Genomic DNA, 114,041 nt, shown 5'->3' with positions numbered 1-114,041 from the left:
CAGCTGCGGTACATCCTCGGCAATTTCCTGGCCCAGGCGGCACCGTCCTAGGTGCGGCGCGGTGCGGTGCGGTGCCACGATCGCGGCGCCACACCACACGGGCCTGATCATCAGACGATCTCGAATCGGCCCCGTCGATCACGATGTCGAGCGGCGGCGGCCGTCGCCGGCACCAAGACGCCGAGCTTTCGGTGACCCGGTAGGCGCAGGCTGGCGCCGGGAGTTCGCTGGCAGCCATCCGAGTCCGCTGATCACGCGGCAAGACCCGGATCATTTGCCAGCGGGACGTTCGCCACGAGGAGCGGTGGTGTCCATTGGTCGTTGCAACGGTGGCTGCGCTGGCCGATCGGGCCAGCTCCCGGACCCCGATCGTGAGGCGCCCCAGAATCGGTCAGCTCTGGAGCATCGCGTGCGATGGGGTGTCCTCCAAAGACTTCGCCGCACCCTCCAGGCACGTGCACGGTCACGATGCCTCGGCGAAGAGACGGTCCAGATGCTGATCGATGGCAGCCAGTGCGGCATGGGGTTCGATCACCTCGAGCTCGAGCAGCGGGGTGAACCCGGTCAGCGCCACGATGAGATCTGTCTCGATGTCCGGGTCGCGGTCCGGTGCGATCTGCCCCTGCGTGATCGCCTGTCGGATGAGGCGTTCGACCATGGCGCGACCGTCCCGTAGTCCGAGGCCAGCCTGCTTGCGCAGTGCGGGGTCGTGCAGCGCCTCGAGGACGTACGCGGCACTCATGCGGCTAGAAGCGCGCGCCTCGGGACGCAGGGGGAGCATTTCGGCGAGGACCAGCCGCAGCACGTCCCTGGGGTGCGGAGGCTGGTCGAGCGCGGCCAGTCCCCGCGTGACCCGGTCGCCGGTCTGCTCGGCAGCGAGCTCCATCGCGAAGGTCAACAGCCCTGTGCGAGACGTGAAGTAGTGCTGCAGGTGCCCCAGCGAGACCCCCGCCTCGCGGGCGACCTCACGCATGGTGGCCCTCGTCCAGCCGTGCTGGTCGACGACCCGCCACAGCGCACGCGCGATCGTCTCGCGACGTTCCTGGTGGTCCACCAGCTTCGGCATTCGGCCTCCTCGTCCCGTTGACAATACGCATGACATAATACAGGCGTATGGTAACCATGGGACGGAGTGACGATGGCTGAGACGCACCTATCCTCTGCGTTCTTCAACCCGTACGCGGTCGCCATCGACGAAGAGGTGGCGATCGCGCTGCTGGCTGACATGCACATTCGGAAGGCGATCGAACGAGGCGAGTTCGACGACCTGCCCGGCAGCGGCAAGCCGCTCGACCTGCCTGACCGCCACGACCCCGACTGGTGGCTGAAGAACCTCCTGAAGCGCGAGCGCCTCGTGCTGCTGCCGCCCTCCATCCAGCTGCGCAAGGAGGACGCCGCACTGGATGAACGCCTCGACCAGATGTGGAGCGAGGCGGACGTGCGTCTCGAGACCGAGGAGTTCAACAAGCGAGTGCTTCGTGGCCGCTACCAGCCGCCCGCCGGGCCGCCCCTGGTCACCATGCCGCGGGACGTCGAAGCGACGGTTGCTGCATGGGCGGATCGCCGGACGGTGCGAGCCGCGGAGGCGCGGGCGGGGGTACGCGCGGAGGCGGCTGATGAGGTCCGTCCTCGCCGTCGACGCTTTCGTCGGCGGCGTCAGTAGTTGCCGTCGCCGAGCTGTCTCAGAATCGGTCAGTTTTGAATTTGTGCGGGATCTTGTCGAGGCTCGACAAGATCCCGCGAGGGCGCGACCTCTCGCTGGATCGTTCCTCCGCCTCCCTAGCCTGACCGGTTCAGATCGATCTGGCCGCTGACGCTCAGGTCCAGCGCTGGTAGTCCTACCGCGCGAGTGCTAAGGCAGCATCGGCAGCGGGGGCATACCGGTTGGATCGAGCCGGGCTCCAGCCCTCCAGAAGGTGGAAGGTCGCGATGCGAAAGGTCAGGGCACGCACCAGCAGCTGCGCCCATTCAGGAGTGTCGGCCCCGAGCTCGGCGACTGTCTCTATTGAAGCGCCGTGCCAGGACTGTTGCGCCCGATAGCCCGCCTCCGTCTTCACCCGCCCCACGACGGCGTTGATCCCTTTGCCGCCCTGGGAGACGTGCTGCGCCACGCTGACGGACGCCGCCGACGGGTCCCGCAGGTCCACGTCCGGCGTCGCAGCGCCCGCGCCTCACCGATCCGCAAACCCGTCCAGCTCAGCAGGTCGGCCGGCGCCCGCAGGTGCTCGGGCAGCGCCTGCCCGAGCACCTGGACCTCGGCCGCGCCGACCACCACGAGTTGCCCTTGCCGCTTTGTGCCGGCCGCCTGCCACCACGCGCGCGGGCGAGGCGTCGATCAGTCCCCGGGCGATCGCCGCCTTGAACACCGCCGACAGGAACTTATAGGTCTGCGCGGCCTCCCCGGATCCGTCGGTGGACCGGTTCGCCTTCCTCGCCCGCGCTCGCATCTCCTTCTTCAGCCGGGCGTGCCACGCAGCGACGTCGGACACGGTGACCTCGTCGAGGTACTTGCTGCCGATCGTCGGGTGGATGTGCACCCGCAGGATCCGCGTGTAGTCCCGCAGCGTGCCCGGCGCTAGCGTCCGGCTCTCGATGTACTCGGCGGCCCACTCGCTGAGCGGGCTCTGGTGCCCTCGAACGTCCAGGACGGCCGGGAGTAAAGCTGCAGGTCAGCGCAAGAAGCGAGGGGGTGGTGGGCCCGGAGGGACTCGAACCCCCGACATCCACGGTGTAAGCGTGGCGCTCTGACCAGCTGAGCTACAGGCCCTGGACAGCGCACAAAGAATACCCGGCGAAGGGCGTCCCGCCAGACGCCGACCCACCCCGACGCGTCGGGTCGCGGACGCGCCGGATCAGATCTCCGCGAGCGCCTCGCGGTACGCCTCGAGGTCGCGCCGCTGCCCGCGCGACTTCACGACCGACCACCGCACGATCCCGTCGGCGTCGACGAGGAACGTCCCGCGCAGCGCGTGGCCGCTCGCGGGGTCAAAGACACCGTAGACGTCGGCGACGGCGCCGTGCGGCCAGAAGTCGCTGAGCAGGTCGAAGCCGAAGCCCTCCTGCTCGTGCCACGCCTTGAGTGTGAACACGGGGTCGGTCGAGACGGCCAGCAGTCGCACCCCGGCCGACTCGAAGTCCTCGATGTTGTCCCGCAGCTCGCACAGCTCGCCGGTGCAGATGCCCGAGAACGCGAACGGGAAGAACACGAGCAGCACCGGTTCCCCGCGCAGGTCGGCGAGATGCACGGGGGTGCCATGAGTGTCCGGCAGGGTGAAGTCGGGTGCGGGGTCGCCTGCGCGCCACCGCACCTCGGGGGCAGTGCTCGTCACCGGCCGGTCACCGGCTCAGCGCCCGCGTCCGCGGTTGGCCAGCTTGGTGGCCGACCAGTCGGGAGCGACGGCGAACGTGCTCGTGGCGTGGAGACCCGCGGTCGTCGCGGCCTCCTGGATCTCGTCGTGCGCGACGTGGCCGTCGCGGCCGGGCTTCGGCGTCAGCAGCCAGACGAGGCCGCCGTCGTCGAGCACCGTCAGGACGTCGACCAGCATGTCCGTGAGGTCGCCGTCCTCGTCGCGCCACCACACGATGACGCCGTCGGTGACGTCGTCGTAGTCCTCGTCGACCAGCTCACTGCCGACCGAGGCCTCGACCTCGGACCGCAGCGCGTCGTCGACGTCGTCTCCCCACCCGAACTCCTGCACGACCTGGCCGGGCGTGAACCCGAAACGAGCTGCCGGGGATTCCGCCTGCTTACCCACGTTGGACCTTCGTTCCTCTCCGTCTGACCATCACTGACGCGCGCGACACGCACGTCCGTCGTGTGCGCCAACGTAGTCCACAGGAAGCGCGCGCGCCCGGCAACCCCCTGCCCACCGTGGTTTGCTCGACGCGGGGCTCCGCCGTGGCCTCGGCGACATTCGAGGACAGCGGCATGACGTAGATCACGGATCCTTGACCGCCCGATGGTGTTCCCCCGGCCCGTCTGGGGACACAATGAGTGATGACCACCCGTTCGTGGTCCGCACCGTCGCGACCACGCGTCGCGGTGCCCTCACGACGGGATGCCTGACACGGACCGGAGCGGCGACCATGTGCTGCCCGTCTGAAGATGAGAGAGGTTGCTGGTGGCTTCGTACGACGAGACCGGACCGTTGATCAACGGCCTGCTCAGCGCCGTCCCGGACATCGACCCCGCCGAGACCGGCGAGTGGGTCGAGTCGTTCGACGGCCTGATCGACGACAAGGGCGGCCCGCGGGCGCGCTACGTCATGCTCAACCTGCTGCGTCGCGCGCGGGAGCGCAACGTGCACATCCCCGCGTCGGTGGCGACTCCCTACGTCAACTCGATCGCCGTGCACGACGAGCCCTACTTCCCGGGCGACGAGGCGATGGAGCGCCGCTACCGCTCGTGGATCCGCTGGAACGCGGCCGTCATGGTGACGCGCGCCCAGCGCCCTGACGTGGCGGTAGGCGGCCACATCTCCTCGTACGCGTCGGTGGCGACGCTGTACGAGGTGGGCCTCAACCACTTCTTCCGCGGCAAGGACCACCCGGGCGGCGGCGACCAGGTGTACTTCCAGGGCCACTCCTCGCCCGGCCAGTACGCCCGCAGCTTCCTCGAGGGCCGCATGTCCGCGGAGACGCTGGACGGCTTCCGCCAGGAGAAGTCGCACGCCGGCGGCGGCCTGCCGTCCTACCCGCACCCGCGCATGCTGCCGGACTTCTGGGAGTTCCCGACGGTGTCCATGGGCCTCGGCCCGGCCTCGGCGATCTACCAGGCATGGACCAACCGGTACCTGCACAACCGCGGGATCAAGGACACCAGCCAGCAGGACGTCTGGGCGTTCCTCGGCGACGGCGAGATGGACGAGCCGGAGTCGCGCGGCATGCTGCAGCTCGCGGCGCACCAGTCGCTCGACAACCTGACGTTCGTCGTGAACTGCAACCTGCAGCGCCTCGACGGCCCGGTCCGCGGCAACGGCAAGATCATCCAGGAGCTGGAGGCCCAGTTCAAGGGCGCCGGCTGGAACGTCATCAAGGTGATCTGGGGCCGCGAGTGGGACGCGCTGCTCAACGCGGACAAGGACCGCGCGCTGGTCAACCTCATGAACGCCACGCCCGACGGCGACTACCAGACCTACCGTGCGGAGTCCGGCGCGTTCATCCGCGAGCACTTCTTCGGCCGCGACCCGCGGACGAAGGCGCTCGTCGAGAACATGACCGACGACGACATCTGGAACATGAAGCGCGGCGGTCACGACTACCGCAAGATCTACGCCGCCTACTCCGCGGCGCGCGCCCACACGGGCCAGCCGACGGTCATCCTGGCGCAGACGGTCAAGGGCTACGCCCTCGGCTCGAGCTTCGCGGGCCGCAACGCCACGCACCAGATGAAGAAGGTCAAGAACGAGGACCTCAAGGCGCTGCGCGACAACTTGCGCATCCCGCTGACGGACGAGCAGATCGACGCCGACCCGTACCTGCCCCCGTACTACCACCCGGGCATGGACGACGAGGTCATCCAGTACATGCTGGAGCGACGTCGCCACCTCGGCGGGTTCGTCCCCGAGCGCCGCTCGACGCCGAAGCCGCTGACGCTACCGGAGCCGAAGTCCTACGAGATCCTCAAGAAGGGCTCGGGCACCCAGCACGTCGCCAGCACCATGGCCTTCGTGCGCCTGCTCAAGGACCTCATCAAGGACAAGGAGTTCGGCAAGCGCATCGTGCCGATCATCCCCGACGAGGCCCGCACCTTCGGTCTGGACGCCATCTTCCCGAGCGCCAAGATCTTCAACACGCAGGGGCAGAACTACCTCGCCGTGGACCGCGAGCTCATGCTGAGCTACAAGGAGTCCGAGGCCGGGCAGATCATGCACACCGGCATCAACGAGGCCGGTTCGGCCGCCGCCTTCCAGTCCGTGGGCACGTCGTACGCGACGCACGGCGAGGCCATGGTGCCGGTCTACATCTTCTACTCGATGTTCGGCTTCCAGCGCACCGGCGACCAGTTCTGGGCGGCCGGCGACCAGCTCGCCCGCGGCTTCATCATCGGCGCCACCGCCGGCCGCACCACGTTGACCGGTGAGGGCCTGCAGCACGCCGACGGCCACTCGCCACTCATCGCCGGCACCAACACGGCGATGGTGCAGTACGACCCGGCGTTCGGCTACGAGATCCGCCACATCATGCGCGACGGCATCGAGCGCATGTACGGCGACGGGTCCGACGGCCGCGACCAGAACGTCATGTACTACCTCACCGTGTACAACGAGCCGATGGTCCAGCCGGCGGAGCCGGAGGACGTGGACGTCGACGGCATCCTGCGCGGCATCCACCGGATCTCGACGTCCGACGCCGAGGGCCCCAAGGCCCAGCTCCTCGCCTCCGGCGTGGGCGTGCCGTGGGCGCTCGAGGCGCAGCAGCTCCTCGCCGAGGACTGGGGCGTGTCGGCCGACGTGTGGTCGGTGACCAGCTGGAACGAGCTGCGTCGTGACGCGCTCGCCGCGGAGAAGGACGCCCTCGTCAACCCGACCGCCGAGCCGCGTACCCCGTACGTGACGCAGAAGCTGTCGGGCGCGCAGGGCCCGTTCGTCGCGACGAGCGACTACGACCACCTGGTGCCGGACCAGATCCGCGCCTGGGTGCCGGGCGACTACGCGGTGCTCGGTGCGGACGGCTTCGGCTTCTCCGACACCCGCGCGGCCGCGCGGCGCTTCTTCCTCATCGACGGCCCGTCGATGGTGGTCCGGACGCTGCAGCAGCTCGCCCGTCGCGGCGAGGTCCCGGCCGACGTCGTCGCCAAGGCGGTGGAGAAGTACCGCCTGCTCGACGTGAACGCCGGCACCTCCGGCGTCGCCGGCGGCGACAGCTGACGTCGACCCGCCACAGCGCAGGCCGAAGGCCCCGAGCCGTGCGGCTCGGGGCCTTCGTGCTGCGCGGGACCGCACCGGGCGGACTACGTCGGCGAGGTCTGCTCCCGGGCGGCGACGACACGCTCCAGCTCCGCCCGTAGCTCCTCGGTGCCGGGGTGCAGCGCGAGCGACTCCAGGTGCTGGCGGGCCTCGCCGACCCGGTCGGCCTCGAGCGCGGCCAGCACGAGGTGGTGCCCCACCTCGGGCGTGTGCTCGCGCGCACGCCAGTGCCCGGTGCCGAGTCCGAGGGCTTCGGTGGGCATGGCGGCCCCGCGCAGGATCGCCAGCGCCTCGGCGAGGGCCTCGCCGCTGGGGTCGCGCTCGGCCGCGGTGGCGAGCCGGCGGGCGGCGCCCTCCGGGTCGTCCGCGACGGACAGCCGCCCGAGCTCCAGCAGGGGGCGCCATCCGCGCGGGTGGCCGGCGAGCTCCTCGGCGAGGGACCACACGGCCAGGTCGGCGGCGCGCTGCTGAGCCGCCTCGTCCTGCGGGGCCGTCAGCGGGTCCTCGGGGTTCGGCGACTCGGCGGCGCGCCGACGCACGATCTCCGCCAGGGCGTGGAACGCCGTCGCGTCGTTGGGGTCGTCGGTGAGGATGGCCCGCAGCGCGTCCTCCGGACGGGTGTCCCTGCGCTCCTGCGAGGGCGACGGACGGCGCGCCGCCACCGTGGACGCGGAGAACGGCCGTCGCAGCAGCTGCCGGAGCCGGGGCATGAGGGCCATGGGACCGACACTATCCAATGACGTCTACCGCGACCGGGCGCGGGCCCGGCCCGCCGGGCGTTTGTGCACTCCCCACAACCGCGCCCGTATCCTCGACCCATGACGACCAGCGGCACCCGGACCTCCGCGACCGACGGGACCCCCGTTCCCGAGGACGGTCCCGCGGCGGACGGCACCCCCGTCTCCCGCGGCGAGAACGTGCAACGGGTGCGCGAGGGCCTCGGTCTGCTCACGTCCACCGCGATGCGGCGCCTCGACGAGGAGGTGCACTGGTACCGGCAGCTCCCGGCGGAGGACCGGTCGTACGTGGCCCTGGTGGCGCAGTCCGGCATCAACGCGTTCGTGAGCTGGTTCGCCGAGCCCACGCCGACGCCGCACGGCGTCGGCGAGATGTTCGCCGCGGCCCCGCCCGAGCTGACGCGGTCGATCTCCCTGCAGCACACGCTGCAGCTCGTGCGCCTCATGGTCGACGTCGTCGAGCAGCACTCCGACGAGATCGCGGCCCCCGGGTACGAGCGCGAGCTGCGGGAGGCGGTGTTGCGCTACTCCCGCGAGATCGCGTTCTCCGCCGCCGAGGTCTACGCCCGTGCGGCGGAGGTCCGTGGCGCGTGGGACGCCCGCCTCGAGGCCCTCGTCGTGGACGCCCTGGTGCGCGGCGACGGCGACGACTCGCTCCGCTCCCGCGTCTCGGCGCTCGGCTGGAGCGGCCGCGGCCAGGCGCTCGTGATGGTCGGCGAGGCGACGACGCGGCTCGACGACGTCCGCACGGCCGAGCTGCGGCGCCTGGCGCGACGGGCGGCCGGTGACGCCCTGGTCGGCATCCATGGCGACCGGCTGGTCCTCGTGCTGGGCGGGGAGGGCGACCTCGTCACGGCCGCGACGTCGCTGCTCGACCGGTTCGGCCCCGGCCCGGTGGTCATCGGCGGCGTCGTGCCCGACGTGTCCGACGCCGCGGCCTCGGCGGCCGCCGCGCTCGCGGGGCTGGCCGCGGCGCCGGCGTGGCCCCAGGCCCCCCGCCCGGTCCTCGCCGACGAGATCCTCCCGGAGCGCGTGCTCACGGGGGACGTCACCGCGCGCCGCACCCTCGTCGCCCAGGCGTTCCGACCGCTGCAGGAGGCCTCCGGCTCGGTGCTCGAGACCCTGTCCGCGTACCTCGGCACCGGCCGCTCGCTCGAGGCTGCCGCCCGCCGTCTGTACGTGCACCCCAACACGGTCAGGTACCGCCTGCGCAAGGTCTCCGAGATCACCGGCTGGGACCCGCTCGACGCCCGCGAGTCGTTCGTGCTGCAGATCGCCCTGGCCCTCGGTCAGCTGGAGGGGGACGCCGCCGCCGGCTGAGCGTGCCGGAACCCCGTCCCGACGAGCTCGACCGACGCCCGGCTTGGAGGAATCCCACAATCGCCTTCCGCCAGGTTCGTGCGGGTCGCGACGACGCGTCCCCCGCGCGGGGTGGCACCGTGGGCACGTGCTCGCCGTCGTCTGCCCTGGACAGGGCTCTCAGACCCCCGGGATGCTCAGCCCCTGGCTGGAGCTGCCCGGCACCGCCGACCTGCTCGACTCCTTCTCGGCCGCGGCCGGGACCGATCTCGCCCAGCACGGGACGACGTCGGACGCGGACACGATCCGCGACACCGCCGTGGCCCAGCCGCTGATCGTCTCCTCGTCGCTGCTCGCCCTGCGCGCGATCCTCGACGGGCGGCCTACGACCGACGTCGTGGACGTCACCGCGGGCCACTCGGTCGGCGAGCTCAGCGCCGCGGCCGTCGCGGGGGCGCTCGACGACGCCGGGGCCGTCGGGCTGGTCTCCCACCGTGCGCGGGCGATGGCGGAGGCCGCCGCGGCCGCGCCGTCCGGCATGAGCGCCGTCGTGGGCGGCGACCCCGACGAGGTCCTGGCCTCGATCGAGGCGGCCGGCCTGTTCCCGGCCAACGTCAACGGCGGTGGCCAGGTCGTCGCCGCCGGCGACCTCGAGCGCCTCGCGGCGCTGGCCGCCGACCCGCCGACCCGCGCCCGGGTGATTCCCCTGCAGGTCGCGGGGGCGTTCCACACCCCGTTCATGGAGTCGGCCCGGGTCGCCTTCGAGCAGGTCGCCACCGGCTGGCTCGCGACCGACCCGCGCCTGCCGCTGCTCTCGGACGCCGACGGCGCCTCCTACGACGTGCTCGCGCCGGGCTCGCACGGGCACGGCACGGCCACGGAGGTGCTGGCCCGCCTCGTCGCCCAGGTGACCGCCCCGGTGCGCTGGGACCTGTGCCAGGCGACGCTCGCGGAGCGCGGCGTGACCGGCATCCTCGAGCTCGCCCCCGGCGGCGTCCTCACCGGCCTGGCCAAGCGCGCGCTCAAGGGCGTCGAGTCGGTCGCCGTGAAGTCCCCGGACGACGTCGAGGCCGCGCGCGACCTCATCGCGCGCCACTCGGTCGCGAGCGGCGCGGAGGCCTCCGCGTGACGACGGAGCGCCGCACGCTCCGCCAGGCCGAGCCGGTCCGGTACTCGCGGATCCTGGCGATCGCCGGCGAGCGCGGCGATCGCGTCGTGACGAACGACGACGTCGCCGGGCCGATCGACTCCTCGGACGAGTGGATCCGCCAGCGCACGGGCATCGTCACGCGCCGGTACGCCCGCGCGGAGGTCGACGTGCTGGACCTGGCGGAGGCGGCGGCGCGCAAGGCGCTCGACGCGGCCGGCCTCACCGGCGCGGACGTCGACGTCGTGATCCTGTCCACGGTGACGTACTTCCACCAGACCCCCGCGGGCGCGGCGGTGCTCGCGGAGCGCCTCGGTGCCACCCCGGCCGCGGCCTACGACGTCTCGGCCGCCTGCGCCGGCTACGCCTACGGCATCGGCCAGGCGGACGCCCTCGTGCGGTCGGGCGCCGCGCGGCACGTGCTGGTGATCGGCGCCGAGAAGATGTCGGACTTCGTCGACCCGACCGACCGCTCCATCTCGTTCCTGCTGGGCGACGGCGCGGGCGCGGCCGTGGTCGGCCCCTCGGACATCCCGGGCATCGGACCGACGGTCTGGGGCTCGGACGGCGCGAAGTCGCAGGCCATCTCCCAGACGCGCGCCTGGTCCGACCTGCGGACGGAGCCCATGGCCGGCTGGCCGACGCTCCGCCAGGACGGCCCGACCGTCTTCAAGTGGGCCGGCTTCCAGATGGCCCCGATCGCGGCAAAGGCCATGGCGGAGGCGGGCGTGGAGCCCGACGACGTCCAGGTCTTCGTGCCGCACCAGGCGAACATGCGCATCATCGACCAGCTCGTCAAGCAGCTCCAGCTGCCGGAGAGCGTCGTCGTAGCACGTGACATCGCCGACACCGGCAACACGTCGGCGGCGTCGATCCCGCTGGCCACCGAGCGCCTGCTTGCCGAGGGGCAGGCCCGCTCCGGCGACCTGGCCCTGCAGATCGGCTTCGGCGCGGGGCTCGTCTACGCCGCGCAGGTTGTGGTGCTGCCCTAGCTTCTGGTGCGGGCCCGGGCGTTCGGTCGCCCGGGGTCGTGACCGACCCCCATGGTGCGGGACAATCGCACCGCAACACCCCACGGTGCCGGACGGCCGGTACCCCGTTTCAAGGAGAGACGCACCCCATGGCTTACACCTCCCAGGAGATCCTCGAGGGTCTTGCCGAGATCGTCGCCGAGGAGACCGGTCTGCCGACCGACGCCGTCGTGTCGGAGAAGTCGTTCACCGACGACCTCGACATCGACTCGCTGTCGATGATGACGATCGTGACCCACGCCGAGGACAAGTTCGGCGTCCGCATCCCCGACGACGAGGTCAAGAACCTCACCACGGTCGGCGACGCCGTCTCGTACATCGAGGGTGCACAGGCCGCATGACGCCGCGGGGCGCTCGCCCCGCCGCGCGGGCGGGCCGGTGACCCCGGCCCGCCCGGCAACCTGGACCACCCGTACCCGCTCTCACCTCAGGAGTGACCCACCCATGACTGCCGCACCCGCCTCGCGCGACGTCGTCGTCACCGGCCTCGGCGCCACCACCCCTCTCGGTGGCGACGCCCCCAGCACCTGGGCTGCCGCCCTCGCGGGAGAGTCGGGCGCGCGCACCCTCGACAACGACTGGGCCGAGAAGTACGAGATCCCCGTCACGTTCGCCGCCACCATCAAGGTCACCCCCGACCAGGTCCTGTCCCGGCCCGAGACCAAGCGGATGGACCCGTCCACGCAGTACGCGATGGTCGCGGCCCGCGAGGCCTGGCAGGACGCCGGCGCCCCGGAGGTCGACGGCGAGCGGCTCGGCGCCGTGGTCTCCTCCGGCATCGGCGGCATCTGGACCACTCTCGACGGCTGGGACACCCTCAAGGAGCGCGGCGCCCGCCGCATGCTCCCCATGACCGTGCCGATGCTCATGCCCAACTCCCCCGCCGCGTACGTGTCGCTCGAGTTCGGCGCCAAGGCCGGGGCCCACGCCCTCGTCTCCGCCTGCGCGTCGGGCGCCGAGGCGATCGGCTACGGCGTCGACATGATCCGCGCCGGCCGCGCGGACGTCGTCGTGTGCGGCGGCACCGAGGCGACGATCCACCCGATGCCCATCGCAGCGTTCGCCGCGTCGCGGACGCTGTCGCTGCGCAACGACGACCCGCAGGGCGCCTCGCGCCCGTACGACATCGACCGCGACGGCTTCGTCATCGGCGAGGGCGCCGCGATCGTGGTGCTCGAGAGCGCCGAGCACGCTGCCGCCCGCGGCGCACGCGTCTACGCGAAGATCGCCGGCGTCGGCCTGTCCGCGGACGCGTACCACATCACCTCCCCGGACCCTGAGGGCACCGGGCAGGTCTCCGCCATGCGGCGGTCGCTCGAGGACGCGGGCGTGACGTCGCGCGACGTCGTGCACGTCAACGCGCACGCCACCTCCACCAAGGTGGGCGACCTCACCGAGACCGCGTCGATCCGCACCCTCATGGGCGGCGAGGCCGACCACGTGCGGCTCTCGGCCACCAAGTCCATGACCGGCCACCTGCTGGGCGGCGCCGGCGCGCTCGAGACGATCTTCACCATCAAGGCGGTGCACGACCGCCTCGCCCCGCCCACGATCAACGTGGAGAACCCGGACCCCGAGCTCCAGGTGCCCCTGGTGCGCTCGACCCCGGAGAAGCTGCCCGACGGCGACATCGTGGCGCTCAACAACTCGTTCGGCTTCGGCGGGCACAACGTCGCCCTCACGGTCACGAGCGCCTGACGGTCTGCCCGCAGGCACGCGAACGGCGGTTGCGGCGGTCGACGCCCCACGGGGTCTCGACCGACGCAACCGCCGTTCTGGCTCAGCCCACGCGGTGCAGCCAGCGCACGGGGGCACCGGCGCCGGCGTATCGGAACGGCTCGAGCTCGTCGTCCCACGCCGTGCCGAGGGCGAGGTCGAGCGCCTCGCGCACGCCACGACCGTCGTGCGCGGACTCCAGCGCCGTCCGGACGCGGTCCTCCGGGACGACGACGTTGCCGTGCACGTCCGTCATGGCGTGGAAGATGCCGAGGTCGGGGGTGTGAGACCAGCGGGCGCCGTCGGCGCCGTGGCTCGCCTCCTCCGTCACCTCGTAACGCAGGTGGTCCCAGCCCCGCAGGGCAGAGGCCATCCGGGCGCCCGTTCCCTGGGCGCCCTGCCACGAGTACTCGGCACGGAAAAGGCCGCGCCCCGCCGGCTGGGGTGTCCAGTCCAGCGACACGCGCCCTCCGAGCACGTTGCCCGCCGCCCACTCGAGGTGAGGGCAGAGCGCACGAGGGGCCGAGTGCACGAACAGCACACCGCGGGTGATCGCACCAGCCATGTTGTCCTCCCTGGTTCCGAGGTCCGTCTTCCCCAACGTCCTCGAACCGGGCAGGCCTGCTGGTACACGAGCTCCGACGGTGTGTCGTCTTGACACATCCTGCCCGATGCCGGGCCGCCGTGCGAGAGGAAACGCAGACTCGAGCACTTCTCTTGAGCCCCCCTTGAGGAACTCAGAGTCGTTCGCGCAACTCCCGCATGGCCTTCTTGCGCACGGTGCGCTCGAGGCGGTCCAGGTAGAGCTTGCCGTCCAGGTGGTCGCACTCGTGCTGCAGGCAGCGCGCCATGAGGCCCGTGCCCTCGACCACGAGCTCGTTGCCGTCGACGTCCGTGCCGACCACGCGTGCGTACCAGGCGCGCGTGGTGGGGTACCAGAGCCCTGGCACGGACAGGCAGCCCTCGTCGCCGTCCTGCGTCTCTTCCGAGAGCTCGACGATCCGCGGGTTGAGCACGTAGCCGATCTCGTCGTCGACGTTCCAGGAGAACGCGCGCAGGTTCACGCCGATCTGGTTGGCCGCGAGACCTGCTCGGCCGTCGGAGTCGACGGTCTCCACGAGGTCCTCCACGAGGGAGCGGACCCGGTCGTCGACGGTGGTGATCTCGTCGCAGGGTGTGCGCAGCACGGGGTCGGGCAGCACCCGGATCTCTCGCATCGCCATGGCCCGCATTCTCCCACGTCGCGAACACCCGACGACGCCGATTATCACGGTTTGATAACGTGCCCAACGATGCTGCAACGGATGACCGAGTCAACAACGACCCTAGCCCTCGCCCCGGGGCGGGCCGCCGCTCCGGCCACGGGCCGCCCGCGCCTCGCCGCCCTCGACGGGCTGCGCTTCCTGGCCGCCATGGCGGTGGTCGCCTACCACTACGTCGCGGTGAACCACTCCGCCTGGGGAGCCCGGACGGAGGACTCGTTCCCGAACCTCCAGCCGATCGCCGCGTTCGGGTCGTTCGGGGTGCAGCTCTTCTTCGTGATCAGCGGCTTCGTCATCCTCATGTCCGCGTGGGGACGCGACGTGCGGTCGTTCGCGGCGTCCCGCGTCGGCCGGTTGTTCCCGGCGTACTGGCTCTCGGTGGCGGCCGTCGTGCTGCTCCTCGTGGTCGTGGCGCCGGGTCACAAGGACGTCGGGATCCCCGAGACCGCGGCCAACCTCACGATGGTCCAGCGGGCCTTCGGCGTGCAGGACGTCGAGTCGGTGTACTGGACGCTCTGGGCCGAGCTGCGCTTCTACGTGCTCGTCGCCGTCCTCCTCGCCCTGGGGATGACACGCAACCGCCTCGTCGCGTTCGCCGCTGTCTGGCCGGTCGTGGCGGCCGTCGCCGTCCAGTCGGACAGCACGCTGTGGTCCACGGTCCTGGTGGGTACCGACGCGCCCCTGTTCGCGGGCGGCATGGTGCTCTTCCTGCTCACCAAGGAGCGACGCTCGCCCGTGCTGTGGCTCGTCCTCGGGCTCAACGTCGCCCTCGCCGGGGTGATCTCCGGCCGCAGCCAGTCGTTGCGCATCGCCACCAGCACCGACGTGACGGTCGGGCCGCAGACCTACTGGATCGCCATCCTGGCCTGCTTCGTCCTGGTCGCAGCCGTCACCCTCACCCGCCTCGACAGGCTCTCGTGGCGATGGCTCACCCTCGTCGGCGCCCTCACCTACCCGCTGTACCTGCTGCACTCCTCCTGGGGCCAGTGGCTCATCGCCAAGACCAGCCCGTACCTGCCCGCCGGCGTCACCTTCGCGCTCGTCACCGCGGTGATGCTGGGCGCCGCCTACCTGGTGCACCGGTTCGTGGAGCGACCGCTCGGGCCGCGGCTGCGCCGCGCCGTCGTGCGTGACCTGGAGCGGACGAGCCGCGCGCTGAGCCGGACGCCGCGGGCGGCCCGCCGGGCTCAGGCCCCGGAGCCGGACGCGGTCTCGTCCCGGTAGGACAGCAGTACCTCGCGCAGCACCAGCGCCTGGTTGTGCTCCGTGTCCCGCGCCGAGTAGAGCAGCGTGAGCTTCCGGTCTCCGGCGCCCAGCGCCGCGAGCCCGGCCACTTCCGGGTTGCCCGCGAGCTCGTCGCGATAACGGCGATCGAACTCGTCGAACCGCTGCGGGTCGTGATGGAACCACGTCCGCAGCTCCGTCGACGGCGCGACCTCCTTGCACCAGCGGTCCAGGTGGGCGTGCTCCTTGGACACCCCGCGCGGCCACAGCCGGTCCACGAGCACGCGCGTCCCGTCGTCCGCGGTCGGGTCGTCGTACACACGCTTCACGGCGATGGTCACGACCCCATGACACCGCGGGTCCCTGCCCGGCGCACCCCCTGGTCGTTGCGCCGGGCCGATATGCTCGCCGCGCGCCCCGTTAGCTCAGCTGGTCAGAGCAGTCGACTCATAATCGATCGGTCGCCGGTTCAAGTCCGGCACGGGGCACCGACGGCGCCACGACGATCATGTCGCACCAGGTCACAGGGGTACACGCGCGGGTCCCGAGCCGCTACGCTCCGGGTCCATGCTCCGCGTGCTGCCGATGCTGGCCTACCTCGCGCTCGTCGTCTACGCCCTGGTGGACGTCGTCCAGTCCGACGAGGAGGACGGCGGCGGCATCCAGAAGGGCTTCTGGATCCTCATCATCCTGCTGCTCCCGTTCGCCGGGTCGGTCGCGCGGCTCGTCGTGAGCCGGCGCGCACGCGCGCACCGGCGCCCGGCGCCGCGCACCGGTTACCCCGCCGGCCCGGTGCCGCCCGCGCAGTACCCCGGGCGCCGGCGGACCTGGGAGACCGACGACGCCCCCTCGAGCCCCGACGACGACGCCGAGATGCGTTGGCTGCTGGAGCAGGCCCGCCTCAAGCGGGAGCGCGAGCAGGCCGCGCCCGACCCGGCGACCCGGTCCGGCGAGGACCGCGACGCTGCAGCGGGCTGACCCGCCCGGCAGCGGTCGGTACGGTGTCGCCATGTGGTTCCGCCGCTCCCCCCTGCCCGACGACGTGCGACGCGCCCTCCCCCTGGCCCGCGGCGAGCGGATCCTCACGTCCGCCGAGCTCGCCGACGACCGCTGGGCCGTGGCGACGACGGCCGACCTGGTCGTCGTCGGCCCCGGCGCGCAGGACGTCGTCACGCGACGCCCGTGGTGCGACGTCGACCGGGGGGTGTTCGACCCCGAACGGTCGGAGCTGTCGATCGAGTGGGTGGATGCCGCCCCGGACACCCTGCTGCGGCTCGTGGACCCCGAGCGCACGCCGTTCCCCCAGACCTTGCGGGAACGGGTCCAGTGGTCGGTCGTGCTGTCCGAGACGGTCGCCGTGCCGGGCGGAGACGTGAAGGTCGCCGTGCGGCGGACGGCGGACGGCCGGTTCTTCTCGCAGGCCGTCGCCGGGTCGGGCGTCGACCTCGACGATCCGCGGGTGGCCCGAGTGGTGGACGCCACGGAGTCCAGGGTCCGGGGAGCGTCGGGACTACCCGTGTGAGCCTGGTAATGTTCTTCCCGGTTCGAAGGCCGCCGGCCGGACGACCATGCGATCCCGCGTAGCTCAGCTGGCAGAGCATCCGACTGTTAATCGGACGGTCGTTGGTTCAAGTCCAACCGCGGGAGCATCGAACAAGGCCCCTGACCTGCACCGCAGGACAGGGGCCTTCGTCGTACCGATCGACAGCCGCTCAGAGCGCGATCGGCACCCGCGTCGTGACGAGCCCGACGTCGCCGAGGAAGCGCTCCAGGGCGATCATCGCGACGCCGGTGGCCACGGAGTTGCTGCGCACCGTCGAGATCTCCAGGCGCAGGCCGGCGGCGGACTCCCCCGGCGCCTCCTCGTCGAGCCGGGCGCGGGTGAGCGGCAGGAGGCGGTCGCCGAGCGCCCAGGTGGTCCAGCCCGTGAGGGTGACCCGCTCCGGGTTCACCACGGCCACCAGGTCGGCGAGCGCCGAGCCGAGGTAGCGCGCCGTGATCGCGAGGGTCTCCTCGACGGCGGGGTCGGGCGTGTCCGCCGCGCTGGCCGCCGCGAGCGCCTGGATGAACTCCTGCTGCATCTCCAGGTCGCAGAGCGGGTGCTCGGGGGCGACCTCGCGCAGGGTCTGCTGGATACCGGGCGCGCCGACGTACGCCTCGACGCAGCCCTGCCGCCCGCACCGGCACCTCCGGCCGTCGATCGCGAGCAGCGAGTGCCCCCACTCGCCGGCCGCGTTGGTCGCGCCGCGCAGGATCCGCCCTTCGAGGACGATGCCCGCGCCCACCCCGGTGCCGAGGTTGACGGTCACCATGGAGTCCGACTCGCGCCCGGTACCGAACCAGAGCTCCGCGGTCGCGATCGCCTTGAGGGGGTTGTCCAGCACGAGCGGCACACCGATACGGTCGCGCAGGCTGTCCAGCTCCACGGAGTGCCAGCTCCAGTGCGGGACGACGACGACGACCCCGGACGCCCGTTGCACGATGCCGGGCAGCGCCACCCCGACCCCGAGGACGTCCTCGGCGCCGACGCCTGCCCGGTCGAGCGCGGCCTCGAAGGTGCGGCCGATGCCCTCCACGACGTACTCGGGCGAGCTCTCGTGCTCGTCGCGCGGCGTCTCCACCCCCGCGACCTCGCGGAGCGCGGCGTCGAACACGATCGCGCGGACGTAGGTCTCCGCGACGTCGATGCCGACGACACGGCCCCGGTCGGCGTTGATGCGCAGGCTGGTCGTGGGCCGCCCGACGCGTCCTGCGCTCAGGCGGGACTCGGTGACGATCCCCTCGGACAGCAGGTCGCCGACGACGGTGGCCACGGTGGCGGGGCTGAGCCCCGTCGCACGGGCCAGGTCGTTCCGCGTGGCCTCCTCGGCCGACAGCAGGGCGTGCATCACGTCCAGCCGGGACTCGCTGCGGATGTCGCGCGACGTCCGCCTCTCGACTGCCATGGTCACTCCTGGGTGGCGACGGTGCGAAGACGCGCCAGCCGCGGCCGGTCCGGCCCGGCAGTCGCGCGCACGAGCAAGCGTAGCCCGCCGTCGTTCCAGGCCGCGGGAAGCCACAGCCGGGTGGGTCGACCGCCGGAGAACCGCGGCGCGGCCGGGTCGCCGAGCCAGACCCGCCCCAGCAGCTCGCCGTGCGCGAAGGCGCTCACCCGCACCTGGGTGCCGGCGAACCACAGGGACCGTCCACCCGCCGGCAGCGGCACGTCCAGCCACGCCTCGTCACCGGGCTCCAGGTCCAGCGGCAGCCCGACCTCCACCCCCTCGGCCGGCCGCGCGGCGAGGTCCAGGATCGCCGTGTCCGGCTGCGGCTCCACCTGCCACCCGCGCACGGGGGCGAGGCGCAGCAGCTCCGCCCCGCCGAGCGCGCCGGGCGCGTGCGGCAGCGTGACCTCGACGTGCGCCCCCTCCCCTGGCGCCAGGTGCAGCCACGGGTCCTCGGCCACCACCGTGCGCCGCGCGCCGTCCACCAGCACGTCGACCGACCCCGGCACGCCGTCCAGGCGCAGGACGTGGTGGTGCGCGCCGTCGACGGGGAGCGGACGGCGATAGGTCACCGGCCGGCCGACGCGCGTGCTGCTCCACCCGCCGAGCGTGCGCAGCGGCGCCGGGTCGCCCGCCTGCTGCTCCCCCGCCGTGACGCTCCAGAGCGCGGACACGTCGTCGCGCGCCACGACCGACCAGACGCGGCCGAGCCCGCGCAGGGACCCGGCCCGCAGCCCCGGCAGCCGGGCGTCGTCGAAGTTGGCGTGGCCCCAGGTCTCGACGGTCGCCTCCAGGTGCCCCGCGCCGCCGGTCGGGACGACGACGGCGGCGCCGAAGCGCGCGAGCGTCGGCAGCGCGACGCCGTCGAGGGCGAGGTCGACCATGTCGCCCGCACCCTCGATCACGAGCTCGGCGGCCCCGGCGACGTCGGCCGCGTAGTGCGTACGGCCGCGGTGGACGCCGACCTCCTCGGACGCGGGCGGGAGGTCGTACCGCTCCCCGCCGCCCCGCCGGGTCGGTGCGGCGAGCCGGACCGCGCCGACGACCTCGGACGCGGGAACGGTCGTGTCCTCGAAGGGGTCGGCGTCCGCCGTGTCGTTCCCGACGAGGGCGACATCGGCTCCCACCGGCCCCGGAACGTCCTCGGGGTGCCGCAGGACGAGGTCCCACCGTTCGTCGCCCGCGCGCGCGACCTGCCGCACCGGTGCGCCGGGGCCGGGTGCGGCCAGCTCCACGACGGTCGTCTCGCCGTGGGGCGCCTCGAGCACGACGACCGCCGCACCACAGGAGGCGAGCTCGAGACCGTCCGGCCCCGCCCCGACGAGGTCGGCGGTCGACAGGCGCAGCGTGCCCGCCGCCCCGAGGGCGTCGAGCGGCAGGTCGCGCAGCACCAGCAGGCACGACTCGGGCGGCAGCGGGACCTCCACGTCGGCGCGCCCGCCGCCGACCGGCACCGTGGCCGTGGCCCACGACTCCCCGAGGTTCGGCACGCCGAGCAGCGTCCCCCCGCCGTGGAGTTCCAGGAGCGACGGCGACACGCTCGTCGGGGCGTCGGTCGCATACGCGTGGGACGCCGGCCGGGGCACGGCGCGCGCCAGCGCCGGGCCGAGCGTCCGCGCGACGGCCGCCAGCACACGCCCTTGCGCCACCTCCGGCCGCGCGACCCCGGTCGGCGAGAGGAACCCGCCGAAGTCGTAGTCGTGCGTCATGAAGCTGCCGGGCTCGCCCCAGTTGCCGACCGACGGCGTGTATCCCAGGTCGAAGCCGGAGGCCTGGAGGTACGGGGCGAGCAGGGTCGCGCCGCTGACCAGCAGCCGGCGCAGCGTGACGTGCCGGCGGTTGGTCTCGGTGACCAGCAGCGGCTCCCCGCGCCCGGCGACCAGCTCGGCGTAGCGTCGCACCTCGGCCTCGACGTGGGGCGACCGGTCGTCGGGGTAGAAGTTGAACGCGGGCACGACGCCGTCGACCCCGCCCGTCGCGCCGACGAGGTCGCCCTGGCCGGCGCACGCGACGAGCGGCACCGTGATCCCGTGCCCGCGCGCCAGGTCCGCGAGCGCCCCGACGTAGCCCGCCCGGTCGTCGCAGTCGAAGAAGTCGAGCTCGTTCTCCAGCTGCACGGCCACGACGCTGCCGCCGCGCCCGTGCTGGCGTGCGGCCAGGACCGGCAGCACCTGTTCGAACCACTCGCGCACGTGCTCCAGGTACCGCGGCTCGGCCTGCCGCAGGCGCAGCCCGGGCTCGAGCGTCAACCACGCGGGCAGCGCGCCGCCGTCCCACTCGGAGCAGATGTACGGCCCGGGCCGGGCGACCACGAGCAGGCCCGCCTCGTGCGCGAGGTCGAGGAAGGTGCCGACGTCGCGCCGCCCGGTGAAGTCCCACCGGCCGGGCTCGAGCTCGTGGAAGTTCCACGGCACGTAGACGTCGACGGCGTCGTATCCCGTCGCCCGCACCTGGGCGAGGCGGGCCGCCCACTCCTCGCGGGGCAGCCGGAAGGAGAAGAGGGAGGCGCACAGCAGCACCTTCTCCTCGCCGTCGACCACGAGGCCCGAGGGCCCGATCTCGACGCTGCTGCTGGTCACGGTCGTCACTTCACACCTGCGCTTCCGACGGAGACGTTCATCTCGTACAGGTACTTCTGGCCGAGGTAGTACACGACGATCATCGGCAGCGTGAGCATGATCGACCCGACCATGACGAGGTTCCACGGTGGCAGCTGCATGGCGTTGCTCGTGGAGGTCATGTACTGCAGGCCGAGCGCGAGCGGCATCATCTCCTCGGAGTTCAGGTAGATGAGCGGGCCCATGAAGTCGCCCCACGCGTGCGTGAGCGTGAAGATCGCGATGGCCGTGAGGATCGGCCACATCATGGGCAGCACGATGCGCCGGTAGATGCCGAAGTAGCCGAGCCCGTCCACCTGCGCGGCCTCGTCCATCTCGCTCGGGATGCGGGAGACGAACTGCCGCACGAGGAACACGTTGAACGCGTTCGAGAAGAAGCTCGGCACGATGAGCGGCAGGTAGGTGTTCACCCAGCCCAGCTCCTTGAACAGCAGGAACTGCGGGATCATCGTGATCTGCGCCGGGATCATCATCGTGGCGAGCACGACGACGAACATGACGTTCTTACCGGGGGCGCGCAGGCGGGCGAACGCGTACCCGACCAGCGACGACGAGAGCACCTGGCCGACGGCGGACAGGGTCGCGATGATCACCGAGTTGAGCACGAACCGGCCCACGGGCAGCCCCGTGGCGGTGAACACGGTGCTGAAGTTCGACCAACCGAACTCGGTCGGGATCACGGTGAACGCGTTCTGCGCGCTGGTCTGGTCGCTCGACAGCGCGATGGAGACCATGAGGATCAGCGGCACGAAGAAGACCGCCGAGACGATCAGCAGCACCGCGTAGGTGACCGGCGTCGCCTTGAACGCCTTGAGTGTGCGGGCCGTGGCTCCGCGGCCGGGCGCGACGCCCGGGTCGGCGGGTGCCACGGGTGGGGCCTGGGTCGCTGCGGCCATCACCGCACCTCCGTCTCGTAGAACACCCAGCGGCGGGACGTGCGGAACGCGAGCGCGGTGAAGCCGATGATGACCACGAACAGCAACCAGGCGACGGCGGACGCGTAGCCGAAGTGGTAGAACCCGAAGGCCTGGTCGAACAGCAGCGGCACCACCATCATGCTGGCGTTGTCGGGCCCACCCTGGGTGAGGATGTACACCTGCGAGAAGATCTGGAACGCGCCGATCAATCCCATGATCAGGTTGAAGAAGATGATCGGCGTGATCTGCGGGAACGTGATCGACCAGAACTGCCGGAACGGCCCGGCGCCGTCGATCTCGGCCGCCTCGTAGAACTCCCGCGGGATGCCGTTCATGGCACTGAGGAGCAGCACCGTGGCGCTCCCGGCGCCCCAGGCGGAGAGCACGATCAGCGCCGGCTTGACCCACAGCGGGTCGAGCAGCCAGTTGGGGCCCTCGACCCCGACCAGGCCGAGCAGGTCGTTCAGCGGGCCGGACGGCGCCAGCACCATCTTGAACACCATCGCGGTGGCCACCAGCGGCACCAGCGTGGGCAGGTAGATCATCGTGCGGAAGAACTTGCGGCCGCGGACCCTCTTGTTGAGGAGGTTGGCCAGCCACAGGCCGACCGCGAGGCCGAGCGGCACCGAGATCGCGGCGTAGTAGAAGGTGTTCCAGAGCGCCTGCCAGAACACCGGGTCGCCGGTGAGGGCCTGCACGTAGTTGTCCAGGCCCACGAACACCGGCGGTGTGAACGAGTCCCACTCGGTGAGCGAGATGTACACCGACGCGATCATCGGGCCCAGCAGGAACCCGAGGAAGCCGACGAGCCACGGCGAGACGAAGAGCCAGAAGAACCGGGCCTCCGTCCGGCCGCGCCGCGACAGCTTGGGGCGGGGCAGGCGGTCCGCGCGCCGGCCCCGGGCGCGGCGCGGGCCCTGGGCCCGCGCCGCGCCGAGGACGGCGCCGAGGTCGGTGGCCACCGTCAGCCCTGGCCGACGATCGACTCGAGCTCGGTCTGGATGGCGTCGAGCTGCGTCTTCGCGTCGCCGCCCTCGTTCCAGAACGTGCCCAGGTTGTCGTCGAAGGCCGCCTGCATCTCGTTCCACTCGGGGATGAGCGGCGACGTGAACACGAAGTCGGACGACTGGGCGAACGCGCCCATGTTGATGTCCTTGGTGGCCCACTCCGGCTTCAGGAACGCGTCCGACTGCTGCACCTCGACGTTGGCCGGCACGTCCTGGGCGTTGTCGATGATGACCTGCTGCGCGTCGGTGTCGGTGAGGTAGTCGATCGCCTCGAAGGCCTTGTCGGGGCTCTCGGAGTCGCGCGAGATCGCCAGCCCAGAGCCGAAGGCGGACACGGCCTGCTCCTCGCCCTGCCACATGGGCGCGATGTCCCATGCGAAGTCCGCCTCGAGGAGGCCGCCGATGGCCCAGAACCCCGTGGTGTTCATCGCGACCTTCTGCGCGGCGAAGGCCGGGTCGCCGCCCATGTCTGGACCCATGTCGGCGTACTCGGCCGCGGTGGGCACCACGTGGTCCTTGAACGTCAGGTCGTTGGCCCACTGCAGGGCGTCGACCACCTCGGGCGAGTTCGCCGTGGGGGCGCCCGCGTCGTCGATGATCTGCCCGCCGTTCTGATAGGCGAAGCTCCACCACTGCGCCCACCAGCCGGCGCCGCCGTAGCCCCACTGCTTGCCCGGCACGGTGAGCTTCTCCATCGCGGCCTGGGCGTCCTCCTGCGTCCAGTCGGCCGTAGGGTAGTCCACGCCCGCGGCGTCGAAGAGGTCCTTGTTGTAGTAGACGATCATCGCGCCCGAGCGGTCCGGGATCGCGTAGACCTTGTCCTCGTAGGAGTACAGGCTGCCCGTCGGGCCGAAACGCTCGGAGAGGTCCAGGCCCGCCTTCGACGCGTACTCGTCGAGCGGCAGGATCTGGTTCTTCGACGAGTAGACGTTGACGCCCTCGGCCACCTGCATGATGTCGGGGCCGTTGCCGCCCGCGATCATCGTCTGCACCTTCTGCTCGTACTGCTCGCTCGGGATGAGCTGCAGGTCGACCTTGATGTCGGGGTGCGCCTCCTCGAGCATGTCCACGCGCTGCTGGTAGGACTTCTTGTCGACGTCGCCGCCCCACACCGTCATGGTCAGCGTCGTCACGCCGCCGTCCCCGGAGTCCTCCCCCGAACCGCACGCCGCCAGTGCCGACATGCCCAGCACGGCGACCGCCGTCCCGGCGACCCCCCGGATCCATCGCGCCCTTGCGTTCATCGTCTCCGCCTCTCTGCGGTCCGGCGACGGTCTTCCTCGACCGTCGCCCCGATTGCGATACGGGTAAACCTAACCCCCAGAAAAATAGGTGGAGCAACCCTTGGGAGGTCACGGAACGATAACGATCAACGTTGAAGAACGAATCACCGCCCCGGCGCCCGGCGCCACGCGGAGGGCGCAGGGGCGGCCGGACGACGCCGGTCAGGGCAGGTCGTCGGCCCGTCCGCTTCCGCCACCAGGGCGCCGAGTCCTTCCCGGGTGAGCACGACGGACGGCACGCCGAGCTCGCGCAGCCGGGCGACGACCTCCTCGTCGGCGACATCGTCGCTCGCTCGTGCGGCCGCCGCGGTACAGCAGCCCGAGGGCGGCGTGCGCCTCGTGCTCGTTGACCACCAGAGGATCGGCCCGGCGCAGCACCGCAGGGTCGACGTCGATCGGCCGGTCAGAGCGTGCGCAGCCGCTCGACGAGGTGCGGGGCCAGGGGCGCGTCGGTGGCGAGGACGACGCGGGTGCGGGCCCCGGGCACGTCGGGATACCCGGCGTACCGGCCGCGCAGGTCGCACAGCGTCTGGCCGCGCCCCGGTCCGTCCGTGACGTCGACGACGACCGGCACGCGCGGCGCCACGGTCGGCGTCACGCCGCCGACCGCGATCGCGGCGGCCAGCGGGTCGTGCAGGGCGGAGCACCGCCGGCCGAACGTGGGCACGTGGAAGCCGAAGTACAGGTCCAGCACCTCGCCCAGCCACGGCGCCAGCGCGGTGCCGGCCTCGAGCAGCGCCTTGCGGTCCGTCTCCTCCAGCAGGTTGGCCATCGTGACGTCGAGCGGCACCAGGGTGACGTCCCAGTCGGCCTCGAGCACGGTGGCGGCCGCCTCGGGGTCGTTCGCGATGTTCGCCTCGCCGACCGGCGACACGTTGCCCGGGTGCAGGGCCGCGCCACCCATCACCGTCAGGTCCCGGACCCGCTCCGGGAGCGTCGGGTCGGCGCGGAGCGCGAGGGCGAGGTTGGTCAGGGGGCCCACGGCCACGACCCGCAGCCGGCCGGCGTGCTCGTGCGACAGCCGGAGCAGCAGCTCGACCGCGGACCCGTCCTCGGGCGCGCGGCCGGACGGCGGGAGGATCACGTCGCCCACGCCGTTGCGGCCGTGGATGTGCGGCACGCCGCCGTCGTATCCCCCGGCCACCGGGTCGTGCGCCCCGACGGCGACGGGGACGTCGTCGCGGCCCGCGAGCGCCAGCAGGTCGAGCGTGTTGACCGCACCCTGCCGGGCGCCGACGTTGCCGCTGACGCTGCCGACGCCGACCAGGTCGATCTCCGGCGAGGCCAGCAGGTAGCCGAGGGCGAGCGAGTCGTCGACGCCGGTGTCGCAGTCGAGGTACAGCGGGGCGGCCGGTGCGGGGGCAGGGGTGTGGGTCACGACAGGTCCTTCGGTGTGGTGGGAGCGGGACCAGTGTCGCGCACGGGCGGCGGCGCGGCGGACCTCCCCCGGGCAGGCGTGCCGCACCCTCCCCGCGGGCGCGGGAATACGCGCCGCGGCCCGCGGGCTTGTGCCTCACGTGCCCACGACCGGTCATGTGTCCGTGGGGCTGCGCTCCGAACGCGGCCCGATCCTCCTGTCCTTGATGCTCGCGACGGCGCTCGTCGCGCTCGACGCCACGATCATCGCCACCGCGTCCGCGACGATCGCCCGGGAGCTGGGCGGCTTCGACCAGCTCCCCTGGCTGTTCTCCACCTACCTGCTCGCCCAGGCCGTGAGCACCCCGGTGTTCGGGCGGCTCGCGGACGTGCTGGGCCGCAAGCGGCTGATGCTCGCGGGCGTCGCGCTGTTCTTCGCCGGGTCGGTGCTCGCCGGCCTCGCCCCGACGATGGGGGTGCTCATCGCCGGGCGGGTGCTCCAGGGGCTCGGCGCGGGGGCCGTGATGCCGGTGTCGATGACGATCGCCGCGGACATCTACACCCTGGAGGAGCGGGCGAAGACGCAGGGCTACCTCGCCTCCGTGTGGGCGATCTCCGCCGTCGTCGGCCCCACCCTGGGCGGCGTGTTCTCGCAGTTCACCAGCTGGCGCTGGATCTTCCTCGTCAACATCCCGCTGTGCGCCCTCGCCGCCTGGATGCTGGCCCGCCGGTACCACGAGGCCCCGCGCGAGGGCGTGCGGGAGCCGATCGACTACGTCGGCGCGACGCTGCTCGCCGGCGGCAGCACGCTGTTGCTGCTCGGCATGCTCGAGGGCGGCACGCGCTGGGGATGGGGGTCTCTCCCGTCGGTCGTCATCTTCTCCGCCGCGGCGGCCCTGCTCGCCGCGTTCGTCGTGCAGGCGCGCCGCACGCGACACCCGATCGTCGACCTCGCCATCCTGCGCCGGCGCGTGGTCGGCGTCTCGACGGCGGTCTCGCTGCTCGTGGGCGTCGTCGTGCTCGGCCTGTCCACGTACGTGCCGATCTACGCCCAGGGCGTGCTGGGCACCGGCCCGCTCGTGGCCGGCTTCGCGCTCGCGGCGATGACGGTGGGCTGGCCGTTGTCGGCGTCCAACGCCGGCCGGTTCTACCTGCGGATCGGCTTCCGGATCACCGCCGTGATCGGCACGTCGGTCGCCGTGGTCGGGACGGCGCTCACGCTGCTGCTGGGCCCGGGCTCGTCGGTGCTGGCCGTCGCGGGCGCGTGCTTCGTCATCGGCACAGGGATGGGCCTCACCGCGGTGCCCACGCTCATCGCCGCGCAGTCGCAGGCGTCGTTCTCCGAGCGCGGCGCCGTCACGGGCACCAACATGTTCGCGCGGTCGCTCGGGTCCGCGGTCGGCGTCGCCGTGTGCGGCGCCATCGTCAACGCGCGCACCAGCGTGGGAGCGGACGGCACCCCGGCCGGCCCCGGCCTGATGTCCGCGATCCATCTCGTCTTCGTGCTGCTGGTGGGCGTGGCGGCGGTGCTCGTCGTGCTCGCCGCCCTCATGCCCGCCGACCTGCAGTCGGCGCGCGACCGTCGTGCCCACGCCGAGGACGCCGCCGCGGCCTGACCCGCGCCCGTCAGGGCAGGGCGGGCGGGGTCCAGCCCATGACGGCACGGGCCCCGCGCGTCACCGCCGCGGCGGGCACCCGCCGCATCAGCGCGTTGCGCAGGCCCTGCCACCGCGGGCCCAGGTGGGAGCCGAACCGGCCGCTGGCCACCGAGGCCCGCGCGAGCGCCCGGCACCGCGGGCGGCGGGCGGCGTCGTAGGCCGCGAGCGCCGCGCCGAGGGGCGCCCCCGCCGCGACCCCGGCCGCCACGACCCGGCCCACGCACACGCCGTCCTCGAGCGCGGTCGCCGCGCCCTGGGCCATCGTCGGGAGCGTCGCGTGGGCGGCATCGCCCACCATGACGACGCGGCCACGGACGTACCGGGGCAGTCCCCCGGGCAGGTGCAGCACGTCGTGCCGCAGCACCGCCTCGGGCGGCGTCGCCGCGATCACCCTGCGCACCTCGTCGGCCCAGCCGGCGAACCGTGCGACGGCAGCGCCGTGCTCGTCGTCCACGCGCGTGCCCTCAGGCATGCGGACGTACCCGTACCAGTAGGTCGCGCCGTCGCTGACGGGCATCGTGCCGAACTCGGCGTGCGGCCCCCAGTACTGGAGCAGCCCTTGTCCGGCGGCCTCGAGGCCCGGCACGATCGCGCGCCAGCTCGAGTACCCCGAGTACACCGGCCCGCGACCGTCGAAGAGCGCGGCGCGGACGGCGCTGCGCACGCCGTCGGCCCCGACGACGAGGTCTGCCTGGCGCTCCCGCTCCGTCCCGGCCCGGTCCGCGTGACGCACGACGGCGGGCGCCCCGACAGGGTCGCCCGCGGCAACGGTCGTGACACGGGCGTCGGTGACGACCTCGACGCCGAGCGCCCGGGCCCGCGCCAGGAGGGCGCCGTGCAGGCGGGCGCGGTGGACGCCGCGCAGCACGGTCGACGCACGCAGGTCCGGGTCGTCGGGCAGGCGCAGGATCGGCCGGCCCCTGGCGTCCCAGGTACCCGTGGCCCAGGTGCGCGGGCCGAGCGCCGCGACGGCGTCGGCGTCGAGGCCGAGACCGCCCAGCGCGGCGACTGCGTTGGGGGTGAGGGCGACCCCCGCGCCGACCTCGCCCAGCTCGCGCGCCCGCTCGAGGACCGTCGTGCGCCAGCCGGCCGTCGCGAGCGAGACCGCGGACGCCAGCCCCCCGATACCGCCGCCGACCACGACCGCCGTGTGTGCCATGCCGGACCTCCGTGAACTCGATACTCGTCCGCGAGACCTGCTCGCGATACCGGTACGTGCGTAGTGGTATCGATCTTGCCATACTGGCCGCGTGCCTCGGACCAACCCCGAGCGACGCCGCGCGCTGACCGACGCGGCGATCGCGCTCCTCGTCGACGAGGGCGTGCACGGGGTCAGCCATCGCGCCGTGGAGCGGGCGGCGGGGTTCCCCGCCGGGACCGCCGCGAACTACTTCCCGCGGCGTGAGGAGCTGCTGGTGGCCACGGCGCACCGCGTCGTGGAGCTCCACCTCGCGGACGCCCGCGCCGCGACCGAGGCCTCGGTCGCCGCCGCGCCGGTGGGTCTCGACAAGCTCGACCAGCGGGGCGGGCTCGACCAGCCGGGCGGGCTCGACCCGCGGGCCGACACGCTCGAGCGCATGACCGACCTCCTTGCGGCTTCGCTGCTCGACGCCGCGACCCGCCACCGTGACCGCTACCTCGCGATCGCGGAGCTGCAGCTGGAGGCCCGCCGCCGGCCCGCGCTCGCCGCGGCCCTCGCCGCGCTGGCGACGCAGGCGTCCGACCTCACCGCCACGATGCACGCCGACACCGGCCTCGACGTCGACCCGGCCGCCGTGCCCACGCTCGTCCTGCTGTACGGCGGCGCGCTGCTCACGCTCGTCACCGGCGCCGCGCCGGCCGACGCCGCCACCACCCACCGGCTGGCCCGCGCCATGGTGCACGGGGCGCTGGCACCGGACCCCTGACCGGACCGTGGTCGCAAAACACCGGGGAGGGCTCGAGGTCCGGTGCTAGCCTCCCTGAGGCCGTGCAGCAGATCGAGGAGGTGGTACCCGTGAACGTCTCGACGTGGGTGCTCCTCCGCGGGGTCATGGTCGGGCGATAGGTCGTCCGGGAGCGCCGTTCACTCAGCACTCCCGAGAGGCACGACCATGAACGCCACACCGAGCTCCACCACCCTCACCTTCACCACCGAGCAGCGGCTCGACGACGGCGTCCTCGAGCGCCGCTTCACGCTCAACGAGGTCCCCGGCATCCTGTGGACGCCCCCGGGCGCCGCCAGCGCCCCCGTGCCCCTGCTCCTGCTCGGTCATCCCGGCGGGCAGGACCGGATGTACCCGCGGCTGGCGGGCCGGGCCCGACGCGCCGCGGCCGACGGCTTCGCCTCGGCCACCATCGAGGGCCCCGGCACGGGTGACCGCCCCCGGGACGCCGACGCCGACCGGGCCCGCGCCGACCTGCGCGCGGCGCGGGCCGCCGGCGAGCCGGTCACCGACGACATCGTCGACCGGCTGGTCCTTCCGCTGGTCGACCAGGCCGTCCCGGAGTGGCGGTCCGCCCTGGACACCCTCCTCGCTCAGCCCGGGATCCGTGGGCCCGTCGGGTACTCGGGCGGGGTGATCGCCGTCGGCGTCCGGCTGGCGGTGGTCGAGCCGCGCATCGTGGCCGCCGGGCTCTTCGCGGGGAGCTTCGTGCCCCGCGCCACGCTCGATGAGGCACGCCGGGTCACGGTCCCGCTGCACGTCCTGCTGCAGTGGGACGACGAGGGCAACGACCGCCAGGCGGCCCTGGACCTGTTCGACGCCTTCGGCTCGGCGGAGAAGACGCTGCAGGCCAACCTGGGCGGCCACACGGGCGTCCCGGCGTTCGCCGCCGCCGACGCGGCAAGGTTCTTCGCGCGACACCTGAGGTGAGACCGGTCTCCCGTCCGCCGGCCGCTAGGGTCGGCGGATGGGAGTCCTGTCGGCGCAGGGGCCGGAGACCGTGCTCGAGACCGACCGGCTGCTGCTGCGGCCCTGGCGCGTGGCCGAGGCCGTCGTCCAGCGCGAGCTGTGGACCGAGCGCGACCCCCGCGTCCCCGCGCACCGCCGCCTCGACGCCGAGGGCCGCCCCACGCTCGGGGAGATGGAGGGCTGGATCCGCGACGGCTCCCGCACCCCCTCCCTGGCGCTGCTCGCCGCGGAGCGCAGGAGCGAGGGGGACGTCGTCGGGTACTGCGGGCTGATCGACGGGGCCCTCGGACCGGACGAGCCCGAGCTGGCGTTCGAGCTGCTCCGACGGGTCTGGGGCGCGGGCTACGCGACCGAGGCCGCGGGGGCCGTCGTCGGCTGGGCGCAGGAGTCGGGCTACCACCGCCTGTGGGCGACGGTCCGCGACTGGAACGTCGCCTCCCGCCGGGTGCTGACCAAGGTGGGCTTCGCCGAGACCGCCCGCGTGGAGCGGGACGACGTGCACGGCGACTCCCTGTTCATGACCCGGAGCCTGTGACGTCCGGCGCCGGGTGCCTCAGCCGCTCTCGCGCAGGGTGCGGCGCTGCTGCTCGATGGCGAGCAGGTCGGTGAACGCCTGCTGGTAGGCGGCGGGGTCCTTCTCCTGGTCCAGCCGCTGCAGGCGGCTCTTCGCGTCCGCGATGCGGCGCGTCAGGCCGAGGTCGACCAGGGCCCGCACGACGTCGGCCACGTACGCGCCGATCACGGACTCGCGGTCCTCCGGCACCGGCGCGACCGCGAGCTCCGTGACCAGCGGCGCCACCGTCTCGGGCGCCTGCTCGACGACCGCCTCCACCCAGCGGCCGCCGCCCACCTCCCGGCCCACGGCCACGCCGCCGGCCGCGCGGACGGCGTCGTGCACCGCCCGCCAGGCGGGGACGCCGAACGCGGCCTCGCCCAGCTCGTCGAACGACGCGGGCACGTGCTGCGGGTACTGCAGGACGACGATCAGCGCCTGGCGCTCCAGCCGCGCCACCGGATCGCGCGGGTCGGGCGCGGCGAGGACCGGTGTCGCCGGGACGACCTCGGGGTCGGGCCGGGCGTCCCGGCGCTGCTCCGTGCGCGGCCCGCGCGCCGGCGTCGAGGCCGCGCGCGCCACCTCCCGGCGGACGTCCTCGGTGTCGATGCCGATCCACCGCGCCAGCGAACGGGAGTAGCCCAGCTGCATCGACCGGTCGCGGATGCCCGCGACCAGCGGGGCGGCCGCCCGCAGTGCCCCGACGCGACCCTCGACGGTGTCGAGGTCGAACGTGTCGAGGGTGGTGCGGATGACGAACTCGAACAGCGGCTGGCGACCGTCGACCAGCGCCCGCACCCCCTCGGGGCCGCGGGCCATCCGCAGCTCGCACGGGTCCATGCCGCTGGGCTCGACCGCGACGAAGGTCTGGGCGTGGAAGCGCTGGTCCTCACCGAACGCCCGCACGGCGGCCTTCTGCCCGGCGGCGTCGCCGTCGAACGTGAAGATCACCTCACCGCCCAGGGACGCCCCGGAGGCGAGCTGCAGGCCGCCGCCCGCCGTCGTGTCGCCGAGGAGCCGGCGCACGACCTTGGCATGGTCGGCGCCGAACGCGGTACCGCAGGTGGCCACCGCCGACTCGACGCCGGACAGGTGTGCCGCCATGACGTCCGTGTAGCCCTCGACGATCACCACGCGCTTGCCCTGCGCGATCGACTTCTTCGCCAGGTCGATCCCGTACAGCACCTGGGACTTCTTGTAGAGCGACGTCTCGGGGGTGTTGAGGTACTTGGGCCCCTGGTCCTCGTCGTACAGACGCCGGGCGCCGAAGCCGATCACCGCACCCGTGACGTCGCGGATCGGCCACACGAGGCGGCCGCGGAACCGGTCGTAGATGCCGCGCTGCCCCTGGCTGACCAGCCCCGACGCGACGAGCTCGGCCTGCGTGAAGCCGCGCCCCTGCAGGTGGCGCAGCAGTGCGTCCCAGCCCGTGGGGGCGTAGCCGACGCCGAAGTGCTCGGCGTCCGTGCGGTCGAAACTGCGCTCCGCGAGGAAGGCCCGCCCGGCCTGCGCGCCGGGGCCGAAGAGCTGCTCGGCGTAGAACTCGGCGGCCACCTTGTGCGCCTCGATCAGGCGCTGCCGCTTGCCCGGCTCCTCCCGCGGGCCACGGTTCGCCGCGGCCCCCGTGCGGGAGTCCTCGTAGCGCAGCTGCACGCCCACCCGGTCCGCGAGGTACTCGACGGCGTCGGTGAACCCCATGCCGTCGATCTTCTGCACGAACGAGATGACGTCGCCGCCCTCGCCGCAGCCGAAGCAGTGCCATCGCCCGACGCCGGGCCGCACGTGGAACGACGGACTGCGCTCGTCGTGGAAGGGGCACAGGCCCTTGAGCGAGCCGACGCCCGCGGTCTTGAGGGTGACGTGGGCGGAGACGATCTCCTCGATCCGTGCGCGCTCGCGGACCGCCTCCACGTCCTCGCGCTTGATCAGTCCCGCCACGGGCCCGAGTCTATGCGCGCCCGGCACCGACCATGTCGGTCGCCCCCGCGCCCCGGGCGCCCGGACCGCCGAGGGCGTCGCGCGAGGCCGCGCAGCGCCGCGCGTAGGCGGCCGGCGTCGTCCCGAGCGCGCGCGAGAAGTCCGTGCCGAGGTGCGCCTGGTCGTAGTAGCCGACGGCCGCGGCGACGTCCGCGAGCGGGCGGGACGGGTCGGCGGCGACCAGGTCGGCGGCCAGGTGCACGCGGTGGCGCTGGAGCACCCACTTGGGGCTCACGCCGACCCAGCCGGCGAACAGCCGCTGCAGCGAGCGCGGCGTCGTGCCCACCAGCGCCGCGAGGTCCGCGACGCCCGCGTCGGGGCCGAGCTCGCCCGCCACCACCGCGCTCAGCACCCGGGCGATACGGGCGAGCGACTCCGCCGCGTGCGGCGTACGTCGTGCTGCGGCCACGACCCGCAGCAGCGGGGTCACGGCCGCGACCGCGTCGTCGTCCCGGCCGGCGAGGACGGCCGCGAGGGCACGCCGGCCGGCCTCCTCGACGTCGGGCGCCGCCGGGCCGCCCCGGACCTCCGCGAGGGCGACGGCCGCGGGGAGGACCAGCCCGGGACGGACGGACGCGGGATCGCCGCGCAGCAGCCGTAGCGCGCCGGGCCGCAGCTTGGTGCCGAGCACGGCATCCGTGCCGTGCAGCGTCCGCGAGAAGAGCCCGCGAGGGACGCCGTGCACGGCGAAACCGCCGGCCTCCGCCACCAGGTTGGCGTTCGGGTGCGGGATCACGACCTGCGTGAACTCGGCGCCCGGCGGCAGGTCCCACCGCACCACCCAGTGCCGCTCGACGAGGTCCGCCAGGTCGGGCGCCGGGTCCAGGCGCACGAGCGAGAACCCGCCCCGGGCCGCGGCCGGGTCCACGACCCCTCGCGTCGAGGCCGTCGGCGGAGCGGGGCGGCCCGCACCTGGTTCGAACACCTGTCGCATTCCTCCAAGACTTCCCCCACCCTCCGACACCAGCATGGGGACCGGCCGCCGGGACCGCCCCGGCACATGCCGGAAGGAGAGCCATGGACCTGTCACCGCTGCACCCCAACCTGACGGTCGACGACCCCCGTGCCGCGATCGACTTCTACGTCGCCGGTCTCGGCGCCGAGGTGATCGACACCGTCACCGCGGGCGACGCGATCATCCACTCCGACCTGCGGATCAGCACCGCCGGCGGGTCGTCGACGTTCACCGTGGCCGCCGCCTTCCCCGCGGAGGGCGCGGTCGCTCCCGCTCCGGACGGCGGCACCACGGGCTCGTTCACGCTCACCGTGGACGACGCCGACGCCGCGCACGCCCGAGCGGTCGCCGCGGGCGCGACGAGCACCCAGGAACCGGGCGACTGGTTCCCCGGCTTCCGCCAGGCGGCGGTGCGCTGCCCGGCCGGGCACCGGTGGTTCTTCGCCCAGGTGGCCGACCATGTCACGCCCACCGACGTGCAGCGCGCGAGCGACGCGTGGATGGCCGAGCAGTCCTCCTGACGTCCGGTCAGCGCCCGCGGACGAGCCGGTCGTGCCACTGCTGGGCGGACACGTCCGTGAGCGACGCGACCTGGTCGACGACGACGCGCAGCCGCGCGCCGTCGTCGGCCGCGGCGCGCCAGTCGGCGGCGAACGGCGGCTCCAGGGCGTCCGGGGCCTGGTCGGTCAGCACGTCGACCAGCTCGGCGACGACCTCCCGCTGCGCGCCGTACACGGGCTCCGACTCGCGCGGCGCCATGACGTAGGCGACGGCGACGCCCTTGAGGGCGAGGATCTCGTCCGCCGTCTCCGCCGGCACCACGAGCCGGGCCACGTAGCGGGTCAGCGGACCGTCGCCGAACACCTCGCGCGTCGCGTCCTGGGCCGCCCCGCTGAACCGGCCGATGAGCTGGCTGGTCGCGTCCTTCAGCCGGGCGAGCGCCCGGCGCGAGCCGTCGAAGTCCGTCACCAGGTACCCGGTGTCGCGCAGCCGGCACAAGGCCGCGTCGATCGCGTCCGGCTCGTGCCAGGTGCCGTACCAGGCGCGCACGTGCGCGGCCACGCGCGCCCGCTCGTCCGCGTCGTCCAGCACCCGCAGGTCGAGCCGGCCGCCGACCACGGCGTCCTCGACGTCGTGGACCGAGTAGCTGATGTCGTCGGCAAGGTCCATGACCTGCGCCTCCATGCACCGCACGCGCCCGCCGGGGGCACCACGCCGCAGCCACTCGAAGACCGGCCGATCATCCGGATAGACGCCGAACTTCGGCGTGGGTGCCCCGTCCGGCCGGGCGGGCCCGGCACCGAAGCCCCAGGGGTACTTCACGCTCGCGTCCAGGCTGGCGCGGGTGAGGTTCAGCCCGCGCGGCGAGCCGTCGCCGGCGAAGATCTTCGGCTCGAGCCGCGTGAGCAGCCGGAGCGTCTGGGCGTTCCCCTCGAACCCGCCGATCCCCTCCGCGACCTCCGCGAGCGCCCGCTCGCCGTTGTGCCCGAACGGAGGGTGGCCGAGGTCGTGCGTGAGGCAGGCGGTGTCCACGAGGTCGGGGTCGCAGCCCAGCGCGCGTCCCATCTCCCGGCCCACCTGCGCCACCTCGAGGGAGTGCGTCAGCCGGGTCCGCACGAAGTCGTCGCTGCCGGGACCCAGCACCTGGGTCTTGGCGCCGAGCCGGCGCAGCCCCGAGGAGTGCACCACCCGGGCGCGGTCGCGCTCGAACGCCGTGCGGTGCTTGGACTTGGGCGGCTCGGAATACCAGCGCTCCGTGTCCGCGTCGGTGTACGACCCGAGCCACTCCTCGCCCGTGTCCGGGCGCGCGGCGGAGCCCAGCACATCGGGATCGAACGCGTCCTGCTCGAAGGTCTGCACGCTGGCAGCCTAGCGAGCCCCGCCGACGCGCCCCGTCAGGACGAGGCGACCATCTGGCCGCGGTAGACCGCCGTCCGCAGCTCCTGCTCCCACTCCGCGTACCGGGGCATGCCGAGCTCGCGGGCTACGGCGAGCTCGGCCTCGACGTCGTAGGGCACGCGGACGTGCTGAAGGCCGAACGCGGCCGGTTCCGCGCCGTCGAGCACGCCCTCGAGGATCGCGTAGCTCGCCGTCGGCTCGTCGAGCGCGTTGCCCACGCTGCCCGTGTTGAAGAGGGTGCGGCCGCGGTAGGTCTCCACGTAGGCGTCGTGCACGTCGCCGTACCCGACGACCGTCGGCTCCGGCCCTGGGCCGGTGAGCTCGGTGGTCGCGAACATGCCCGCGAACTCCTCGGGCGTGTGGTGGAAGTGCACCTTCGTGTGCACGCTGGCCGCCGAGGCGTGGAACAGGCGCACGCGCCGGCCGCTGAGCAGCAGGTCGTGGCTCAGCGGCTTCGCGCCGAGCCACGCGCGCTGGTCGGCGCGCAGCTCGTCGCGCCACCACACCATCTCTTCGGGGTCGCCGGCGCCGATCGCGGGCAGGAAGTCGTCCCAGTTGCCGCGCACGTCGACGTCGCACACCTCGCGGAGCCGGTCGACGACCGCCCTGCCCCGCGGCCCCTTGCCCGCGTCGTCGCCGAGGTTGATCACCCGCTCGATGCCGCGGGCCGCGATGTCGGCGAGCACGGCCTCGAGCGCCCCGAGGTTTCCGTGGACGTCGGAGATCACGGCGATCCGTTCCAGTCCTGCAGCCACGCCCCGATGCTGCCATGCCCGGCGCCGAGCAGGCGGTTGCGCGCGCTCTGACGGTCGAGAACGTGCGCCACCGCCTGTTCGGCGGCACGGGGGTCAGGCGAGGCGGACGACGGCGACGCCCGGGCCGTCGCCGGAAACGTCGAGGCCGTCCGCGGTCGCGCGGACACCGAGGTCGCCGTACAGCACCTCGGGCTGTGCCCCGGGCTCGAGCAGGTGCCCCGGCAGGCGGACGCCCGGCCAGGGCGCGCGGGCCAGCACCACGAGCACGCGCTCGTCGGGCGTCTCGCGCAGGTAGGCCACGGCGTCGTCGTGCACCGCCGCCCAGCGCAGGCCGCCGTCGCGCAGCGCGGTCGACGCCGCGCGCAGGGCCGACAGCCGCCGGTAGACGTCCAGCATGGCGGTGTCCCACCGCGGGCCGCCGCCACGGGCGGCCTGGTCCCACGCCATGGTCGTGCGGGCGTGCTCGCCGTTGGTCCCGGTCGCGCCCACCTCGTCGCCCGCGAACACCACGGGCGCGCCGGGGTAGGTGAACAGCAGCGTCGCCGCCACCTCGACCAGCTCCCGCGACCCGACGATCGAGCGCAGCCGCGGCGTGTCGTGCGAGCCGAGCATGTTCCACTGCGTGGCGGCGACCCGCCACGGCACCAGGGCCGCGACCTCGCGCATCGTCTCGACCATCGCGGCCGCGGGGCGGCGCGGGACCGGGACCGGCAGGTCGAGGAACGGCACGTCGGAGCCCTCGGGCACCAGCCACGACCAGGCCGGCCGGGTGAAGCCCGCGTAGTTCATGGTCGCGTGCCAGCCGTCGCCGGCCAGGTCCGCGGCGGCGTCGTGGAAGTGCTCCGCGACGAGCGCGCCGTCGGCGCGCTCGGCCAGGATGCGCTCGCGCACCGCCCGCGCGACGGCGTGTGTGCGGTCCGCGCTCCCCCGCCGCCCGGTCATGTTGGCCACGTCCACCCGCCAGCCGTCGAGGGCGAACGGCTCGCGCAGGTACCGCGCGACCACCGCCTCGTCACCGATGACCATCCGCCGCCACGTCTCCTCCGCGCCCCAGTCGAGCTTGGGCAGCGACCCGTGCCCGAGCCAGCCGACGTACGGGTCCGCGCCCTGGGGCCGGGCGACGTCGGGCCCGCCGTCGTCCCACAGGTACAGGTCGCGTTCGGCCGAGGCCGGGTCCTCGAGCGCCCGGGCGAACCACTCGTGCCCGTCGCCGGTGTGGTTGGTGGTCACGTCGCCCATGAGCCGCATGCCGCGCCCGTGCACGGCGCGGGCGAGGCGGGCGTACGCCGCGTCGCCGCCGAGCAGCGGGTCGACGTGGTCGAAGGTCGCGGCGTCGTACCGATGGTTCGACCGGCCGGGGAAGACCGGCGTGAGGTAGAGGGTGCGCACGCCGAGCGCCTCGAGGTGGTCGAGGTGCTCGACCACGCCGTCGAGGTCGCCGCCGAACAGCTGCGTGCCGGCCAGCGGGCCGGCCCCGGCGGGCTCGTCGCCCCAGGCCGCGGGCACCGCCCACCCCGGCACCGCCCGACCGTCCGCCGCCGCGGACCGCGCGAAGCGGTCGGGGAACACCTGGTAGGCGAGACCGTCGCGCAGCCACCCGGGCGCGGGTGCGTGGGTCGTGACGCGGAAGCTCGCGGCGTCCGGCACCTCACGGTCGTGCACCCCGCGGCCGTCGAGCCAGCGGTAACCGCCCGGCACGTCCAGGAAGAACCGGTACGACGTCACGGGGTGGTGGACGACGACGTCGGCCGCGTACCAGTCCTCGTGCGCGTCGCCGCCGTCGCGGCGAGCGGGCAGGAGCCGAGGCTCGCCGTCGCGGACCGTGCGCAGGCGCACGTCGCGCACGCCCGCGCCCTTCGGCACCCGCACGCGCACGGTGACCTCGTCACCGAGCGCGGGCGTGCCGGCCGGGGCGTACAGGGTGGACCCGTCGTGGTGGGCCCGGTCGAGCAGGATCGTGGTGCGGTCGTCGCGGTCCGTCGTCATGTCGTCCTCTCGTCGGTTCGGCGGGCGGGCCGCCGGACCGGCACGAGGACGGTTCAGCGGCGGCGGCGCCCGATCGCCCACCCGGCGGCGAGCGCGATCGCGATCCCGACGAGCTGCCCGCCGAGGATCACCTTGTTGAGGTCCAGCACCGGCTGGAAGCGCGTGCCCTCCGCCGAGACCACGAGCGCGCCGATCGGCTTGACGCGCAGCCCGTAGCCGCCGCCCCCGCCGCCGCCCTCGCCCTGTCCCTCGCCGTGGGCCTCGCCCTGCAGCTCGCCCTTGGCGTCGCCCTGCGCCTCGCCCGAGGCGTCGCCGTGGGCGGACCCGCTGCCGCGCGGCGCGGCACCCGCCTCCGTCGTGTCGGCGGCCTCGTCGCCGGCGGCGTCGGCCCCGCCCGATCCGACGCTGAACGACCGGCGCCAGCCCGGCGCGCTGCCGTCGCCCTTGCCCTGGCCGGTGCCGCGGCCGGACCCGCTGCCCGCCCCGGTGCCGGCGCCGTTGGCGGAGCCGTTGCCCGCGCCGCCGCCGGAGCCGGTCCCGATCCCGCCCCACACCTTGGCGACGGGGACGATCAGCTGGCCCTGGTGCTCGTAGGGCTCGCCGTACGCACGGCGCACGGAGAACGAGTCGTCGGCGGCGTCGGTGAACCGCGCGAGGTCCGGGGCATAGGTGCGCTTGTCGTCGGTCATGACGCCCAGGCTAGGACCGTGCTGTGACGGCCGCCACAAGGATCGCGGGTGGATCCTCACGAACCTCGCGGCGGCCGCCGTGCCGGGCGTGGCTCAGCCCTTCACGGAGCCCGCCGTCAGCCCGCCCACGATGTACTTCTGCAGGAAGAGGAACAGCGCGAGGACGGGGATCGCCGACAGCACGGCCCCGGCCGCGAACAGCCCCCAGTTGGCCTCGAGCAGCGACGACACCCAGCCGTACAGCCCCACCGCGAGCGTCCAGTTGGACTCCGACTGGAGCACCACGCGCGCGATGATGAACTCGCCGAAGGTGCTGATGAAGCTCAGCAGCGCCACCACGGCGAGGATCGGCGTCACCAGCCGCAGGATGATCGTCCAGTACACCTGGGCGTGCGTGGCGCCGTCGATCTTGGCCGCCTCGTCGAGCTCGCGCGGCACGGTGTTGAAGAACCCGTACATGAGGAAGGTGTTCACGCCCAGGGCGCCGCCGAGGTAGACGCAGATCAGGGCCAGCTTCGAGTTCAGGCCCAGCGCCGGCACGACCTCGCCCAACGAGATGAGCAGCAGGAAGATCGCGACGAACGCGAGCATCTGCGGGAACATCTGGATGATCAGCAGGGCCGTCAACCCCAGCCGCCGCCCGGCGAACCGGAAGCGGGAGAACGCGTAGGCCGCGGCCGCGCCCATGAGCACCGTGCCCACGGCCGTCGCCACGCCGATGACGAGCGTGTTGCCCATCCACGTCCAGAACCTCGTGTCGCCCAGCGCTGCGTAGTTGACGCCGCTCACCTGCGCGAACAGCTCGTTCGACCCGGTGAGCGTGCCGGTCGGCGACAGCGAGGCCGAGACCACGTACACGATCGGGAAGACGGCGTACAGCACCGCCAGGACGCCGACGACGTGCCGCCAGCCCAGCTCCCGGGCCCAGCGCCGCGGCGTCATCCGGTGCCGCAGCACCTGCTCGCCGGGTCGCCCGGTCGCGGGCCCGGTGGCGCGTTCGGTCGCCGTCGTCATCAGCTCAGCTCCTCGAGCTTGCGGGTCTGCCGGAAGGCGATCGCGGAGATGACCCCGACGATCACGAAGATCACGATGGACAGCGCGCTGGCCAGGCCGTAGTCACGGGGGGCCGAGCCGTCCAGGCCGGAGACGTTGTAGACCATCGAGATCAGGATGTCCGTGTGCCCGAGCGGCACGGACGCGTCGTCGAACCGCGGCCCGCCGCCCGTCAACATCTTGATCAGCGTGAAGTTGTTGAAGTTGAACGCGAAGCTCGAGATGAGCAGGGGCGCCGTGGCCACCAGCAGCAGCGGCATCGTGATCGATCGCCACGTGCGCCACTTCCCCGCGCCGTCGATCCGCGCCGCCTCGTACACGTCGCCCGGCAGCGACTGCAGGGCACCCGTGCAGATGAGGAACATGTACGGGAAGCCGAGCCACAGGTTGACGCCCAGCACCGACAGCTTCGCGAGCCACGGGTCGGTGAGCCACGGGATCGCCGCGCCGCCGAGCAGCACCTGGTTGATCACGCCGAAGCTCTTGTTCAGCATGCCGGACCACAGCAGGGCCGCGAGGAACCCCGGCATCGCGTACGGCAGGATCATCAGGGTCCGGTAGACCTTGCGTCCGCGCAGCCGCGGGTCGTTGAAGACCATCGCCAGGAACATGCCCAGGGCGAAGGTCGTCACCACGGACAGGACGGCGAACGCGACCGTCCACAGGAGGATCTTGACGAAGGGGCCCGCGTACCGATCGTCGCCGAACGCCGTCGCGAAGTTCTCGAAGCCCACGGTGACGCGCCAGCCGACGGGCAGCACCTCACCGTCCGCGGACTCGAACTGCCCCTCGTCGTTCGGCGTGTACACGACGCCGGTCGCCGTGTCGGTCATCGTGTCGGCGGCCTCGTCGTACTCCAGCACCGGCTGGAAGACGTAGCCCGTGCGGGCGTCCTGGGTGCGCACCGAGCCGTCGGCGGCGTCGTCGGAGACGGGCACCCGCAGGGTGGTGACCTCGTCCTGGCGCTGCAGCACGGTCGCGCGGTCCAGCACCGTCCAGCCGGGCACCTGGGTCACGGCGCCGCCGTCGAGCGTCGCGTCGGGCGCGGCCTCGAGCGGCTCCTCGGCGGTGCCGACCTCCGCCGCGCCGTCCTCGACGACGGCGAAGCCGAGCTCGCCGTCCCCGGACTCGACGACGGTCAGCGGCAGGGCGGGCGACCCCTCGACGCGGCGCTCGTTCTGCACCAGGAGGGCGTCGACCGCCTGCTCCTTGGTGGAGTTGTGCCCGTCGCCGTAGTTGGTGAAGGCCACGTAGCCGGTGTACCCGACCACGTAGACCTGGTAGACGAGCAGGAACGCCAGCCCCGGCAGGATGTACTTCAGCGGCAGGGAGCGCTTGGTGAAGTACACCCAGTTGGCGGCGGCGAGCAGCGCCACCGTCGCCGCGAGGATCCCCCACGACCCGGCGCGCCAGGCGGCGAGGACGCCGAAGACGCCCAGGGCGTCGACGAGCGCGATGAGCACGAGCTTGACGGCGAAGCCGGCTCCGGAAAAGGTCCCGGAGCCGGCCACGGCGCCCTTGTAGCGGGCACGCGACATCAGCCGATCGCACCCTCGATGTCGGAGACCATCTTGTCCCAGGCCTTCACCGGGTCGTCGGCCTTGCCCGAGATGATGCTCGCCTCGGTGACGCCCCAGAAGGACCACACGGAGCCCATCTCCGGGATGGACGGCATCGGCACCGCGGTGGCGCCGACCTCACGGAAGCCCGCGACCAGCGGGTCCTGCGAAGCCTTGTCCGCGGCCTCGACCAGCGCCGGCGGGCGGCCGCCGGCCTCGAACAGCGCCGTCTGCGCCTCCGTCGTCGACAGGTAGTTGACGAGGAAGTCGTTGGCGAGCAAGGCGTTCTTGCTCTGCGCGCTCACGTAGAAGCCCTGCACGCCCACGAACGGCTGCGCGGGCTGGTCACCCGGGGCCGGGATCGGGTCGACGGCGAGGTCGAGGTCCTGGAACTTCTCGAGCATCCACGGGCCACCGATGACGAAGGGCGACTGGCCCTTGGCGAACGCCTCGACGGCGATGTCGTAGGAGATGTCGGTGCTGAGGTTGCCGGCCTCGCCCTGCTCGCCGAGCCACGTGGCGAAGGCCTCGCCGTTCTCGCCGCCGAGCGCCAGCTCCGGACGGTACGAGCCGTCGTCGTTCTGCTCGAAGACGGGCGCGCCGAACGACGTCTGGAACGGGTAGTACGTGTACGGGTCGCCCTTGTCGCCGTCCGACTGGATGAGGAACGGGAACTTGGTGCCGGCCTTCTTCCCTGCGGCGATCATGTCGTCGTAGGTCTGGGGGGCCTCGGGCGCGAGCTCGGTGTTGCGGATGAGCGCGATGTTCTCGATGGCGTACGGCAGGCCGTAGACCTGACCGTCCTGGGTGAACGCCTCCACCGAGACCGGGATGAAGTCGCCCGCCTTGTCGCCCAGCTCGATCGGCGCGACCACGCCGTTCGCGGTGAACTCGCCGAGCCAGTCGTGCGCGCCGACGGTGACGTCGGGGCCCTCACCCGTGGGGACCTGGGCGAGGAAGTCGGCGCGGATGTCCTCGAAGTTCTTCTGGACGATCTCGACGTCGACGCCGGACTCCGCCTCGTACGCCTCGGCCGCGGCCTGGACGGCCGCCTCGCGGGTCTCGTCGACCCAGACCGTCAGCGAACCCGAGGCGGACGGCTTCGCGCTCGCGTCCGCGTCGGCCGTCGAGCCGCCGCTCGGCTCGCCGCTGCCGCACGCCGTCAGGGCCAGGGTGGTGGCCAGGGCCGAGGCGAGAAGGATGCTCCTTCGCATCGTGGTTACTCCCAGCTGTCATCGGTGGACGGCCCGCGCGACATCGACGCCGCGGGGCCCTTGATGCCCCACAACGTACGGACCGTTGCAGCGGTATGCAAGATCTTGCGATAACTTTTCAGCAACGCGCGGCAACATGGAGGCATCGCGCGCGCGACCGGCCACCGACCGGCCGGCGTCTCACCCCAGGACGAGGAGGTCCCGTGTCCCCTACGATTCCTCGGGTGCGAACCCGACTGAGCGACCTGGCGGAGCAGGCAGGCGTGTCGACAGCCACGGTGTCCCGTGTGCTCAACGGCAAGCCCGGGGTGGCCAGCTCCACCCGGCAGGCCGTGCTCGCCGCGCTCGACGTCCTCGGGTACGAGCGCCCCTCGGTCCTGCGCGGCCGCTCGGCCGGCCTCGTCGGCCTCATCGTCCCCGAGCTGACCAACCCCGTCTTCCCCGCCTTCGCCCAGGCGATCGAGTCGATCCTCGCGCAGCGCGGTTACACGCCCCTGCTGTGCACGCAGGCCCCCGGCGGCACCACCGAGGACGAGTACGTCAGCACCCTTGTCGACCACTCCGTCGACGGCATCGTCTTCGTCTCCGGACTGCACGCGGACACCCGCGCGGACCACACGCGCTACTCGATGCTGCGAAGCCAGGGGGTGCCGATCGTGCTGGTCAACGGCTATGCGCCGGGCATCGACGCGCCGTTCGTCTCGCCCGACGACGCGGCCAGCGTGGACGTCGCGGTGCAGCACCTGGTGACCCTCGGCCACCGCCACATCGGCCTCGCGATCGGCCCGGAGCGGTACGTGCCCTCGCGCCGCAAGCTCGCCGCGTTCCTCGCGGCGCTCGTCCGGCACGGCCTCGCCGACGACGAGGCCGCCGCGCGCGACCACGTCCGATCCAGCCTGTACACGCTGGAGGGCGGCCAGGCCGCCGCCGCCGAGCTGCTCGACGCCGGGCACACGGCCGTCGTGTGCGCCTCCGATCTCATGGCGCTCGGGGCCGTGCGCGCCGCGCGGTCGCGGGGCCTGTCGGTGCCCGACGACGTGTCCGTCGTCGGGTACGACGACGCGCCGCTGATCGCGTTCACCGAACCCCCGCTGACCACGGTGCGCCAGCCCGTCGAGGCGATGGCCCGGGCGACCGTGAGCGCTCTTCTCACGGAGATCCAGGGCGAGCGGGCCACCCGCACGGAGCTGCTGTTCGCGCCGGAGCTCGTGGTCCGGGGATCCACCGGGGCGGCGCCGCGGGGCTGACATACCCCGCTGGCGGACAGAGTTGCTGTGAATCTTGCAGCAACGCTTACACTCGACGGTCAGCACGGGCTCGCCGTGCGTGACCGTGCCCGCACGCCCGATGCCATGCACCGACTCGGGCCCCCGAACAGGTGAGGAAGCCAGCGATGACCTCCACCCCGACCATCACCCCCGCCGCGACCGGGGTCGACACGACAGACGACCTGCTGCGCACCGGCGCCGTCGTGCACGCCGGGAGCGGCGCCGCACGGCAGTGGTGGCGCGACGCCGTGATCTACCAGGTCTACCCGCGGTCGTTCGCCGACGCGAACGGCGACGGCATCGGCGACATCCCCGGCGTCACCGCGCGGCTGGACCACCTCGAGGCGCTGGGCGTCGACGCCGTCTGGCTGTCTCCGTTCTACCGTTCGCCCCAGAACGACGCCGGCTACGACGTCGCCGACTACCGCGACGTCGACCCGCTGTTCGGCACGCTCGCCGACTTCGACGACCTGCTCGCCGGCGCCCACGCGCGCGGCATCCGCGTGATCGTCGACCTCGTGCCCAACCACTCCTCGGACCAGCACGCCTGGTTCCAGGCGGCGCTCGCCGCCGCCCCCGGCTCCGCCGAGCGGGCGCGGTACATGTTCCGTGACGGCCGCGGCGCCGACGGCTCGCAGGAGCCGAACAACTGGCAGTCGATCTTCGGCGGCCCCGCCTGGACGCGCGTCACCGAGCCCGACGGCAGCCCCGGCCAGTGGTACCTGCACCTGTTCGACTCGACGCAGCCCGACCTCGACTGGACCAACCCCGAGGTGCGCGCCGAGTTCGAGGACGTGCTGCGGTTCTGGCTCGACCGGGGCGTCGACGGCTTCCGCGTCGACGTCGCGCACGGCCTCGTGAAGGCCGACGGCCTGCCCGACTGGGACGGGCACGTCGAGATGGTCGCCGGGTCCACCGACGACGCCGCCGACGAGAGCACCGGCGACGTTGAGCCCGGCGCGCCCGAGGACGGCTCCACCGGCGCCGGCAACCACGGGCCGATGTTCGACCAGGACGGCGTGCACGACGTCTACCGCGCCTGGCACCGGGTGCTCGCCGAGTACGACGGCGACCGCTGCCTCGTCGCCGAGGCCTGGGTCGAGCCGCTGAGCCGGCTCGCCCGCTACGTGCGCCCCGACGAGATGCACCAGGCCTTCAACTTCTCGTTCCTCACCACCGGGTGGGACGCCGCCGCCCTGCGGACCGTCATGGAGGCTTCCTACCGCGCGAACGACGAGGTCGGCGCGCCCACCACCTGGGTGCTGTCCAACCACGACGTCGTGCGTCACCCCTCGCGCCTCGGCTCCGCCGACCCGTCGCTCAAGGTCAACGGCGTCTTCGCCACCGACCCGCAGCCCGACGAGGAGCTCGGTCTGCGCCGTGCCCGCGCGGCCAGCCTGCTCATGCTCGGCCTGCCCGGCTCGGCGTACCTGTATCAGGGCGAGGAGCTCGGGCTGCCCGAGCACACCGCGCTGCCGGCCGAGGTGCGTCAGGACCCAGCGTTCTTCCGCACGGGCGGCACCGAGGCAGGCCGGGACGGCTGCCGCGTGCCGCTGCCCTGGTCGGCCGACGCCCCCGGGTACGGTTTCGGGCCCGCCGGCGACCCCTGGCTGCCGCAGCCCGAGTCCTTCGCGCGCTACGCCGCCGACGTGCAGTACGGCGTCGAGGGCTCGACGTTCGAGACGTACCGCGGCGCGCTCGCGCTGCGCAAGGCCGAGGGCCTGGGCCACGGGGCGCTCGCCTGGCTCGAGGCGTTCGCCGCGTCCGCCGACGTCGTCGCGCTGCGCAACCAGGACGTCGTCGTGCTGGCGAACCTGGGGACCGAGCCGGTCGTGCTGCCTCGCGGCGCGCAGGTGCTGATCGCCTCCGGCCCGGTGCTCGCCGACCGGTCCGCCGACCCGCAGATGCGCGTCCCCGCCGACACGACGGTGTGGCTCCGCGCCTGACCGCTCCGCCGAGGTAGTCCGAGAACCGGCGAGGTAGTTCGAACTACCTCGCCTCTTCCGGAACTACCTCGGCACGGTGCGGACTACCTCGGCGATCGGGTCGCTCAGCCACCGCTGACGCTGAGCTCGGCCTCGCGCAGCTTCGCCTCGAACTCGGCGTCGAGGTCGCGGGAGTCGAGCCAGCCGTACGGCAGGTGCGGCTGCTTCGGGGAGCCCGCGCGCCCGCGCGGGCCCTCGGCGTCCTCGCCCGGGTAGGGCAGGTCCAGGTCGAGCACGTCGAGGCGCTCCCGCAGCTCGGCCAGGGTGGAGACCATCGCGAGGGCACGGCGCGCGTCGCCCCCGGCGGCGTACCCCTTGAGGTACCAGGCCATGTGCTTGCGCAGGTCGCGCATGCCCTTGCCCTCGTCGCCGTCGTAGTAGTCGATCATCAGCTCGCCGTGCCGGTAGACGGTGTCGGCGACCTCGCGCAGGTCCGGGCGCACGCGCGTGGTCACGCCGTGGAAGGCGGCGGCGAGGTCGGCGAACAGCCACGGGCGGCCCTGGCAGCCGCGGCCGACGACGACGCCGTCCGCGCCGGTCTCGCGCACCATGCGCAGCGCGTCCTCGGCCGACCAGATGTCGCCGTTGCCCAGCACCGGCACGGTGCGGACCGCCTCCTTGAGCCGCGCGATCGCGGTCCAGTCGGCCGTGCCGGAGTAGTAGTCGGCGGCCGTGCGGGCGTGCAGCGCCACCGCGGCGACCCCGAGCGACTCGGCGATGCGGCCGGCCTCCAGGTAGGTCAGGTGGTCGTCGTCGATGCCCTTGCGCATCTTCACGGTGACGGGCACGCCGTGCGGCTCGGCGGCCTCCACCGCCGCGCGGACGATGTCCGTGAACAGCTGGCGCTTCCACGGCAGCGCGGAGCCGCCGCCCCTGCGCGTCACCTTGGGCACGGGACAGCCGAAGTTGAGGTCGACGTGGTCGGCACGGTCCTCGCCCGCGATGATCGCCACCGCGGCGCCGACCGTGGCAGGGTCGACGCCGTATACCTGCGCGGAGCGGGGCGTCTCGTCGTCGCCGAACGTGACGATGCGCAGCGACTCGACGTTGCGCTCCACGAGAGCGCGGCTGGTCACCATCTCCGCGACGTACAGGCCGGGGTCGAAGCCCTGCGACGCCCCGGCCTCGCGGCACAGCGTGCGGAAGGCGCGGTTGGTGACGCCGGCCATCGGGGCCAGCACCACCGGGGTGTCCACGGTGATCGGCCCGATCTGCAGCGGCGGCAGGACGCGCGCGGCGTCGGTGCTGACGGGATCGAGGGTGGAGGTCACGTACCCCATTGTCGCAAACGCCGACGGGTGCCCCGTCAGAGCCAGCCGTTCTCCTGCGCGATCCGCACGGCCTCGGCGCGCGTGCGCGCGCCCGTCTTGCCGATGGCCGCCGACAGGTAGTTGCGGACGGTGCCCTCAGAGAGGAACGCCTCGGCCGCCACCTGCGCCACGGTGCCGCCGCCCGCCGCGAGCGCCAGCACGTGCCGCTCCCGCTCGGTGAGCGGGCTCGCGCCCACGGCCAGCGACGCGATGGCGAGGTCGGGGTCGACGGCGCGCAGCCCGGCGTGCACGCGACGCACGGCGTCGGCGAGCTGCTCGGCGGGCGTGTCCTTGACGACGAACCCGCTCGCACCGGCGTCGAGCGCCCTGCGCAGGTAGCCGGGGCGGCCGAACGTCGTCACGACGAGCGCGCGGCATGCTGGCAACTCCCGGTGCAGCGCCGCCGCGGCGGCGATGCCGTCCAGCCCGGGCATCTCGACGTCGAGCAGCGCGACGTCCGCACCGGAGGAACGGGCGGCGTCGAGCACCTCGTCCCCGCGCCCGACCTGGGCCACGACCTCGAGGTCGGACTCGAGGTCGAGCAGCGCGGCGAGCGCGCCCCGCACGAGCGCCTGGTCGTCGGCCAGCAGCAGTCGGATCACGGGTCGATCCTGGCACCCGCGGGCGACGCGTCGTCGCGGGCCGTCACGGCGATCCGGAAGCCGCCGAGCGCGCTCGGGCCCGTCTCCAGCACCGCGCCGGCCTGCCGGGCGCGCGCGGCGAGGCCGATCAGCCCACGGCCGCCGCCCTCCTCCCGGGGCCCGGGCACGCCGCGGCCGTCGTCCTCGACGACGAGCGAGCCGGGGGTGAGGGTCACGACCACCCGGGACGCGCGCGCGTGCCGCACCACGTTGGTGGTGCCCTCGCGCAGCACCCACGCGAACAGCTCCCGCCGGTCGGCGGGCACGGCATCGACGGCACCCGGGAGCTCGGCGGCGACCCCGGCTGCGTCGAGCGCGGATCGGGTGGCGGCGAGCTCGCCGGCGAGGGTGACGCGCCGCGCCCCGGCGACCGTGCCGCGCACGTCGGCGAGCGCCCCGCGGGCGAGGTCCTGGATGTCGGCGACCTCGGCGGCGGCCCGGGCCGTCGGCGACGAGGCGGCACCCTCGGGGCCCGCCGAGGCGAGGAGCTTGGCCGCCAGCTCGGCCTTGACGGAGATGACGGTGAGCGAGTGGCCGAGGACGTCGTGCATGTCCCGGGCGATGCGCTCGCGCTCTCGGGCGACGGCGAGGTCGGCCACCTGCTGCTGGGCCTCGCGGAGGCGCCGGTTGCGCTCGATCACCTGCGTGAACCCGTACACCGCGGCGCTGGCGAGCAGCGCCCCGACGACGTTGCCGTCCTCCGTCTGCCACCCCGGCAGCACGCGCGGCAGCACGACCATGACCACGACGCTCGCGCCGACGATCACCAGCGCCACGCGCCCCGGCACGAGATAGATCGCGGTGACGCACACGAAGACGAGGCCGACGAGTCCGTGCTGCTGCGCGGCAAGGCACGAGAGCGCGACGCACACGACCTGCACGACCAGCAGCAGCACCGCGGCGCGCGGGCGCAGGGCGGGCCGCCGCCGATACCGCAGGAACGTCAGCGCGAAGATCGTCGCGACCCCGAGGACGCCGACGACGCCCACCGCGCGCAGCAGCGCGGTGGGCGCGTCGAACGACGCCTGGAAGGGCTCGACGAGGAAGACCACCCAGATGATCGCGAGCATCGGGCCGAACCGCGGCATCCCGCCGAGCGGGTAGCGGGAGTCGGGGTCCGACGGAAGGCCGCCGGGCTCGACGGGCGGCGCGGCGGGGGACGTCGGGGTCACGTCCCCCACCGTGCCATGCCCGCCTGTCGCGCAGGCGGAGCGGACGCTCACACCCGCGCCGTGTCCTTGCGGAACCGCCAGGCGGCGCCGACGGAGAAGATCACGGCCCACGCCACGACGTTCACCACGGCAGTGATTCCGAGCTCGCCGCCGAGGGGCGCGTGCACCAGCTCGGCCAGGCCGTACGTCGGGAAGAGCTGCGCCACGGTGGCCCACCAGCCGTCGCCGAGCGGCACGAACAGCCCGCCGGCGAAGGAGAGCAGCGCGAGCACCGGGCCGAGGATCTGCATGACGTTCTCCGCCGGGAGCAGGTAGCCCATGAACAGGCCGAACGCGGCGAAGACCAGGGAGCCCACCCATGCGAGCAGCGCGCACAGGACCCAGGCGGTCGCCGGCATCTGCGCCCCGGTGACCGCCGCCACCACGAGGGTGACCAGGACGGAGGCCGCCCCGAGGGCCATCGCGGCGGCGAGCTTCACCGCGACGTAGACGGCGGGCCGCAGCGGGGTCAGGCGCAGCTGCCGGGTCCAGCCCTGGGCACGCTCCACGGACACGCTCGCGCCACCCGCGGTGGCGGTGACCATCGCCCCGTACAGCGTCATCGAGACGGCGATCCACGCGGTGACGTTGCCGTGTCCCGCGCTCTGGTTCGCGTAGTCGCCCTGCAGCCCGAAGATGAGGAAGAGGACGGGCGGCATGACCATCGAGAAGATCAGGGTGCGCCGGTTGCGCAGCGAGCGGCGCAGCTCGACGGCGAGGTAGGCGCGCACCGCGGTCGAGGTGCGGATGCGCGGTCGCGCGGCGGGAGCCGAGGTGACGCCCGACGTCGTGCCCGAGGTCGTGCCCGGTGTCGAGGTGGTGGCGCTCATCAGGAGGCTCCGTCCATGGTCGTGGCTGCGGTGGCGGTGAGGGCGACGAACGCGTCCTCGAGGTTCTCGGAGGCGACCTCGAGGTCGCTCGCGGTCGTCTGCGTGAGCAGGAAGCGGGCGACGACGTCGGAGTCGGGTGTGCGCACGACCAGCCGCGACCCGCGGTGGTCGATGGCGTCCACGACCGGCAGGCCGCGCAGCTGCACGGTCACGGCGGCGCGCTCGCCGTCGTCGTCGATCCGGGCGCTGACGGTGCGCCCCGACGCGAGGTTCTTCACCTCGGCGGTGGAGCCGTCGGCGACGACACGTCCCTGGCTGACCAGCACCACGCGGTCGGCGTACGCGTCCGCCTCCTCCAGGTAGTGGGTGGCGAAGACGACGGTGCGGCCCGCCGCGGCGTCGGCGCGGATCGCGGCCCAGAACTCGCGGCGGCCTTCGACGTCCATGCCGGTGGTCGGCTCGTCGAGGAGGAGCAGGTCGGGCTCGCTGACCAGGGCCATCGCGAACCGCAGGCGCTGCTGCTGGCCACCGGAGCACTTGCCCACCAGGCGGTCGGCGAGGTCGGCGATGCCGGCCCGCTCCAGGTAGGGCGTCGGAGAGCCGGTCCGGCCGAACAGCGCCGCGGTGAGGCCGACGGTCTCGGCCACGGTGATGTCGCGCAGCAGCCCGCCCGTCTGCATCACCGCGGCGACGCGGCCGGCGGCGATCGCCTCGGCCGGGTCGGTGCCGAACACGCGCACGGTGCCGGCGGTGGGGGTGCTGAGCCCGAGCACCATGTCGATGGTGCTGGTCTTGCCGGCGCCGTTGGGGCCGAGGAACGCCACCACCTCGCCGGGGGCGATCTCCAGGTCGATGCCGTCGACCGCGCGGACGGGCCCTGCGGACGAGGGGAACTCCTTGCGCAGCCCGCGCAGGCTCAGTGCCGGTGGTGCGGACGGTGTCGTGGTGCTCGTCGAGGTCATGCCTCGATCCTCGCCGTGCGGCGCCCTGACCTGCAGGGTCGCCTGTCACGACGTGGCCATGACATCTGTCATGGCTTGCCGAGATAGAGCGCGCGCCGCGCTGAGATAGATCTATCTCGGCGCGGCGCGCTCTATCTCGGCAGGACTCGGGCTCTGTCTCGGCGGGAGACGTCGTCAGCCGAAGTTCACGCCCTGCGCCAGGGGCAGCTCGGTCGAGTAGTTCACGGTGTTGGTGGCGCGGCGCATGTACTGCTTCCACGAGTCGGAGCCGGACTCGCGACCGCCGCCGGTGGACTTCTCCCCGCCGAACGCGCCGCCGATCTCCGCGCCGGACGTGCCGATGTTGACGTTGACGATGCCGCAGTCGGAGCCGACCTCGGACAGGAACGTCTCCGCCTCGCGCACGTCGAGCGTGAAGATCGCGCTGCTCAGCCCCTGCGGGACGTCGTTGTGCAGGGCGATGGCCTCCTCGAGCGTGTCGTAGGTCAGCACGTAGAGGATGGGCGCGAACGTCTCCCGACGCACGACGTCCGTCTGCGCCGGCATCCGCACCAGCGCCGGCGAGACGTACGCCGCGCCGGGCGCGCCGTCGACTTCGACCGCCTCTCCCCCGACGACGACCGTGCCGCCGTCGGCCCGGGCCTCGTCCAGCGCGGCGAGCATCCGCTCGCGCGCCCCGCCGTCGGTGAGCGGGCCGACCAGCGTGCCGTCGGCGCGCGGATCGCCGATCGGCAGGCCGGCATACACGGCCTGCAGCCGGCCGACGAGGTCGTCGACCACCGACGAGTGCACGATGAGCCGCCGCAGGGAGGTGCACCGCTGCCCGGCCGTGCCCGCGGCGGCGAACACGATGCCCCGCACGGCGAGGTCGAGGTCGGCCGACGGCGCGACGACGGCCGCGTTGTTGCCGCCGAGCTCCAGGAGGTACCGGCCCCCGCGGCCGGCGACGACGGGCGCAACCTGCTGGCCCATCCGCTCCGACCCGGTCGCGGACAGCAGGGCGACCCGGCGGTCGGCGACCAGGGCCTCCCCCGCCTCGCGCGCGCCGAGCACCACCTGGCTCACCGCCTCGGGGAACCCGGCCTCCGCGAGCGCCTGCCGCAGCAGGGCGTTCGACGCAAGTGCGCTCAGCGGCGTCTTCTCGCTCGGCTTCCACACCACGGTGTCGCCGCAGACCAGGGCGACGGCCGTGTTCCACGACCACACCGCGACGGGGAAGTTGAACGCGCTGACGACGCCGACGACGCCGAGCGGGTGCCACTGCTCCATGAGCCGGTGGCCGGGGCGCTCGGACGGCATCGTCCGCCCGCCGAGGGACCGCGACAGGCCCACGGCGTAGTCGCAGACGTCGATCATCTCCTGGACCTCCCCGAGCGCCTCCGAGGTGATCTTGCCCGCCTCGATGGTCACGAGCTCGGCCAGGTCGGCCTTGTGCTCGGTGAGCAGCTCGCCGAGGCGGCGCACCACCCCGCCGCGCACCGGACCGGGCACCGAGCGCCAGGTGCGGAACGCCTCAGCGGCGGACGTGATCGCGGCGTCCACGTCGGCCGCCCCCGCCTCCGGGAGGGTGAGCAGCGGCTCGCCCGCCAGCGGCGAGACGACGGGGATGGTCGAGCGTGTCGAGGTCCCGTCCGCGGGGTCGACGAGCTCGACCGACGGTACGTCGGCGCCGATCCGTCGCAGCGCGGCGAGCGCGGCCTCGCGCAGCTCGGCGCCGAGGGTGCCCGCGGCGGGGGTGGTCGTGTCGGTGGTGGTCATGCGTCGGCTCCCGTGCTCGTGGTGGTGGGGACGGCGGGCGTCGCAGCCAGGGTCTCCGGCGCGACGCCGCGGAGGTGCGCGGCAGAGGTGAGCGAGGCCGCCACCTGCGCCGCGTACAGGTCGAAGGGGTCGAACAGCTCGCGCCCGACGGCGCCGGCCATCCAGTCGGCGTCACGCTCCTCGCCCGCCTGGCTGGCGTCCTTGGAGCCCTCCTCGGTGAGGTTCGACTGGAAGATGCCGGCGGCGGAGCGGGGCAGGAAGTCCTCGTAGACGATCGGCTCCCGGGCCACCGCGCCGTCGTCGGTCGTCTCGTAGGTGAAGTACCCGAGACCCTGCTCGACGAGCCCGGCCTCGGTGGCGGGGAACGTCCGGCGCCACACCTCGGGCGTCGCGCCCTGCACGACGGCGGCGTCGTAGCGCGCCCGGCCCTCCCGGGTCAGCGCGATGCCGCGCGCCTCGACCTCGCCGAACCGCACGCGCAGCGCGTCCTGCACGATCTGCCCGTCCGGCGTGCGGAACGTGCGCGGCTCCGCGAGCGCCCGGAACGACGTCTGCCGCAGCAGCACGTCCGGCCCCTCCCACAGCGGCGGGCCCTGGATGGCGTCGATCATCGTGATGCCGCGCGCCTCCATGCGGGCGTACAGGTCGTCGATGTCGAGGACGCGGGGCGTGAGGTGGTTGATGTGCGTGGTCGGCACGCCGCCGATGTCGGCAGCCACCGCCGAGACCGCCTCGAGCTCCCGGTACCAGGCCTGGTCGACGGGCTCGCGCCCCAGCTCGAACGCTGCGGTGGCCAGGCGCAGGAACGCCGCTGCGTCGTCGCCCGCGAGCCCGCCGTCGGCCTCGGCGCGGTCGGCGAGCGCCAGCAGCTCCGGCCCGAACAGCGTGCGGGCCCCGAGGAACCGCTCGAGCCGCCGCTGCAGGTCCGCGCTGAAGAACCGCCTGTCGGACGGCACCAGCATCGAGGTGAAGACGCGGAAGGGGTTGCGCGCCAGCTCGGCCCGGTCGATCGGCCGGAACGCCGTGGAGATCACGGGTACGGAGGACGACGACGCGTCGCGGAGGTCGTAGAAGCCCACGGGGTGCATGCCCATCGCGCCGAAGATCCGCGCGACCTGCTGGATCTCCGCAGGCGTGCCGACCCGGATCGCGCCGTGCCGCTCGGCCGTGACGCGGTCGATGGAGCCCAGCCGCTCGGCGTCGGCGCCGCGGGCCCGCACGACGTCGGCGTTGACGTCGTGGGACACCTCGAGCAGCGTCGTATAGGCGGGCACCTCCCGGCCGTACATGTCGGACAGCGCACGGGCGAACGCCGCCCGCAGCTGCCACGGTTCCCAGAACGTGCCACGTGTGTCACGGATGTCAAGGGACGTCACGGTGCGCGACTCCTCTCTCAGATGATGTTGGCCTCGGTGCGCGCCCGCCGCGCCCCGAACCGGCCGGCGTCGAACGCCGACACGTCGACCCCGCGGGCCGCGGGCGTACCGGCGCGGCCGAGGTACAGGTCGGTCACCGCCTCCCCGACGGCGGGAGCCTGCAGGAATCCGTGCCCCGAGAACCCGCACGCGTACAGCACGCGGGCGCCCCCGCCGGCGGCCCCCGACGACGTCGCCTCGCCGATCAGGGCGTCGTGGTCCGGCGTCAGCTCGTACAGCCCGGCCCAGCCGCCGGTCAGCGGCGCGTCCGCGAGCGCCGGGGTGGCGCGCGCCGTCAGGCCGCGCAGCCAGGGCTCCCAGGCCGGGTCGTAGGTCGTGTCGAAGCCGACCGGGGTGCCCGGCTCCGAGGCGCCGAGCAGCAGCGTGCCCTGCGCGTCCGCGTTGTGCAGGTAGTACGTGGTGCCGAAGTCGATGGTGAACGGGATCGTCGGGGGCGCGGGCTCCAGCGGCGCGGTGAACGCGATCTGGCGGCGCACGGGATCCACGGGCAGGTCGACGTCCGCGAGGGCGCCGACGGCGCGGGACCAGGCGCCGGCGCACACGACGACGACGGGCGCGGTGACGCGGCCGCGCGGCGTGACGACCGTGACCCGGCCGCCCGGCAGGGGCTCGACGGCGGTCGCGGGCGCGTGGGTGACGACGGTCGCGCCGCGGCGGCGCGCGCCGTCCACGTACCCGGCGACGACGGCCGCGGGGTGCGCCCAGCCGTCCCGCGGCGCGTAGGCGGCGCCGGCGTAGGCGGTCGCGGACAGGTAGGGGTTGAGGCGGCGCGCCTCCGGGACGGTGAGGAGGCGGCTGTCGACGCCGAGGTCGCGCTGCATCGCGACGGACCGGCCGAACAGCTCCACGTCGTCGTCGGTGGGCAGCGCGAAGAGGTACCCGGCCTGCCGCAGCCCGATGTCGGCGCCCGGCCGCGCCCGGAAGTCCTCGAACAGCTCGAGGCTGCGCCGGCCGAGCGCGACGTTCGCGGGGTCGGAGAACTGCGCGCGCACGCCGCCGATGGGCTTGCCGGAGCTCCCGCGCCCCAGCTCTCCGGACTCGAGGAGCACCACGTCGGCCCCGGCCTCCGTGAGGTGGAACGCGACGGACGCGCCCATGACCCCGCCCCCGACGACGACGACGTCCGCCCGTGGCGGGGCGCCCTGGAGCTGTGCCACCCGACCTCCCTGTCGTGAACCACCCGTTGCGCCCATCCTGCCCCTGCCGGAGCGTCAAGCACCATCGAAGGTTCGTCGTTGAAACCGTCCAGGATGCCTGAACGGTTGTAGCCTGGTCGGGTGGACGCCAGCGCCGTCGATCCCTCAGCGCGAGACCTGCCGTGGTCCGGGCTCCGAGCCCTCCGCGCCCTGGCCGAGCAGCGCACGATGACGGCCGCGGCCACCTCCCTCGGCTACACCACGGGTGCCGTCTCCCACCAGCTCGCCGGGCTCGCCCGCGCCGTCGGCACCGAGGTGGTCCGCCCGCACGGGCGGGGCGTCGCGCTCACCGAGGCCGGGCTCGCCCTGGCGGAACGTGCCGAGACCCTCCTGGCGGCCCAGCGCGACGCCCTCGACTCGGCCCGCGCCGCGAGCGGCGACGCGTCCGGCACCGTGCGGGTGGGCGCCTTCGCGACCGTGGCGGCCAGCCTGCTGCCGCAGCTCGTGGCGGACCTCGCCGTCTCGTTCCCGCGGATCACGCTCGTCGGCATCGAGCTGACGGTCGACGACGTCGCCGGCGCGGTGCGACGCGGCGACGTCGACCTCGGGCTGGGCCTGGACTACCCCGGGGCCCCCATCCCGCGCCTGCCCGGCACGGTGCTGCGACCGCTGCGCACCGAGCGGTTCGAGCTCGTGTCGGCACCGGCCTCGGACCTGCCGTCCCGGCTGCACCTCGCCGACGTCGCCGACCAGGCGTGGATCCTGCCGCCGCTCCCCACGCACTACGGCGCGGCCGTGCGCGGGGCGTGCCGCGCTGCCGGCTTCGAGCCGCGCGCAGCGCACGAGGTGAACGACACCTCCACCACCCTGGCGCTCGTCGCCCAAGGGCTGGGCGTCACCCTCGCCACGCCGATCATGCTCCGGCTCCGACCGGCGCACGACCTGCGGACCACCTCGCTGCTCGACCTCGTGGAACGGGAGATCGTGCTGCTGGAGCCGTCGACGGCGCCGCGCCGACCCGCGGTCGACGCCGTGGCCCGCACGATCGACGCCGCGGTGCACGGGACGGGGCGCCCGTACACGGTCGCGCTGTGAGGGTCATCACGGACGTAGCCGACAAGGTGCATGTATCCGGGCGTTGTGGCACGGTCGTCCGGCGCGGCGCCGCACGGGCGTCGCCAGTACTCCAGGAGGTCACCATGCCCGCATGGCTCATCCTCATCATCGTCGGGGTCGTCCTCGTGATCCTCGGCGTCGCGACCAACATCGGCCAGTTCCTCATCTGGATCGGGGTCATCGTGCTGGTCGTGAGCCTGGTCCTCGGCCTGCTCCGGCGAAGCCGCACCTGAGCGCAGGAGCGCCACGCCAGGAACGACGACGGGGCCCGGGTCCGCAGCTGCGGACCCGGGCCCCGTCGTGCCGGCCGGTGGTCAGAACGCGGCGAGGTGCTCCGCGAGGTACGCGGTGACCTTGGCGAGCGCCACGCGCTCCTGCGCCATCGTGTCGCGGTGGCGGATGGTCACGGCGTCGTCGTCGAGGGTGTCGAAGTCGACGGTGACGCAGAACGGCGTACCGATCTCGTCCTGGCGGCGGTAGCGGCGGCCGATGGCACCGGCGTCGTCGAAGTCGACGTTCCAGTTCTGGCGCAGCTCCGCGGCGAGGTCGCGCGCCTTGGGCGACAGCGCCTCGTTGCGGCTGAGCGGCAGGACGGCGGCCTTGACCGGCGCGAGGCGCGGGTCGAGGCGCAGCACGGTGCGCTTGTCGACGCCGCCCTTGGTGTTGGGCGCCTCGTCCTCGGCGTATGCCTCGATGAGGAACGCCATGAGCGAGCGGGTCAGGCCCGCGGCCGGCTCGATGACGTACGGGAGCCAGCGCTCGTTCGTCGCCTGGTCGAAGAACGACAGGTCCTTGCCCGAGTGCTCCGAGTGCGTCTTGAGGTCGAAGTCCGTACGGTTCGCGACGCCCTCGAGCTCGCCCCACTCGCTGCCGGTGAAACCGAAGCGGTACTCGATGTCCACCGTGCGGGTGGAGTAGTGCGAGAGCTTGTCCGCCGGGTGCTCGTACAGGCGCAGGTTGTCCGCGTCGATACCCAGGTCCGTGTACCAGGCCATGCGCGTGTCGATCCAGTACTGGTGCCACTCGGCGTCGGTCCCGGGCTGGACGAAGAACTCCATCTCCATCTGCTCGAACTCGCGCGTGCGGAAGATGAAGTTGCCCGGCGTGATCTCGTTGCGGAACGACTTGCCGATCTGCGCGATGCCGAAGGGCGGCTTCTTGCGCGAGGCCGCCGCGACGTTGGAGAAGTTCACGAAGATGCCCTGCGCCGTCTCGGGCCGCAGGTAGTGCACGCCCGACTCGTCCTCGACGGGGCCGAGGTACGTCTTGAGCATCATGTTGAAGTCGCGCGGCTCGGTCCACTGGCCCCGGGTGCCGCAGTTCGGGCAGGCGATCTCGGCGAGGCCGCCCTCGGGGGCGCGGCCCTTCTTCTCCTCGAACTCCTCGATCATGTGGTCCTCGCGGAACCGCTTGTGGCAGCTCAGGCACTCCGTCAGCGGGTCGTTGAACGCACCGAGGTGACCCGACGCCTTCCACACCGGGGTCGGCAGGATGACGGCGGAGTCGAGGCCGACGACGTCGTCGCGGCGCGTCATCGCGCGCCACCACTGCTGCTTGATGTTCTCCTTGAGCTCCACGCCGAGGGGCCCGTAGTCCCACGCGGAGCGCGTACCGCCGTAGATCTCGCCGGACTGGAACACGAAACCTCGCCGCTTGGCGAGGGAGACGACGGCGTCGAGCTTGGCGGTGGGGGACGGTGCTGCCACGGATCACTCCTGGATGTCGGGCCGCCACGTGGCTCGTGGGGCCGGTGCGGGGGAACGCCGCCCGGTCGGCACGTCGAGGCTCGACGGCGACCGGCTGCGGTGGCCTCAGCCTACCGGGGCCCGCCCGCCGGACCGGGGGCCTGGTCAGCCCTCGGCCTCGGCCACCGAGCGCGGCGGGCCCTCCGGGCCGGCGGCGATCATCCCTGTCGGCGTCAGCCACCCCGTGCACTCTGCGACGAACCGGCCCGCGAGCACGCCCGGGTCCCGGGCCCACAGCTCCTCCGCCTCGTGCGCGCCGCAGGTCATGACCGCGAAGCCCCGCACCCGCTCGTCGGTGCCCACGGCCGAGCCCGCGGCGAGCAGCAGCCCGCGCGCGTGCAGGTCCGCGACGGCTGCCAGGTGCCCGTCCTGCACGGCCAGCTCCTCGTCCTCGGGCAGCGGCGCCCAGCCGTCCGGGCGCACCAGCCGGACCAACACGAGCTCGTCGAAACACATCGGTCTGCTCCCCCGCCCGCGGCCGCCGTCCCGCGCCGCTGCCGCCAGCGTACGGAGGCGGCCGCACCGCCCGCGAGGGTGAATCGCACCGGGATGACGATCTCGGCGCGCCTCGATCGTCATCAGGGTGTCGCCCCGGCACGCGGGCGGCGACCATGGAGTCGGCGCGAAGTCAGCGCTCGACGACACCGAGTGACGACGAAGGAGACCGACCATGCGCTACGCACTGCTGCTGCACAACCCCGAGCCCGCCCCGGGAGACATCCCCGCGGAGGGCATCTCCGAGATGGAGCGGCTGTTCTCCGACTACGCCGACGCGCTGGTGGACGCCGGCGTGCTCGTGGGCGCCGACGTCCTGCAGTTCTCCCACGCCACCACCACCGTGACACGCCGCACCGGCGCCACGCAGGTGCAGGACGGCCCGTTCGCGGAGTCGAAGGAGGCGCTCGCGGGCGTCTTCGTCATCGACGTGCCGGACCTCGACGCCGCCGTGGCGTGGGCGGAGAAGTGCCCCGGCGCGTCGTACGGGTCGGTCGAGGTGCGCCCGGTCGCGACGTCGATCGTCGACGGGGCGTGGACCGGTCACGGCCCGGCCGAGTAGGTCCGGTGCCGTGACCGCGACCTCCCCTGACGACGGGGTCGACAGGGTCGCGTACGACGCGGCGGCCACGGCCGCACGGGACGGCTACGGCCGCCTCGTCGCGCTGCTGGCCGCCGGGTCGGGCGACCTCCAGGCCGCGGAGGACGCCCTGGGCGATGCGCTCGAGCGCGCCCTGGCCACCTGGCCCCGGACCGGCGTGCCCGACAACCCCGCCGGGTGGCTGCTCACCGTCGCGCGACGCCGGCTGCGCGACCGGCACCGGTCGGCCGAGGTGCGACGCACCACGCCCCTGGTCCCCGAGCGGCACGCGCCGGTCCGGCTCGAGGACGTGGACCCGGACGCGATCGGCGACCACCGCCTGGAGCTGATGCTCGTCTGCGCGCACCCGGCCGTCGACCCGGTGGCCCGCACGCCGCTGATGCTCACCGCGGTGCTGGGGTTCACGGCCGCGCAGGTCGCCCCGGCGTTCTCGGTCCCGGCCGCGACGATGGCCACGCGCCTGGTGCGCGCCAAGCGGCGGATCAGGGACGCCGGGGTCCCGTTCGAGCTGCCCGACCGTTCCGTGCTGCCGGACCGGATGGCCGACGTGCTCGAGGCGGTCTACGGCGCCTACGTGGTGGAGTGGTCCACCGCCGACGCGGAGCCGCGCCCGCTGCCGTCCGAGGCGCTGCGGCTCGCCGAGGTGCTGGCCCAGCTCGCGCCCCGCGACCCCGAGGTCCGCGGCCTGGCCGCGCTCGTGCTCCTCTCGACGGCCCGCGCCGCCGCCCGCACCGACGCCGAGGGACGCTTCGTCCCGCTGACGGAGCAGGACCCGGACCGCTGGGACGCGGCCGCGATCGCCCGTGCGCACGAGCACCTGCGCGCGGCTCACGCCCAGGGTGCGGTGGGCCGCTTCCAGCTCGAGGCCGCCGTCCAGGCCGTGCACTGCGCCCGCCGGGCCGGAGAGCCGCCCGACCGGGCCGCGCTCCGGCGGCTGCACGACGCGCTCCAGCAGGTCGCACCGTCCCTCGGCGGCGCGGTGGCGCGCGCCGCCGTCGTCGCCGAGACCGACGGTCCGGCGGCCGGGCTCGCGGCCCTCGACGCCCTGGGTGATGCCGTTGCCCGGTTCCAGCCCGCCTGGGCCGTGCGCGCCGAGCTCCTCGCCCGGCTCGGGCGCGCCGACGACGCCGCGGCGGCCTACGATCGCGCCGTCGATCTCGCGTCGGCACGGGACCTGCGTGCGCACCTCGCCCAGCGCCGCGCGGCGGTCGTTCGACGAGCGACCTCGGGTCGCTCGGGCGCGTCGTGACGGCCACCGGCGTCGCGGCGCATCGTGCTTGCTACGCTCCGCAGCACCCCGGCGACGGGGACCCGGCAACGGCCCGACCGCCGCTGCGCACGCCCGAGAGAGGCACGGCATGATCATCGAGCTCGTCCCCCCGGAGTCCGTGGGCCCGGTCCGCATCGGCATGACCATGGAGGAGGCGGAGTCCGCGCTCGCTGACGCCGAGCGCCTCGCCTCCTGGGGTGGCCTGTCGGTGGAGCTCGAGCCAGGGCCGGACGGGTCGGTGGTCGCGATCCAGGTGTATCGGCCGTACGGCCCGATCAGCGTCCGGTACCGCGGCATCGACCTGCTGGGCACGCCCGCCGCACGGGTGGTGGAACAGCTCTCCGCGGTGACCGACCTGGAGGAGGACGAGGGCGGGCGGAGCTACACGGCGCCGACCCTGCTGCTGTCGTTATGGCGGCCGTTCGTGGAGGACGTCGACCCGGACGAGGAGCAGGGCCACTTCTTCCAGTCGGTCCTGGTCGCACGACCCGGCTACGACGAGGGGCCGACCGGCTGACTGCCGCACGCAGGCCAGGGCCTCGCAGAACCGAGTTGACAACGGTTCTCAAACTCCTGAGAATCGTTCTCATGCTTCGCCGACGCGCGGCCCTCGCCGCCCTGCCCGCCCTCGCCCTGCCCGCCGTGCTCGCGGGCTGCTCCACCGACGACGGCGCCGCCGACGGCACGCTCGAGGTGCTGGCCTCCTTCTACCCGCTGCAGTACGTGGCACAGCAGGTCGGCGGCGACCTGGTCTCCGTCTCCAACCTCACGCCGCCGGCGGCCGAGCCGCACGACCTCGAGCTCTCCCCCGCGCAGGTGCGCGAGATCGGCACGGCCGACCTCGTCGTCTACTCCTCGGGCTTCCAGACCGCCGTCGACGAGGCCGTCGAGACGCAGTCGCCGGAGCACGTCGTGGACACGAGCGACGTCGTGACGCTCGAGCAGCACCCCGGCACCCCGACGGACGAGGACGCCACGGCCGACCAGCTCGAGCAGGACTCGGGCGAGCATGCGGACGACGGCCACGACCACGCCGAGGGCGCGACCGACCCGCACTTCTGGCTCGACCCGACCCGCCTGGTCGACGTCGGCCACGCCGTCGCGGCGTCCCTCGGCGAGGCGGACCCCGAGCACGCCGCGGCGTACGCCGAGAACGCCCGGGCCCTGGAGAAGACGCTGCAGGGGATCGACGCCGACTACTCCGCGGGGCTCGAGGAGTGCGCGTCACGCACCCTCGTCACGTCGCACGAGGCGTTCGGCTACCTCGCGGAGCGCTACGACCTGGAGCAGGTGGGCATCGTCGGCCTCGACCCAGAGGCGGAGCCCTCCCCCGCGCGGCTGCGCGAGGTCGGTGCCATCGTCGAGGAGAACGACGTCAGCACCATCTTCACCGAGACGCTGACCAGCCCGAAGGTCGCCGATACCCTGGCGAACGACATCGGCGTGACGACCGCCGTCCTCGACCCGCTCGAGGGGCTGTCCGAGGACGCGGCCGCGGCCGGGGACGACTACGTCTCGGTCATGCAGGACAACCTGGCCGCGCTCACCGAAGGGCTGCAGTGCTCATGACCAGCCTCGCCACCGACTCCCCCAGCGGGGCCGGGACTCCACCGCCGCCCGACGACGGCGTCCCCGCGATCGAGGCCCGCGACGTGCACGTGCGCCTCGGCGCCAGCCCCGTGCTGCGCGGGGTGGACCTCACCGTCCGGCGCGGCGAGGTCGTCGCGCTGCTCGGCGCCAACGGGTCCGGCAAGTCCACGCTGGTGCGCACCCTCGTCGGCGTCCTGCCGGCCACCGCGGGCAGCGTGCACCTGTTCGGCCACGCGCTCGGCAACGACGTGCCCTGGGCGCGCGTCGGCTACGTGCCGCAGCGCGTGAGCGCCGTCGCCGGCGTCCCGTCCACGGCCGCGGAGGTCGTCGCCTCGGGCCTGCTGCACGGCCGGCGCCTGCGGCTGCCGCGCGGCTGGCGCAGCAGCGTCCGCGAGGCTCTCGACCTCGTCGGCCTGGCCGACCGTGCCCGGTACGCCACGCACCAGCTCTCCGGCGGTCAGCAGCAGCGCGTGCTCATCGCCCGCGCACTGGTGCGCCGCCCGGAGCTGCTCGTGCTCGACGAGCCCGTGGCAGGCGTCGACCGGCCCAGCCAGGAGGCCTTCGCCGCCACCATGACGCGGCTCGTCGCCGACGGCATGACGGTGCTCGTCGTGCTGCACGAGCTCGGCGAGCTCGCCCCGCTGGTCCAGCGCTGCGTCGTGCTGCGGCACGGCAAGGTGGTGCACGACGGCGCCCCGCCCACGCCGCGCCCGGGGCACGGCGGCGAGGCCCACGAGCACGTGCACCCGCACGCGCACCCCCGCACCGTGCAGCGTCCCGAGGACGTGCGCCTCGCCGACGGCCCGTTCGAGCGACCTGACGACACCGAGGACGAGGTGGCACGTTGAGCGGCCTGTGGGAGATGGTCACCGACCCGTTCATGCAGCGGGCGCTCGTCGCGGCGCTGCTGGTCGGCGTCAGCGCGCCTGTCGTGGGCACCTACCTGGTGCAGAAGCGCCTCGCCCTGCTGGGCGACGGCATCGGTCACGTCGCGCTGACGGGAGTCGCGCTCGGCTGGCTCGTCGGCGCGGCGATGGGCCTGGTGCCCGCCGACGTCCTCGCCGTCCCCGGCGCGGTGGTCGCCGCCGTCGCCGGTTCGGTGCTCATCGAGGTGGTGCGCCGCCGCGGCCGCACGTCGGGCGACCTGGCGCTCGCGATCCTGTTCTACGGCGGCATCGCGGGCGGCGTGCTGCTCATCGGCCTGGCCGGCGGCTCGTCCGGGAGCCTCATGGCCTATCTGTTCGGCTCTATCTCGTCCGTCACGCTGGCCGACGTCTGGGTCACCGTGGCGCTGTGCGGACTCATCCTGATCATCGGCCTCGGTCTGCGCGCGGCGCTGTTCTCCGTGAGCCACGACGAGGAGTTCGCCGTCTCCGCCGGGCTGCCCGTCTGGGCGCTGAACATGGCCGTGGCCGTGCTCGCCGCGCTGACCGTGACCGTCGCGATGCGCGTCGTGGGGCTGCTGCTCGTCTCGGCGCTCATGATCGTGCCCGTCGCCATCGGCCAGCTCGTGACCCGCTCGTTCCGCCGCACCATGCTGGTCGCGTCGGTCGTCGGCGTGGTCGTGTGCGTCACCGGCCTGTCCATCACGTACTGGCACAACGTCTCGCCCGGCGCGCTGATCGTGGTGCTCGCGATCGCCGTCTACGCCGTCGTCGCGGCGCTGCACCCGGTGCTCGCCCGCCGCCGCCCGCCCGCCGACCCGCATCCCGACATCCCCGACGACGTCGCCGTGGCCCCGGCCGGCGCCGGCCGGGCCGCCCCTCAGGAGGAGTGCACGACGTGAACGACACGACCCGGTCCGCCCGCACACCCGCCCCGCCGCGGATGACGCGGCAGCGGGCGGCGGTGGCGGACGCCCTCGGCGACACCGACGAGTTCCGCAGCGCCCAGCAGCTGCACGAGCTGCTGCGCTCGCGCGGCGATGCCGTCGGCCTCGCCACCGTGTACCGCACGCTGCAGACCCTGGCCGACGGCGGCGACGTCGACGTGCTGCGCAGCGAGGACGGCGAGAGCCTGTACCGACGCTGCGCGCGCCGCGAGCACCACCACCACCTGGTGTGCCGGGCGTGCGGCCGCACCGTCGAGATCGACGGACCGACGGTCGAGCAGTGGGCCGCGTCCGTCGGCGCCGCGCACGGCTTCGCCGACATCGAGCACACCGTGGAGCTGTGGGGCACCTGCGCGGCGTGCCGCGCCGCGGACGAACGGTCGAGCTAGTCCGGCCGGACCAGGCCTGCCGAACCAAGCCGGTCAAACCGAGCCACCGAATTAGGGCAGCCATACCTCAGTCGGGCACAATGATCTCGTGCACCTGACCTCCCCCGCGCTCGCCCTGGCCTCCGCGGACACCGCCGGCAACACCGCCGGTCCCGGCGTGTTCACGATCGCCGGGGTGCCGTTCTGGGTCGTGTACGCGGCGGCGTTCGGGATCGTGCTGGTGCGCGCGCAGGCCACCTACTGGGCCGGTCGCGGCGTGGCCCGCGGCACGTCGCGCGGCCGGTTCGCCGACGCGCTGGCGAGCCCGGGCGCCGTGGCGGTGATCGAGCGCGTGAACCGGTGGGGCCCGCCCGCGGTGACCCTCTCCTTCTTCACCGTCGGGGTGCAGACCCTCGTCAACCTCGCCGCGGGCTACCTGCGCATGCCCTTCGGCCGCTACCTCGCGGCGCTGCTCGCGGGCTGTGCCGTCTGGGCGGGCATCTGGACGACCGTCGGTACCGCCGCGGTGAACGCTGCGATCGCCGTGGGGCTGCGCCACCCCGTGACCCTCGTCGCGGTCGGGCTGGGCGCCGTGGCACTCGTGACCTGGGTGCTCTACCGGCTGACGCACCGCGCGCCCGCGGACCGCCCGGTCGCGCCCGCGCCCGAGGACGCGTCGTGAGCGCGACGACCGACGTCGCACCCCGGCCCGCTGCCGCCCTCGTCGCCCGGCGCACCCGCGGCCGACTGCTCGTGGTCGCCGCCACGGTCGCGGTGCTGGCGGTCGTCGTCGTCGCCAGCCTGGCACTCGGTGTGCGCGACATCGACGTCGCGACCGTCTGGCAGGCGCTGACCCACCCGGTCGCCGGGAACGTCGACCACGACGTGGTGCGCGACCAGCGCGTGCCCCGCACGCTCGTCGGCCTCGCCGCGGGCACCGCCCTCGGCATCGCCGGCACCCTCGTCCAGGGCGTCACGCGCAACCCCATCGCCGACCCGGGCCTGCTCGGCCTCAACTCCGGGGCATCCCTCGCCGTCGTCGTCGCCGTCTCGATGCTCGGCGTGTCGTCCCCGCTCGGGTTCGTCTGGTTCGCCTTCGCGGGCACCGCCGCCGCCGCACTGCTCGTCTTCTCCATCGGCTCCGGGCAGCCGGTCAAGCTCGCCCTCGTCGGCGCCACCGTGACCGCGCTCATCACGCCGCTCATCACCCTGGTGCTGCTGCGCGACCCCGAGGCGTTCAACATGTACCGGTTCTGGGCCGTGGGATCGCTCACCGGGCGCGGCATGGAGACCATCACGGTGCTGTGGCCGTTCGTCGCCGTCGGCGTGGTGCTCGCGGGCGCCTTGGCGCACCGGTTGTCCATGCTCGCGCTCGGCGACGACGTCGCCTCCGCGCTCGGCCAGCGCGTCGGCGTGACGCGGGGGCTCGCGGCGGTCGCCGTCATCCTGCTCGCCGGCACGGCGACGGCGCTGGCCGGCCCGATCGCCCTCGTCGGGCTCGCCGTCCCGCACGCCGCCCGGCGACTCGTCGGCACGGACTACCGGTGGATCGTGCCGCTGACCGCCGTCCTCGGCCCCGTCATGCTGCTGGGCGCCGACGTCATCGGCCGGCTCGTGCTGCCGCACTCCGAGCTCGAGGCCGGCGTGGTCGCCGCCGCGATCGGCGCCCCCGTCCTTGTAGCGGTCGCCCGCGGCAAGACCGTGGCGGGGGTGTGACGTGACCGCCGAGCTCGCCGCCCGCCCGGCCGCCCCGGGGCTCCCGGCCGACCCCGTCGCCACCCTCCGGCACCGCCGCCGGCGCCGGCTCGCGCTCGTGGTGGCCACGCTCGCGGTCCTCCTCGTGGCGATGGCGACCCTCGCTCTCACGCTCGGCGAGGCCTCGCTCGCGCCCGGCCGCGCCCTGGCGGCGCTGTTCGGTGCCGGCTCCGACGCCGACGTGTTCGTCGTGCACCGGCTGCGGCTGCCGCGCATCGAGACGGCGGTGCTCGCGGGCGCGTCGTTCGGGCTCGCCGGCGCGCTCTTCCAGACCACGCTCCGCAACCCCCTGGCCAGCCCGGACATCCTCGGCATCGCCAGCGGCGCCAGCCTCGGGGCCGTCACGGCCATGCTCGTGCTCGGGCTCACCGGGCTGGCCGTGTCCGGGGCGGCGTTCGCCGGCGCACTGGTCGTCGCCCTGCTGATCTGGCTGTTCGCCTGGCGCCAGGGCCTGCATTCGATCCGCTTCGTCCTGGTCGGCGTCGGCTTCGCGTACCTGTGCTCGTCCTTGCTGGCGTGGCTGCTGGCGAGCGTCGAGATCCGGGCGGCGCAGTCCGCGCTCGTCTGGACGGTCGGGAGCGTCGCCGACGTGCGCGGCGCCGACCTCGTGACGTTCGCCGTGGCCGCCCTGGTGCTGGGCGCCGGGGTCGCCCTGGCGTCGCGGTGGCAGGGCCCGCTCGCGCTCGGGGACGACAACGCGCGCGCCCTCGGCGTCCCCGTCGACGCGGCCCGCGTCACGTCGTTGCTCCTCGCCGTCGGCCTCGTGGGCGTCGCGACGTCGTTCGTCGGTCCGCTCGCGTTCGTCGCGCTCGTCGCCCCCGCCATCGCGCGCCGGCTCCTCGACGACGGCGGCGCCGCGCTCGTCGTCTCCGTGCTCACGGGTGCGCTGCTCGTTCTCGCCGCCGACGTCGTGGGGCAGCACCTGCTGTTCGGTGTCGAGGCCCCCACCGGCATCGTGACCGGCCTCATCGGCGCCCCCTACCTGCTGTGGCTCCTGGCCACCGACCGAAGGAAGGCACTCGCATGACCGACGTGCACCGGCCCGCACCGGCGCCCGCGCGTCCCGCCGCCACCCGCGAGGCCGCCCCCGACGTGACGCTGCGCGCGCACGGCGTGAGCCTCGGTTACGACGGGCGCCGCGTGATCGACGGTCTCGACCTCGAGCTCCCCGCCGGCAGCGTGACGGCGATCGTCGGCCCGAACGCGTGCGGCAAGTCCACGCTGCTGCGCGGTCTGGCGCGCCTGCACCCGCTCGACGGCGGGAGCGTCACCCTGGGCGGGGAGGACGTGGGCGCACTGTCGCGCAAGGAGCTCGCGAAGCGGGTGGGGGTGCTGCCCCAGTCGTCGATCGCCCCCGACGGCGTCCGCGTCGCCGAGCTGGTGGCCCGCGGCCGGTACCCGCACCAGGGATGGTTCGGCCGGCACAGCTCCACGGACGACGGCGCCGTGCTGCGCGCCCTCGAGGCCACCGGTGTCGCCGACCTCGCCGACCGGCCGGTGGCCGAGCTGTCGGGCGGGCAGCGCCAGCGCGTGTGGATCGCGATGGTGCTGGCACAGGAGACGGACATCGTGCTGCTCGACGAGCCCACGACCTACCTCGACCTGGCCCACCAGGTAGACCTGCTCGACCTGCTGACCGAGCTGAACCGGACCCACGGCACCACCGTCGTCATGGTGCTGCACGAGCTGAACCTCGCCGCCCGGTACGCCGACCACCTCGTGGTCATGAGCGCCGGGCAGGTGGTGGCCGAGGGCCGGCCGGGCGACGTGCTCACGGCGGCCTCGGTGCACGCGGCGTTCGGGCTCCGTGCCCGGGTGGTGCCGGACCCGGTGTCGGGGACGCCGCTCGTGGTCCCCCTCGGACGGACGCACGACGGCGCTACGACATAGGTTAGGCTCGCCTCACCTACTGTTCCTCTCGCGCCGTCGGCGCGAGCACACCGAGGAGTACTCGTGCGTCTTCGCCGTCCTCTCGCCGCTGCCGCCGCCCTCTCGGCGACGGCCGCCCTGACCCTCGCCGGCTGCGCCTCCGACGACACCCCGGAGGACGGCGAGTCCGCCGCCTCGGGCAACGTCCGGTCCGAGGCCACCGACGAGTTCCCGATCACGATCGAGCACGCGCTCGGGGAGACGGTGATCGAGGAGACGCCGCAGCGCGTCGCCACCTGGGGCTGGGGCTCCACCGAGGCCGCCGTCGCGGCGGGCGTCTACCCCGTCGCCGTCGCCGAGCAGATCTACACCGTCGGCGAGGACGCGCTGCTGCCGTGGGTCGAGGAGGCCTACGAGGAGGAGGGCGTGGACAAGCCCGCCATCCTGTCCGACCCGGAGGGCGGCAGCACGGTGCCCTACGAGGAGTTCGTCGAGGCCGCCCCCGACCTGATCGTGGCCCCGTACTCCGGGCTGACCCAGGAGCAGTACGACGTGCTGAGCGACGTCGCCCCCGTCGTCGCCTACCCGGACGCCCCGTGGACCACGACGTGGCAGGACACGATCACGCTCACGGCCCAGGCGCTCGGCCGCTCCGACGCCGGCGACCAGGTGCTCGCCGACATCGACGACTTCGTCGCCCAGAAGGCCGCCGAGCACCCCGAGTTCGCCAGCAAGACGTTCGCGGCGATCTACGACGACCCGACGAAGGGCATCGTGTCCGTGTACACGTCGAGCGACCCGCGGACCGTGTTCCTCGAGGGGCTCGGCGTCAAGAACGCGCCGTCGGTCGCGGAGCTCGACACGTCGAACGGCAGCTTCTACTTCGACCTGTCCTACGAGGAGCTGGACAAGCTCGACTCGGACTTCGTCATCTCCTACTCGGCCAGCGAGGAGGCCGCCCAGGCCTTCGAGGACAACAAGGACCTCCAGGCGATCCCGGCGGTCAAGGCCGGCAAGGTGGTCGAGGTCGTCGGCACGCCGCAGGTGTCCGCCGTGTCCCCGCCCACCGCGCTGTCGGTGTACTGGGAGGACGGGATCCCCGCCCTCGTCGACTCCATGGCCGAGACCCTCGGCGACTGACCGCCGCGGGCCCGCGCCCGTCGAGCCCGCCGGGACACGGTCCCGGCGGGCTCGACCCGTGTCGGGGGCCGCTCAGTCCTCGTCGGGGGTGTCCACCGCGCCGCCGTAGCGCCGGTCGCGACGGGCGAACTCCTCCACTGCGCGCCACAGGTGCCGCCGATCGACGTCCGGCCACGGCTCGGGCAGGAACACCATCTCCGCGTAGGCGGCCTGCCAGATCATGAAGTTGGACGTGCGCTGCTCCCCCGACGAGCGCAGGAACAGGTCGACGTCGGGCAGGTCGGGCTCGTCCAGGTACTTCTGCACCGTCTTCTCGGAGACGCGCGCCGGGTTGAGCCTGCCGGCGGCGGCGTCGCGCGCGATCGCGGCGGCGGCGTCGGCGATCTCGGCCCGGCCGCCGTAGTTGACGCACATCGTCAGCGTGCAGCGGTCGTTCTCCCGGGTCATCTCCTCGGCGACCTGCAGCTCCTTGATCACCGAGCCCCACAGCTTCGGGCGTCGTCCGGCCCAGCGGATGCGCACTCCCCACGAGGACATCTCGTCGCGGCGCCGGCGGATGACGTCACGGTTGAAGTTCATGAGGAACTTCACCTCGTCGGGCGACCGCTTCCAGTTCTCGGTGCTGAACGCGTACGCCGACACGTGCTTGACCCCGATCTGCACGGCGCCGGCGACGACGTCGAGCAGCGACTTCTCCCCCTGCTTGTGCCCCTCGACGCGCGGCAACCCGCGAGCGTTGGCCCACCTGCCGTTGCCGTCCATGACGATCGCCACGTGGTTCGGCACGAACTGGGCGGGGATCGCGGGCGGCGTCGCACCCGACGGGTGCGGGTAGGGCTCGGCGTACCGGGCGTCGGCGGTGCGGGGCATCAGGCCTCTCTCTCGGTCATGCGCGCCCGATCAAGCGCGCTCGATCATGCGCAGGGAACGCAGCGTGCGCTCCAGGTAGTACTGCGAGTACGCGGCCACCAGCCCGGACGCCTCGGTGCGGTGGCGTGCGTCGGAGGCGTCCGCCGTCTCCCAGTCACCGCCGAGCAGGGCGCCGAGCAGCGCGAACGTCTCCGGAGCCGGGGCGGTGGAGCCCGGCGGGCGGCAGCGGGAGCACACGGCGCCGCCCTGCCCCACCGAGAACGCGTGGTGCGGACCGGGCTCGCCGCAGCGGGCGCAGTCGTTGAACGACGGCGCCCAGCCGGCGACGGCGAGCCCGCGCAGCAGGTACGAGTCGAGCACCAGGCCCGGCGCGTGCGCGCCCTCCGCCAGCGCCCGCAGGGCGCCCGCGAGCAACCAGTACTGCTGCACCGCCGGCTCGTGCTCCGCCGCCACCAGCCGGTCGGCGGCCTCGAGCATCGCCGCGCCTGACGTGTACATCGCGTAGTCCTCACAGATCGCGCGGGCGTACGGCCCCACCGTCTCGACCTGCGTCACGGTGTCGAGGTTGCGCCCTGTGTGCAGCTGCACGTCCACGACCATGAACGGCTCCAGTCGCGCCCCGAAGCGCGACGACGTGCGACGCACCCCGCGTCCGACCCCGCGCACCTTGCCGTGCTCGCGGGTGAGGAACGTGACGATCCGGTCGGCCTCGCCCAGCTTGTGGGTGCGCAGCACGATCGCGTCGTCTCGGTACAGGGGCACGGGCCCATTCTCTCAGCCCCCACCCACGAAAAGTGGCAGAGCCACGTCGGGGTACGCACCCCGACGTGGCTCTGACGGGTCGTGGCGCCGGCTCAGGAGCGGGCGGCCCGGTTCACGGCGGACACGATCGCCTTGAGCGACGCCCCCGTGATCGAGGGATCGATGCCGACGCCCCACAGGACGTCGTCGCCCACCTGGCACTCGACGTAGGCCGCGGCCGTGGCGTCGCCGCCCTCGGAGAGCGCGTGCTCCGCGTAGTCCAGCACCCGCACGTCCACGCCGACCTTCGAGATCGCGTCGACGAACGCGGCGAGCGGGCCGTTGCCCGTGCCCTCCAGGGTGTGCTCCACGCCCTGGTCGAGCACGTCCACCGCCAGCGCGGTGGCGCCGCCCTCGGCCGCGGTGGTCCGCGTCTCCCGCAGCTTGAGGCGGCCCCACGGCTCCAGGCCGCGCGGGTCGTGCACCTCGACCGGCAGGTACTCGTCGCTGAAGATGCGCCAGATGTCGGAGCCGGTGACCTCGCTGCCCGCGGTGTCGGTGAACTGCTGCACGACCCCCGAGAACTCGATCTGCAGGCGGCGCGGCAGGTCCAGCGAGTGCTCGGTGGACAGCAGGTAGGCGATGCCGCCCTTGCCGGACTGCGAGTTCACCCGGATGACGGCCTCGTACGACCGGCCCACGTCCTTCGGGTCGATCGGCAGGTACGGCACGCCCCAGGTGAGGGCGTCGACCGGCTTGCCCTCGCCCTCGGCACGGGCCGCCATGTGCTCGAACCCCTTCTTGATCGCGTCCTGGTGCGAGCCCGAGAACGCGGTGAAGACGAGGTCGCCCACGTACGGGTGCCGCTCGTGCACGGGAAGCTGGTTGCAGTGCTCGACCGTGCGGCGGATGCCGTCGATGTCGGAGAAGTCGATCTGCGGGTCGATCCCCTGGCCGAACAGGTTCATGCCCAGCGTCACCAGGTCGACGTTGCCGGTGCGCTCGCCGTTGCCGAACAGGCAGCCCTCGATGCGGTCGGCGCCGGCCTGGTAGCCCAGCTCGGCCGCCGCGACGGCGGTGCCCCGGTCGTTGTGCGGGTGCAGGGACAGCACCACGTGCTCGCGGAACGCCAGGTTGCGGTTCATCCACTCGATGGAGTCCGCGTACACGTTCGGCGTGGCCATCTCGACCGTCGCGGGCAGGTTGACGATGACCGGGCGCTCAGCCGTGGGCTCGAGCACCGCCAGCACCTCGTTGCAGATGCGGGCGGCGAACTCCAGCTCCGTGCCCGTGTACGACTCGGGCGAGTACTCGTAGTACACCGTCGTCTCGGGGATGGTCTCCTCGAGCTTGCGGCACAGCCGCGCGCCCTGCAGGGCGATGTCGACGATGCCGTCCATGTCGCTGCGGAAGACGACCTCGCGCTGCAGGATCGACGTCGAGTTGTAGATGTGCACGATCGCCTGCTTGGCGCCGCGGATGGCGTCGTACGTGCGCTCGATGAGGTGGTCGCGGCACTGGGTGAGCACCTGGATGACCACGTCGTCGGGGATGCGTCCCGTGTCGATGAGCTGCCGCACGAAGTCGAAGTCCGTCTGCGACGCGGACGGGAAGCCGACCTCGATCTCCTTGTAGCCCATCTGGACGAGCAGGTCGAACATGCGCAGCTTGCGCTCGGCGTCCATCGGCTCGATCAGGGCCTGGTTGCCGTCGCGGAGGTCGACGGCGCACCAGCGGGGAGCCTTCGAGATGCGGTTGTCGGGCCACGTGCGGTCCGGCAGGTCGACGGTGATCTGCTCGTGGAACGGCACGTAGCGCGTGTACGGCATCCCGGAGGGGCGCTGCGGGTTGGCGCCGGCGATGCCCTGGGGGTGGTGGTTCTGCATGGTGTCGCGTCCTTCGGTGGGGGCTCGGTGACCGTCGTCCCGGGTGGGGTCGTCAGTCGTGACCATTCGGCCGGCGCGCCAAAGCCTCCGCGACGGGGGTCCGGCCTAGAAGGCCCCGCCGCGGCACCGAAGGAGAAGGCTCACCGTGCGCTGCACGCTGCCACCGTACACCTTCGTCCGAGCGCCGCCCGAGGCGTCCGACATCCGGCCGGACGCCGCACGGCGCAGGGCAGGGGCCTACCGCCGGGAGCGCAGCGCGGCGTCCACGGCGGGGTCGCCGAGGGCACCGAGCCAGTCCAGCAGGGCCGGGTAGGTGGACGGGTTCGCGGCCACGTAGGAGCGCAGGTGCGGCGCCTCCGCCGAGATGCGCGCGAGGTCGGCGAGCGGCGTCGACGGGTCCATCGCCTGGGCGGCGGTCCATCCGGGGGCCTGCGCGGGCGGAGCCTCCCGCACCGGCGGCAGCACCTGCGTGGAGTCGGGCGCCTGGGTGACGCGCACGGGCTCCATCTGCTGCGTGGCGTCGAGCGGGCGCGCCGCCGTCCGGGGCGCCGCCTGCGGCTCGGTCGCTACCGGCGCGGCCACGCTCCAGGATGCCCGCTCCGCCTCGGGCGTCGTGCGCTCGGCCGGCGTCTCGTCAGCGGAGCCGGCGGGCGCGGAGACCTGCACCGCACCGGTGGCGGGCTCCGCCACCTCGGTGACGGGCGCCGCGGCCACGGGTTCGGGCGACTCCGGAGCCGAGGCGACGAGCTCGCGGACCGACGGCGGCACGAGCAGCACGGCCAGGGCGACGGCCGGCAGCCCGAAGGCGACCAGCAGCTCCTCGACGTTGGACTGGGTGCCGAGGCCGGCCCGTGCGACGACGATCACCAGCCCGAGCACGACGATCACGCACGCGGCGCCCACGGCGGTGACGTGCCCGGCACGCGGGTCGCGCGCGAGGGAGCGCCGCGCGGCGACCGCGACACCGGCCATCAGCACGCCGACCACGAGGCGCAGCACCCGGCCCACGCTCACGCCGTCGGCGACGACGAGCACCAGCGCGACGAGGGCGACGAACGCCGCGACCAGGGCGACGAGCCCGAACGCGCGCACGGCGACGGCCACCCAGCGCGCGGCGCGCACGTCGTCCGGGTCGCCGGCCGCAGCCGTGGCGTCGTCGACGACGCGCCGTGCGGTGACCGCGGCGACCACCGGGAGCAGGAGCAGCCCCAGGCGCTGGCCGTGCACGCTCTCGAACCAGGGCCGCAGGTTGCCGCCGGCGAACAGGACGAGCTCCAGTGCGACGGCGCCGCCCAGCGCGAGCAGCACGTAGCCCGCCGACAGGTCGCCGGAGCGCAGGTAGGTGCCCACGGTGAACCACAGCACCCCCAGCACGACGAGCGCGTTGAGGGTGCCGACGACGGTCACCGCCCACGGTGCGCCCTGCACGAGGGCGGCGACGGGAGTGGCGAGCGTGCCCAGCGCGACGATCCCGGCCACCGCGGCGGGGGTGTGCGTCCACCGCGGCGCCGCCGCGAGCGCGGCTCCCGCGAGGCCCACCGCGAGCCCGGCGCCGACCCCGCCCGCGGCGTCCGCCGGGGCAAGGGCGTCCAGCACCAGGTAGACCACGGCGACGACCGCGTAGGGCAGGCAGGCGAACGCCACCGTGCGACGGGACGTGAGGACGTCCCACGAGGAGGGCCCGACGCCGCCGCGGCGCAGGTAGGGAGCCGCGAGGGCGAGCAGCGCGAGCACGGTCACGAGCACGATCTCGAGCCGGTCGCTGCCGCGGTGGGCGTGGTCCCAGGGCAGCGGGAGCGCGACGAGCAGCGCGAACGCGGCCACCACGTCGCGCACGAGCTCGCGCACCGCCACCCCGCCGAACGGCGAGCGCTCCTGCTCGGGGGCGTCGAGGGTGTCGGGGTCGGTCATGCGTGCGTCTCCAGGGCTGGGGATCCGAAGGGGCCGGGGTGCCGTGCCCCCGCACCCGTTTCTACCCGACGCAGCGCCCTGTCGTCGTCTCCCGCGCGGGCGGGTTGGTCACAACGACCGCCTCGCTCAGATGCCGAGCTGGTAGACGCCCCAGTACGCCAGGGTGCCCAGGACCGCGAGCGAGCCGGCCAGGGTGCACCAGAACGTCAGCACGGCCGGCCAGCCGCGGGCGACCGCGACGTCCGCCCCCGCGCGTCGCTCCGCGCGGGCGTCGGCCACGCGACGGATCACGAGCGCGGCCGCGACGGCAGCCGCGACCCCGAGGAGGCGCACCACGATCCACCCGCCCTGCACCACGAGGTCGTCCCGCTCGTAGTCCAGGGCGAGGCGCGCCACCGCGAGCAGGTACGCCACCAGCGCGATCATGGTCGCGACCGAGCCGAGCGCGAGTCCCAGCAGGGACGACCTCAAGCCGCGCGCGAGGCGGGGCGCGACGGTCGACGAGCGGCGCAGGAGGGTGCGGCGCACCAGGGCGTGCGCCCCCCACACCACCGGCCCGACCACCAGCAGCGCGACCCCCGCGATCACCGCACCCACCACGATGTCCCCGTTCCCCCACCAGCGGGGCTGCGGGACGGCGGAGGCGAGATAGAGCTGGTTCGGCGTGTCCCCGGCGATCCGGGGCGCCGCATCCGCCGTGGCGGGCATGCCCTGCACCCAGGTGGCGACGTCCCGCGCGAAGTCCGGGTGCAGGTGCATCCCGCCGTCCAGCGGCACGTTGATGCCGTGGTTGGCCCCCGCGTAGTAGCGCACCGTCACGGGGGCGTCGTCCCCGTTCACGGCGGTGTCCGCGATGACCTGCCGCGCCCCCTGCTCGATCGGCATGGACGGGTCGGCGGTGCCGTAGGCCACCAGCACGGGCGCCGTCTGCTCCTCGAGCCACGGCCGCACGTCGAAGTCGGCGTACTCGAAACCACCACCGGGCAGCTGCATGCCCACCGCGCGCGGGATGGCGCGGAAGACCTGCTCGGGCACCCCGGTGTTGCGCAGGTAGCTGTCCACCGCGAACGCCGCCTGCTGGCGCGGCGGCACGACCGGCGCCGACACGAGGACGGTGAACGCGATCGTCGGGTCCTGCGCCTGCATGACGGGCACGATCCACGTGCCCTCCGACTCGCCGTAGACCCCGACCTGCGCGGCGTCCACGCCGTCGACCGTGCGCAGCAGGTCCACGGAACGCCGGTAGTCGGCGGCCATGGCCACGTAGTCCCGGTCGCGCGTCGTGTAGGTGTCGAGCCGCTTGTCCGGGACCAGCGTGACGATGCCGGCGCTCGCGAGGGCCGTCGCCGACTCGATGAACGCCTCGGTGGACTTGCCCGTGCCGGCGCCGTGCACGTACACGACGCCGGGCCGGTCGGCCAGCACCTCGCCGTCGTCGCCCACCGGCTGTCGCAGCAGACCGCCCACGGCCGTGCCGTCGAGCGGGATCGTCACCGCCGTCTCGCGGACCTCGTACGCCCCGACCGCGCCGAGCTCCTCGGCCGCCTCGGCGTCGACGCCGCCGATCGCGGTGTCCTCGGTCGCGGGGACGAGGTGGTCGGTGACGGGCACCGGGTCCCACTGCGGCCCGGCCACCGCCCCGGTCAGTGCCAGGCCCACCAGGATCGCCGCCGTCGTCGCAATAGTCCGGAACACCACGCAGCGATGCTACTCGGCGCAGCCCTCCCCGACGGCGTGGATATCCCCCACGACCTTGGAGGACGTCCCCCGTGCCGCGGCGCGTCCCGCCGTGAGCGGCGTCAGAACCCGAGCCGCTGCAGCTGCTTGGGGTCGCGCTGCCAGTCCTTGGCCACCTTGACGTGCAGGTCGAGGTACACCCGGGTGCCGAGCAGCTTCTCGATGCCCTCGCGGGCGTTCGTGCCCACCTCGCGCAGCCGCGACCCGCCCTTGCCGATGACGATCGCCTTCTGGCTGTCACGCTCCACGAACAGGTTCACACGCACGTCGAGGAGCGGCGGCCGGCCCTTCGCGGCGTCCCCGCTGCCCTCGCGCTCGACGATCTCGTCGACCACCACGGCCAGGGAGTGCGGCAGCTCGTCGCGGACGCCCTCGAGCGCCGCCTCGCGCACCAGCTCGGCGACCATCACCTGCTCCGGCTCGTCGGTGAGCTCCCCGCCCGGGTAGAGCGCGGGCCCGGCCGGCAGGTGCGCGACGAGCACGTCGGTGAGCTCGTCCACCTGGTAGCCGTCGCGCGCCGACACCGGCACGATGGCGGACCAGTCACGGTCGAGGGAGCGGGCGAGCTCGTCGACGGCCATGAGGTGCTCGGCCAGCCGCCCGCGGTCCACGAGGTCGGACTTGGTCACCACCGCGACGACCGGCACCGCACGCCGCCCCTCCATCAGGGGGGCGAGCTGGGAGGCGATGTAGCGGTCGCCGGGCCCGATCTTCTGGTCGGCGGGCAGGCAGAACGCGACGACGTCGACCTCGCCGAGCGTGTCCTGGACCAGCGCGTTGAGCCGCTCGCCGAGCAGGGTGCGCGGGCGGTGCAGCCCCGGGGTGTCGACCAGCACGAGCTGCGCGTCGTCCCGGTGCACGATGCCGCGGATCGTGTGCCGCGTGGTCTGGGGCCGCGCGGACATGATCGCGACCTTCTCCCCCACCAGCGCGTTCGTGAGGGTCGACTTGCCGACGTTGGGCCGCCCCACCAGGCAGGCGAAGCCGGAGCGGTGGGCGTCGCCCTCGTCGTGAGGTCCGACGAGGGACGGGTGCTGGGGCGCGGAGGTCATGCGTGTGCTTCCTTCTGGTCTGGCGGCGTGGCGTGCTCGCCACCCGCTGCTGGGTCGTCGTCGTGCCGGGAGGTGGAGGTCGTGCGGCGCACCCGGAGGGTGGCGAGCTGCTTGCGACGCCCCTCGACGTGGTCGGCCACGAGGTGCAGGCCGCCGACGTCGGCCGTCGCGCCGGTGAGCGGTACCTTGCCGAGCGCCTTGGCGAGCAGGCCGCCGGCGGTGTCCACGTCGTCGTCGTCGAGCCGCAGGTCGAACAGCTCGCCGAGCTCGTCGACGGGCATCCGCGCGGAGACGAGGAACGTGCCGTCGCCCAGGTCCTCCGGCTCGAGGACCGGGGCGGTGTCGTGCTCGTCGGTCAGCTCGCCGACGAGCTCCTCGATGACGTCCTCGACGGTGACGAGCCCGGCGATGCCGCCGTACTCGTCGACGACGACGGCGATGTGGGACCGGGACGCCTGCATCTCGCGCAGCAGCTCGTCCGCCGGCTTCGACTCGGGGACGAACACGGCGTCCCGGGCGACGTCGACCACCGGTCGGTCAGCGGCGCCCGGCTCGTTCTCCAGCACCCGGGCGACGTCCTTGAGGTAGGCGACGCCCACGAGGTCGTCCACCTCGTCGCCGACGACCGGGACGCGCGAGTAGCCCGAGCGCAGGAAGAGGCGCATCGCCTTGCGCAGCGGCGTCGTCGCCACGACCGTCACCATGTCCGTGCGCGGGACCATGACCTCGCGGGTGAGCGTGCCGCCCAGCTCGACGACCGAGCGGATCAGCTCGCGCTCGGCATCCTCGATCGCCTCGTTGTCGCGCACCCGCTCGGCGACCTCGCGCAAGGCGTCCTCGCCGGGGTCGTGCTCGCCGTCCCGCTCCGGGGCGCGGCCGCCGTTGCGGTCCGACGTGCGGACGGTGAGCCAGGCGGCGCCGCGGTGCACGGCCGAGAGCGGGCCCGCGAGCGCCACGAGCACCGGCAGCGGCCGGCGCAGGCCGAGCGCGCGCGGGCTGAGGCGCACGAAGACGACGCCCGCCACGAGCCCCACGACGGCCGCGGCGAGCATCACCTGCCACCACGAGTCGAACCAGTCCGCGATCATCAGGGTGGCCGCCGCGAGCGCCACGGTCTCGGCGAAGACGCGCACGAGCGCGAACGCCGCCACCGCGGCGGGCGGGTCGACGACCAGCCCCTGCGCCGCGCGCAGCCGGGCGAGCCGCGTGCGCCGCGCCGCGGACGTGAGGTCCTCGGAGGTCTCCGCCTCGATCACGGCGTCCGCGACCGAGGTGCGCGTGATCCGCAGCACCGCGGCCTCGCCGGCCGACAGCATCCCCGCCAGGGCGAGCGCGACCACGGCCACGAGAGCCAGCAACAGCTCGGGTCCGTCCATTCAGGCCACCGTCGCCGTCACCGGCCGGCGAGGAAGGTGAGCAGGAGACGGCGCTGCAGCGCGAACATCTCCTTCTCCTCCTCCGGCTCGGCGTGGTCGTACCCGAGCAGGTGCAGGATGCCGTGCGTCGTGAGGAGCAGGAGCTCCTCCGCGGTGGTGTGCCCCGCGACCTTCGCCTGCTGGGCCGCCACCTCCGGGCACAGGACCACGTCGCCGAGCGTGCCGGGGGGCGTCTCCTCGCCCTCGCGGCCGGGGCGCAGCTCGTCCATCGGGAAAGACAGCACGTCGGTGGGCCCGGGCTCGTCCATCCACTGCACGTGCAGCTCGGTCATCACGGTCGTGTCGACGAACATGATCGACAGCTCGCTGCGCGGGTGCACGTGCAGGGTGTCCAGCACGAACCGGCCGAGGGCGGCGAACTCCGCCTCGTCCACCTCGACGCCGGACTCGTTCGCTACTTCGATGCTCATGACCTACGTGCCCCTCGCTGCCGTCCCTGCGTCTGCCGACCCTGCTCGGGCCGCGCCATGGCCACGTCCCAGCGGGCGTAGGCGTCGATGATGTCCCCGACGAGCCGGTGCCGCACGACGTCGGCCGAGGTGAGCCGGCAGAACTCGACGTCGTCGACACCGGTGAGGATGTCCTCCACCACCCGGAGCCCCGACGTCGTGCCGCCGGGCAGGTCCACCTGGGTGGCGTCGCCCGTGATGACCATCGTGGACCCGAAGCCCAGACGGGTGAGGAACATCTTCATCTGCTCACCGGAGGTGTTCTGCGCCTCGTCGAGGATGATGAACGCGTCGTTGAGCGTGTTGTGAGTGACGAGGAAGTCGTCGGTCACGTACAGCGAGTCCGCGGCCGCGACCTGGATGCACATCGTCTCCTTCTCCCCGGCGGGGAGGATCGAGTCGATGAACCGCATCGGCCGACCGCCGCCGAGCTCCGCGTACTTCCGCGCCTTGCGTGCGAGGCGGAACGGCGACACACCCTCGGGCAGCCGGATCTCGACGACGAAGGCGTCCGACCGGTACGGGACCGGCCGGCCGTTCGCCAACCCCGGCTTGCGCCCCTCGGCCTCCCGGACGCGCGTGGTGGCGGTGCCGCCCAGAGACCGGACGAGCCGCACGACGTCCTTGTACAGCTGAGGGGACGTCGTGCAGAACTGCACCCGGCAGGTGCGACCGGCCTGCGTCACGGGACCGCCGTCGGTGTCCAGGAGACCCTGGAGCAAGGCGAGCCGCACGGCCCGGCTGTTGTTCAGGTAGACCTCGGGCACGAACTTGGTCCGAGACGTCCTGCCGTCCAACCCGAGCTCTCGCAGCGCCACCTTGACCGGGTTCGCGACAATGACCCCGCCTCGATGACCGTCGAGGTTCCGGAGGACGTAGTTGTAGCCTCCCTTGTCGACCAGCTCGATCCCCGGCAACGCAGCTTCGAGCGCTTCGGCGAGCTCCGGATCCGCCGTCGCGAAGGATGGCGTCGCGTGCGCCGTGCTGCTGCCGTCGCCCAGCATGAGACCGAGCGCATAGGGGTCCATGGGCACGCCCTGGGATTCGAGCTCCACCGGGTCCACCATCGGGAGCTCGAACCGTCGGGTACGGCCGTCCCACTCCTGACCGAGCATCTCCCTGGTCTCGAGGGTCCGGGCCTTGCCACGTCGCTTGTCGGAGGCAGTCCGAACGGTCCACAGGTGCTCACCGCAGCACACCGTCGACGACGCGTCGGACGCGGTCACCCGGTACACCTGCTTCACGCCCTGCGGATAGATGCCGAGGACTGGCGTGGGACGCCCGTCCGAACCGATGACGAGGTCGCCCACCCGGAGGCTGCCCATCTCACGGAATCCTGTCGGCGTGAGGACCTTCGCGTCGTAGGGCTGCGCCCGGCCCCGCATGTACGCCAGCGGCGCCACCTCGATCGTCCCGGCCTCGATGAGCCGCGGGATCGCATCAGGATCCATCATGTCGTGGAGCGCGTCGTACAGCGGCCGCAGGTACGGGTCGATCTTGTCGCTCAGCGATCCCGGCAGGTAGCCGAGCTTCTCCCCCGCCTCCACGGCCGGGCGCGTGAGCACGATGCGGTTGACGCGCTTGGCCTGCAGCGCCTGCACGGCCTTCGCCATCGCGAGGTACGTCTTGCCGGTGCCCGCCGGGCCGATGCCGAACGTGATCGTGTTCGCGTCGATCGCCTCGACGTAGTGCTTCTGACCCACCGTCTTGGGGCGGATCGTCCGCCCGCGGCTGGAGAGGATGTTGAAGGTCAGCACCTCGGCCGGACGCTGCACCGGCGCCGCGGTGAGCATCTGCACCGACCGCGCCACGACCTCGGGGGTGAGCGGCGTGCCGGACTCGACCACCTCGACCAGCTCGTCGAGGAGCCGGGAGACCAGGGCGACGTCACCGGCCGGGCCGCCGACCACGATCTCGTTGCCGCGCGCGTGGACGTCGACGCCGGGGAACCCGTCCTCCACCGCCCGCAGCACGGAGTCCCTGCTGCCGAGCAGCGCCACCATCGGCACGTGCGGCGGCACCACGATGCGGTGCTCGGTGGACCGTTCGCCATGGGCGCCGCCGGGTGTCGCGCCAGATGTCGATGCAGTGCTGGGTGTCGATGTCATGGGCCGGCTTCGCCGGGCCCTCCTTCGCGAGACGGGTGTCGTGGGCATCACGAGTCTATCGAGCGGGTGCCGACCCCGGCACGTGGTTTCCCCCGCATCCCCCGCGCGGCCTGTCACGAGGAACGACGCTCAGGCGGGCGTCCAGCCGAGCTGGGCGCCGGCGAGCACGTGGCCGTGCACGTGGAACACGCTCTGCCCGGCACGCGGGCCGGAGTTGAAGACGAACCGGAACTGGCCGTCGGCGAGGTCGCCCGCCACCCGGTCGGCCAGCTGCACCACCTCGGCCAGCAGCGCCGGGTCCGCCGCGGCGAGCGTCGCGACGTCGCCGTGGTGCTCCCGGGGCGCCACGAGCACGTGCACGGGCGCCTTCGGGTCGATGTCGCGGAACGCGATCACGCGGTCGGTGCTGGCGACCACGTCCGCCGGCACGTCGCCGGCGACGATCTTGCAGAACAGGCAGTCGGTGCTGGGCGCGCTCGTCATGCCCAGGACGCTACCGCGCCGGGGGCGCAGGGTCAGGCCCAGCGGCCGAGGCGCTCGCTGAGCAGGGCGACGGCGACCGGACCGGCCGTGGAGGTGCGCAGCACGTGCGGCCCGAGGCGCGCGGCGACGGCGCCGGCCTCCTGGAGCGCCGCCACCTCGTCGTCGGAGATCCCGCCCTCGGGCCCGACGACGACGAGCAGGGCCGGGGCCTCGACGGGCTCGACCGCCGGCGACCGCTCGGCCGTCGGGGCCGGGGCCGGGAGCGCGACATCGGCGAGCGACGTCGTGGCGTCCTCGTGCAGGACGACGACGACCCCGCGCTCGGCGACGACCTCGCGCACGCGGGCGGCGAGCTGCCGGGTGGTGACCGGCTCGGCGACGGCCGGCAGGCAGGCGCGCCGCGCCTGCTTCACCGCCGAGCGCACGGTCGCCACCCACTTCGCGCGCGACTTCGCGGCCCGCTGCCCCCGCCACACGACGACCGATCGGTCAGCCTGCCACGGGACGACGGCGTCGACGCCCACCTCGACCGCGGCTTCGACGGCCAGCTCGTCCCGGTCGCCCTTCGCGAGCGCCTGCACCAGCGTGAGCACGACGTCGGGGGCGGACTCGGCGACCACCTCGTCCACGCGCAGGCGCACCTCGCCGCCCTCGACGGCGTCGACCACGCACCGCAGGCGCGTCCCCGCGCCGTCGACCACGTCCAGGCGCTCGCCCGGACCGCGGCGCTGCACGACGCCCGCGTGCCGCCCCTCGGCGCCGTCGAGCAGGTAGACGTCGCCAGCGGCCAGCGCGCCGAGCGCACCGCCCTCGGCGAGGAACACCGGTGCGCTCACGTCGTGCTCTCCTCACGCGACCCCTGCGGTGCCTCGCTCCGGCACACCTCGTACCTCGGCGTACCTCCGCGGGGGCTCCTCGCGCTCACGTCAGCGGCCGCTCAGCTTGTCCCGCAGCCGGGAGAACACCCCCGGGTGCGCCGCGGTCAGCCGCGGCTCGGGTCGCTCCTCGCCGCGCAGCGTGGCCAGCGACCGGAGCAGCTCGGTCTGCTCCTCGTCCAGGCCTGCGGGCACCTGGACCTCGACGTGCACGTTGAGGTCGCCGCGACCGCCGGCGTGGAGGTGCCCCACGCCGAGGCCCTTGAGCGTCACGACCTGGCCCGGCTGGGTGCCCGGCCGCAGGTCGATCTCCTGCTCGCCGTCCAGCGTCTCGAGCTCGAGCACGGTGCCGAGCGCGGCCGCCGTCATCGGCACCTGCAGGGTGCAGTGCAGGTCGTCGCCGCGCCGCACGAACGTCTCGTGCGGCTTCTCGCGGATCTCGACGTACAGGTCGCCGGCGGGGCCGCCGCCGGGGCCGACCTCGCCCTGCGAGGTGAGCTTGATGCGGGTACCGGTGTCGACGCCGGCCGGGACGTTCACCGTCAGCGTGCGGCGGGAGCGCACGCGCCCCTCGCCGGAGCAGTCGGCGCACGGCTCGGGGATGACGGTGCCGAAGCCCTGGCAGGCGGCGCACGGCGCGGTCGTCATGACCTGGCCGAGGAAGGAACGCGCGACGCGCTGGACGTTGCCGCGACCGTGGCAGACCTCGCACGTCTTGAGGTCGGTGCCGGGCCGGCAGCCGTTGCCGCTGCAGGTGCTGCACACCACGGCCGTGTCGACCTGCAGCTCGCGCTTGGCGCCGAACGCCGCCTCGGCGAGGTCGATGTCCATGCGCACCAGGGCGTCCTGGCCGCGACGGGCGCGCGGCACCGGCCCGGCCGGGGCGCCACCGCCGCCGAAGAACGTCTCGAAGATGTCCTGGAACCCGAAGCCGTTGCCGAACCCGGCACCGGCGCCGCCCGACGGCGAGCTCGGGTCCACGCCCATGTCGTACTGCTGGCGCTTGTCCGGGTTGGACAGCACCTCGTAGGCGCGGGCGACGTCCTTGAAGCGTTCCTCGCCGGCCTCGCCGGCGACGTCGGGGTGCAGCTCGCGCGCGAGCTTGCGGTACGACTTCTTGATCTGCTCGGCCGAGGCGTCGCGGGGGACGCCCAGGATCTCGTAGTAGTCGGTCACAGGTCTCTCTTCGGTGACGTGTCGGTGACGTGCACGGTCAGGTCGGCGGGCTCGGGGCACCGCGGGGCGATCAGCTGGGCAGCACCCTGGACAGGTAGCGGGCGACGGCGCGCACCGAGGCGATCGTGCCCGGATAGTCCATCCGGGTGGGGCCGATCGACCCCAGGATGGCCACGGTGTCGCCGTCACCGCCGTAGCCGGAGGCGACGACGGAGGTCTCGGCGAGCCCGTCGAGACGGTTCTCGTGGCCGATACGCACACCCACGCCCCGGCCGGGTTCGGACGCCAGCTCGGTGAGGAGCCCGAGCAGCACGACCTGCTCCTCGAGCGCCTCGAGCACGGGGCTGAGCCCCTGCTCGAACCGCATCTCGGCGCGGGCCAGGTTGGCGGTGCCCGCCAGCACGATGCGATCCTCGCGCTGCGCCCCGAGCGTGTCGACCACGAGGTCGGCGATGCCGCGGGCGAGCGGGGCCAGCGTCGCGTCCACCCCGGCCACGACGGCGGCGAACGCCTGGGGCAGCTCGGAGAGCCGCTTGCCCGCGGCGGCCGCGTTGAGGCGGGCGCGCAGCTCGCCGAGGGTGCCCTCGTCGAGGGCGCCCGGGTCGGGCTCCGGCCCCGCCGGGGTGTCGACGGCGACGACGGCGGGCTCGGCGCCCGGCCCGGCGCCGACGTCCAGGAACCGCTGCTCGACGCGGCCCGTGTCGCTGATCACGACGACCAGCAGCCGCGCGCCGCCGACGGGGACGAGCTCGAGGTGCCGCAGGCCGGACAGCCGCAGCGACGGGTACTGGACCACGGCCACCTGACCGGTGAGCTGGGCGACGAGCCGCCCGGCCCGGCCGAGCACGTCGTCCATGTCGATCGCCTCGGAGAGGAACGTCTCGATCGCCCGCCGCTGCGGGCTGGTGAGCGGACGCACCTCGGCGAGCCGGTCGACGAAGAGGCGGTAGCCCTTGTCCGTGGGGATCCGGCCGGCGGACGTGTGCGGCTGGGCGATGTACCCGGCCTCCTCGAGCGCGGCCATGTCGTTGCGGATCGTGGCGGGCGAGACCCCGAGGCCGTGCCGCTCCGTGAGCACGCGCGACCCCACGGGCTCGCGCGTGTGGACGTAGTCCTCCACGATCGCGCGGAGCACGGCCAGGCGTCGTTCCTCGCTCACGGTCCTCCCTCGTCTCGGGCGCGGTCCTGGGTGCGATACCGGGCCGCCGCCACTCTTAGCACTCTCGTATCCCGAGTGCCATCCTACGCGGGCTCCCGACAGGTCCGCCGGACGCCGGCCCGGCACGCCGTCGGCCGCGTTCGTCCCCGACGTCGTCCTGGCGCCGCCCTCGCGCCGTCGCGCGCCTGAGGTACCCGGGAGGCGTCTGAGGTACCCCGCCGCGCGAAGATCCGGCACCTGACCGATCCGCCGCCGTACCTCAGGAGCCGAGGGTGGAACCACCGGCGGCCACCTGGCCACGGAGAAGGAGACCGGTGATGAACGAGTACCTGTACTACGACGAGTTCCGCGCCCGCCAGGCGGACGCGGAGCGGACGCTGCGCCGGGAGGCGGAGGCGCCGGAGGTGACGCGGCGCGATCGCCGTGCCCGGCGTCGGGAGGCGACGCGGCGCCGGCGGGCGGTACGTCCTGCGTGGGAGCTGCCCGCCGGGCTGATCCCGCCCCAGCCGCGCTGACCGCCGGATGACGAGCACCCGGCCGGCCTCGCCGACCGACGCGCCCGCAGGCCAGGCGGCCGCGGCGACGCCGCGCGCCGCCTGGCACGATGGCGACGTGCCCACCCTCTCCGCCCCCTCGCCCCTGATCGGCCGCGCCGCCGAGCTGGACTCCCTGCGCGAGGCGTTCACGAACGCCCGCGCCGGCTCCGGCGGCGTGGTCGTCGTCGGCGGGGAGGCGGGTATCGGCAAGACCCGGCTGGTGGCCGAGTTCCTCGCCGGGCTGTCCCGGGACGCCGGCGATGCCGGCGAAGCCGGGCCGCTCGTACTGCACGGGCAGTGCGCCGACTCCGGCTCCGGCCCGCTCCCCTACGCCGCGCTGACGGGCGTGCTCGCGGACGCGGTCGACGCACTGGGCCCGGAGGCGACGCTCGAGGCCGCCGGTCCCGCGGCCGACGCGCTCGGCGTCCTGGCGCCCGGGCTCGTGGACGTGCGCCGCGACGTCGACACCGGTCGGCTGCCCGAGGTGCTCGCCGACCTGGCGTGCGCGCTCGCCGTCGCGCGGCCGGTCGTGGTCGTCCTCGAGGACCTGCACTGGTCGGACGACGTGACCCGCACCGTCGTCGCACGCCTGGCCCGGTCCGCCCCGCGCACGACCCTCCTGGTGGTCGCCACCTTCCGTAGCGACGACGTCGGCCGGCGGCACCCCCTGCGCACGACGCTGGCGGAGCTCGAGCGCTCCCGGCTCGCGACGCGGGTCGACGTGCCCCGCCTGGACGCCGACGACGCCACCCGGCTCGTCGCGGCGCTCGTCGCGACGACCGGGCGGGCACCGGACGTGCCCGGCACGGTCCTCGCGCAGCTCGTGGAGCGCGCCCAGGGCGTGCCGTTCTACGCGGAGGAGCTGGCCGAGTTCGCCGGTGACGCGATGCCCGACTCGCTGCGCGACCTGCTCCTCCTGCGGTACTCGTCCCTGAGCGACGCCGCGCGCACGTTCTGTCGCACGGTCGCCGCCGCGGGCCAGCGCGCCCCGCACGAGCTGCTCGTCGCCATGCTGGGGGTCGCCGGCCTCGACGACGCCGAGTCCGCCGCCCGGGAGGCGGTCGAGGCGCACGTGCTGGTGGCCGACGCCGACGGCTACCGCTTCCGGCACGCGCTCATGCAGGAGGCGGTGGACGACGAGCTGCTGCCGGGCGAGGCGCGCCGCCTGCACGCGGCGTGCGCCCGCGCCCTCGAGGAGGCCGGCCGGACGTTCGCGGACGTCGCCGCCGCGGCCGACCACTGGTGGCGGGCCCGCGTGCCCGACCGCGCCCTCGCCTCCGCCGTCGAGGTCGTGACGACGGCCGAGGCCGACGGCTCCACGTCGACGGCCGTCGTCGTGGGCGAGCGCGCTCTGGAGCTGTGGGACCTGGTGCCGGAGCCGGAGCGGGTCGTCGGGCTGCACCACGCCGCCCTGCTGCGCCACGTGGCCGTCGCGCTCCAGGACGCCGCACAGATCGACCGCGCCGCCGGCCTGGCAAGGGAGGCGGTCGACGAGTGGCCGGCCGACGACCCGGCCGGACAGGCCCGGGCGCTGTCCACGCTGGCGCACATCCTCGGCAAGGCCGGCGACGCCGGGTCCGACGGGCTGCTCGACGAGGCGCTGGCGCTCCTGCCCGTGGAGGACCACGCGGGACGGGCGCCGCTGCTCCGCCTGAAGGCGCGCAACGCGATGATGGACCACCGCGACGACGAGGCGGTCGCCGTCGCCGGGATGGCCCTCGACGCCGCCCGGGCCGCGGGCGACGCGCAGAACGTCTCGCTGGCGCTCAACCTCCGTGCGATGAGCCGCCTCAACGGCGGGGACCTGGACGCCCTCGCCGAGCTCGACACCTCCCGCGAGGCGGCCGGCGACGACTGGCGCGCCCAGTGCCACTACTACACGAACGCCTCCGACTCCCGGCTCAAGCTGGGCCGCTACGTCGAGGCGGAGCGGCTCGCGGAGCAGGGCGCGACGATCGCCCGCTCCCTGGGTGCCGGCTGGGCCACCCGGGCGATGCTCGAGGGGAACGTCGCCGAGGCCTGGATCGAGGTCGGACGGTGGCCCGACGCCGAGGCCTGGTACGAACGGTCGGTGCCGCTCATCGACCCCAGCGACTACGCCGTGTACCTGGGCGAGCGATGGACCTGGCTCACCATGTGGCGCGGGGACGTCGACCGGGCGCAGGCCATCGCGCGGGCCCGGCGCGCCACGTGGCTGCGCTTCGGCCGGGTGGAGGAGCAGATCCGGGCGCGCGTCGCGGGCACGCTGGCCGAGCTCGCCCTGCTGCGCGACGACCTGGACGACGCCCTCGACCTGATCTCCATCGCGACCGACCGGCGGGCGCTGTCCCCCTTCTACCGCCTCACCACGCTCGCCGTCGCGGCGCGGGTGCTCGACCGCGCCCGCGCCGCCGGCCGGCCGGTGGACGTCGCCCCGTACCGCGACGCGCTCGCGTCGTGCACGGTGTGGCCCACCTACCCGACGTGGGCAGCGCTGTTCGCCGCCGAGCTCGGGGACGGGTCGTGGGAGGCGGTCGCCTCGGCGGACGGCCCCGCGCACCTGCGCCCGTACGCCCTGTACCGGGACGGTGCGTCGCTGCTGGCCGCGGGCGACCGCGCCACGGCCCGGGAGCGGCTCGACGCCGCGGCACAGGCGGCGGACGCGATCGGCTGCGGCCTGGTCGCCGCCCAGGCACGGGCGCTGCTCGACGGCGCCGGCCTCGCCCGGGGCGGTCGCGGCGGCGGGCGTGCCGTGGACCGCGCGCTCACGGAGCGCGAGCGCCAGGTGCTCGACCTCGTCGCCGAAGGGCTGACGAACGGGCAGATCGCCGAGCGGCTGTTCATCAGTCGCAAGACGGCGTCGGTGCACGTGTCCGCCATCCTGCGCAAGCTCGGCGTGTCCAGCCGGACCGAGGCCGCGGTCGTCGCGCGGTCCGACCCGTCCTGACGTCGCCCGACGCACCTGTACACATGCCCTGAGCAGTCGTGTACGGACCGACGTGCCCCCTCCTCCCTAGGCGTGAAAGCACACCCGGCAGGAGGACATCATGGATCCGCACGTGTACGACATGCTCTTCGAGCGCCGTCAGGAGGAGCTCGAGCGCGAGGTCGCGCTGCGCCGTCTGGCGCACGAGATCCGCGCCTCGCGCCGCGCGCTCCAGGACGCTGTCGCGAGCCCGGAGCCGGTGGCGCCGCGCCGCCGCCCCGCGCCGGCCGCGCTGCACCGGCCGCGGCACGCCTGACCGGTCGGTCGCGAGCAGGCGACGCCCACCAGGCAGCAACCCCCACGACGTCCCACGCGCCGTCCGGCCCCGGCCGGACGGCGCGTGTCGCGTGTCGGGGCCGCTCCCCCGCGGTCGCGACCGTAGGCTCTCGGCCGTGCACGACCGCTATGGCTCCGACGTCCTGTCCTCCGCCGGCTCCCGCGCGCCCGGCGCGCCGGACGGCTCCGCCCATCACCGACGCCGCCCGGTGTCCCGACCGCGCGCGGCCGACCACGGCCTCGTGGTCGAGGAGGTGACCACGGGCTGGGTCGGCGCCGTGGTGCGCGTGGAGAAGTCGGGCGGCATCCACCTCGTGGTGCTGGAGGACCGGCGCGGTCGCACCCGCTCCTTCCCGCTCGGCCCGGGCTTCTGGGTGGACGGGCAGCCCGTGGAGCTCACGGCGCCCGTGACCACCCGCGCCCCCGAGCGCCCCACCCGCACGGCGTCCGGCTCCGTGGCCGTGCACGACGAGCGGGCACGGGTGGCCCGCGGGTCACGCATCTGGGTGGAGGGCAAGCACGACGCGGAGCTGGTCGAGAAGGTGTGGGGCGACGACCTGCGCGTCGAAGGGGTCGTCGTCGAGCTCCTCGACGGCGTGGACAACCTCGCCGACGCGCTCGACGAGTTCGCGCCGACGCCCGAGCGGCGGGTGGGCGTGCTCGTGGACCACCTGGTGCCAGGGTCCAAGGAGCGCCGCCTCGCCGACGACGCCCTGCGGCGCGTGCCGCGCGGCACCGTCCTGGTGCTGGGCCACCCGTACGTGGACGTGTGGCAGGCGGTGAAGGCGGAGCGCCTGGGTCTGGCGTCGTGGCCCACGATCGAGCGCGGAACCGAGTGGAAGCGCGGGATCCTGCGGGAGCTGGGCTGGCCGGCGTCGTCCACCGAGGACGTCGGGCGCGCCTGGCAGCGAATCCTGAGGACCGTGCGCGACTACCGCGACCTCGACCCGGCCCTGCTGGGCCGGGTCGAGGAGCTGATCGACTTCGTCACCGCCTGACGGCGGGGATCAGCGCGTCGTGATGCCATCCCGGTGCGCGTACGCGTTGACCTTCTCCGACACGTTGATGACGGCCAGGAAGAACTCGAGCATGATGCGGGCGAGCGCCAGGTACACGAGCGCGATGATCCACCCGAACACCAGGTAGAGGACCCCGCCCCAGACGGACTGGGAGAACGTGGCGACGAGGCCGGAGAGCCAGACCAGCACGACGAGCACCGTGACGATGATGTAGACGACCTTGACGACGCTGGGCGTGATGTAACGGCTGAACGAATAGTCGAAGAGGGCGCTGAGGAACCCGCTGCCCTGCCCGCCGGGCATGAGCGGCGCCGCCGACCGGTCGGGCGGGTACTCCGACCCGGGGTACAGGCCCGGGTCGGGCATCTGCCCCTCGTACGGCTGCTGGGGCTGCGCGTACTGCTGGTCGCCGTACGGCGGCTGCCCGCCGTGCGGCGGCGGGCCCGCGGGCGGCTGCTGCCCGTACGGCTGTGCGGGCGGGGCGGGCTGTGCGGGCTGACCGGGCGGCGGCTGGTACCCGGGCTGCTGCGGTTCGCCGGGCTGCTGCGGCGTGTTCTCGCTCATCGTTCCTCCTGTCGTCGTCCCGGGATGACGCACCCGGCGGGGTCTGAGCGTCCCCCGCCCACTCTGGCCTCACGCCGGGGGTGCCGCCACCGCACGTGACCACGGCAGATGCGCGAGGATGAGCCCATGAGCACGCCGCCGTACGGACCGCCCCCGCAGCAGCCACCGGCCGGGCCTCCCCCGGGTCAGCCTCCGCACGGTGGGCCGCCCCCGGGTCAGCCCCCGTACGGCGCGCCGCCGCCGGGCCAGCCTCCGTACGGGTACGGGCCGCAGCCCCTCTCCTCGGCCGACGAGCGCACGTGGGCCCTCGTCGCGCACCTCGGCCCGCCGGTCCTGGCGCTGCTCACCCTCGGCCTCCTGGGCTTCCTCACGCCGCTGCTGATCTGGCTGTTCCTGCGCGACCGCAGTGCTTACGTGGGCGACCAGGCCAAGGAGTCGCTGAACTTCCAGATCACGCTGCTGATCGGCTACGTGATCGGCTGGATCACGGTCTTGATGCTCGTCGGCTTCGTCATCCTGTTCGCGGTATGGGTCGCGTCGATCGTGTTCGCGATCCTCGCCGCCGTGGCGGTCAACCGGCACGAGCCGTACCGCTACCCGATCAACATCCGGTTCCTGTCCTGACCACCGGGGCGCCACGGCACGAGCGTGCTGACGCGTTCGTCACCGCGGCCGTCTGAGGAACGCGTCGGCACGCTCGTCACTGCTCAGGGGGTGAGCTCCCGGACGACGGCGTCGGCGAGCAGGCGGCCCTGGCGGGTGAGCACGACCCGCCCGCGCACGGCGGCGACGCCGTCGAGCAGACCGCGCGCGACCAGCCCCGCGACCGCGGCGCGACGCGACCGGTCGAGGGCGTCGACCTCCAGCCCCTCGCGCACGCGGACGCCGAGGAGCACCCGCTCGAGCTGCGCCTCGGCGGGCGTGAGCAGCTCGCGCCCGGCACCCGGGGACGAGCCCGACTCCAGCAGCGTCGCGTACCGGCGGGGGTGCTTGACGTTCCACCAGCGCACACCGGCCGGGTCGGCGTGCGCGGCCTCGACGGGCTCGGCCGACGGGGCGGCGACGTAGGAGTGGGCGCCCGGCCCGATCCCCCACCAGTCGTCGCCGCGCCAATAGGCGAGGTTGTGCCGGCATGCGTGCTCGGGCCCGCGCGCCCAGTTGCTCACCTCGTACCAGCCCAGGCCGGCCTCCGTGAGGAGTTCGTCGGCCAGCTCGTACTTCGCGGCCTGGTCGTCCTCGTCGGGCAGCGCGAGCTCGCCGCGGCGCACCTGGGCGTGCATCTTGGTGCCCGGCTCGACGACGAGCGCGTACGCCGAGACGTGGTCGACTCCGGTGGCCAGCACCGCCTCCAGCGAAGCCCGCCAGTCGTCCAGGGACTCCCCCGGCGTGCCGTAGATGAGGTCGAGCGAGACGTCGAGTCCGGCGTCCCGCGCCCAGGCCACGGCGTCGGGCACCCGCCGCGGGTCGTGGGTGCGCTCCAGCGTGGCGAGCACGTGCGGCACGGCAGACTGCATCCCGAACGAGACGCGGGTGAACCCGGCGTCGGCCAGCACCCGCAGCGACTCGGGCGTCACGGAGTCCGGGTTGGCCTCGGTGGTGACCTCGCCGCCGGGAGCCAGGCCCCAGGCGTCGTCGACCCCGCGCAGGATCCGTGCCAGGTCGGCGGCGGGCAGCATCGTGGGCGTGCCGCCGCCGAAGAACACGGTGGACACGGGTCGCGACCCCAGGCCCGCGTCGTCGAGCACCCGCGCCGCCAGGTCGACCTCGCGCAGGGCCGTCGTCGCGTACGCCGCCTGGTTCGCCCCGCCGCCCAGCTCGGACGCCGTGTAGGTGTTGAAGTCGCAGTAGCCGCACCGCACCGAGCAGAACGGCACGTGCACGTACACGCCGAACGGCCGCGGTTCCTGAGCCTGTCGAAGGGCGACAGACCCCACCCGCGCGAACGGCAGCGTGCCGTCGTCGGGCACGGCCGTGCCCTCAGGCAGCGCGGGCACTACTTCTTCTTGTCCTTGGCGTCCTTGCCGCCCCCGCTGTCGGAGGAGAGCGCGGCGATGAAGGCGTCCTTCGGGACCTCGACGGACCCGATGTTCTTCATGCGCTTCTTGCCCTCCTTCTGCTTCTCGAGCAGCTTGCGCTTGCGGCTGATGTCGCCGCCGTAGCACTTGGCGAGCACGTCCTTGCGCATGGCGCGCACCGTCTCACGGGCGATGACGCGCGCGCCGACGGCGGCCTGGATGGGCACCTCGAACTGCTGGCGCGGGATGATCTCCTTGAGCTTCGCCGTCATCATGACGCCGTAGTCGTAGGCCTTCTCCCGGTGCACGATGGCGCTGAACGCGTCCACCTGGTCGCCCTGCAGCAGGATGTCGACCTTCACGAGGTCCGCCGCCTGGTCACCCTGGGGCTCGTAGTCCAGCGACGCGTAGCCACGGGTGCGCGACTTGAGCTGGTCGAAGAAGTCGAAGACGATCTCGGCGAGCGGCAGCGTGAAGCGCAGCTCGACCCGGTCCTCCGACAGGTAGTCCATGCCGTCCATCTGACCACGCCGGTCGTTGCACAGGCCCATCACGGTGCCGACGAACTCGCTCGGCGCGAGGATGGTCGCGCGCACCACGGGCTCGCGGACCTCCTTGATCTTGCCGCCCGGGAACTCGGACGGGTTCGTCACCTTCACCTCGGTACCGTCGTCGAGCGTGACGTCGTAGACGACGTTCGGCGCGGTCGAGATGAGGTCCAGGTCGAACTCGCGCTCGAGCCGTTCGCGCACGATCTCCAGGTGCAGCAGCCCGAGGAAGCCGACGCGGAAGCCGAAGCCGAGCGCCACCGACGTCTCCGGCTCGTAGTTGAGCGCCGCGTCGTTGAGCTTGAGCTTGTCGAGCGCGTCGCGCAGCGCCGGGTAGTCGGACCCGTCCACCGGGTACAGGCCGGAGAAGACCATCGGCTTCGGCTCGCTGTACCCGCCGAGCGACTCCGTCGCGGGCTTGCCGGCGTTGGTGACGGTGTCGCCGACCTTCGACTGCCGCACGTCCTTCACGCCCGTGATGAGGTAGCCGACCTCGCCGACGCCGAGCCCCTTCGTGACGATCGGGTCGGGCGAGATGACGCCGATCTCGAGCAGCTCGTGCGTGGCGCGCGTCGACATCATGACGATGCGCTCGCGCGGGCTGAGGCTGCCGTCGATGACCCGCACGTACGTCACGACCCCGCGGTAGGTGTCGTACACGGAGTCGAAGATCATCGCGCGGGCGGGTGCGTCGGCGTCACCGACCGGGGCCGGGATGCGCTCGACGATCCTGTCGAGCAGCGCCTCGACCCCCGCGCCCGTCTTGCCGCTGACCTTCAGCACGTCGTCGGGGTCGCCGCCCACGAGGTTCGCCAGCTCCTCCGCGTACTTCTCCGGCTGCGCGGCGGGCAGGTCGATCTTGTTGAGGACGGGGATGATCTCGAGGTCGTTCTCCATCGCCAGGTACAGGTTGGCGAGCGTCTGCGCCTCGATGCCCTGCGCCGCGTCGACCAGCAGGACCGCGCCCTCGCAGGCCGCGAGCGAACGGGAGACCTCGTAGGTGAAGTCGACGTGCCCCGGGGTGTCGATCATGTTGAGCGCGTGCGCCTGGTCGCCCAGCTGCCACGGCATCCGCACGGCCTGCGACTTGATCGTGATGCCGCGCTCGCGCTCGATGTCCATGCGGTCGAGGTACTGCGCCCGCATCGCCCGCGGCTCGACGACGCCGGTGAGCTGGAGCATGCGGTCGGCGAGCGTCGACTTGCCGTGGTCGATGTGCGCGATGATGCAGAAGTTGCGGATGAGCTCGGGCGCCGTGACGTTCGGCTCGATGCGCGCACTCAGCGCGGGTCCGGGGATGGGCAACGCGATTCGCTCCGTCAGGGTCGCTGGAAGGGTGTCGTCGGTGGTGACGAGGCCCGGCCATTGTCCCATGAGGTACCGCGGGCACGTCCCACGTGCGGGCACCGCGCACCGCTGCGTACGGTCGAGGGCCCACCGACCGACGTGACGGAAGGAGCCCCGACATGACCGACACCGCCGACCTGACCGGGAAGCGAGTCCTGGCGATCGTGACGAGCTACGGCGTCGAGCAGGACGAGCTGGTCGTTCCGCTCGAGCACCTGCGCGCCGCGGGCGCCGAGGTGGTGGTCGCCTCGAACGAGCCCGGCGACGTCCGCACGCTCGTCGGCGACAAGGACCCGGGCCGGCCCGTCCCCGCCGACACGACCTACGACGCCGTCGACCCCGACGGCGCGGACCTGCTGCTGGTGCCGGGCGGCACGATCAACGCCGACACGCTGCGCCTGCAGGAGGCCGCCGTCGGTCTCGTCACCGCGTTCGCGCACTCCGGCAGGCCGGTCGCCGCCATCTGCCACGGCCCGTGGGCGGTGGTCGAGGCCGGTTGCGTCGGTGGCGCGACCCTCACCTCCTACCCGTCGCTGGCCACCGACGTGCGCAACGCCGGAGGCCGCTGGGTGGACCGGTCCGTGGTGCGCGACGACGGCGCGGGCTTCCCCCTCGTGACGTCGCGGACCCCGGACGACCTGGACGACTTCCTCCGCCAGGTCGACGCGGTCCTGAGCTCCTGACCCAGGGCCCGACCACCAGGCCACGCCGGGTACTAGCCTCGGCGCCATGCCGATCGAGCCCGCCGCCGCGCCGCGCCGTCCCACCGTCGACCCGCACACGGGGCGGCGCGCCGACGGCGGGCCGGAGCCCGAGCGGCTGGCGCTGCTCGCCCGGCTCCAGGACGAGTTCGCCGCCGCCGTGCCCGACGTCGCGCCCGACGCGCTCGTCCCGGCGTGCGGGGACTGGCGGGCCCGCGAGCTGGTGGTGCACCTCGCGGGCGTCCACCACTGGGCAGGCGGGATGGCCGTGGGCGACCCGTCGCGGTCGGAGGACCTGCCCGTGCCCGACCTCTCGGGGCCCGACGGCGGCGCTGCGGAGCTGGCCGCCCTCTACGCCCGGCACGCCACGGCCCTGCGGTCCGCGCTGGCGGCCGCGGGTCCCGACGGCGCCTCGCGCACCTTGCTCGGAGAGGGACCGGCGTCCTTCTGGTGGCGGCGCCAGGGATACGAGACGCTCGTGCACCTGCACGACCTGCACGGCGCCCGGCTGGGCTCGGGCCCGGCCGCGCTGGCCGCCGTCGACGTCGCCCCCGAGGTGTGGGCCGACGCCGTCGACGAGGTCGTGACGATGTTCCAGCCCCGGCAGGTGCGGCTCGGGCGGATGGCGCCGCTGCGCGACCGGCTGCGCGTCGTCGCGACCGACCTCGACTGGTCGTGGACCCTGGAGGCCCCCGCTGCCGAGGCCGGCGGACCGGCGGCGACGATCGAGGCGCCGGCGCACGGCCTCGCGCTGCTGCTGTGGGGTCGGCTGACCCTCGACGAGGCGGGCGCCGTCGTCGCCGGCGACGCGGCCGCCGCCCGCCGCGTGCTCGCGGCGCCGCTCGTGCCCTGACGCCGAGGCCCTTCGGGGCGGACGCGACCGATGACTCCCGACGGGTCGCGCGGTCCACCCGCCATGAGCGACGACACCACCACCGACACCAGCACGCCCGCCGTCACGACCGCGACGGTCACCACGGGGCGGGGCGACCGGGTCACCTACGACCTGCGCGGCAGCGGGCCCGCGGTCGTCTTCGTCGCCGGGGCAGGCCCGTACCGCGCCGTCGACCCGGTGACGACCCGCACGGCGGAGCTCCTCGCGGCCCAGGGCGTGATGACCGTGGTCTTCGACCGGCTCGGCCGGGGTGACTCCCCCGCCTCCGGGTCCCTCGACCTGGACCGTGAGCTCGACGCCGTGGCGGCGGTGCTCGACGTCGCGGGCGGCTCCGCCGTGCTGTGCGGGCACTCCTCGGGGTGCGCGATCTCGCTGCGGGCAGCAGACCGCGGGCTCCTCGTCGTCGGGCTCGCGCTGTGGGAGGCGCCCCTGGAGTCGAGCGCCGACGAGACGGCGGCCTGGGCGGCAGAGATCGAGCGGAGGATCGACGCCGGCGACCTCGAGGGCGCCACCGAGCACTACATGAAGGACATGCCGCCCGAGTGGCTCGCCGGGGCCAAGGCGTCGCCGCACTGGCCTGCGATCGCGGCGTCGGTCGTGTCGCAGCGCGCCGACGCGCAGGCGCTCGTCTGGGCGACACGCGCTCTGGCGGACGGTGGCCTCGGCGCGCTCGACGTGCCGTTGCTCGCCATGACGGGGACGCGGACGTTCCCGCGGATGCCGGAGGCCGCGCGGAGCCTCGCCGACGCGGTGCCCGACGGCACCGCCGAGACCGTGGACGGCGCCGACCACTCGTGGGAGCCGGAGGCGATGGCCGACCGCCTGGCGGGGTTCGTCCTCGAATGAGCCGCACGTAGGCTGTCCGCCGTGGCGAACCGATGGCTGAACCTGCTGGTCGACGTGCTGCGATCGGCGACGCGGCCGTCGTCGCGCGGCGCGTCGCGCCCCTCCTCGACCAGCCGGCGCGGCGGCGCCGCGACTCCCGCGCGGCCCGCGTCGGCCGTGGGCTACCCCGGCGACTTCTCCGGCACGGTGCGCCCTGTGTACTCCCCGCGCCCGGACGGCGAGCCCGACCCGGGCGAGGTCGTGTGGACCTGGGTGCCGTACGAGGAGGACCACGCCCAGGGCAAGGACCGACCGGTGCTGCTCGTGGGCCGCGACGGCCGCTGGCTGCTGGCCCTCCAGCTCACCAGCAAGGACCACGACCGGGACGCCGCCCAGGAGGCCCGGTACGGGCGGCTGTGGATGGACGTCGGCACCGGTGCGTGGGACTCCCGGAAGCGCCCGAGCGAGGTGCGCCTCAACCGGGTGATCCGCGTGGACCCGCAGGCCGTACGCCGCGAGGGCGCCGTCATGGACCGCCGGACGTTCGACCGGGTGGCCCGGGCGATGGCGGACGCTCGCCGCTGATACCGGCGACGGACCTCACACGACGGGCCCGCGCAGCGGTTCTGCCCGCCTGGGGCCCTCTGCTATCGTTGATGTTTGCGTGTCCGCCCAGGTCGGCGGGCACCGCCGCAGTTCCTCTCCACGGGTTCCCCACCCCAGTCCCGGAGCTGTGGCCGCCCTCTACGACCTATCCGCTCGCCGGCAGGCGAACACACCAGGAAGTCCACACGTGGCAAACATCAAGTCCCAGATCAAGCGCATCAAGACGAACGAGAAGGCGCGCCTGCGCAACAAGGCCGTCAAGTCTGAGCTGAAGACGTACGTGCGCAAGGTGCGCGAGGCCGTCGCCGCGGGCGACAAGGAGGCCGCCTCCACCGCGCTGCAGGCCGCGTCGCGCAAGCTCGACAAGGCCGTCTCGAAGGGTGTCATCCACACCAACCAGGCCGCGAACCGCAAGTCGGCCATCGCGAAGCTGGTCGAGGCTCTCTGAGTCGTCGCGCTCCGTCCGCCTGACGCGCTCGCGCCGGGTCGGACATGCAAGGCTCCGAAGGGCGCCGCACCCCCGGGTGCGGCGCCCTTCGTGCGTCCCGGGGATGCGGTGAGCGGGCGGCCGGTGGTCAGCCCCGGCGGGACCGCGCGATGGTCAGGACGGCGCGCTCGACGGCGAACACCGGGTCGCGGCCGCCGCCCTTGACGTCGGCATCGGCCTGGGCGACGGCGCCGATGGCGGTGGCGAGCCCTTCCGGGGTCCAGCGGGACAGGTCCCGCTGGGCGTTGCGCACCTGCCAGTCCTGCAGCCCGAGCTGACGGGCGGTGGCCGCGCCACCGCGGATGGCCGCGACCCGCGCCAGGGTGCGCAGCCGCAGCGCAAGGGCGGCGACGATCGGCACCGGGTCGGCCCCGGTCGCGAGGGCGTGGCGCAGGAGGGCGACGGCACCGCCCGGGTCGCCCGCCACAGCGGCGTCGGCGACCTTGAAGCCGGTGGCCTCGACCCGGCCGCCGTAGTAGCGGTCGACGACGGTCTCGCTGATCGTTCCGGTCGTGTCGGCCACGAGCTGGGAGCACGCCGAGGCGAGCTCGCGCAGGTCGGTGCCCAGGGCGTCGACGAGCGCGCGCACCGCGGCGGCGTCCGCCCGGCGGCGCGCGGTGCGGAACTCGGCCGTCACGAACTGGACCTTGTCGGCGTCCTTGGTGACGGGCTCGCACTCGAGCACCGGGGCGCCGCTGGCCACGATCGCGTCGAGCATCCGCTTGCCGCGCTGCCCGCCCCCGTGCACCACCACGACGACGGTCTCCGGGTCCGGCGACGCGACGTAGGCGACGACGTCCGCCACGAGGTCCTCGGTGGCCGCCTCCGCCCCCCGCACCACGACGACGCTCGGCTCGCCGAACAGGGACGGGCTGGCCGCGACGGCGAGCTGGCCGGCGGCGTACGTGCCGCCGTCGAGCTCCGCCTTCTCCGTGGTGGCGTCGCGCTCGCGGGCGAGGCGGACGACGCCGTCCACCGCGCGCTCCGCGAGCAGCCCCTCCGGGCCGCGCACCAGGAGGACGGGCGCCAGGGTCGGGTCGTCCCACGGCCGGCTGTTCGCCGCGGACCTCCCCTTGCGGGGCGGACGGGACTGGCGCGAGGCGGGGGCGGATGGCACGCCCCCAGCCTGCCACGGACCGCCGACGCCGCCGCCCTCCCCCGACCCGCGACGGCCCGCTACCCGCAGGCCAGGCCGATCTCGTCGCCCCGTCCCACCAGCGCGGCCGTGCCGCACTCGTCGGTGCGCACCAGGGCGGAACCCACGGACGCGTACAGGGACAGCGCGTCGTCGGTGGGGTGCCCGTAGGTGTTGTCCGCGCCCACGCTCACGAGCGTGACGCGCGGTGACAGGTGCCGGGCGAGCGCCGCCGACTGCGACCGCGACCCGTGATGGGCCATCTTCACCACGTCGACGTCGGCCGACCGCCCCGACGCGGCGAGGTCGGCCACCAGGGCCTCCTGACCCGGCTCCTCCAGGTCACCGAGCGCCACGACGTCGAGCCCGCCGGCGGTGCGCAGCTCGACCGCGACGCTGGCGTCGTTCGCCCCGTCGCCCTCGTCTCCCCCGCCCGACCCGCCCGCGCGCGACGCGCCCGAGGCCCCGAGCACCTGCCAGGTCGCGGAGCCCGCCGATCCGCCGTCTCCCGCGGCCGCCACGTGGACCGGCACGCCTGCGGCGTCGAGCTGCGACCGCGCCGACGCCGCCTGGCCCTCCGGCTGGTCGAGCGGTGAGACCAGTGCGTCCGTGACGGCACGGCCCCGCAGCACCGCCGCCAGCCCTCCCACGTGGTCGGCGTGGAAGTGGCTGAGCACCAGCAGGTCCACGGTCGTGACGCCGAGCCGGTCGAGGCACCGGCCGGCGGCCTCGCCGTCGGGGCCCACGTCCACCACCACCGCCGACTCCGGCCCCGTACGGACCGCGAGGGAGTCGCCCTGGCCGACGTCGCAGGCGGCCACCTGCCAGTCTGCCGGGACGCGGTGCCCGGCTCCCGCGAGGCGAGGCACCATCACCACGACGACCGCCAGCAGGGCGAGGCCGGCCAGCCCAGCCACAGCGGCGGTCCGCGCGCGCCCGTGCCGTGCCGTCGTGCGCCGGACCTGCCCGCGCGCCCGCCGCACGACCCGTGGCACGGCCTCGCGCCACTCGCGGCGCCAGCCCTCGCCGGGCGGTCGGCGCAGCACGAGCGCGAGGCCCGCGAGGGTCAGCAGCGCCAGCGCGGCCACCCCGCCGGCGCCGCCCGGCCAGGGCAGTCGTGCGCCCGGCACGGCGGCGAACGTCTGCGCCACCACGGCGATCCAGCCCGTGGCCGTCCCTGCGAGCCAGGCGACGGGCAGCGCGAGACCCGGCGCCCATGGGGCGAGCAACGTGGCCACGAGCCCGAGGACGGTGGCCGGGACCAGGGCGGGCGTCGCGAGAAGGTTTGCGGGCACGGACATGAGCGGCACGTGCGGGTCGATCAGGAGCAGCACCGGCCCGCATGCGGCCTGCGCGGCCCACGGGACGGCGAGCGCGAACGCGAGCGGACGCCCGGTCCACGGCGTCAGCCGGCGCGCGAGCGGACCCGCCAGCAGCACGAGGCCCGCGGTCGCCGCGCACGACAGCACGAACCCGAAGGAGCGCGCCAGCCACGGGTCGACGACGAGCAGCACCGTCGCCGCGGCGGCGAGCGCGGGGGCGCCTGCCGACGGCCGGCCGAGGGCGAGCCCCAGGAGCGCCGCGGCGCAGGTCCAGGCCGCCCGGAGCACGCTGGGCTCGGGCCGCACGAGGAGGACGAACGCGGCCGCAACGGCCGCCACGACCACCACCCGCACCGTCCGCGGGGCACGGGCCAGCGCGCACAGGGCGGTGAGCGCGGCCACCACGATCGCGAAGTGGCCGCCGGACACCGCGGTGACGTGCGTGAGGCTCGTGACCCGCATCGCCTCGTCGACGGTGTCGGGCACCCGGCTCGTGTCGCCTACCGCGACGCCCGGTACCAGCCCGCGGGCCTGCGGGGACAGGGGCTCCGTGACGTCCAGGAGCGCCGACCGCATCGTGTGCGTCCCGCGCAGCAGCGCCGACGGCGGTGCGCGCTCCGCCACCGGGTCGGACGCCGCCAGCCGGGCCAGCGGTCCGTCGCCGCCGGACACCGGGCGCAGCACGCCCGAGACCACGACGGTGGACCCGAACCGCGGCACCGGACCGTCCGCGGTGATCTCGACGAGGCCGGCGGTGGGCACCGCCACCCCGCGCGCGGCCACCTGGCGCACCGCCAGCACCCACCGGTCGCCCGTACCGAAGACCGCGGGCCGCGCCTCCGAGGCGACCCGCCCGACCAGCTCGGCGTGCGCGCCCTGCCCGGACAGCGCCCGCAGCGGCGCCTGGCGGGCGGCCTGCGCGTGCACCCCCAGCGCGACGGCCGCGACGCAGGCAAGGACCAGGACGGCATGCACCGCGACGGCCCGGCGGCCGCCCGCCCATCGGGCGCCTCGGGAGCCGCGCGCCCCCCGGGGAGCTCGAGACGGCACGGTGTCCGGTGCGTCCGGCCTGATGTCCGGCGCGATGGCGGCGGGCATGGCGGCGGGCACGGCGGCGGGCGTGGCGGCGGGCAACGCGGGCGCGCCGTGTCGCGACCGTCGCCGCGCCCGCGTGACGGCACCCAGCGCGACCCCCACGCCGACTGCGCCGAGCGCCGCCCCGACGGCCACCGGAGGCGCCCAGGCTTGCGCGGCACCGGTGAGCGCCCAGGCGACTCCCCAGGTGGCGAGCACTGCCGGTACCAGGCGCAGGTCGACCCGCCGGGGCGGCGGCACCACGCTCCCGTCTCCCTCGTCTCGGCCCGGCACAGCTCCGAGCCCGGCGGCCACTGCTCCGCGCAGCACCGGCGCGGACGTCCCGGACCGTGGCGGCAGCAGTAGCTCCGGACCCGGACGCCGCGCCCTCACAGCCGGACCAGGTCGCGGACCTGCCCGAGCACGGCCGGCCCGATCCCGGAGACCTCGTCGAGCTCGTCGACGCTGGTGAACGGACCGTGCTCGTCGCGCCACGCGATGATCCGCCCGGCCAGCGCCGGGCCGATGCCGGGCAGCTCCTCGAGCTCCGTCACCCCCGCGGTGTTGAGGTCCACCGTCCCTCCCGTGCCGGTGCCCGAGCTCTCGCCCGGCCCCGCTGCGGCGCCGTCCCCGGCGGCAGCACCGTCGGCGATCTGCGGCGCCTCACCCGGCCGCGGCACGCGGATCTGCTCGCCGTCGACCACGGCGCGCGCCAGGTTGAGCGCCGCGGCGTCGGCGCGCCGGGTCGTCCCCCCGGCGGCGGCCACCGCGTCCGCCACCCGGGCGCCCGTCGGGACGGTGACCAGGCCCGGCTCGCGCACCTCGCCCACCACGTGCACCACGACCGTCCCCGGCGCGGGAGTCGGCCCCGACGTCTCGCCGGGGTCAAGCTCCGCGTCCGGTGTGTCTGCGCCCGGGGCGGGTGACGCGCCTGCCCCGCCGTCCGCGGCGGCGGCACCTGCATCGCCGGCCGCGGCGTCGGACGCGGCGTCGGACGCGGACGGCGCGTTCCCCCCGGCGAGGGTGATGACGTCGTCGGGCCGGGCCGACGCGACCACCGCGACGAGAACGGCCACGAGCACCACGACGGCCGACGCCACGACCGCGGCACGCAGCCCGATCGACCATCGACGCGGTCCGCCGCCGTCGTGCCCGCCGAGCGGGTGCCCGTGCGCGGCCGCGTACGCCGCGGCGACGTGCCGCGCCGACCGGCGGGCACGCAGGCGCGCGGCAAGCTCGTCCTCCTCGGCCGGCACCGCCCCCGCCACCGCGCCCTGCCCCGCCGCCGTGCCGGCGACGGGCGGGGTGACCGCGCGCCCTTGGCCGGGGTCCTCTCGAGGGGGCTCGTCGGTCTCCTCCCGCAGGGCGTGCCACGCGTGCAGCCGTGCCGCGGCCTCGTCCAGCGCGGGGTCCCGCGCGCGCCACGGCGCGTCGTCCGGCCGCCCGACGTCGCCGGGCGGCCTCGTGCCGTCGGACGGGCCGGTGCCGTCGGGTCCGGTGCCGTCCGACGGCTCGACGTCGGCAGGGTCGTGGGGCAGCGTGGTGGTCACGCGGCGACGCTAGGGTCACCCGCCGCGCCACGAGCGCCGCCCGTCGGGAACCTGTGGACGGCGCTCGCCTGGGGGCAGGCTCGTCAGCGCACGGCGTCGCGCGGGCGTCCGCCCAGCTCGGCGACGACGACGGCGAGCGCCCCCGGCCCGGCGTGCGCACCGAGCACCGCGCTCACGGGGGTGACCACGGGCTCCGCCCCGGTGGCGGCCCCCAGCCGCTCGGCCAGCTCCGCCGCCCGCTCGGGCACCCCGAGGTGGTGCACGGCCAGACCGGGACGTTCGCACGTCTCGGCCCGGCGCAGCGCGAGCTCGACCAGCCGGTCGGTGGCCGCGCGACGGGTGCGTACGCGCTGCGCCATCTCGATCCCGCCGTCGCGCACCGCGAGGATGGGCCGCACCCCGAGGGCGGTACCGAGCGCGGCGGCCGGGGCGGACAGCCGCCCACCGCGGCGCAGGTGGTCGAGGGAGTCGACGAGGAACACCGTCGTGCTCGAGGCCGCGACCTGCCGCGCCCGTGCGGCGACGGTCGCGGCATCGTGCCCCTCGGCGGCGCACCGCGCGGCCTCCAGCGCGGCGAACCCGAGTGCCATCGCGACGGTGCGGGAGTCGATCGCCTGCACCGGGATCATCGCGCGGTGCCCGGCGCTCGCGGCTACCTCGACGGTACCGGACAGCGCGCCCGACAGGTAGACCCCGACCACCGCCTGCGCCCCGTCGGCGACGAGGTCGCGGTAGACGCCGGCGAACTCTGCCGGTGAGGGCTGAGAGGTGCTGAGCCGCTCGCCCGCGGTGATTCGCGCGGCCACCTCCTCCGGCGTGATGTCGACGCCCTCGCGCCACGACTCCTCGCCCGACACGACGCGGAGCGGGACGACGACGGGCGCGCCGGCGTCGGCGGCGGCGGCGGGCAGGCAGGCGGTCGAGTCGGTGACGACGCGGACCGCGGGGGCTTCGTTGGGCATCGGCGGGGAGTCTACCGACGCCGCCCGGGTGTTCCCGGGCGGCGCCGGCCGGCAATCACTCGTGATCGTGCGACTCGTGCGACTCGTCCGACCCGTGGTCGTCGCCCTCGTCCGCGCCGTGTGTCTCGCCGTGTGCCTCGACGTCGCCCGAGACTCCGGAGATCTCGTTCGGCGCGACGTCGAGCTGGACCGACTTCCAGACCTCGCCGGACTCGAGGTCGACGGCGTGCAGGGACTTCGTCGCGGGGTCCGTCACGTACACCGAACCGTCCAGCGCGAGGACCGCCGGGCGCGGCTCCTGCCACTCGACCGGCTCCTCCCAGGCGTCGAGCACGGGGATCGACGTCGAGAGCTTGCCGCTCTCGGGGTCGATCACGTGCAGGGCGCCGTCGGTGCCCAGCACGAGCGCCTCGCCGTCGTCGCCCCGTGCGAGGGACCGGAACGTGTAGCTCGACGGGAGGTCGACCAGCGAGAGCTCGCCGGTGCGCGTGTCGACGAGCGAGACGCGCGTGGGCCGCTCCAGCTCGGCGTCAGGGTCGGTCTTGTAGTCACCGAGGACGATCGGGGACTCCTCGGACCCGGCCTGGTTGCCGATGCGGCCGTAGTCGTCGGGCGCCTGGACCTTGGTCAGCTCGCCGCCTGCGTAGACGAGGATGCCGTCCTCGCAGCCCACGACCACGGCCTCGTCGGCCGCGACCGCTTCCCCGTGCACCCCGGGGCAGTCGTCGCTGGCCGCGATCTCCCGGTCGTCGGCGTCCAGGACGCGCACCCCGGAGCGGGACTCCTCGGTGCCCTCGGTGACGAGCAGCGTGTCGTCGGCGAGTTCGACGGCGACCCCGTGGTGCGCCGCCGGCGTGGTGAGCTCCCGCGCCGGGGCCTCGCCCTCCGCCACGTGGGCGGAGTCGAGCACGCTGACCTGCCCCGTCCCGTCGTCGAACAGCACGGTGCGCCCCCCGTGCACGACGACGTGGCCGGGCTCCTCGGCGGCGTACGTGACGTCGGTGAGGCGCGGCTCGGCCGTCCAGAAGTGGTGGTGGTCGCCGTGCGCCTCGGCCCAGGCCCCGAGATCGACGGCGCGGAAGCCGCCGGTCGTGGACGCCAGCAGGTGGCGGCCGTCGCCGGCCGGGTTGAGGCGGGTGAAGCCGTCGAGCGGCAGGTCGGCGACCTGCTCCAGCGTCTGCGCGTCGAGCACGGCGACGCCGCCGTCGTAGGTGATGGCGATCCGCGCGGTGGCGGCGGCGGCCTCGGTCGCCTGCGCCGACGTCTCGGACGGGACGGCCGCCGCGTCCTCGCCTGCGGGCTCGGCCGAGGCGCAGCCGGAGAGCGCGGCGGGCACGGTCAGGGCGAGCGCCAGCGCCGGCAGACGGTGCCGGTGGCGAGCTCCGGGGGTGCGGGTGGGGGTGGGGGAAGGCATGAGTCTTCTTTCCGGATGGGCAGCACGACGAGGGCCACATGAGAACGCTTCCCATGTGCCCGGACAGTGAAGCAGATGTGAGAACCGTTCTCAAGCGCGTTCGGCTCGACGCGCCACCGCGGCGACGCCGCGCTAGCGTGCGGGCCATGGCCGAGGGGACACCGCCCGCAAGGGCCGCCGAGCTCGCTGCGCTGCGCGCGGCCGCCGCGCAGGCCGCGGCCGAGGCCGAGGCCGCCGAGGCGAAGGCCGCCGCCGCCCAGGCAGCGCTCGAGGCGGCGGAGGCCGCGAGCGAGGACGTCCCCCCGCCCGCCCCCGCGGATGCGCGGCACACCGACACCGTCCCGACGCCGGACGCCGAGCCCGCGGCCCCGGCGTCCTACGCGGACGTGGTGCGCGAGGGCTACACCTCCGACGCCCCGGCCCTGCCCCTCGGTGCGCTGCTGTCGGGCACGCTCGGCGGCGACCCGACGCCCGACGCGACGGTCCAGGTCGGCTTCCCGCTGGCGACGCTGAACCGCCACGGGCTCGTCGCGGGCGCCACGGGCACGGGCAAGACGAAGACCCTGCAGGGCATGGCGGAGGGCCTGTCCGCCCAGGGCGTCCCCGTCTTCCTCGCGGACATCAAGGGCGACCTGTCCGGCCTGGCCGTCGAAGGCCCGGACAACCCGAAGGTCGCCGAGCGCGCGGCGAGCATCGGGCAGGAATGGGCCCCGACGTCCTACCCCGTGGAGTTCTACTCCCTGGGCGGGCTCGGCACCGGCGTGCCGATCCGCACGACCGTCACCGACTTCGGGCCCTTGCTGCTGAGCAAGGTGCTGGGCCTCAACGCGACACAGGCCTCCAGCCTCGAGCTGATCTTCCACTGGGCCGACACCCAGCAGCTCGCGCTGCTCGACCTCAAGGACCTGCAGGCCACGATCGCCTACCTCACCTCCGACGAGGGCAAGCAGGCGCTCAAGGGCATCGGCGGCATCTCGACCGCCTCCGCGGGCGTCATCCTGCGCGAGATCGTGGGCCTGCAGGCGCAGGGCGGCGGTGTGTTCTTCGGCGAGCCGGCCTTCGAGACCGCCGACCTGCTGCGCACCGCGCCGGACGGCCGCGGTCTGATCTCGGCCCTCGAGCTGCCCGGGGTGCAGGACCGACCGGCCCTGTTCTCCACGTTCCTCATGTGGCTGCTCGCCGAGCTGTTCCAGGAGCTGCCCGAGGTGGGCGACCCGGACAAGCCGCGGCTCGTGTTCTTCTTCGACGAGGCGCACCTGCTGTTCACGGGTGCCTCGAAGGACTTCCTGCAGCAGGTGGTCCAGACCGTGCGGCTCATCCGCAGCAAGGGCGTGGGCGTCTTCTTCGTCACCCAGTCCCCCAAGGACGTGCCCGCCGACGTGCTCGCCCAGCTCGGCAACCGCGTGCAGCACGCGCTGCGCGCCTTCACCCCCGACGACGCCAAGGCGTTGCGGGCAGCCGCCCGCACCTTCCCCACCTCGCCCTACGACCTGGAACGGCTGCTGCAGTCGCTCGGCACGGGCGAGGCCGTCGTCACCCTGCTCGACGAGAAGGGTGCGCCGACGCCCGTCGCGTGGACGCGCGTGCGCGCGCCCCAGGCGTCGATGGACCCGGCGCCGCAGCAGGTGCTCGACGCCGCCGTCGCGACCTCCCCCGGCCAGGCGCGCTACGGCGGCGCCGTCGACCGCGAGTCCGCGTACGAGCTGCTGCAGGCGCGCGCCGCGCAGGACACCGCCGCCCGAGAGGCGGCCGAGCGCGCCGCCGAGCTCGAGAAGGAGGCCGAGAAGGCCCGCCGCGACGCCGGCCGCGCACCGCGGACGTCCGGCACGCCGTCCCGGCGCAGCTCCCGCAGCCCGGTGGACGCGATCCTCACCACGGTCGGCACGACGCTCGCGCGGGAGATCACGCGGACGGTCTTCGGCACCCGCCGCCGGCGCTGACGGCCCGCGTCACCGGAGCTCGTTCGCTGGAGCCCGCGTCGCCGGGGCTCGGTCAGCCGGCCGTGAGCGGCGCGGCGTGCCAGACGCGGTCGAGGTAGTCGCGCATCGAGCGGTCGGAGGAGAAGAACCCCGAGCGGGCCACGTTGAGCACGGCCGACCTGCTCCAGGCGTCCGGGTCGGCGTACGCCCGCTCCACCCGCTCCTGGGCGTCGAGGTAGGCCTGGTAGTCGGCGAGCACCATGAAGCGGTCCTCGCTGAGCAGGTTGGAGACCACCCGCTCGAACACCGACCCGTCGCCGCCGGAGAAGGTGCCGCGGGCGATCAGGTCCAGCGCCCGGCGCAACGACACGTTCTCCTCGTAGTACGAGGCCGGGCGGTAGCCCGCCTCCGCGACGGCGCTCGCCTCGGGCTCGGTGAGCCCGAACAGGAAAAAGTTCTCGTCGCCCACGAGGCGCCGGATCTCGACGTTCGCGCCGTCGTCCGTGCCGATCGTGAGCGCCCCGTTCAGCGCGAACTTCATGTTGCCCGTGCCGGACGCCTCCTTGCCGGCCAGGGAGATCTGCTCCGACAGGTCCGCCGCGGGGACGAGCGTCTCGGCGACGGTCACGTTGTAGTTCGCCGGGAACGCCACCCGCAGCACCCGCGAGACGTCGGGGTGCGCGTTCACGACGGCGCCGACGTGGTTGATCAGCGCGATGATCTCCTTCGCCATCACGTAGCCCGGCGCGGCCTTCGCGCCGAAGACGACGGTGCGCGGCGTGACGTCGGCCGCGGCGAGGTCGCCCGACGTGATCCGGTCGTACAGCGTGACGACGTGCAGCAGCTTGAGCAGCTGGCGCTTGTACTCGTGCAGCCGCTTGACCATGACGTCGAGCATCGTGGCCGGGTCGATCGCGATGCCGTCGCGCGCGGCCAGGAAGGAGACGAGCCGGTCCTTGTTCGCGGCCTTGACCTCGCGGAACCGGCGGCGGAACTCGGCGTCGTCGGCGAGCGGCTCGAGCTCGCGCAGCCGGTCGAGGTCGGTGACCCACCCGTCGCCGATGGCCTCGGTGATCAGCCCGGACAGCCCCGGGTTGGCGAGCTTGACGAACCGCCGGGGCGTGACCCCGTTGGTGACGTTGGTGAACTTCTCCGGCCAGAACGCGGCGAAGTCGGCGAGCACCTTGTCGCGCAGCAGCTGCGAGTGCAGCTCCGCGACACCGTTCACCTTCGAGCCGCCCACCGTCGCCAGGTACGCCATCCGCACCGACCGCTCGGGGTGCTCCGCGATGATCGACATGCGCCGCACGAGCAGCTCGTCGCCGCCGGAACGCTCGCGCACCTGGGCGAGGAACTCGTCGTTGATGCGGTAGACGATCTCCAGGTGCCGCGGCAGCAGTCGCCCGACCAGCTCGACCGGCCACACCTCCAGTGCCTCCGGCAGCAGGGTGTGGCACGTGTACGCGAAGCAGCGCTGGGTGACCTGCCACGCGTCGTCCCACTCGAAGCCGCGCTCGTCCACGAGGATCCGCATCAGCTCCGGGACCGCGATGACGGGGTGGGTGTCGTTGAGCTGGAAGACGACTCGGTCGGGCAGGTCGTGCAGGTCGAAGCCCGGCGGCAGCAGCTGGTCGATGAAGTCGCGGATCGAGCACGCCACGAAGAAGTACTGCTGCTGCAACCGCAGCTCCTTGCCCTGCGGCGTGGAGTCCTCCGGGTAGAGCACCTTGGAGATGTTCTCCGCGAAAGTCTGTGACCGGACCGCCTCGGCGTAGTCGCCATAGTTGAAGATCTTGAGGTCGAAGGCGTGCGTGGCCCGCGCGCTCCACAGCCGCAGCGTGTTGACGCGCCCGTTCCGGTAGCCCGGCACCATGTAGTTGTACGGGACCCCGAGCACCTGCCAGCCCGGCAGCCAGCGGGTGCGCTCGCGGCCGTCGTCGTCCGTGTACGTCTCCGTGCGGCCGCCGAACCCGACCGCGACCTCGTGCTCGGGGTGCGCGAACTCCCACGGCGCGCCGTTGTCGAGCCAGTTGTCCGGCTCCTCGACCTGCCTGCCGTCGTCGAACCGCTGCCGGAAGATGCCGTACTCGTAGCGGATGCCGTACCCGATGGCGGGCACGCTCATCGTCGCCAGCGAGTCCACGAAGCACGCCGCCAGCCGACCGAGCCCGCCGTTGCCGAGCCCCGGCTCCACCTCCACCTCGCGCAGCTCGTCGAGGTCCAGGCCCAGGCTGGCGAGCGCCTCCGCGGCGACCTCCTCCAGCCCGGTCGCGATGAGCGCGTTGTCGAGCTGGCGGCCCAGGAGGTACTCCGCCGACAGGTAGGCCACCGCCTTGGCCTGCGAGCGGTACTGGCTCACCGTGGTCTGCATCCAGCGGGACATCAGGTAGTGCCGCACCGTGCGCGCGAGCGCCAGGTACTGGTCGTTGGTCGTGGCCCGCTCCAGGATCGTGCCCTGGGAGAAGTTGAGCTCGCGCAGGTACTCGCGCACGAACCCCTCGACCGTCGGTTCCGGGCTGGTGATCAGAGGCGTGGTCTCGGTCACGTGACGACAGTACACACGGCCCGCCCGCACGGCGCGGCCCGTCGCCGTGCGCAGCTCACTCCCCCACGAGCGTCACCAGCCGCGACCGGCCGGTCGCGTCCTTGATCGCCTGCAGCACGACGTCGGCGTGCGGCTCCAGCGCGCTCACCTTGTCCAGCGGCGCGCCCACGACGAGCTGGAAGCCCAGCCCGCGCCAGGCACCCACGGCGCGGCCGGCGAACCGGGCGTCCGCCTTGATGAACGCCTCGTCGAGGAACACGGGCGCGTACCGCGGGCGCTCCGCCCCGGCGTCGCCCAGCTGGTAGCGCAGGGCCGCGCCGACGATGAACGCGACGAGCTCCTGGGACTCGCCACCGGACTTGCCGGCGATGTGGTCGTAGACGCTCACGTGGTTGCCCGCTCGGTCCACGCACTCCGCGCTGACGCGGACGTGGTCGCGCACGTCCACCAGGCGCCGCCGCTCCGGGCTGTCCGGGCGGATGCGGTCGACGAGCCGGCGCATCCGGTCGTACCGCCGCTCGTGCTCGGCGAGCGGGACGTCGCCCGCGGGGACCGCGGCCAGCTCGCGCAGCCGCCGCCGGAACGAGACCACGTCGCCCGCCTCGACGGGGGTGGCCGTGATCCGCAGCCGGTGCGCCTCGTCGCGGAACGGCAGCGTCGCGAGGATCGCGTTGACGGGCTCCATGCGGTCGCGGATCTCCGCGACCGCCTGCGCGATGCCGTTGTTGAGCCGCGTGAGCTGGTCACCCGACATCTGGCGCAGGTGCGCCGACCACTTGTCCCGAAGCCGGTAGAGCTGCTGGTACTCCAGCTCCTCGTAGATCCGCAGGAAGTCCGCGTAGGCCCCGTCGGGATCGGCGCTGCGGTTCGGGTCGGGCCAGGTGTCGTTGAACCGCTCGAAAAGCGCCGCGAGGGCCGCCCGGGCGGCCCGCTCCGCCTCCTGCGCGGCCTCCCGCTCGTGGTCGAGCTCCCGCACGACGGCGGCCACGGCGGTGGTGAGGTCCGCGAGGCCGCTGCCCGACGTGCCCGACACCCCGGACCAGCCGACCTGCGCCATGAGCTCGGCCAACCGGCTCACCTGCTCAGGCGTCGGTTCGATGCCCCCGGCGTCGGCGTGCTCGACGGCGTCCGCGACCTGGTCCACCTGGTCGCTCAGCTGCTCCCACGCCGCGCCGAGCTCGGTCACGCGCTGCTGCGCCGCGGCACGCTCCCGGTACAGCTCGTCGACGCGGGCGCGCAGCCGGTCCTCGTCCGCCTTGAGGGCGCGCAGCACGTCCGAGCCCGCGACCAGCGTCTCGAGCCGCTCCTGCCGCTCGCCGAGCCGCTCCTCGGCCCCGCGCACGTCGAGGTCGTCCCAGGCGGCGCGCAGCGCGTGGCTGTACGCGACGAAGTGGTCGGCCTCGCCCTTCTGCCGCAGCCGCGCGCCCGCGAGCGCCTCGGACGCCTGCCGCAGCTCCTGGTGGGCCGCCCCGATCTGCTCGGCGAGCTGCTCGAGCCGCCGGTGGTTGCTGAACCCCAGCACCGACGCCCGGCCCTGGCCGCCGTGCGCGCCCCGACGCCCCTCCGACGTCTGACCCGACCGGGTGAGCGCCAGGTCGTGATGGGCCAGCTCGGTCGGGTCGTCCACGCACACGTAGGCGAAACGTTCCGCCAGGCGGCCGGCGAGCCACCCGCCGAACGGCCCGGCCTTGACCTCCAGCCGCCCGGGCAGCAGCGCACGGTCGGTCTCCTCGTGCAGCGCCAGGCCGGTGGGGACGCCCTCGAAGCGCACGCGCACCGGGGAGCGGACGGCGTCGATCGCGGCCCGGAACGCGTCCAGCCGCGCCTCGTCGACCAGCATCGTCACGGCGAGGCCCCCGAGCGCGAGGCCGATCGCGTCGCGCCAGGGCTCGTACTCACCGCGCACCTCGAGCAGCTCGCCGACGAACGGCACGTCCTGCGCCCGCATCCCGGCCGCCCGGGCCAGCGCCTCGCGCGCCTCGTGCAGCTCGCGCGGCACGTTGCCGCGGCGGGCCTTCAGCGACGCCTCCTCGCGCTCCAGCTCGGCGAGGGCGCGCATCGCGTCCTTCTCGCGGGCCGCGGCCTCGACGACCGCCTCGGACAGGGCGTCGGTGTGGGTGTCGCGCTCGTCAAGGTACCGGCGGGCGTCGGCGTGCAGGGCGTCCAGCTCCCGCCGCGTCCCGGCGTCCCGTTCCAGCGGCGCCAGGTGCCCCTCGAGCTCGGCGCGGGCGCGCCGCACCTCGGCCAGCCGCTGCCCGGCCGCCCGGACGTCACGCTCCGCGGCCTCGATGGCGTCGCCGCCGTTGCGCCGCTGGTCGGCGCGCACCTGCTCGAGCTCGCCCTGGGCGGCGGTGAGCCGCTCCTCGGCGACGGCGACCCGCTCCGCCGCGGCCTTGTGCTGGGCCCGGTTCTCCGCCTCGCCGGCGCGGAGCAGATCGAGCTGGGTGCGGTCGCGCCAGGCCGTGAACGGCGTGACCCCGCCGTCCGGACCGCCGTCCGGGCCGAGCGCGTCCACCACCCGGCGCTGCGCGGCGGCGTCGTCGATCGCCGCCCGGTGCTCCAGCATCGGGCGCAGCACGTCCACCTGCCGCTGCGCCGTGTCCATCTCGGCGCGCACCTCGCTGAGCTCGTCGAAGTGCTCGACGGCGCGCTCGGCCACCCGGATCGTCTCCGGCTCCTCGAGCACCATCGCCTTGTACAGCGAGTCCACCGTGGTGATCTGCTGCCCGGCCTGGATGCGGCCCAGCAGCTGCATGGCCTTCTCGCCGTCGCCGGCGGCGCCGATGCCGAGCGCCGCGTGCAGGCGGATGGCGAACGCCTTGTCCGTGTCGAACGTCGTCAGCCCGGCCGCGGTGAGCCCCGTCCTGCCGAACCGCTGGGCGGCGAGCGGCTCGAGGTCGCGCAGGCTGAAGTCCGCATCGACGACGGCGCGCACCGCGACCGTCTCGTCGGTGCGCTGGGCGCCGCGCGGCACGTACCAGGCACGTAGTGCCGTGAACCGTTCCCCGGCCTGCGACGACCAGGTCATCGCGATCCCCGACCAGGTGTCCGACGCCTCGCCGCGCAGCACGCGGTCCTTCGCACGCGCGGACCCGGCAGTGCGCTCCTCGTCGAGCTTGCCCCGCGCGTACGAGACGACGTTGCGCTGCTCCTGCCCGCGCGCCCGGCCGCTCGTGGCCGTGTTGGACGCCCCGTTGAACGGCGTCGTGTGGCTCATCATCAGCGCGATGTACGCGTCCAGCAGGGTCGACTTGCCGGACCCGGACGCGCCCGTGAGCAGCGTCGTCGTGCCCGCGAACCGCACCTCGTGGTAGCCGTGGTAGCCGCCCCAGCTCACCAGCTGCATGGAGCGCGCCGTCCACTGCCGCCCGTCAGACGCCGTCGGGATCAGCCCGAACAGCGACTGCTGCATGCGGGGCGCAGCGACCTGCTCCGCCGGGTCGCTCGTGATCGTCACGCGCGGGCCTCCTCGTCCTCGTCGACCGGCTCGGTCTCGTCCTCGCGCTCGGGGTGCTCGACAGGCGCGGCTGACGGGTCCCGCTCGCCCGACGGCGAGCGCAGCCACGCCGTCAGCTCGCGCAGCCGCTCCACCGGCAGCAGGATCTCCACGACCGGCTGGACCCGGTAGCGCCCCTCGGCGACCTCGTCGAGCACGTGCTCGCGCACGAGGGTGGCGATCGCGTTGTCGACCTCGCGCCGGCGCGCGGCGAGATTGGTCTCGTCCGCGGCGAGGAACCCGAGCGCGTAGTCCACCAGCTCCTCGGCATCCACGTGCGCGGCCCGCTCCCCCGCGCCCTGCTCCTGCCGGAAGCGGTTGCGCGCGAACAGCATGAGCAGCGTCTCGACCCGCTTGTACGGCTCGTCCTTGAGCAGCACGGGGATGCTCAGCCCGGCCTCGCGGACCTGCCGCTTGTACGCGATCTCGTAGTCGCGGTCGACCACGAGCTCCACGAACAGGTCGTGGCACCGCGAGGCGAGCACGTTCTGGTGCGCCAGCAGCGCCTTCCACTCCGCCGGGTGCGCCGCCGCCGACAGGTAGCGGCGCTGCAGCACCAGCGCCAGCGCGCGGCGCGCCTCGTACGGGAGCACCCCCGTGTCGCCGGCGAACAGCGCCGCGTCGTCGTCGGCGATCGCCGGCTCGGCGACGAACGCGCCCGCGCCCGAGGCGTCCGGCTCCGTCCCGGAGTCTGCGTCCGGGACCACGTCCTGCGTCGTGCCGGTCATCCGTCCGTCTCCTGGTGATCGTGGGGCTGGTCGTGGGGCATGTCGTCCGAGGCGTCGACCGATCCGTTGTCCGGTACCTCGATCGGGATCTCGGGCACCACCAGCTCGCGGGTGCTGCCGTCAGCGCGCACGGCCGTCACGCGGCGCAGCCGCGCGGCCGGGACGTCGCCGTGGCCGAGCGCCTCCTCGAGCGCGCCCGGCGCCGCCAGCTCGAGGTAGCCCAGCAGCTCC

102 protein-coding genes, 3 tRNA genes and 3 pseudogenes (2 of these 108 only partly in view) are annotated in these 114,041 nt (G+C 74.0%); 45 read left to right on the top strand and 63 right to left on the bottom strand.

Annotated features, from left to right (window positions below; translation table 11 throughout):
* Positions 1-51, top strand: the end of a protein-coding gene (locus tag B5Y66_RS13050; RefSeq protein ID WP_079574907.1) for a hypothetical protein. It extends 309 nt beyond the left edge of the window; only the last 51 of its 360 coding nucleotides appear in the window; its start codon lies beyond the left edge, outside the window; it ends in the stop codon at positions 49-51.
* Between the two features lie 412 nt (positions 52-463).
* Here the strand turns inward: B5Y66_RS13050 and B5Y66_RS13045 are convergent, their stop codons facing one another.
* Positions 464-1,066: a TetR/AcrR family transcriptional regulator gene (locus B5Y66_RS13045; protein ID WP_079574906.1), complete on the bottom strand. Its 603-nt coding sequence runs from the start codon at positions 1,064-1,066 to the stop codon at positions 464-466.
* A 72-nt stretch (positions 1,067-1,138) separates the two neighbouring features.
* Between B5Y66_RS13045 and B5Y66_RS13040 the strand changes: the two genes are divergently transcribed.
* On the top strand, positions 1,139-1,663 hold the full coding sequence (locus tag B5Y66_RS13040; RefSeq protein ID WP_079574905.1) for a DnaJ family domain-containing protein: 525 nt from the start codon (positions 1,139-1,141) through the stop codon (positions 1,661-1,663).
* Positions 1,664-1,838: 175 nt separating this feature from the next.
* Here the strand turns inward: B5Y66_RS13040 and B5Y66_RS13035 are convergent, their stop codons facing one another.
* The 5 genes from B5Y66_RS13035 to B5Y66_RS13015 form a co-directional block, all read right to left on the bottom strand.
* Complete coding sequence (locus B5Y66_RS13035; RefSeq protein ID WP_079574904.1) at positions 1,839-2,147, bottom strand: hypothetical protein; 309 nt, start codon at positions 2,145-2,147, stop codon at positions 1,839-1,841.
* 24 nt (positions 2,148-2,171) lie between these two features.
* Complete coding sequence (locus tag B5Y66_RS13030) at positions 2,172-2,645, bottom strand: phage integrase central domain-containing protein (protein WP_079574903.1); 474 nt, start codon at positions 2,643-2,645, stop codon at positions 2,172-2,174.
* Between the two features lie 45 nt (positions 2,646-2,690).
* Positions 2,691-2,767 (bottom strand) — tRNA-Val (locus B5Y66_RS13025).
* An 85-nt stretch (positions 2,768-2,852) separates the two neighbouring features.
* The gene (locus tag B5Y66_RS13020) at positions 2,853-3,329 is read right to left on the bottom strand and encodes a peroxiredoxin (protein ID WP_079574902.1); all 477 of its coding nucleotides are present in this window, start codon (positions 3,327-3,329) and stop codon (positions 2,853-2,855) included.
* Positions 3,330-3,344: 15 nt separating this feature from the next.
* The gene (locus B5Y66_RS13015; protein ID WP_079574901.1) at positions 3,345-3,755 is read right to left on the bottom strand and encodes a DUF3052 domain-containing protein; all 411 of its coding nucleotides are present in this window, start codon (positions 3,753-3,755) and stop codon (positions 3,345-3,347) included.
* Positions 3,756-4,121: 366 nt separating this feature from the next.
* On the opposite strand from B5Y66_RS13015, the gene aceE reads away from it, so the two are divergent.
* Positions 4,122-6,869, top strand: coding sequence for a pyruvate dehydrogenase (acetyl-transferring), homodimeric type (gene aceE, locus B5Y66_RS13010; protein ID WP_079574900.1), 2,748 nt, complete (start codon positions 4,122-4,124; stop codon positions 6,867-6,869).
* Positions 6,870-6,952: 83 nt separating this feature from the next.
* Here the strand turns inward: aceE and B5Y66_RS13005 are convergent, their stop codons facing one another.
* Entirely contained in the window at positions 6,953-7,627 is a 675-nt protein-coding gene (locus B5Y66_RS13005) for a hypothetical protein (protein WP_079574899.1), read from the bottom strand.
* Positions 7,628-7,726: 99 nt separating this feature from the next.
* Here B5Y66_RS13005 and B5Y66_RS13000 point away from each other — a divergent pair, with 99 nt between their 5' ends.
* The 5 genes from B5Y66_RS13000 (at position 7,727) to B5Y66_RS12980 (ending at position 12,820) form a co-directional block, all read left to right on the top strand.
* A complete protein-coding gene (locus B5Y66_RS13000) occupies positions 7,727-8,965 on the top strand; it encodes a PucR family transcriptional regulator (protein ID WP_079574898.1) in 1,239 nt (412 codons plus the stop codon).
* Positions 8,966-9,092: 127 nt separating this feature from the next.
* Positions 9,093-10,073 carry an ACP S-malonyltransferase gene (locus B5Y66_RS12995; RefSeq protein ID WP_079574897.1) on the top strand — a complete coding sequence of 327 codons (981 nt, stop codon included), beginning with the start codon at positions 9,093-9,095 and terminating at the stop codon, positions 10,071-10,073.
* Positions 10,070-11,083 (top strand): beta-ketoacyl-ACP synthase III, encoded by a 1,014-nt coding sequence (locus B5Y66_RS12990; RefSeq protein WP_079574896.1) that lies wholly within the window; start codon positions 10,070-10,072, stop codon positions 11,081-11,083. The genes B5Y66_RS12995 and B5Y66_RS12990 overlap by 4 nt, the downstream gene beginning before the upstream one ends.
* 128 nt (positions 11,084-11,211) lie before the next feature.
* On the top strand, positions 11,212-11,463 hold the full coding sequence (locus tag B5Y66_RS12985) for an acyl carrier protein (protein ID WP_079574895.1): 252 nt from the start codon (positions 11,212-11,214) through the stop codon (positions 11,461-11,463).
* Positions 11,464-11,566: 103 nt separating this feature from the next.
* Positions 11,567-12,820: a beta-ketoacyl-[acyl-carrier-protein] synthase family protein gene (locus B5Y66_RS12980; protein ID WP_079574894.1), complete on the top strand. Its 1,254-nt coding sequence runs from the start codon at positions 11,567-11,569 to the stop codon at positions 12,818-12,820.
* Between the two features lie 82 nt (positions 12,821-12,902).
* Here the strand turns inward: B5Y66_RS12980 and B5Y66_RS12975 are convergent, their stop codons facing one another.
* Both B5Y66_RS12975 and def read right to left on the bottom strand, forming a co-directional pair.
* A complete protein-coding gene (locus tag B5Y66_RS12975; RefSeq protein WP_079574893.1) occupies positions 12,903-13,403 on the bottom strand; it encodes a DUF3145 domain-containing protein in 501 nt (166 codons plus the stop codon).
* 172 nt (positions 13,404-13,575) lie between these two features.
* Complete coding sequence (def, locus tag B5Y66_RS12970) at positions 13,576-14,061, bottom strand: peptide deformylase (RefSeq protein WP_079574892.1); 486 nt, start codon at positions 14,059-14,061, stop codon at positions 13,576-13,578.
* Between the two features lie 81 nt (positions 14,062-14,142).
* Here def and B5Y66_RS12965 point away from each other — a divergent pair, with 81 nt between their 5' ends.
* Positions 14,143-15,324 carry an acyltransferase family protein gene (locus B5Y66_RS12965; protein WP_176168863.1) on the top strand — a complete coding sequence of 394 codons (1,182 nt, stop codon included), beginning with the start codon at positions 14,143-14,145 and terminating at the stop codon, positions 15,322-15,324.
* Here the strand turns inward: B5Y66_RS12965 and B5Y66_RS12960 are convergent.
* A complete protein-coding gene (locus B5Y66_RS12960; RefSeq protein ID WP_079574890.1) occupies positions 15,288-15,665 on the bottom strand; it encodes a DUF488 domain-containing protein in 378 nt (125 codons plus the stop codon). The genes B5Y66_RS12965 and B5Y66_RS12960 overlap by 37 nt on opposite strands.
* Positions 15,666-15,738: 73 nt before the next feature.
* On the opposite strand from B5Y66_RS12960, the gene B5Y66_RS12955 reads away from it, so the two are divergent.
* The 4 genes from B5Y66_RS12955 (at position 15,739) to B5Y66_RS12940 (ending at position 16,971) form a co-directional block, all read left to right on the top strand.
* Positions 15,739-15,812 (top strand) — tRNA-Ile (locus tag B5Y66_RS12955).
* A 79-nt stretch (positions 15,813-15,891) separates the two neighbouring features.
* Positions 15,892-16,302 (top strand): PLD nuclease N-terminal domain-containing protein, encoded by a 411-nt coding sequence (locus tag B5Y66_RS12950; RefSeq protein WP_079574889.1) that lies wholly within the window; start codon positions 15,892-15,894, stop codon positions 16,300-16,302.
* Between the two features lie 31 nt (positions 16,303-16,333).
* Positions 16,334-16,846, top strand: a complete 513-nt coding sequence (locus tag B5Y66_RS12945) for a hypothetical protein (RefSeq protein ID WP_079574888.1) — start codon at positions 16,334-16,336, stop codon at positions 16,844-16,846.
* 52 nt (positions 16,847-16,898) lie between these two features.
* A tRNA-Asn gene (locus B5Y66_RS12940) sits at positions 16,899-16,971 on the top strand.
* 65 nt (positions 16,972-17,036) lie between these two features.
* Here the strand turns inward: B5Y66_RS12940 and B5Y66_RS12935 are convergent.
* The 6 genes from B5Y66_RS12935 to B5Y66_RS12910 form a co-directional block, all read right to left on the bottom strand.
* Complete coding sequence (locus B5Y66_RS12935) at positions 17,037-18,269, bottom strand: ROK family transcriptional regulator (RefSeq protein WP_079574887.1); 1,233 nt, start codon at positions 18,267-18,269, stop codon at positions 17,037-17,039.
* Positions 18,270-18,271: 2 nt separating this feature from the next.
* Positions 18,272-20,887 carry a beta-galactosidase gene (locus tag B5Y66_RS12930; protein WP_217700797.1) on the bottom strand — a complete coding sequence of 872 codons (2,616 nt, stop codon included), beginning with the start codon at positions 20,885-20,887 and terminating at the stop codon, positions 18,272-18,274.
* 5 nt (positions 20,888-20,892) lie between these two features.
* Positions 20,893-21,822, bottom strand: a complete 930-nt coding sequence (locus B5Y66_RS12925) for a carbohydrate ABC transporter permease (RefSeq protein ID WP_079574885.1) — start codon at positions 21,820-21,822, stop codon at positions 20,893-20,895.
* The gene (locus B5Y66_RS12920) at positions 21,822-22,805 is read right to left on the bottom strand and encodes a carbohydrate ABC transporter permease (RefSeq protein WP_079574884.1); all 984 of its coding nucleotides are present in this window, start codon (positions 22,803-22,805) and stop codon (positions 21,822-21,824) included. The genes B5Y66_RS12925 and B5Y66_RS12920 overlap by 1 nt, the downstream gene beginning before the upstream one ends.
* 2 nt (positions 22,806-22,807) lie before the next feature.
* Positions 22,808-24,094: an ABC transporter substrate-binding protein gene (locus B5Y66_RS12915; protein ID WP_079574883.1), complete on the bottom strand. Its 1,287-nt coding sequence runs from the start codon at positions 24,092-24,094 to the stop codon at positions 22,808-22,810.
* Positions 24,095-24,536: 442 nt separating this feature from the next.
* Positions 24,537-25,511, bottom strand: coding sequence for a nucleoside hydrolase (locus B5Y66_RS12910; protein ID WP_079574882.1), 975 nt, complete (start codon positions 25,509-25,511; stop codon positions 24,537-24,539).
* Positions 25,512-25,650: 139 nt separating this feature from the next.
* On the opposite strand from B5Y66_RS12910, the gene B5Y66_RS12905 reads away from it, so the two are divergent.
* Complete coding sequence (locus tag B5Y66_RS12905) at positions 25,651-27,105, top strand: MDR family MFS transporter (protein WP_407656387.1); 1,455 nt, start codon at positions 25,651-25,653, stop codon at positions 27,103-27,105.
* A 10-nt stretch (positions 27,106-27,115) separates the two neighbouring features.
* On the opposite strand, the gene B5Y66_RS12900 is transcribed toward B5Y66_RS12905, so the two are convergent.
* Positions 27,116-28,306: an FAD-dependent monooxygenase gene (locus tag B5Y66_RS12900; protein ID WP_079574881.1), complete on the bottom strand. Its 1,191-nt coding sequence runs from the start codon at positions 28,304-28,306 to the stop codon at positions 27,116-27,118.
* Positions 28,307-28,397: 91 nt separating this feature from the next.
* Here B5Y66_RS12900 and B5Y66_RS12895 point away from each other — a divergent pair, with 91 nt between their 5' ends.
* The 3 genes from B5Y66_RS12895 (at position 28,398) to B5Y66_RS12885 (ending at position 30,576) form a co-directional block, all read left to right on the top strand.
* Positions 28,398-29,054: a TetR/AcrR family transcriptional regulator gene (locus B5Y66_RS12895; protein ID WP_079574880.1), complete on the top strand. Its 657-nt coding sequence runs from the start codon at positions 28,398-28,400 to the stop codon at positions 29,052-29,054.
* Between the two features lie 186 nt (positions 29,055-29,240).
* Positions 29,241-30,002 (top strand): dienelactone hydrolase family protein, encoded by a 762-nt coding sequence (locus B5Y66_RS12890; protein WP_079574879.1) that lies wholly within the window; start codon positions 29,241-29,243, stop codon positions 30,000-30,002.
* Positions 30,003-30,039: 37 nt separating this feature from the next.
* The gene (locus B5Y66_RS12885) at positions 30,040-30,576 is read left to right on the top strand and encodes a GNAT family N-acetyltransferase (RefSeq protein ID WP_079574878.1); all 537 of its coding nucleotides are present in this window, start codon (positions 30,040-30,042) and stop codon (positions 30,574-30,576) included.
* 18 nt (positions 30,577-30,594) lie between these two features.
* Here B5Y66_RS12885 and dnaG read toward each other — a convergent pair whose 3' ends face one another.
* A complete protein-coding gene (gene dnaG / locus B5Y66_RS12880) occupies positions 30,595-32,532 on the bottom strand; it encodes a DNA primase (protein ID WP_079574877.1) in 1,938 nt (645 codons plus the stop codon).
* A 10-nt stretch (positions 32,533-32,542) separates the two neighbouring features.
* Complete coding sequence (locus B5Y66_RS12875) at positions 32,543-33,439, bottom strand: helix-turn-helix domain-containing protein (protein ID WP_079574876.1); 897 nt, start codon at positions 33,437-33,439, stop codon at positions 32,543-32,545.
* 149 nt (positions 33,440-33,588) lie between these two features.
* Between B5Y66_RS12875 and B5Y66_RS12870 the strand changes: the two genes are divergently transcribed.
* Complete coding sequence (locus tag B5Y66_RS12870) at positions 33,589-34,047, top strand: VOC family protein (RefSeq protein WP_079574875.1); 459 nt, start codon at positions 33,589-33,591, stop codon at positions 34,045-34,047.
* A gap of 7 nt (positions 34,048-34,054) precedes the next feature.
* On the opposite strand, the gene B5Y66_RS12865 is transcribed toward B5Y66_RS12870, so the two are convergent.
* The 7 genes from B5Y66_RS12865 to B5Y66_RS12835 all read right to left on the bottom strand — a co-directional run bounded on the left by B5Y66_RS12865 (position 34,055) and on the right by B5Y66_RS12835 (position 42,681).
* A complete protein-coding gene (locus B5Y66_RS12865; protein ID WP_245807105.1) occupies positions 34,055-35,347 on the bottom strand; it encodes a deoxyguanosinetriphosphate triphosphohydrolase in 1,293 nt (430 codons plus the stop codon).
* Between the two features lie 74 nt (positions 35,348-35,421).
* Complete coding sequence (locus B5Y66_RS12860) at positions 35,422-36,180, bottom strand: metallophosphoesterase family protein (protein WP_245807094.1); 759 nt, start codon at positions 36,178-36,180, stop codon at positions 35,422-35,424.
* A gap of 93 nt (positions 36,181-36,273) precedes the next feature.
* On the bottom strand, positions 36,274-38,166 hold the full coding sequence (locus tag B5Y66_RS12855; RefSeq protein WP_079574873.1) for a glycoside hydrolase family 13 protein: 1,893 nt from the start codon (positions 38,164-38,166) through the stop codon (positions 36,274-36,276).
* 53 nt (positions 38,167-38,219) lie between these two features.
* Entirely contained in the window at positions 38,220-38,855 is a 636-nt protein-coding gene (locus tag B5Y66_RS12850) for a hypothetical protein (protein ID WP_079574872.1), read from the bottom strand.
* A 93-nt stretch (positions 38,856-38,948) separates the two neighbouring features.
* On the bottom strand, positions 38,949-39,869 hold the full coding sequence (locus B5Y66_RS12845) for a sugar ABC transporter permease (protein ID WP_079574871.1): 921 nt from the start codon (positions 39,867-39,869) through the stop codon (positions 38,949-38,951).
* A complete protein-coding gene (locus B5Y66_RS12840; protein ID WP_079574870.1) occupies positions 39,869-41,446 on the bottom strand; it encodes an ABC transporter permease subunit in 1,578 nt (525 codons plus the stop codon). Before B5Y66_RS12840 ends, B5Y66_RS12845 begins: the two co-directional genes overlap by 1 nt.
* Entirely contained in the window at positions 41,446-42,681 is a 1,236-nt protein-coding gene (locus B5Y66_RS12835) for a sugar ABC transporter substrate-binding protein (protein WP_079574869.1), read from the bottom strand. Before B5Y66_RS12835 ends, B5Y66_RS12840 begins: the two co-directional genes overlap by 1 nt.
* 224 nt (positions 42,682-42,905) lie before the next feature.
* Here B5Y66_RS12835 and B5Y66_RS12830 point away from each other — a divergent pair, with 224 nt between their 5' ends.
* Positions 42,906-43,928, top strand: a complete 1,023-nt coding sequence (locus tag B5Y66_RS12830) for a LacI family DNA-binding transcriptional regulator (protein WP_245807093.1) — start codon at positions 42,906-42,908, stop codon at positions 43,926-43,928.
* Positions 43,929-44,074: 146 nt separating this feature from the next.
* On the top strand, positions 44,075-45,895 hold the full coding sequence (locus B5Y66_RS12825) for a glycoside hydrolase family 13 protein (protein ID WP_079574867.1): 1,821 nt from the start codon (positions 44,075-44,077) through the stop codon (positions 45,893-45,895).
* 104 nt (positions 45,896-45,999) lie between these two features.
* Here B5Y66_RS12825 and dusB read toward each other — a convergent pair whose 3' ends face one another.
* The 8 genes from dusB to B5Y66_RS12785 all read right to left on the bottom strand — a co-directional run bounded on the left by dusB (position 46,000) and on the right by B5Y66_RS12785 (position 55,239).
* Positions 46,000-47,214 carry a tRNA dihydrouridine synthase DusB gene (gene dusB / locus B5Y66_RS12820; protein WP_079574866.1) on the bottom strand — a complete coding sequence of 405 codons (1,215 nt, stop codon included), beginning with the start codon at positions 47,212-47,214 and terminating at the stop codon, positions 46,000-46,002.
* Positions 47,215-47,240: 26 nt separating this feature from the next.
* Positions 47,241-47,846 carry a response regulator transcription factor gene (locus tag B5Y66_RS12815; RefSeq protein ID WP_079574865.1) on the bottom strand — a complete coding sequence of 202 codons (606 nt, stop codon included), beginning with the start codon at positions 47,844-47,846 and terminating at the stop codon, positions 47,241-47,243.
* On the bottom strand, positions 47,843-49,057 hold the full coding sequence (locus tag B5Y66_RS12810) for a sensor histidine kinase (RefSeq protein WP_139820870.1): 1,215 nt from the start codon (positions 49,055-49,057) through the stop codon (positions 47,843-47,845). Before B5Y66_RS12810 ends, B5Y66_RS12815 begins: the two co-directional genes overlap by 4 nt.
* A 47-nt stretch (positions 49,058-49,104) precedes the next feature.
* Positions 49,105-49,926, bottom strand: a complete 822-nt coding sequence (locus B5Y66_RS12805) for an ABC transporter permease (protein WP_079574863.1) — start codon at positions 49,924-49,926, stop codon at positions 49,105-49,107.
* On the bottom strand, positions 49,926-50,888 hold the full coding sequence (locus tag B5Y66_RS12800; RefSeq protein WP_079574862.1) for an ABC transporter ATP-binding protein: 963 nt from the start codon (positions 50,886-50,888) through the stop codon (positions 49,926-49,928). Before B5Y66_RS12800 ends, B5Y66_RS12805 begins: the two co-directional genes overlap by 1 nt.
* A gap of 174 nt (positions 50,889-51,062) precedes the next feature.
* Positions 51,063-52,646, bottom strand: a complete 1,584-nt coding sequence (gene amaB, locus B5Y66_RS12795) for an L-piperidine-6-carboxylate dehydrogenase (RefSeq protein WP_079574861.1) — start codon at positions 52,644-52,646, stop codon at positions 51,063-51,065.
* The gene (gene hglS, locus B5Y66_RS12790; RefSeq protein WP_281252004.1) at positions 52,643-54,022 is read right to left on the bottom strand and encodes a 2-oxoadipate dioxygenase/decarboxylase; all 1,380 of its coding nucleotides are present in this window, start codon (positions 54,020-54,022) and stop codon (positions 52,643-52,645) included. Before hglS ends, amaB begins: the two co-directional genes overlap by 4 nt.
* A gap of 17 nt (positions 54,023-54,039) precedes the next feature.
* The gene (locus tag B5Y66_RS12785; RefSeq protein WP_281252003.1) at positions 54,040-55,239 is read right to left on the bottom strand and encodes an NAD(P)/FAD-dependent oxidoreductase; all 1,200 of its coding nucleotides are present in this window, start codon (positions 55,237-55,239) and stop codon (positions 54,040-54,042) included.
* Between the two features lie 120 nt (positions 55,240-55,359).
* On the opposite strand from B5Y66_RS12785, the gene B5Y66_RS12780 reads away from it, so the two are divergent.
* Together B5Y66_RS12780 and B5Y66_RS22545 are read left to right on the top strand one after the other, a co-directional pair.
* Positions 55,360-56,313 carry a LysR family transcriptional regulator gene (locus B5Y66_RS12780; protein ID WP_079574859.1) on the top strand — a complete coding sequence of 318 codons (954 nt, stop codon included), beginning with the start codon at positions 55,360-55,362 and terminating at the stop codon, positions 56,311-56,313.
* 104 nt (positions 56,314-56,417) lie between these two features.
* Positions 56,418-56,567, top strand: a complete 150-nt coding sequence (locus tag B5Y66_RS22545) for a hypothetical protein (RefSeq protein ID WP_176168862.1) — start codon at positions 56,418-56,420, stop codon at positions 56,565-56,567.
* Between the two features lie 81 nt (positions 56,568-56,648).
* On the opposite strand, the gene B5Y66_RS12775 is transcribed toward B5Y66_RS22545, so the two are convergent.
* Entirely contained in the window at positions 56,649-58,040 is a 1,392-nt protein-coding gene (locus B5Y66_RS12775) for a glycine--tRNA ligase (protein WP_079574858.1), read from the bottom strand.
* A gap of 144 nt (positions 58,041-58,184) precedes the next feature.
* Positions 58,185-58,535 carry a YciI family protein gene (locus tag B5Y66_RS12770; protein WP_079574857.1) on the bottom strand — a complete coding sequence of 117 codons (351 nt, stop codon included), beginning with the start codon at positions 58,533-58,535 and terminating at the stop codon, positions 58,185-58,187.
* 214 nt (positions 58,536-58,749) lie between these two features.
* On the opposite strand from B5Y66_RS12770, the gene B5Y66_RS12765 reads away from it, so the two are divergent.
* From B5Y66_RS12765 to B5Y66_RS12710, 12 genes are all read left to right on the top strand, one after another.
* Complete coding sequence (locus B5Y66_RS12765; protein ID WP_079574856.1) at positions 58,750-59,136, top strand: YciI family protein; 387 nt, start codon at positions 58,750-58,752, stop codon at positions 59,134-59,136.
* Between the two features lie 10 nt (positions 59,137-59,146).
* Entirely contained in the window at positions 59,147-60,424 is a 1,278-nt protein-coding gene (locus B5Y66_RS12760; RefSeq protein ID WP_079574855.1) for an RNA polymerase sigma factor, read from the top strand.
* Between the two features lie 109 nt (positions 60,425-60,533).
* A complete protein-coding gene (locus B5Y66_RS12755) occupies positions 60,534-60,962 on the top strand; it encodes a hypothetical protein (RefSeq protein WP_079574854.1) in 429 nt (142 codons plus the stop codon).
* Positions 60,963-61,033: 71 nt separating this feature from the next.
* Positions 61,034-62,014: a metal ABC transporter solute-binding protein, Zn/Mn family gene (locus B5Y66_RS12750; protein WP_079574853.1), complete on the top strand. Its 981-nt coding sequence runs from the start codon at positions 61,034-61,036 to the stop codon at positions 62,012-62,014.
* Entirely contained in the window at positions 62,011-62,883 is an 873-nt protein-coding gene (locus tag B5Y66_RS12745; RefSeq protein WP_079575038.1) for a metal ABC transporter ATP-binding protein, read from the top strand. The genes B5Y66_RS12750 and B5Y66_RS12745 overlap by 4 nt, the downstream gene beginning before the upstream one ends.
* 14 nt (positions 62,884-62,897) lie before the next feature.
* Positions 62,898-63,821 carry a metal ABC transporter permease gene (locus B5Y66_RS12740; protein ID WP_079574852.1) on the top strand — a complete coding sequence of 308 codons (924 nt, stop codon included), beginning with the start codon at positions 62,898-62,900 and terminating at the stop codon, positions 63,819-63,821.
* A gap of 41 nt (positions 63,822-63,862) precedes the next feature.
* A complete protein-coding gene (locus B5Y66_RS12735; RefSeq protein ID WP_079575037.1) occupies positions 63,863-64,255 on the top strand; it encodes a Fur family transcriptional regulator in 393 nt (130 codons plus the stop codon).
* An 88-nt stretch (positions 64,256-64,343) separates the two neighbouring features.
* Positions 64,344-64,916, top strand: coding sequence for a DedA family protein (locus B5Y66_RS12730; RefSeq protein WP_245807092.1), 573 nt, complete (start codon positions 64,344-64,346; stop codon positions 64,914-64,916).
* Complete coding sequence (locus tag B5Y66_RS12725) at positions 64,913-65,950, top strand: FecCD family ABC transporter permease (protein ID WP_079574851.1); 1,038 nt, start codon at positions 64,913-64,915, stop codon at positions 65,948-65,950. The genes B5Y66_RS12730 and B5Y66_RS12725 overlap by 4 nt, the downstream gene beginning before the upstream one ends.
* A 1-nt stretch (position 65,951) precedes the next feature.
* Positions 65,952-67,016: a FecCD family ABC transporter permease gene (locus tag B5Y66_RS12720; RefSeq protein WP_079574850.1), complete on the top strand. Its 1,065-nt coding sequence runs from the start codon at positions 65,952-65,954 to the stop codon at positions 67,014-67,016.
* Complete coding sequence (locus B5Y66_RS12715) at positions 67,013-67,879, top strand: ABC transporter ATP-binding protein (protein ID WP_079574849.1); 867 nt, start codon at positions 67,013-67,015, stop codon at positions 67,877-67,879. Before B5Y66_RS12720 ends, B5Y66_RS12715 begins: the two co-directional genes overlap by 4 nt.
* Positions 67,880-67,942: 63 nt before the next feature.
* Complete coding sequence (locus tag B5Y66_RS12710; protein WP_079574848.1) at positions 67,943-68,998, top strand: iron-siderophore ABC transporter substrate-binding protein; 1,056 nt, start codon at positions 67,943-67,945, stop codon at positions 68,996-68,998.
* A gap of 72 nt (positions 68,999-69,070) precedes the next feature.
* On the opposite strand, the gene B5Y66_RS12705 is transcribed toward B5Y66_RS12710, so the two are convergent.
* From B5Y66_RS12705 to B5Y66_RS12645, 15 genes and pseudogenes are all read right to left on the bottom strand, one after another.
* Positions 69,071-69,868, bottom strand: coding sequence for an isoprenyl transferase (locus B5Y66_RS12705; protein WP_079574847.1), 798 nt, complete (start codon positions 69,866-69,868; stop codon positions 69,071-69,073).
* Between the two features lie 30 nt (positions 69,869-69,898).
* Entirely contained in the window at positions 69,899-70,630 is a 732-nt protein-coding gene (gene recO / locus B5Y66_RS12700) for a DNA repair protein RecO (RefSeq protein ID WP_079574846.1), read from the bottom strand.
* A 92-nt stretch (positions 70,631-70,722) separates the two neighbouring features.
* Complete coding sequence (leuA, locus tag B5Y66_RS12695; protein WP_079574845.1) at positions 70,723-72,495, bottom strand: 2-isopropylmalate synthase; 1,773 nt, start codon at positions 72,493-72,495, stop codon at positions 70,723-70,725.
* Between the two features lie 237 nt (positions 72,496-72,732).
* Complete coding sequence (locus B5Y66_RS22540) at positions 72,733-74,406, bottom strand: DUF7937 domain-containing protein (RefSeq protein WP_079574844.1); 1,674 nt, start codon at positions 74,404-74,406, stop codon at positions 72,733-72,735.
* Between the two features lie 126 nt (positions 74,407-74,532).
* A complete protein-coding gene (locus B5Y66_RS12685) occupies positions 74,533-76,104 on the bottom strand; it encodes an alpha/beta hydrolase family protein (protein ID WP_139820869.1) in 1,572 nt (523 codons plus the stop codon).
* A 101-nt stretch (positions 76,105-76,205) separates the two neighbouring features.
* On the bottom strand, positions 76,206-77,195 hold the full coding sequence (era, locus tag B5Y66_RS12680) for a GTPase Era (RefSeq protein WP_079574842.1): 990 nt from the start codon (positions 77,193-77,195) through the stop codon (positions 76,206-76,208).
* Entirely contained in the window at positions 77,192-78,571 is a 1,380-nt protein-coding gene (locus tag B5Y66_RS12675) for a hemolysin family protein (RefSeq protein WP_079574841.1), read from the bottom strand. The genes era and B5Y66_RS12675 overlap by 4 nt, the downstream gene beginning before the upstream one ends.
* 17 nt (positions 78,572-78,588) lie before the next feature.
* Positions 78,589-79,041 carry an rRNA maturation RNase YbeY gene (gene ybeY / locus B5Y66_RS12670; RefSeq protein WP_079574840.1) on the bottom strand — a complete coding sequence of 151 codons (453 nt, stop codon included), beginning with the start codon at positions 79,039-79,041 and terminating at the stop codon, positions 78,589-78,591.
* Positions 79,038-79,382 (bottom strand): annotated as a pseudogene (locus B5Y66_RS22965) (PhoH family protein); the annotation flags it as partial. The pseudogene B5Y66_RS22965 and the gene ybeY, both read right to left, overlap by 4 nt.
* A gap of 264 nt (positions 79,383-79,646) precedes the next feature.
* Positions 79,647-80,084, bottom strand: a pseudogene (locus B5Y66_RS22960) (LAGLIDADG family homing endonuclease); the annotation flags it as partial.
* 369 nt (positions 80,085-80,453) lie between these two features.
* Positions 80,454-81,188: pseudogene (locus tag B5Y66_RS22955) on the bottom strand (PhoH family protein); the annotation flags it as partial.
* Between the two features lie 129 nt (positions 81,189-81,317).
* Positions 81,318-81,671 (bottom strand): HIT domain-containing protein, encoded by a 354-nt coding sequence (locus B5Y66_RS12660; protein WP_079574838.1) that lies wholly within the window; start codon positions 81,669-81,671, stop codon positions 81,318-81,320.
* Between the two features lie 32 nt (positions 81,672-81,703).
* Positions 81,704-82,507: a 16S rRNA (uracil(1498)-N(3))-methyltransferase gene (locus B5Y66_RS12655; protein ID WP_079574837.1), complete on the bottom strand. Its 804-nt coding sequence runs from the start codon at positions 82,505-82,507 to the stop codon at positions 81,704-81,706.
* Between the two features lie 90 nt (positions 82,508-82,597).
* Complete coding sequence (dnaJ, locus tag B5Y66_RS12650; protein ID WP_079574836.1) at positions 82,598-83,722, bottom strand: molecular chaperone DnaJ; 1,125 nt, start codon at positions 83,720-83,722, stop codon at positions 82,598-82,600.
* A gap of 70 nt (positions 83,723-83,792) precedes the next feature.
* Positions 83,793-84,881, bottom strand: a complete 1,089-nt coding sequence (locus tag B5Y66_RS12645; protein ID WP_079574835.1) for an HrcA family transcriptional regulator — start codon at positions 84,879-84,881, stop codon at positions 83,793-83,795.
* Positions 84,882-85,198: 317 nt separating this feature from the next.
* On the opposite strand from B5Y66_RS12645, the gene B5Y66_RS12640 reads away from it, so the two are divergent.
* The 4 genes from B5Y66_RS12640 to B5Y66_RS12625 all read left to right on the top strand — a co-directional run bounded on the left by B5Y66_RS12640 (position 85,199) and on the right by B5Y66_RS12625 (position 89,656).
* Positions 85,199-85,396: a hypothetical protein gene (locus B5Y66_RS12640; protein WP_079574834.1), complete on the top strand. Its 198-nt coding sequence runs from the start codon at positions 85,199-85,201 to the stop codon at positions 85,394-85,396.
* A gap of 97 nt (positions 85,397-85,493) precedes the next feature.
* Entirely contained in the window at positions 85,494-88,343 is a 2,850-nt protein-coding gene (locus B5Y66_RS23150) for an ATP-binding protein (protein WP_176168861.1), read from the top strand.
* A gap of 100 nt (positions 88,344-88,443) precedes the next feature.
* Positions 88,444-88,638: a hypothetical protein gene (locus B5Y66_RS12630; protein WP_079574832.1), complete on the top strand. Its 195-nt coding sequence runs from the start codon at positions 88,444-88,446 to the stop codon at positions 88,636-88,638.
* A gap of 136 nt (positions 88,639-88,774) precedes the next feature.
* Positions 88,775-89,656: a DUF3097 domain-containing protein gene (locus B5Y66_RS12625; RefSeq protein WP_079574831.1), complete on the top strand. Its 882-nt coding sequence runs from the start codon at positions 88,775-88,777 to the stop codon at positions 89,654-89,656.
* 9 nt (positions 89,657-89,665) lie between these two features.
* On the opposite strand, the gene B5Y66_RS12620 is transcribed toward B5Y66_RS12625, so the two are convergent.
* On the bottom strand, positions 89,666-90,241 hold the full coding sequence (locus tag B5Y66_RS12620) for a DUF4282 domain-containing protein (RefSeq protein WP_079574830.1): 576 nt from the start codon (positions 90,239-90,241) through the stop codon (positions 89,666-89,668).
* A 126-nt stretch (positions 90,242-90,367) separates the two neighbouring features.
* Between B5Y66_RS12620 and B5Y66_RS12615 the strand changes: the two genes are divergently transcribed.
* Complete coding sequence (locus tag B5Y66_RS12615; RefSeq protein ID WP_079574829.1) at positions 90,368-90,865, top strand: DUF4870 domain-containing protein; 498 nt, start codon at positions 90,368-90,370, stop codon at positions 90,863-90,865.
* A gap of 83 nt (positions 90,866-90,948) precedes the next feature.
* Here the strand turns inward: B5Y66_RS12615 and hemW are convergent, their stop codons facing one another.
* Together hemW and lepA are read right to left on the bottom strand one after the other, a co-directional pair.
* Entirely contained in the window at positions 90,949-92,235 is a 1,287-nt protein-coding gene (hemW, locus tag B5Y66_RS12610; protein WP_079574828.1) for a radical SAM family heme chaperone HemW, read from the bottom strand.
* Entirely contained in the window at positions 92,235-94,109 is a 1,875-nt protein-coding gene (gene lepA, locus B5Y66_RS12605; protein WP_079574827.1) for a translation elongation factor 4, read from the bottom strand. Before lepA ends, hemW begins: the two co-directional genes overlap by 1 nt.
* 161 nt (positions 94,110-94,270) lie before the next feature.
* On the opposite strand from lepA, the gene B5Y66_RS12600 reads away from it, so the two are divergent.
* The 5 genes from B5Y66_RS12600 to rpsT all read left to right on the top strand — a co-directional run bounded on the left by B5Y66_RS12600 (position 94,271) and on the right by rpsT (position 97,626).
* Complete coding sequence (locus B5Y66_RS12600; protein WP_079574826.1) at positions 94,271-94,834, top strand: DJ-1/PfpI family protein; 564 nt, start codon at positions 94,271-94,273, stop codon at positions 94,832-94,834.
* A 46-nt stretch (positions 94,835-94,880) separates the two neighbouring features.
* Positions 94,881-95,705: a maleylpyruvate isomerase family mycothiol-dependent enzyme gene (locus tag B5Y66_RS12595; RefSeq protein ID WP_079574825.1), complete on the top strand. Its 825-nt coding sequence runs from the start codon at positions 94,881-94,883 to the stop codon at positions 95,703-95,705.
* A 63-nt stretch (positions 95,706-95,768) separates the two neighbouring features.
* The gene (locus B5Y66_RS12590; RefSeq protein WP_079574824.1) at positions 95,769-96,593 is read left to right on the top strand and encodes an alpha/beta fold hydrolase; all 825 of its coding nucleotides are present in this window, start codon (positions 95,769-95,771) and stop codon (positions 96,591-96,593) included.
* A 21-nt stretch (positions 96,594-96,614) separates the two neighbouring features.
* Positions 96,615-97,157 carry a type II toxin-antitoxin system PemK/MazF family toxin gene (locus tag B5Y66_RS12585; RefSeq protein ID WP_079574823.1) on the top strand — a complete coding sequence of 181 codons (543 nt, stop codon included), beginning with the start codon at positions 96,615-96,617 and terminating at the stop codon, positions 97,155-97,157.
* 208 nt (positions 97,158-97,365) lie between these two features.
* Positions 97,366-97,626, top strand: a complete 261-nt coding sequence (gene rpsT, locus B5Y66_RS12580) for a 30S ribosomal protein S20 (protein ID WP_079574822.1) — start codon at positions 97,366-97,368, stop codon at positions 97,624-97,626.
* Between the two features lie 127 nt (positions 97,627-97,753).
* On the opposite strand, the gene holA is transcribed toward rpsT, so the two are convergent.
* From holA to aztD, 5 genes are all read right to left on the bottom strand, one after another.
* Positions 97,754-98,782, bottom strand: coding sequence for a DNA polymerase III subunit delta (gene holA / locus B5Y66_RS12575; protein WP_079574821.1), 1,029 nt, complete (start codon positions 98,780-98,782; stop codon positions 97,754-97,756).
* 59 nt (positions 98,783-98,841) lie between these two features.
* The gene (locus B5Y66_RS12570; protein ID WP_245807091.1) at positions 98,842-101,460 is read right to left on the bottom strand and encodes a ComEC/Rec2 family competence protein; all 2,619 of its coding nucleotides are present in this window, start codon (positions 101,458-101,460) and stop codon (positions 98,842-98,844) included.
* A 125-nt stretch (positions 101,461-101,585) separates the two neighbouring features.
* Positions 101,586-102,746: a ComEA family DNA-binding protein gene (locus B5Y66_RS22940; protein ID WP_245807090.1), complete on the bottom strand. Its 1,161-nt coding sequence runs from the start codon at positions 102,744-102,746 to the stop codon at positions 101,586-101,588.
* An 83-nt stretch (positions 102,747-102,829) separates the two neighbouring features.
* Entirely contained in the window at positions 102,830-103,708 is an 879-nt protein-coding gene (locus B5Y66_RS12560) for a DegV family protein (RefSeq protein WP_079574820.1), read from the bottom strand.
* 55 nt (positions 103,709-103,763) lie between these two features.
* Positions 103,764-105,122, bottom strand: coding sequence for a zinc metallochaperone AztD (aztD, locus tag B5Y66_RS12555; RefSeq protein WP_079574819.1), 1,359 nt, complete (start codon positions 105,120-105,122; stop codon positions 103,764-103,766).
* Positions 105,123-105,268: 146 nt separating this feature from the next.
* Between aztD and B5Y66_RS12550 the strand changes: the two genes are divergently transcribed.
* The gene (locus B5Y66_RS12550; protein WP_079575033.1) at positions 105,269-107,062 is read left to right on the top strand and encodes a helicase HerA-like domain-containing protein; all 1,794 of its coding nucleotides are present in this window, start codon (positions 105,269-105,271) and stop codon (positions 107,060-107,062) included.
* Between the two features lie 52 nt (positions 107,063-107,114).
* On the opposite strand, the gene B5Y66_RS12545 is transcribed toward B5Y66_RS12550, so the two are convergent.
* The 4 genes in view from B5Y66_RS12545 to B5Y66_RS12530 are tightly spaced (at most 55 nt apart) and all read right to left on the bottom strand, a layout consistent with a single transcriptional unit that may run on beyond the window.
* A complete protein-coding gene (locus tag B5Y66_RS12545; protein ID WP_079574818.1) occupies positions 107,115-109,586 on the bottom strand; it encodes a glycogen/starch/alpha-glucan phosphorylase in 2,472 nt (823 codons plus the stop codon).
* Positions 109,587-109,641: 55 nt separating this feature from the next.
* A complete protein-coding gene (locus B5Y66_RS12540) occupies positions 109,642-113,043 on the bottom strand; it encodes an ATP-binding protein (RefSeq protein ID WP_322788699.1) in 3,402 nt (1,133 codons plus the stop codon).
* Positions 113,040-113,810 (bottom strand): DUF4194 domain-containing protein, encoded by a 771-nt coding sequence (locus B5Y66_RS12535; RefSeq protein ID WP_079574817.1) that lies wholly within the window; start codon positions 113,808-113,810, stop codon positions 113,040-113,042. Before B5Y66_RS12535 ends, B5Y66_RS12540 begins: the two co-directional genes overlap by 4 nt.
* Positions 113,807-114,041: the 3' portion of a DUF3375 family protein gene (locus B5Y66_RS12530; RefSeq protein ID WP_176168860.1), read on the bottom strand. The gene runs 1,385 nt beyond the window's last position; the window shows 235 of its 1,620 coding nt (coding positions 1,386-1,620); its start codon lies off the right edge, out of view — the gene reads right to left on this strand; its stop codon occupies positions 113,807-113,809. The genes B5Y66_RS12535 and B5Y66_RS12530 overlap by 4 nt, the downstream gene beginning before the upstream one ends.

This window comes from Krasilnikoviella flava (assembly GCF_900167525.1).
In the GTDB taxonomy this organism is placed as follows: Bacteria; Actinomycetota; Actinomycetes; order Actinomycetales; family Cellulomonadaceae; genus Isoptericola; species Isoptericola flavus.
This window is presented reverse-complemented; position numbering and strand designations above follow the sequence as displayed.

Coding starts and splice junctions, on each gene's coding strand:
- B5Y66_RS12705 (WP_079574847.1), bottom strand. CDS start 69,868: ATGCCCCGCACCGCCGACGCCCGGTACGCCGAGCCCTACCCGCACCCG.
- B5Y66_RS12660 (WP_079574838.1), bottom strand. CDS start 81,671: ATGACGAGCGCGCCCAGCACCGACTGCCTGTTCTGCAAGATCGTCGCC.
- B5Y66_RS22545 (WP_176168862.1), top strand. CDS start 56,418: ATGCCCGCATGGCTCATCCTCATCATCGTCGGGGTCGTCCTCGTGATC.
- B5Y66_RS12845 (WP_079574871.1), bottom strand. CDS start 39,869: ATGACGACGGCGACCGAACGCGCCACCGGGCCCGCGACCGGGCGACCC.
- B5Y66_RS13000 (WP_079574898.1), top strand. CDS start 7,727: ATGACGACCAGCGGCACCCGGACCTCCGCGACCGACGGGACCCCCGTT.
- B5Y66_RS12595 (WP_079574825.1), top strand. CDS start 94,881: ATGCCGATCGAGCCCGCCGCCGCGCCGCGCCGTCCCACCGTCGACCCG.
- ybeY (WP_079574840.1), bottom strand. CDS start 79,041: ATGAGCATCGAAGTAGCGAACGAGTCCGGCGTCGAGGTGGACGAGGCG.
- B5Y66_RS12870 (WP_079574875.1), top strand. CDS start 33,589: ATGGACCTGTCACCGCTGCACCCCAACCTGACGGTCGACGACCCCCGT.
- B5Y66_RS12825 (WP_079574867.1), top strand. CDS start 44,075: ATGACCTCCACCCCGACCATCACCCCCGCCGCGACCGGGGTCGACACG.
- B5Y66_RS12980 (WP_079574894.1), top strand. CDS start 11,567: ATGACTGCCGCACCCGCCTCGCGCGACGTCGTCGTCACCGGCCTCGGC.
- B5Y66_RS12855 (WP_079574873.1), bottom strand. CDS start 38,166: ATGACGACGGACCGCGACGACCGCACCACGATCCTGCTCGACCGGGCC.
- B5Y66_RS12915 (WP_079574883.1), bottom strand. CDS start 24,094: ATGAACGCAAGGGCGCGATGGATCCGGGGGGTCGCCGGGACGGCGGTC.
- B5Y66_RS12615 (WP_079574829.1), top strand. CDS start 90,368: ATGAGCACGCCGCCGTACGGACCGCCCCCGCAGCAGCCACCGGCCGGG.
- B5Y66_RS13040 (WP_079574905.1), top strand. CDS start 1,139: ATGGCTGAGACGCACCTATCCTCTGCGTTCTTCAACCCGTACGCGGTC.
- B5Y66_RS12550 (WP_079575033.1), top strand. CDS start 105,269: ATGGCCGAGGGGACACCGCCCGCAAGGGCCGCCGAGCTCGCTGCGCTG.
- B5Y66_RS12925 (WP_079574885.1), bottom strand. CDS start 21,822: ATGGCCGCAGCGACCCAGGCCCCACCCGTGGCACCCGCCGACCCGGGC.
- B5Y66_RS12675 (WP_079574841.1), bottom strand. CDS start 78,571: ATGGACGGACCCGAGCTGTTGCTGGCTCTCGTGGCCGTGGTCGCGCTC.
- B5Y66_RS12950 (WP_079574889.1), top strand. CDS start 15,892: ATGCTCCGCGTGCTGCCGATGCTGGCCTACCTCGCGCTCGTCGTCTAC.
- B5Y66_RS12800 (WP_079574862.1), bottom strand. CDS start 50,888: ATGACCTCGACGAGCACCACGACACCGTCCGCACCACCGGCACTGAGC.
- B5Y66_RS12745 (WP_079575038.1), top strand. CDS start 62,011: ATGACCAGCCTCGCCACCGACTCCCCCAGCGGGGCCGGGACTCCACCG.
- B5Y66_RS13045 (WP_079574906.1), bottom strand. CDS start 1,066: ATGCCGAAGCTGGTGGACCACCAGGAACGTCGCGAGACGATCGCGCGT.
- B5Y66_RS12755 (WP_079574854.1), top strand. CDS start 60,534: ATGATCATCGAGCTCGTCCCCCCGGAGTCCGTGGGCCCGGTCCGCATC.
- dusB (WP_079574866.1), bottom strand. CDS start 47,214: ATGGGGTACGTGACCTCCACCCTCGATCCCGTCAGCACCGACGCCGCG.
- B5Y66_RS12640 (WP_079574834.1), top strand. CDS start 85,199: ATGAACGAGTACCTGTACTACGACGAGTTCCGCGCCCGCCAGGCGGAC.
- B5Y66_RS12885 (WP_079574878.1), top strand. CDS start 30,040: ATGGGAGTCCTGTCGGCGCAGGGGCCGGAGACCGTGCTCGAGACCGAC.
- B5Y66_RS12600 (WP_079574826.1), top strand. CDS start 94,271: ATGACCGACACCGCCGACCTGACCGGGAAGCGAGTCCTGGCGATCGTG.
- B5Y66_RS12735 (WP_079575037.1), top strand. CDS start 63,863: ATGACGCGGCAGCGGGCGGCGGTGGCGGACGCCCTCGGCGACACCGAC.
- B5Y66_RS12630 (WP_079574832.1), top strand. CDS start 88,444: ATGGATCCGCACGTGTACGACATGCTCTTCGAGCGCCGTCAGGAGGAG.
- B5Y66_RS12620 (WP_079574830.1), bottom strand. CDS start 90,241: ATGAGCGAGAACACGCCGCAGCAGCCCGGCGAACCGCAGCAGCCCGGG.
- B5Y66_RS12805 (WP_079574863.1), bottom strand. CDS start 49,926: ATGAGCGCCACCACCTCGACACCGGGCACGACCTCGGGCACGACGTCG.
- B5Y66_RS12715 (WP_079574849.1), top strand. CDS start 67,013: ATGACCGACGTGCACCGGCCCGCACCGGCGCCCGCGCGTCCCGCCGCC.
- B5Y66_RS12560 (WP_079574820.1), bottom strand. CDS start 103,708: ATGCCCAACGAAGCCCCCGCGGTCCGCGTCGTCACCGACTCGACCGCC.
- B5Y66_RS12535 (WP_079574817.1), bottom strand. CDS start 113,810: ATGACCGGCACGACGCAGGACGTGGTCCCGGACGCAGACTCCGGGACG.
- B5Y66_RS12935 (WP_079574887.1), bottom strand. CDS start 18,269: ATGGCAGTCGAGAGGCGGACGTCGCGCGACATCCGCAGCGAGTCCCGG.
- B5Y66_RS12945 (WP_079574888.1), top strand. CDS start 16,334: ATGTGGTTCCGCCGCTCCCCCCTGCCCGACGACGTGCGACGCGCCCTC.
- aztD (WP_079574819.1), bottom strand. CDS start 105,122: ATGCCTTCCCCCACCCCCACCCGCACCCCCGGAGCTCGCCACCGGCAC.
- leuA (WP_079574845.1), bottom strand. CDS start 72,495: ATGCAGAACCACCACCCCCAGGGCATCGCCGGCGCCAACCCGCAGCGC.
- amaB (WP_079574861.1), bottom strand. CDS start 52,646: ATGACCACCACCGACACGACCACCCCCGCCGCGGGCACCCTCGGCGCC.
- B5Y66_RS22540 (WP_079574844.1), bottom strand. CDS start 74,406: ATGACCGACCCCGACACCCTCGACGCCCCCGAGCAGGAGCGCTCGCCG.
- B5Y66_RS12840 (WP_079574870.1), bottom strand. CDS start 41,446: ATGTCGCGTGCCCGCTACAAGGGCGCCGTGGCCGGCTCCGGGACCTTT.
- B5Y66_RS12900 (WP_079574881.1), bottom strand. CDS start 28,306: ATGGCACACACGGCGGTCGTGGTCGGCGGCGGTATCGGGGGGCTGGCG.
- B5Y66_RS12770 (WP_079574857.1), bottom strand. CDS start 58,535: ATGTGTTTCGACGAGCTCGTGTTGGTCCGGCTGGTGCGCCCGGACGGC.
- B5Y66_RS12740 (WP_079574852.1), top strand. CDS start 62,898: ATGGTCACCGACCCGTTCATGCAGCGGGCGCTCGTCGCGGCGCTGCTG.
- def (WP_079574892.1), bottom strand. CDS start 14,061: ATGGCGATGCGAGAGATCCGGGTGCTGCCCGACCCCGTGCTGCGCACA.
- B5Y66_RS12835 (WP_079574869.1), bottom strand. CDS start 42,681: ATGCGAAGGAGCATCCTTCTCGCCTCGGCCCTGGCCACCACCCTGGCC.
- B5Y66_RS12590 (WP_079574824.1), top strand. CDS start 95,769: ATGAGCGACGACACCACCACCGACACCAGCACGCCCGCCGTCACGACC.
- B5Y66_RS12985 (WP_079574895.1), top strand. CDS start 11,212: ATGGCTTACACCTCCCAGGAGATCCTCGAGGGTCTTGCCGAGATCGTC.
- B5Y66_RS12765 (WP_079574856.1), top strand. CDS start 58,750: ATGCGCTACGCACTGCTGCTGCACAACCCCGAGCCCGCCCCGGGAGAC.
- B5Y66_RS12965 (WP_176168863.1), top strand. CDS start 14,143: ATGACCGAGTCAACAACGACCCTAGCCCTCGCCCCGGGGCGGGCCGCC.
- B5Y66_RS12890 (WP_079574879.1), top strand. CDS start 29,241: ATGAACGCCACACCGAGCTCCACCACCCTCACCTTCACCACCGAGCAG.
- B5Y66_RS12975 (WP_079574893.1), bottom strand. CDS start 13,403: ATGGCTGGTGCGATCACCCGCGGTGTGCTGTTCGTGCACTCGGCCCCT.
- B5Y66_RS12750 (WP_079574853.1), top strand. CDS start 61,034: ATGCTTCGCCGACGCGCGGCCCTCGCCGCCCTGCCCGCCCTCGCCCTG.
- B5Y66_RS12850 (WP_079574872.1), bottom strand. CDS start 38,855: ATGACCGACGACAAGCGCACCTATGCCCCGGACCTCGCGCGGTTCACC.
- era (WP_079574842.1), bottom strand. CDS start 77,195: ATGACCTCCGCGCCCCAGCACCCGTCCCTCGTCGGACCTCACGACGAG.
- B5Y66_RS13005 (WP_079574899.1), bottom strand. CDS start 7,627: ATGGCCCTCATGCCCCGGCTCCGGCAGCTGCTGCGACGGCCGTTCTCC.